General features: G+C 68.6%; 98 protein-coding genes, 1 tRNA gene and 2 pseudogenes (2 of these 101 running past the window's edge). 45 read left to right on the forward strand and 56 right to left on the reverse strand.

What is annotated here, in order from left to right; all coding sequences use genetic code 11:
- Positions 1-814, forward strand: partial view of a cytochrome P450 gene (locus ACFYTS_RS21890; protein ID WP_387306745.1) — the 3' portion only. 413 nt of this gene lie to the left of the window's left edge; the window shows 814 of its 1,227 coding nt (coding positions 414-1,227); the start codon falls outside the window, past its left edge; its stop codon occupies positions 812-814.
- Positions 815-957: 143 nt separating this feature from the next.
- Complete coding sequence (locus tag ACFYTS_RS21895) at positions 958-1,224, forward strand: GlsB/YeaQ/YmgE family stress response membrane protein (protein ID WP_357086159.1); 267 nt, start codon at positions 958-960, stop codon at positions 1,222-1,224.
- Between the two features lie 258 nt (positions 1,225-1,482).
- Here the strand turns inward: ACFYTS_RS21895 and ACFYTS_RS21900 are convergent, their stop codons facing one another.
- From ACFYTS_RS21900 to ACFYTS_RS21910, 3 genes are all read right to left on the reverse strand, one after another.
- Complete coding sequence (locus ACFYTS_RS21900) at positions 1,483-2,442, reverse strand: helix-turn-helix domain-containing protein (protein WP_387306747.1); 960 nt, start codon at positions 2,440-2,442, stop codon at positions 1,483-1,485.
- A 119-nt stretch (positions 2,443-2,561) separates the two neighbouring features.
- Positions 2,562-3,407 (reverse strand): ParB N-terminal domain-containing protein, encoded by an 846-nt coding sequence (locus tag ACFYTS_RS21905; protein WP_387306749.1) that lies wholly within the window; start codon positions 3,405-3,407, stop codon positions 2,562-2,564.
- Positions 3,408-3,787: 380 nt separating this feature from the next.
- Positions 3,788-4,798: a GAF domain-containing protein gene (locus tag ACFYTS_RS21910; protein ID WP_357278499.1), complete on the reverse strand. Its 1,011-nt coding sequence runs from the start codon at positions 4,796-4,798 to the stop codon at positions 3,788-3,790.
- A 220-nt stretch (positions 4,799-5,018) separates the two neighbouring features.
- Between ACFYTS_RS21910 and ACFYTS_RS21915 the strand changes: the two genes are divergently transcribed.
- Positions 5,019-5,528, forward strand: coding sequence for a hypothetical protein (locus ACFYTS_RS21915; RefSeq protein WP_387306751.1), 510 nt, complete (start codon positions 5,019-5,021; stop codon positions 5,526-5,528).
- Between the two features lie 71 nt (positions 5,529-5,599).
- Here the strand turns inward: ACFYTS_RS21915 and ACFYTS_RS21920 are convergent, their stop codons facing one another.
- Entirely contained in the window at positions 5,600-6,811 is a 1,212-nt protein-coding gene (locus ACFYTS_RS21920; RefSeq protein ID WP_387306753.1) for an FAD-dependent monooxygenase, read from the reverse strand.
- A gap of 144 nt (positions 6,812-6,955) precedes the next feature.
- Here ACFYTS_RS21920 and ACFYTS_RS21925 point away from each other — a divergent pair, with 144 nt between their 5' ends.
- From ACFYTS_RS21925 to ACFYTS_RS21945, 5 genes are all read left to right on the forward strand, one after another.
- A complete protein-coding gene (locus ACFYTS_RS21925; protein WP_387306755.1) occupies positions 6,956-7,570 on the forward strand; it encodes a YdcF family protein in 615 nt (204 codons plus the stop codon).
- Between the two features lie 76 nt (positions 7,571-7,646).
- Complete coding sequence (locus tag ACFYTS_RS21930) at positions 7,647-7,985, forward strand: hypothetical protein (protein ID WP_387306757.1); 339 nt, start codon at positions 7,647-7,649, stop codon at positions 7,983-7,985.
- Between the two features lie 33 nt (positions 7,986-8,018).
- The gene (locus ACFYTS_RS21935) at positions 8,019-9,932 is read left to right on the forward strand and encodes a serine/threonine-protein kinase PknD (RefSeq protein ID WP_387306759.1); all 1,914 of its coding nucleotides are present in this window, start codon (positions 8,019-8,021) and stop codon (positions 9,930-9,932) included.
- 111 nt (positions 9,933-10,043) lie between these two features.
- Positions 10,044-10,298 (forward strand): hypothetical protein, encoded by a 255-nt coding sequence (locus tag ACFYTS_RS21940; RefSeq protein ID WP_387306761.1) that lies wholly within the window; start codon positions 10,044-10,046, stop codon positions 10,296-10,298.
- Positions 10,298-10,480: a hypothetical protein gene (locus tag ACFYTS_RS21945; RefSeq protein ID WP_387306763.1), complete on the forward strand. Its 183-nt coding sequence runs from the start codon at positions 10,298-10,300 to the stop codon at positions 10,478-10,480. The genes ACFYTS_RS21940 and ACFYTS_RS21945 overlap by 1 nt, the downstream gene beginning before the upstream one ends.
- A gap of 272 nt (positions 10,481-10,752) precedes the next feature.
- On the opposite strand, the gene ACFYTS_RS21950 is transcribed toward ACFYTS_RS21945, so the two are convergent.
- Both ACFYTS_RS21950 and ACFYTS_RS21955 read right to left on the reverse strand, forming a co-directional pair.
- A complete protein-coding gene (locus tag ACFYTS_RS21950; RefSeq protein WP_387306765.1) occupies positions 10,753-11,463 on the reverse strand; it encodes a helix-turn-helix domain-containing protein in 711 nt (236 codons plus the stop codon).
- Entirely contained in the window at positions 11,460-11,834 is a 375-nt protein-coding gene (locus ACFYTS_RS21955) for a hypothetical protein (protein ID WP_387306767.1), read from the reverse strand. Before ACFYTS_RS21955 ends, ACFYTS_RS21950 begins: the two co-directional genes overlap by 4 nt.
- A 601-nt stretch (positions 11,835-12,435) precedes the next feature.
- Between ACFYTS_RS21955 and ACFYTS_RS21960 the strand changes: the two genes are divergently transcribed.
- Both ACFYTS_RS21960 and ACFYTS_RS21965 read left to right on the forward strand, forming a co-directional pair.
- Positions 12,436-12,675, forward strand: a complete 240-nt coding sequence (locus ACFYTS_RS21960; protein WP_387306769.1) for a DUF6374 family protein — start codon at positions 12,436-12,438, stop codon at positions 12,673-12,675.
- Between the two features lie 503 nt (positions 12,676-13,178).
- A complete protein-coding gene (locus tag ACFYTS_RS21965; protein ID WP_387306771.1) occupies positions 13,179-13,784 on the forward strand; it encodes a hypothetical protein in 606 nt (201 codons plus the stop codon).
- A 381-nt stretch (positions 13,785-14,165) separates the two neighbouring features.
- Here the strand turns inward: ACFYTS_RS21965 and ACFYTS_RS21970 are convergent, their stop codons facing one another.
- Positions 14,166-14,396, reverse strand: coding sequence for a hypothetical protein (locus tag ACFYTS_RS21970; protein WP_387306773.1), 231 nt, complete (start codon positions 14,394-14,396; stop codon positions 14,166-14,168).
- Positions 14,397-14,855: 459 nt separating this feature from the next.
- Here ACFYTS_RS21970 and ACFYTS_RS21975 point away from each other — a divergent pair, with 459 nt between their 5' ends.
- On the forward strand, positions 14,856-15,170 hold the full coding sequence (locus ACFYTS_RS21975) for a hypothetical protein (RefSeq protein ID WP_387306775.1): 315 nt from the start codon (positions 14,856-14,858) through the stop codon (positions 15,168-15,170).
- A 494-nt stretch (positions 15,171-15,664) separates the two neighbouring features.
- Positions 15,665-15,871 (forward strand): hypothetical protein, encoded by a 207-nt coding sequence (locus tag ACFYTS_RS21980; protein WP_387306777.1) that lies wholly within the window; start codon positions 15,665-15,667, stop codon positions 15,869-15,871.
- Here ACFYTS_RS21980 and ACFYTS_RS21985 read toward each other — a convergent pair.
- Positions 15,846-16,025, reverse strand: a pseudogene (locus ACFYTS_RS21985) (hypothetical protein); the annotation flags it as partial. The gene ACFYTS_RS21980 and the pseudogene ACFYTS_RS21985 sit on opposite strands and share 26 nt — an antisense overlap.
- Before the next feature lie 471 nt (positions 16,026-16,496).
- Here ACFYTS_RS21985 and ACFYTS_RS21990 point away from each other — a divergent pair.
- Complete coding sequence (locus tag ACFYTS_RS21990) at positions 16,497-17,771, forward strand: ATP/GTP-binding protein (RefSeq protein WP_387306900.1); 1,275 nt, start codon at positions 16,497-16,499, stop codon at positions 17,769-17,771.
- A gap of 34 nt (positions 17,772-17,805) precedes the next feature.
- Positions 17,806-18,342: an RloB family protein gene (locus tag ACFYTS_RS21995; protein ID WP_387306779.1), complete on the forward strand. Its 537-nt coding sequence runs from the start codon at positions 17,806-17,808 to the stop codon at positions 18,340-18,342.
- 240 nt (positions 18,343-18,582) lie between these two features.
- Here the strand turns inward: ACFYTS_RS21995 and ACFYTS_RS22000 are convergent, their stop codons facing one another.
- Positions 18,583-19,251: a YdcF family protein gene (locus tag ACFYTS_RS22000; protein ID WP_387306780.1), complete on the reverse strand. Its 669-nt coding sequence runs from the start codon at positions 19,249-19,251 to the stop codon at positions 18,583-18,585.
- Between the two features lie 11 nt (positions 19,252-19,262).
- Positions 19,263-19,559 (reverse strand): UTRA domain-containing protein, encoded by a 297-nt coding sequence (locus ACFYTS_RS22005; protein ID WP_387306902.1) that lies wholly within the window; start codon positions 19,557-19,559, stop codon positions 19,263-19,265.
- Between the two features lie 50 nt (positions 19,560-19,609).
- On the opposite strand from ACFYTS_RS22005, the gene xerC reads away from it, so the two are divergent.
- Complete coding sequence (gene xerC, locus ACFYTS_RS22010; RefSeq protein ID WP_387306782.1) at positions 19,610-20,773, forward strand: tyrosine recombinase XerC; 1,164 nt, start codon at positions 19,610-19,612, stop codon at positions 20,771-20,773.
- Positions 20,774-20,871: 98 nt separating this feature from the next.
- Here the strand turns inward: xerC and ACFYTS_RS22015 are convergent.
- Positions 20,872-20,944, reverse strand: a tRNA-Asn gene (locus ACFYTS_RS22015).
- Between the two features lie 187 nt (positions 20,945-21,131).
- On the opposite strand from ACFYTS_RS22015, the gene ACFYTS_RS22020 reads away from it, so the two are divergent.
- Entirely contained in the window at positions 21,132-21,377 is a 246-nt protein-coding gene (locus ACFYTS_RS22020) for a hypothetical protein (RefSeq protein ID WP_213560124.1), read from the forward strand.
- A gap of 102 nt (positions 21,378-21,479) precedes the next feature.
- Here the strand turns inward: ACFYTS_RS22020 and dnaG are convergent, their stop codons facing one another.
- Positions 21,480-23,393 (reverse strand): DNA primase, encoded by a 1,914-nt coding sequence (dnaG, locus tag ACFYTS_RS22025; protein WP_357278556.1) that lies wholly within the window; start codon positions 23,391-23,393, stop codon positions 21,480-21,482.
- Positions 23,394-23,606: 213 nt separating this feature from the next.
- Between dnaG and ACFYTS_RS22030 the strand changes: the two genes are divergently transcribed.
- The 3 genes from ACFYTS_RS22030 to ACFYTS_RS22040 are packed head-to-tail and all read left to right on the forward strand — an operon-like array spanning position 23,607 to position 25,454.
- Positions 23,607-24,197, forward strand: coding sequence for an energy-coupling factor transporter transmembrane component T family protein (locus ACFYTS_RS22030; protein ID WP_387306785.1), 591 nt, complete (start codon positions 23,607-23,609; stop codon positions 24,195-24,197).
- A gap of 34 nt (positions 24,198-24,231) precedes the next feature.
- Positions 24,232-24,780, forward strand: coding sequence for a biotin transporter BioY (locus ACFYTS_RS22035; protein WP_387306787.1), 549 nt, complete (start codon positions 24,232-24,234; stop codon positions 24,778-24,780).
- Positions 24,777-25,454 (forward strand): energy-coupling factor ABC transporter ATP-binding protein, encoded by a 678-nt coding sequence (locus ACFYTS_RS22040; protein WP_387306789.1) that lies wholly within the window; start codon positions 24,777-24,779, stop codon positions 25,452-25,454. Before ACFYTS_RS22035 ends, ACFYTS_RS22040 begins: the two co-directional genes overlap by 4 nt.
- Positions 25,455-25,608: 154 nt before the next feature.
- Here the strand turns inward: ACFYTS_RS22040 and ACFYTS_RS22045 are convergent, their stop codons facing one another.
- Genes ACFYTS_RS22045 through ACFYTS_RS22060 form a run of 4 tightly spaced genes read right to left on the reverse strand, consistent with a single transcriptional unit; the run spans position 25,609 to position 29,013 of the window.
- Positions 25,609-26,313 (reverse strand): hypothetical protein, encoded by a 705-nt coding sequence (locus tag ACFYTS_RS22045; protein WP_357278564.1) that lies wholly within the window; start codon positions 26,311-26,313, stop codon positions 25,609-25,611.
- Positions 26,314-26,344: 31 nt separating this feature from the next.
- A complete protein-coding gene (locus tag ACFYTS_RS22050; protein ID WP_357278566.1) occupies positions 26,345-27,613 on the reverse strand; it encodes a deoxyguanosinetriphosphate triphosphohydrolase in 1,269 nt (422 codons plus the stop codon).
- A 3-nt stretch (positions 27,614-27,616) separates the two neighbouring features.
- A complete protein-coding gene (locus tag ACFYTS_RS22055) occupies positions 27,617-28,273 on the reverse strand; it encodes a YdcF family protein (RefSeq protein WP_357278568.1) in 657 nt (218 codons plus the stop codon).
- Positions 28,274-28,317: 44 nt separating this feature from the next.
- Positions 28,318-29,013 (reverse strand): MBL fold metallo-hydrolase, encoded by a 696-nt coding sequence (locus tag ACFYTS_RS22060; RefSeq protein ID WP_387306792.1) that lies wholly within the window; start codon positions 29,011-29,013, stop codon positions 28,318-28,320.
- Between the two features lie 61 nt (positions 29,014-29,074).
- Between ACFYTS_RS22060 and ACFYTS_RS22065 the strand changes: the two genes are divergently transcribed.
- Positions 29,075-31,093 carry a TPM domain-containing protein gene (locus ACFYTS_RS22065; protein WP_387306794.1) on the forward strand — a complete coding sequence of 673 codons (2,019 nt, stop codon included), beginning with the start codon at positions 29,075-29,077 and terminating at the stop codon, positions 31,091-31,093.
- Between the two features lie 277 nt (positions 31,094-31,370).
- Here the strand turns inward: ACFYTS_RS22065 and ACFYTS_RS22070 are convergent, their stop codons facing one another.
- From ACFYTS_RS22070 to ACFYTS_RS22095, 6 genes are all read right to left on the reverse strand, one after another.
- Complete coding sequence (locus ACFYTS_RS22070; protein WP_387306796.1) at positions 31,371-31,976, reverse strand: response regulator; 606 nt, start codon at positions 31,974-31,976, stop codon at positions 31,371-31,373.
- On the reverse strand, positions 31,973-33,103 hold the full coding sequence (locus ACFYTS_RS22075; protein WP_387306798.1) for a sensor histidine kinase: 1,131 nt from the start codon (positions 33,101-33,103) through the stop codon (positions 31,973-31,975). The genes ACFYTS_RS22070 and ACFYTS_RS22075 overlap by 4 nt, the downstream gene beginning before the upstream one ends.
- Before the next feature lie 244 nt (positions 33,104-33,347).
- On the reverse strand, positions 33,348-34,790 hold the full coding sequence (locus ACFYTS_RS22080; RefSeq protein WP_387306800.1) for a molybdopterin-dependent oxidoreductase: 1,443 nt from the start codon (positions 34,788-34,790) through the stop codon (positions 33,348-33,350).
- 72 nt (positions 34,791-34,862) lie between these two features.
- Positions 34,863-48,500 (reverse strand): amino acid adenylation domain-containing protein, encoded by a 13,638-nt coding sequence (locus ACFYTS_RS22085; protein ID WP_387306802.1) that lies wholly within the window; start codon positions 48,498-48,500, stop codon positions 34,863-34,865.
- A gap of 9 nt (positions 48,501-48,509) precedes the next feature.
- Positions 48,510-49,172, reverse strand: coding sequence for a DUF6875 domain-containing protein (locus tag ACFYTS_RS22090; protein WP_357278582.1), 663 nt, complete (start codon positions 49,170-49,172; stop codon positions 48,510-48,512).
- Positions 49,173-49,412: 240 nt separating this feature from the next.
- Entirely contained in the window at positions 49,413-50,804 is a 1,392-nt protein-coding gene (locus ACFYTS_RS22095; RefSeq protein WP_357278584.1) for a glycine--tRNA ligase, read from the reverse strand.
- Positions 50,805-50,996: 192 nt separating this feature from the next.
- On the opposite strand from ACFYTS_RS22095, the gene ACFYTS_RS22100 reads away from it, so the two are divergent.
- The 4 genes from ACFYTS_RS22100 (at position 50,997) to ACFYTS_RS22115 (ending at position 53,461) form a co-directional block, all read left to right on the forward strand.
- Positions 50,997-51,833, forward strand: coding sequence for a hypothetical protein (locus ACFYTS_RS22100; protein ID WP_387306804.1), 837 nt, complete (start codon positions 50,997-50,999; stop codon positions 51,831-51,833).
- An 80-nt stretch (positions 51,834-51,913) separates the two neighbouring features.
- Complete coding sequence (locus tag ACFYTS_RS22105) at positions 51,914-52,309, forward strand: metalloregulator ArsR/SmtB family transcription factor (RefSeq protein WP_213560109.1); 396 nt, start codon at positions 51,914-51,916, stop codon at positions 52,307-52,309.
- 3 nt (positions 52,310-52,312) lie between these two features.
- Positions 52,313-52,726: a Fur family transcriptional regulator gene (locus ACFYTS_RS22110; protein ID WP_387306806.1), complete on the forward strand. Its 414-nt coding sequence runs from the start codon at positions 52,313-52,315 to the stop codon at positions 52,724-52,726.
- A 105-nt stretch (positions 52,727-52,831) separates the two neighbouring features.
- A complete protein-coding gene (locus tag ACFYTS_RS22115) occupies positions 52,832-53,461 on the forward strand; it encodes a TetR/AcrR family transcriptional regulator (RefSeq protein ID WP_387306808.1) in 630 nt (209 codons plus the stop codon).
- Positions 53,462-53,485: 24 nt separating this feature from the next.
- Here the strand turns inward: ACFYTS_RS22115 and ACFYTS_RS22120 are convergent, their stop codons facing one another.
- The 3 genes from ACFYTS_RS22120 to recO all read right to left on the reverse strand — a co-directional run bounded on the left by ACFYTS_RS22120 (position 53,486) and on the right by recO (position 55,579).
- On the reverse strand, positions 53,486-53,893 hold the full coding sequence (locus ACFYTS_RS22120; RefSeq protein WP_379094956.1) for a hypothetical protein: 408 nt from the start codon (positions 53,891-53,893) through the stop codon (positions 53,486-53,488).
- Positions 53,890-54,684 carry an isoprenyl transferase gene (locus tag ACFYTS_RS22125; RefSeq protein ID WP_357278592.1) on the reverse strand — a complete coding sequence of 265 codons (795 nt, stop codon included), beginning with the start codon at positions 54,682-54,684 and terminating at the stop codon, positions 53,890-53,892. Before ACFYTS_RS22125 ends, ACFYTS_RS22120 begins: the two co-directional genes overlap by 4 nt.
- Before the next feature lie 121 nt (positions 54,685-54,805).
- Positions 54,806-55,579: a DNA repair protein RecO gene (gene recO, locus ACFYTS_RS22130; protein ID WP_357278594.1), complete on the reverse strand. Its 774-nt coding sequence runs from the start codon at positions 55,577-55,579 to the stop codon at positions 54,806-54,808.
- Positions 55,580-56,005: 426 nt separating this feature from the next.
- Between recO and ACFYTS_RS22135 the strand changes: the two genes are divergently transcribed.
- A complete protein-coding gene (locus tag ACFYTS_RS22135) occupies positions 56,006-57,421 on the forward strand; it encodes an amidase (protein WP_387306811.1) in 1,416 nt (471 codons plus the stop codon).
- A gap of 65 nt (positions 57,422-57,486) precedes the next feature.
- Here ACFYTS_RS22135 and era read toward each other — a convergent pair whose 3' ends face one another.
- The 10 genes and pseudogenes from era to hemW form a co-directional block, all read right to left on the reverse strand.
- Positions 57,487-58,440, reverse strand: coding sequence for a GTPase Era (gene era, locus ACFYTS_RS22140; protein ID WP_357278598.1), 954 nt, complete (start codon positions 58,438-58,440; stop codon positions 57,487-57,489).
- Between the two features lie 128 nt (positions 58,441-58,568).
- A pseudogene (locus tag ACFYTS_RS22145) lies at positions 58,569-58,886 on the reverse strand (cytidine deaminase); the annotation flags it as partial.
- The gene (locus ACFYTS_RS22150) at positions 58,883-60,220 is read right to left on the reverse strand and encodes a hemolysin family protein (protein ID WP_357278600.1); all 1,338 of its coding nucleotides are present in this window, start codon (positions 60,218-60,220) and stop codon (positions 58,883-58,885) included. The pseudogene ACFYTS_RS22145 and the gene ACFYTS_RS22150, both read right to left, overlap by 4 nt.
- Positions 60,217-60,774, reverse strand: a complete 558-nt coding sequence (gene ybeY, locus ACFYTS_RS22155; RefSeq protein WP_357004316.1) for an rRNA maturation RNase YbeY — start codon at positions 60,772-60,774, stop codon at positions 60,217-60,219. The genes ACFYTS_RS22150 and ybeY overlap by 4 nt, the downstream gene beginning before the upstream one ends.
- A gap of 22 nt (positions 60,775-60,796) precedes the next feature.
- Positions 60,797-62,875 (reverse strand): PhoH family protein, encoded by a 2,079-nt coding sequence (locus ACFYTS_RS22160; protein WP_387306814.1) that lies wholly within the window; start codon positions 62,873-62,875, stop codon positions 60,797-60,799.
- A gap of 297 nt (positions 62,876-63,172) precedes the next feature.
- Entirely contained in the window at positions 63,173-63,913 is a 741-nt protein-coding gene (locus tag ACFYTS_RS22165; RefSeq protein ID WP_387306816.1) for a 16S rRNA (uracil(1498)-N(3))-methyltransferase, read from the reverse strand.
- A 4-nt stretch (positions 63,914-63,917) separates the two neighbouring features.
- Complete coding sequence (gene dnaJ, locus ACFYTS_RS22170; RefSeq protein ID WP_357086237.1) at positions 63,918-65,072, reverse strand: molecular chaperone DnaJ; 1,155 nt, start codon at positions 65,070-65,072, stop codon at positions 63,918-63,920.
- 35 nt (positions 65,073-65,107) lie between these two features.
- Positions 65,108-66,148 (reverse strand): heat-inducible transcriptional repressor HrcA, encoded by a 1,041-nt coding sequence (hrcA, locus tag ACFYTS_RS22175; protein WP_357278606.1) that lies wholly within the window; start codon positions 66,146-66,148, stop codon positions 65,108-65,110.
- 152 nt (positions 66,149-66,300) lie between these two features.
- Positions 66,301-67,143, reverse strand: a complete 843-nt coding sequence (locus ACFYTS_RS22180) for an alpha/beta fold hydrolase (protein WP_387306819.1) — start codon at positions 67,141-67,143, stop codon at positions 66,301-66,303.
- Positions 67,144-67,254: 111 nt separating this feature from the next.
- Positions 67,255-68,454, reverse strand: coding sequence for a radical SAM family heme chaperone HemW (hemW, locus tag ACFYTS_RS22185; RefSeq protein WP_387306904.1), 1,200 nt, complete (start codon positions 68,452-68,454; stop codon positions 67,255-67,257).
- Between the two features lie 307 nt (positions 68,455-68,761).
- On the opposite strand from hemW, the gene ACFYTS_RS22190 reads away from it, so the two are divergent.
- From ACFYTS_RS22190 to ACFYTS_RS22215, 6 genes are all read left to right on the forward strand, one after another.
- Positions 68,762-69,625, forward strand: coding sequence for an immunity 49 family protein (locus tag ACFYTS_RS22190; RefSeq protein ID WP_387306821.1), 864 nt, complete (start codon positions 68,762-68,764; stop codon positions 69,623-69,625).
- Positions 69,626-70,025: 400 nt separating this feature from the next.
- Positions 70,026-71,768 carry a nitrite/sulfite reductase gene (locus tag ACFYTS_RS22195; protein ID WP_387306823.1) on the forward strand — a complete coding sequence of 581 codons (1,743 nt, stop codon included), beginning with the start codon at positions 70,026-70,028 and terminating at the stop codon, positions 71,766-71,768.
- 15 nt (positions 71,769-71,783) lie between these two features.
- The gene (locus ACFYTS_RS22200; RefSeq protein WP_357278614.1) at positions 71,784-72,494 is read left to right on the forward strand and encodes a phosphoadenylyl-sulfate reductase; all 711 of its coding nucleotides are present in this window, start codon (positions 71,784-71,786) and stop codon (positions 72,492-72,494) included.
- Complete coding sequence (cysD, locus tag ACFYTS_RS22205; protein WP_387306825.1) at positions 72,473-73,399, forward strand: sulfate adenylyltransferase subunit CysD; 927 nt, start codon at positions 72,473-72,475, stop codon at positions 73,397-73,399. Before ACFYTS_RS22200 ends, cysD begins: the two co-directional genes overlap by 22 nt.
- Positions 73,399-74,688, forward strand: a complete 1,290-nt coding sequence (locus tag ACFYTS_RS22210; RefSeq protein WP_357278618.1) for a GTP-binding protein — start codon at positions 73,399-73,401, stop codon at positions 74,686-74,688. The genes cysD and ACFYTS_RS22210 overlap by 1 nt, the downstream gene beginning before the upstream one ends.
- Positions 74,689-74,872: 184 nt before the next feature.
- The gene (locus tag ACFYTS_RS22215; protein WP_357279030.1) at positions 74,873-75,703 is read left to right on the forward strand and encodes a sirohydrochlorin chelatase; all 831 of its coding nucleotides are present in this window, start codon (positions 74,873-74,875) and stop codon (positions 75,701-75,703) included.
- A 23-nt stretch (positions 75,704-75,726) separates the two neighbouring features.
- Here ACFYTS_RS22215 and ACFYTS_RS22220 read toward each other — a convergent pair whose 3' ends face one another.
- On the reverse strand, positions 75,727-76,911 hold the full coding sequence (locus ACFYTS_RS22220) for a hypothetical protein (protein ID WP_387306827.1): 1,185 nt from the start codon (positions 76,909-76,911) through the stop codon (positions 75,727-75,729).
- Between the two features lie 17 nt (positions 76,912-76,928).
- Positions 76,929-77,636, reverse strand: coding sequence for an AIM24 family protein (locus tag ACFYTS_RS22225; protein ID WP_387306829.1), 708 nt, complete (start codon positions 77,634-77,636; stop codon positions 76,929-76,931).
- 132 nt (positions 77,637-77,768) lie between these two features.
- Here ACFYTS_RS22225 and ACFYTS_RS22230 point away from each other — a divergent pair, with 132 nt between their 5' ends.
- The 3 genes from ACFYTS_RS22230 (at position 77,769) to ACFYTS_RS22240 (ending at position 79,882) form a co-directional block, all read left to right on the forward strand.
- The gene (locus ACFYTS_RS22230) at positions 77,769-78,335 is read left to right on the forward strand and encodes a hypothetical protein (protein WP_357278624.1); all 567 of its coding nucleotides are present in this window, start codon (positions 77,769-77,771) and stop codon (positions 78,333-78,335) included.
- Between the two features lie 24 nt (positions 78,336-78,359).
- Positions 78,360-79,007: an HAD family hydrolase gene (locus tag ACFYTS_RS22235; protein WP_387306831.1), complete on the forward strand. Its 648-nt coding sequence runs from the start codon at positions 78,360-78,362 to the stop codon at positions 79,005-79,007.
- 116 nt (positions 79,008-79,123) lie between these two features.
- Positions 79,124-79,882 carry an SDR family NAD(P)-dependent oxidoreductase gene (locus ACFYTS_RS22240; protein ID WP_387306833.1) on the forward strand — a complete coding sequence of 253 codons (759 nt, stop codon included), beginning with the start codon at positions 79,124-79,126 and terminating at the stop codon, positions 79,880-79,882.
- 415 nt (positions 79,883-80,297) lie between these two features.
- On the opposite strand, the gene ACFYTS_RS22245 is transcribed toward ACFYTS_RS22240, so the two are convergent.
- The 7 genes from ACFYTS_RS22245 to ACFYTS_RS22275 all read right to left on the reverse strand — a co-directional run bounded on the left by ACFYTS_RS22245 (position 80,298) and on the right by ACFYTS_RS22275 (position 90,589).
- Entirely contained in the window at positions 80,298-82,541 is a 2,244-nt protein-coding gene (locus ACFYTS_RS22245; protein ID WP_387306835.1) for an Hsp70 family protein, read from the reverse strand.
- A 742-nt stretch (positions 82,542-83,283) separates the two neighbouring features.
- On the reverse strand, positions 83,284-84,867 hold the full coding sequence (locus ACFYTS_RS22250; RefSeq protein WP_387306837.1) for an FAD-dependent oxidoreductase: 1,584 nt from the start codon (positions 84,865-84,867) through the stop codon (positions 83,284-83,286).
- A gap of 14 nt (positions 84,868-84,881) precedes the next feature.
- Positions 84,882-85,886, reverse strand: a complete 1,005-nt coding sequence (locus ACFYTS_RS22255) for a diiron oxygenase (protein WP_357278634.1) — start codon at positions 85,884-85,886, stop codon at positions 84,882-84,884.
- Positions 85,887-86,062: 176 nt separating this feature from the next.
- Positions 86,063-87,085: an Hsp70 family protein gene (locus ACFYTS_RS22260; RefSeq protein WP_387306839.1), complete on the reverse strand. Its 1,023-nt coding sequence runs from the start codon at positions 87,083-87,085 to the stop codon at positions 86,063-86,065.
- A gap of 348 nt (positions 87,086-87,433) precedes the next feature.
- The gene (locus tag ACFYTS_RS22265) at positions 87,434-89,230 is read right to left on the reverse strand and encodes an N-acetylmuramoyl-L-alanine amidase (RefSeq protein ID WP_387306841.1); all 1,797 of its coding nucleotides are present in this window, start codon (positions 89,228-89,230) and stop codon (positions 87,434-87,436) included.
- Positions 89,231-89,509: 279 nt separating this feature from the next.
- Entirely contained in the window at positions 89,510-89,968 is a 459-nt protein-coding gene (locus tag ACFYTS_RS22270) for a Rieske (2Fe-2S) protein (RefSeq protein ID WP_357278640.1), read from the reverse strand.
- 84 nt (positions 89,969-90,052) lie between these two features.
- Positions 90,053-90,589, reverse strand: a complete 537-nt coding sequence (locus ACFYTS_RS22275) for a sigma-70 family RNA polymerase sigma factor (protein ID WP_357278642.1) — start codon at positions 90,587-90,589, stop codon at positions 90,053-90,055.
- A gap of 201 nt (positions 90,590-90,790) precedes the next feature.
- On the opposite strand from ACFYTS_RS22275, the gene ACFYTS_RS22280 reads away from it, so the two are divergent.
- The 3 genes from ACFYTS_RS22280 to ACFYTS_RS22290 all read left to right on the forward strand — a co-directional run bounded on the left by ACFYTS_RS22280 (position 90,791) and on the right by ACFYTS_RS22290 (position 92,812).
- The gene (locus tag ACFYTS_RS22280) at positions 90,791-91,171 is read left to right on the forward strand and encodes a hypothetical protein (RefSeq protein WP_387306844.1); all 381 of its coding nucleotides are present in this window, start codon (positions 90,791-90,793) and stop codon (positions 91,169-91,171) included.
- A 76-nt stretch (positions 91,172-91,247) separates the two neighbouring features.
- Positions 91,248-91,997: an SDR family oxidoreductase gene (locus ACFYTS_RS22285; RefSeq protein ID WP_387306846.1), complete on the forward strand. Its 750-nt coding sequence runs from the start codon at positions 91,248-91,250 to the stop codon at positions 91,995-91,997.
- 62 nt (positions 91,998-92,059) lie between these two features.
- Positions 92,060-92,812 (forward strand): alpha/beta hydrolase, encoded by a 753-nt coding sequence (locus ACFYTS_RS22290; RefSeq protein ID WP_357278648.1) that lies wholly within the window; start codon positions 92,060-92,062, stop codon positions 92,810-92,812.
- A 67-nt stretch (positions 92,813-92,879) separates the two neighbouring features.
- On the opposite strand, the gene ACFYTS_RS22295 is transcribed toward ACFYTS_RS22290, so the two are convergent.
- The 4 genes from ACFYTS_RS22295 to ACFYTS_RS22310 form a co-directional block, all read right to left on the reverse strand.
- Positions 92,880-94,253: a phosphatidylglycerol lysyltransferase domain-containing protein gene (locus ACFYTS_RS22295; protein ID WP_357278650.1), complete on the reverse strand. Its 1,374-nt coding sequence runs from the start codon at positions 94,251-94,253 to the stop codon at positions 92,880-92,882.
- A gap of 66 nt (positions 94,254-94,319) precedes the next feature.
- Entirely contained in the window at positions 94,320-95,282 is a 963-nt protein-coding gene (locus ACFYTS_RS22300) for a DUF5996 family protein (protein ID WP_357278652.1), read from the reverse strand.
- Between the two features lie 28 nt (positions 95,283-95,310).
- The gene (locus ACFYTS_RS22305; RefSeq protein WP_387306849.1) at positions 95,311-95,967 is read right to left on the reverse strand and encodes a CE1759 family FMN reductase; all 657 of its coding nucleotides are present in this window, start codon (positions 95,965-95,967) and stop codon (positions 95,311-95,313) included.
- An 8-nt stretch (positions 95,968-95,975) separates the two neighbouring features.
- On the reverse strand, positions 95,976-97,109 hold the full coding sequence (locus ACFYTS_RS22310) for an LLM class flavin-dependent oxidoreductase (protein ID WP_387306851.1): 1,134 nt from the start codon (positions 97,107-97,109) through the stop codon (positions 95,976-95,978).
- Positions 97,110-97,414: 305 nt separating this feature from the next.
- On the opposite strand from ACFYTS_RS22310, the gene ACFYTS_RS22315 reads away from it, so the two are divergent.
- The 5 genes from ACFYTS_RS22315 to ACFYTS_RS22335 all read left to right on the forward strand — a co-directional run bounded on the left by ACFYTS_RS22315 (position 97,415) and on the right by ACFYTS_RS22335 (position 105,621).
- Positions 97,415-97,777, forward strand: coding sequence for a hypothetical protein (locus tag ACFYTS_RS22315; protein WP_357278658.1), 363 nt, complete (start codon positions 97,415-97,417; stop codon positions 97,775-97,777).
- Positions 97,778-97,865: 88 nt separating this feature from the next.
- Positions 97,866-101,444, forward strand: a complete 3,579-nt coding sequence (locus ACFYTS_RS22320) for a BTAD domain-containing putative transcriptional regulator (RefSeq protein WP_387306853.1) — start codon at positions 97,866-97,868, stop codon at positions 101,442-101,444.
- 174 nt (positions 101,445-101,618) lie between these two features.
- Positions 101,619-101,999 carry a nuclear transport factor 2 family protein gene (locus tag ACFYTS_RS22325; RefSeq protein WP_357278662.1) on the forward strand — a complete coding sequence of 127 codons (381 nt, stop codon included), beginning with the start codon at positions 101,619-101,621 and terminating at the stop codon, positions 101,997-101,999.
- A gap of 2 nt (positions 102,000-102,001) precedes the next feature.
- Entirely contained in the window at positions 102,002-104,092 is a 2,091-nt protein-coding gene (locus ACFYTS_RS22330; RefSeq protein WP_387306855.1) for an MMPL family transporter, read from the forward strand.
- A 170-nt stretch (positions 104,093-104,262) separates the two neighbouring features.
- Positions 104,263-105,621 (forward strand): DUF222 domain-containing protein, encoded by a 1,359-nt coding sequence (locus tag ACFYTS_RS22335; protein WP_387306857.1) that lies wholly within the window; start codon positions 104,263-104,265, stop codon positions 105,619-105,621.
- A 364-nt stretch (positions 105,622-105,985) separates the two neighbouring features.
- On the opposite strand, the gene ACFYTS_RS22340 is transcribed toward ACFYTS_RS22335, so the two are convergent.
- Entirely contained in the window at positions 105,986-107,065 is a 1,080-nt protein-coding gene (locus ACFYTS_RS22340; protein WP_387306859.1) for an acyl-CoA dehydrogenase family protein, read from the reverse strand.
- 9 nt (positions 107,066-107,074) lie between these two features.
- Entirely contained in the window at positions 107,075-108,241 is a 1,167-nt protein-coding gene (locus ACFYTS_RS22345; RefSeq protein WP_387306861.1) for an acyl-CoA dehydrogenase family protein, read from the reverse strand.
- 120 nt (positions 108,242-108,361) lie between these two features.
- On the opposite strand from ACFYTS_RS22345, the gene ACFYTS_RS22350 reads away from it, so the two are divergent.
- Both ACFYTS_RS22350 and ACFYTS_RS22355 read left to right on the forward strand, forming a co-directional pair.
- The gene (locus tag ACFYTS_RS22350) at positions 108,362-109,309 is read left to right on the forward strand and encodes a patatin family protein (protein WP_357278672.1); all 948 of its coding nucleotides are present in this window, start codon (positions 108,362-108,364) and stop codon (positions 109,307-109,309) included.
- Entirely contained in the window at positions 109,306-109,890 is a 585-nt protein-coding gene (locus ACFYTS_RS22355; protein WP_357278673.1) for a QsdR family transcriptional regulator, read from the forward strand. The genes ACFYTS_RS22350 and ACFYTS_RS22355 overlap by 4 nt, the downstream gene beginning before the upstream one ends.
- Position 109,891: 1 nt before the next feature.
- Here ACFYTS_RS22355 and ACFYTS_RS22360 read toward each other — a convergent pair whose 3' ends face one another.
- From ACFYTS_RS22360 to ACFYTS_RS22375, 4 genes are all read right to left on the reverse strand, one after another.
- On the reverse strand, positions 109,892-111,046 hold the full coding sequence (locus ACFYTS_RS22360) for an alkaline phosphatase family protein (RefSeq protein ID WP_387306864.1): 1,155 nt from the start codon (positions 111,044-111,046) through the stop codon (positions 109,892-109,894).
- A gap of 68 nt (positions 111,047-111,114) precedes the next feature.
- Positions 111,115-111,576, reverse strand: a complete 462-nt coding sequence (locus ACFYTS_RS22365; protein WP_387306866.1) for a hypothetical protein — start codon at positions 111,574-111,576, stop codon at positions 111,115-111,117.
- 82 nt (positions 111,577-111,658) lie between these two features.
- Positions 111,659-111,970 (reverse strand): hypothetical protein, encoded by a 312-nt coding sequence (locus ACFYTS_RS22370; RefSeq protein ID WP_357086311.1) that lies wholly within the window; start codon positions 111,968-111,970, stop codon positions 111,659-111,661.
- 89 nt (positions 111,971-112,059) lie between these two features.
- Positions 112,060-112,701: a helix-turn-helix domain-containing protein gene (locus tag ACFYTS_RS22375; RefSeq protein ID WP_357278679.1), complete on the reverse strand. Its 642-nt coding sequence runs from the start codon at positions 112,699-112,701 to the stop codon at positions 112,060-112,062.
- 109 nt (positions 112,702-112,810) lie between these two features.
- On the opposite strand from ACFYTS_RS22375, the gene ACFYTS_RS22380 reads away from it, so the two are divergent.
- Positions 112,811-113,527: an SDR family NAD(P)-dependent oxidoreductase gene (locus ACFYTS_RS22380; protein ID WP_387306868.1), complete on the forward strand. Its 717-nt coding sequence runs from the start codon at positions 112,811-112,813 to the stop codon at positions 113,525-113,527.
- A gap of 18 nt (positions 113,528-113,545) precedes the next feature.
- Here the strand turns inward: ACFYTS_RS22380 and ACFYTS_RS22385 are convergent, their stop codons facing one another.
- Together ACFYTS_RS22385 and ACFYTS_RS22390 are read right to left on the reverse strand one after the other, a co-directional pair.
- On the reverse strand, positions 113,546-114,832 hold the full coding sequence (locus tag ACFYTS_RS22385; protein WP_387306870.1) for a serine hydrolase domain-containing protein: 1,287 nt from the start codon (positions 114,830-114,832) through the stop codon (positions 113,546-113,548).
- Between the two features lie 147 nt (positions 114,833-114,979).
- Positions 114,980-115,343, reverse strand: the final stretch of a protein-coding gene (locus ACFYTS_RS22390) for a hypothetical protein (protein ID WP_387306872.1). 1,136 nt of this gene lie beyond the right edge of the window; the window shows 364 of its 1,500 coding nt (coding positions 1,137-1,500); its start codon lies beyond the right edge, outside the window — the gene reads right to left on this strand; its stop codon occupies positions 114,980-114,982.

The raw sequence follows: 115,343 nt of genomic DNA on the forward strand, positions 1-115,343 counted from the left end.
GGGCGCGGTGGTCGACCTCAAGCAGGTCTTCGCCTACCCGCTGCCCATGCGCGTGATCTCCGAACTGATGGGCGTGCCGCGCGAGGACCACCCCATGCTGCTGGACTGGTACAAGAAGTTCTTCTCGATGATGACCCCGCAGGACGAGCGGCTGCGGGTCATCGACGACATGGACGTCTACTTCACCGAGATGGTCCGCCGCAAGACCGCCACCCCCACCGACGATCTCACCAGCGCGCTCATCCTGGCCGACGAGGGCGGCGAGCCGCTCACCGAGGAAGAGGTGGTCGGCAACCTCAAGGCGCTGGTCGCGGCCGGGCACGAGACGACCGTCAGCCTGATCCTGAACACGGTGCGCGCCTTGCTGACCCGGCCCGAACAGCTGGCTCGGGTGCGGTCGGAGGAAGTGGAGTGGAAGCAGGTCATCGAGGAGTCGCTGCGTTTCGACGGGCCGGTCACCCATCTGCTGATGCGGTTCGCCACCGAGGACATCACGGTCGGTGACACCGTGATCGAGAAGGGTGAGGGCGTGGTCATGTCGTACCGCGCGATCGGACGCGACACCGACGTATTCGGTGACGACGCCGATGAATTCGACATCACCCGGCCGACCGCGCACCGCAATATCTCCTTCGGGTACGGCCCGCACATCTGCCCCGGCGCGGCGCTGGCGCGGCTGGAGGCGGCCATCGCGCTGCCCGCGCTGTTCGACCGCTTCCCGGCGCTGCGGCTGGCCGGCGCGGATTCGGACATCGTGAACCTTCCGGTCATGACGCAGAACGACATCGCGGCGCTGCCGCTGCACCTGGTCTGACCGCTCGCCCACGTGCCGGGACCCCGATTCCGGCGCGTGCGGCCGTGTCCGCCACGGGCGAATTAGGGTGTTTCGGCTCGCTCATCACCGACCTTCGCCCTGCTACCGTCGATGCAGCGAAACCCAACGACAAGGAGAATGTCATGGGCGGCATCATCACGATGATCATCATCGGCCTGATCGCGGGCGCGATTGCCCGGCTGATCGTCCCCGGCAAGGAGGACTTCGGCATCATCTGGACCGCGGTGCTCGGCATCGTCGGCGGCTATGTCGGCGGAACGCTGGGCAGCCTGCTGTTCTCGCCGCACGAGTTCAGCGTGCATCCGCCGGTCAAGCACGCCTTCCTGGGCGCGATCGTCGGCGCGATCGTGGTGCTGGCGATCTACAAGTGGATCCGCGCACGCGTCTGAGCGCCTCGCGTATCGAAGACCACCGCTCGGGGCGGGGCCGCTGAAGGCGGCCCCGCCCCTTGTGGTTTCGGCGGCGTTGCACGCGATGAGGGGTCCGTACAAGGCCGCCGCCGCCACGACGCCGTCCCCACGGCGCCCCCGGGTCGCAGGTGGTCTACGCCCCAAGCTTTTCTACGTACCTACTTAGTAGATACGTAGAAGTTAGCAGAAGGTTGCGGCCGGATCAACGCGCGGATTTCCTTCGCGGGCGGGCTGCGATCAGCCGCAGCCGGTCTCGCGGTAGGCGGCCGGGGTGGTGCCCATCTCGACCCGGAAAGCGCGATAGAACTGCCGCTCATTGGCGAAGCCGGAACTGTGCGCGACCGCCGCCACGGGGAGATCCTTTCGCGCGGTGAGCAATCCGCACGCGTACTCGATCCGCATCCGGCGCAGCAGTGTCGCCGGGCCCTCCTCGAACTCCTCGAGCACCCGGTACAGCGTGCGCCGCGACACCCCGCAGCCCGACGCGATCGACTCCACGGTGAGTGACGCGTCGAGGCAGTACTTCCGGAGGAAATCCAGCACCTGACGGCGGGTGAGGGTCTCCGACGCCTCGCCCGGGATCGAGCGGCCGGCCGTCAAGGCGATCGCGGAGGACAGCAGATCCACCGTCGAACCGGCCAGCACCCCGGCCTGCACGGGGTCGGTGTTCTGCAATTCGGTCAGCTCACGCAGGAAGCTCGTGACCACACCGGCGGGACTGTTCCCCGCCACCGTGGTCGCGGTCGGGATCTCCGACGGGGCAATACCGGAGCGCTGCCGCAATCGGCTCAGCGGCACCTGGACCGCGGACATCTCCCACGCGCCCTCGAATTCCCAGTGGTACGGGCGGGTGCTGTCGTAGAACACCATCTCGCCCGGACCCACCTCCGCGACCCGGCCGTCCTGATGCAGCCGGCCGCGGCCCGCGATCTGAATGCTGGTGTGCAGGAACTCGTCATCGGTGCGGGCGATCAGGGTGCGGGTGCGATGAACCCGCTGCTTGCTCGCGCCCAGCGTCGACAACTCGACCTCGTTGTAGCGGCCGTGCACGATCCAGCCCTGGAAGCTCTCGCACTCGCCGGGCGATACCGCCAGCGGCACATAGGCTTCGCTGAGCCCCGCCTCCCATTGTTCGAACAGCCGGCCCGAATCGGCCCCCTCGCCGCCGCGGACCTCGACTCGCCGGATCCCCTGCAACGCACCTACTCCGATCGATCCTGCACCACGCTCTTCAACATTTTGTCATGGCCGGATTCGAGCCCCGAAGAGCGCCAAGCCCTTCGACGCCGTCCGGCTCGCCGCGGGCGCGGCGCTCGTCACGCCGCGGTGTTCTCCTCCGCCACCGCATGCCGGGTCGCGGCACGGGCCAGGGCCGACCAGTTCTCGGCCTGCTCGGCAGCCAATTCGGCGAGGAAGGCGGCGTGATAGGCCGGGAGATCACCGATCAGCTCGGCCCAGGTCGCGGGATCGGCGGGGATGGTCGCCAGCAGGTCGAGCAACTGCCGGCCGGATTCGGTGCGGTGCAGCGCGGGGTCCGAGGTACGCAGGGCCGGCGGTTGATCGGCTCCGGCGGCCGGGACCGAACAGCGTTGGACCGGACGGGGATCGGCGTGCGGGATGCGCTCCGGACGGCGATGAACCTCGCCCGGCGCTGCGACCGGGGTCGGGCACGGGCGCGGCTGACAGGTCGGCAGCAATGCGGTTCGGCGCCGCACGGCCGCGATCGTGCGCTCGGACAGACCGAGTGCCATGGCCAGCCGGCGATCCGACCAGTCCGGGTAATACATCAGCACCTGTTCGGCGGCGGCCTTGCGATCGGCGGCGGACAGCGGCAGGCCGTGCGCGGTGTTCAGCCGGATGGCCAGCAGCAGCGCCTGCCCGTCGTCGCCGTCGAAGTACACCGCGTCGATCCACTGCGACCCGCTGCACTGCGCGGCCCGTACGCGATGGGCGCCGTCGATGACAGTCATGCTCGGCCGGTGCACCACGATCGGCGGCAGGGCCCCGGCGACCTCCGACAGCGCGGCGACATGCCGGGCGTTCTCTCCGGATTGCCGCAGCGTCGCGCCGATGTGCACGCGGTCCAGGGGGATTCGGACGATCTCGGCGGGATTCGGCTCCAGTCCGGGGACATTCGCGCCCTGATAGGTGCGCAACCCCATCGATCGCACCATTCGAGCCGCCAGCCACTGCCGGATACCGGTGAGAAGACTCAGCCACCACGCATTGTTCGGTCCGAGCACTGTTGCCGCCTCCCTACGCCGAGCAGCCACGACCGCCGGAGCCGCAGCAGCGTTTCCGGGCAGGGCCTGTCAACGACGCGCCAGGCGGTCTCACGGGGAGAACCGGCAAGATTCCCGCTCGCGCGGGTGCGTACTGGCGGCAGTGTAGCGATCCGGACATTCCGTGATCAATTGAGCAAATCCCCCGCCCACCTGCGTATTTCCCCCTTGATCACGCTGACCTGCCGCAAACCCGCGACGCGCGGCCAACCGCTGTTATATACCCAACAAACATTACTGGTGGTTTGTTTGCTGGCCGGCTAATCCACCAGGTCCGGGTCCCGAACGGTCACCAAAGCGGCCGTCGTGTACTGATCCAGCGCCATCAGCACCGCCCGCGCCCGCACCACCCGCCACCCACCGTCCAACGCCCGCAACCGCAGCACCCCCGACGTCCGCGACTGCGCCAGATCCCGGCTCATGGCCTTCGCGATCGGCAGATCCTCCGGATGAATCCCCGGCTCCGGCTCCCCCGCCAACGACTGCCACGCGATCCCCGGCATCGCCGGCCCCATCCACCGCAACAACCGCAGATTCCGCAAATCCATGATCGCCCGATAGTCGCCTTCCGCCGCAGCCGCATCCAGCACCCGATGCTCCAGAATGACGGGCGGCGGCGCCGAACTCACCTCGGTCGCATCCCCGATGTCATGCGTGACGCCCCGCATGAAGATCTCCGGACCCGCGGCGGACGTGTGCTCTTCGAGGATCCGGCAGGAGAAGTGGGCCGCCCGCAACGCACCGTCATCCCGCCGCACGGTCCACACCGCCTGATGCTCGGTCCCCGGAGCCGACCGCACAATCTTCGCCAGCGCATCGGACTCATCACTATTGGTGATGACGCGGGCGAACACCCCCGCGATGGCGTGCTCCCGAGCCCGGTTCTCCGGCGCGACCCCGTACAGATCGAGCAGATCATCCGACCGCGTGGATTTCGACGTCGAGAGGTTGAAGTACCACGCCCCCACCCGATCTCGCGGCGGCAGTTCCTCCTCGACCGGGCCCGACCACAACAGCACCGCGTGCACTCGTTCCGGTGTGATGTGCAGCGGCACCGTCACCGTGCGCCGCCGTCCGTCCTCGCTCACGACATCCACCGACTCGAGGCGGGCCAAGGTCGCCGCCACCGCACCACGAATGGCCGAGAGGGTCTCCCGCTGCCGGAACATCTGGGTGAGCGGGACGAATTTCCTTGGTGCACTTCCGAGTCCGACGACCGTCGGCTCGCCGCCGCCGAAGGTTTCGATCAACAGCCACCGGGTACCGCTCACCGCATACTCCCCTCTCGTCCCCTTGACCATGAGTACACGAGTCTTCCCCAGCCCGGCACCGGTCCGTATCCGTTACTCGAGTCAGGCCTTCCCCCAAGCCTTTTCACCGAGCACTCGGCGTTGAGCCGTTCCCGCCAAGTTTCACGTTCAGCCTGCGAATGATCGGCAACGGGGTTAAGTTGGTCATGCGTCCAGGTTTTTCGGGGAAAGCAGTACTTCGATGCGAAACATCATTCTGATCACCGCTTCTATCGGTTTTTCACTCGCCATCGCGGCCGGGCCGGCGGCCGCCGAACCACTCACAGTTGAAGGCCCGGGGGTTGCCCAGGCCGATCCCACCGCACTGGATCCCGGCATGACCTGCCTCGAGGGATTCCTCAAAGGCTGGGCCAGTTCGGCCGCCACCGGCTCGGTGACGGGTTCCGCGCTCGGATTCCTCGGCGGTTCCGCCGCAGGCCCCGAGGCCGGTCTCGCCGCGGGTCTGACGAACGGCATCATCACCGCTCTGACCAGCGGCTCCGGCGGCGGACTCGCCACCTGCGCCCTCGACGAGCTGGCCAACGGGGGCGGCGACGCCTTCCTCGGCTCGACGACCGGGCCGGGCCGGGGATATCTGACGGGCTCCGCCAGCGGGTCCGCGTCCGGATCGGCCACCAGCGACCTGCCGGGTGCGGTGATATCCAGCATCCTGTCGGGACTGCTCGGCGCAGCGACCAGCGGCTCGAGTTAGCGGGCCAGTCGCACGACAAGGCCTTCCTCGACCGGTTGATCGGTCGAGGAAGGCCTTTTCGGCGCGGTGGATCAGTAGGTCGGGAGGACGTAGTCCTGGGTCTGGTCCAGCATCTTCATCATGATGGGGCGGAACAGCTTGGTGGTCATGAGCTTTCCGACCTGCTGCATCATCTTCAGGCCGAGCTTCGAGGTGGGGAGCATCATCTGGATGCCGCCGCCGGGGAGCTCCTTGGCCTTCTCCAGGAACGGGGTGACCTGCGCCTCGTAGCGGGCCAGAGCGCCGTCGATATCGGCAGGGGTAGCGGCGATTTCGCCCGCCAGCAGGTAGGCGCCGACGATGGCCATGGCGGTGCCCATGCCGGTCATCGGGGAGCCGCAGAAGCCGGAGTCGCCGAGCAGAGTGACGCGGCCCTTCGAGAGCGTGGGCATGTCGACGCGGACCAGTTCGTCGAAGTAGAAGTCCTCGGTGGTCTCCAGGTGCCCGAGAGCCTCGGGGACAAGCCAGCCCGCGTCCGCCAGCATGTCGCGAATAAGCTTGCGCTGGGCCGGGATATCGCGGCGCAGGGCCGGGTCGGCGTCGGTGCGCAGGGTGATGATGGCCTTCGAGGTGGCCGGGTCGAAATCGGGGCGCAGGCCGAGTGAGGCGCGCGGCACCACGTGCATGGACATCCAGTCCTGCTCCACACCCGCCGGAGTGGGGATCGTGTAGAAGGACATGTAGCCGCCCAGGTAGGTGGTGAACTCCTCCTCCGGGCCGAACACCAGCTTCCGCGTCCGCGAGTGCACGCCGTCCGCGCCGATCACCAGGTCGTAGCGCTCCTCGCGGCCGGAGTTGAATCCGACCGTGACGCCGTCGGCATCCTGGTCGATGGTCTCGATCCAGTCGCCGTAGCGGTAGTCGAGTTCGCCCGCGGCACCGGCGAGTTCGGTGAGCAGCACATTGTTGAGGTCGCCGCGGCTGATCTCGATGTCGGCCACCGGACCCTTACCGTCGAACATCTCCATCGACATCCGGTACACCGACGACCCGTCCGCCTTGACGATCGCCATCCCCTTCTCGTGCAGCAGGCTCTTCTCGATCCCCTCCATCAACCCCATCCGCTCGGCCACCTCCCGGCTGGGCCCGCGCAGGTCGACAGCCTGCCCGCCGGGCCGGGGCGCGTCCGCCCGCTCGACGACGGTGACCGCGATGCCGGCCCGAAGCAGCTGCAGGGCAACAGCATTGCCGGCAATGCCGCCGCCGGCGACCAGGACGCGGAGGGTGTTGGCGGTGGTGCTCATGGGGTGTCTCCCGGTTCGTGGTGAAGAACGTCTGTCTAAGACATATGTCTACACGAGGTCTGACACGTTTGTCTAGAACAAATGTCTAAAACGGTGGCGAGCGTAGGCTCGAACACGAATCGACGCTGGTGAGAGGACACGAACGTGACGACCCACAGGGGACGGATCGGGCTGTCGATAGGGGCAGTCGTGGCGGTGAGTCTCTGGGGTGAGTGGGAGAACTGGCGCGCCTCACGCAGATTCGTGGGGTCCGCTCCCGGCACCACGGAGGCGGTTGTCGTGCTGGGCTACCGCAACGCGGGCACCCGGGCCAATGCGATGAACCGCTGGCGGGTGCGGGCGGGACTACGGTCCGTCGACCCGGCCGCGGCCAGTAGCCGGCTCGTCCTGTGCGGCGGCGCGTGCGCGGGCCCGACCCCCGAAGCCGCACTGATGGCCGACTACGCCACCACCCACGGCTATCGCGGACCACTCACGGTCGAACCGCAGAGCCGAAGCACCTGGGAGAACATCGCTTTCGCCCTCCCGTACCTGGAGAGCGTCGACCGGATCAAGATCGTCTCGCTCCCCTACCACGCCGAGCGAGGTCGGTCCTACCTCGTCCGCCAACGCCCGGACCTGGCCGAGCGGCTCGTGCGCGGCGCCGAGTACCGCTTCGGCGAATGGATGCCACTGAAACCCCTACTCGCCCTGTACGGCCGAGGAAAACTGGCGCCATGGCCGATCTCGTTCTCACTCCGGAGCGGCACGACCGACTAGCCGCCCTGCTCGGCGACGAACACCAGCCGCGAACGCAATTCCCCCGCGTTGCTGAGTATTTGACGACAGCACCGATATGCTGTCGGGCACCGGCGACGACGCCGCGGACGCCGCCTTCGACCTTCGCCTGGTTCATTACCTGACCAGCGGCGAGTCCCGGAACCCGTACTGGGACACCGTCGCGGCGTCCGTGAGCGAACGCGAGGGTCGCCGAGTGGTGAACGGCGGCAGGATATCCGGCAGCGGACGCCTCGCCTACGCGCAGTCGATCCTGCAGGCAGCCTACGCGTACGCGCTTCCCTCGCCGCGGACGATCGCGTCGGTTCGCGAGTTCTGCGGGACCAGAACGATGGTGGAGCTCGGCGCGGGACGCGGCTACTGGGCCGCCCAGCTCGCCGGCGAGCGATACGAATAGATAAGGCGGTACGCTGAAGTTGCTACAGGTTTGTTGACGGATAGCGCCGACTCTCGACTGTCTGGCCTGGCTGAATCAACTAGGGCGGGGTACCAGCTCGGGCGGGGGTTGGACCGCACGCAAGTACACCGTTTGCCAGTCGGGTGGTCACGGGACGGCATAATGGACGACACGTCAGTTGGTGGCAGAGACACCACCTCAGCGGAGGTGTTCGGGCGCTATCGGCTGTTGTCCCTGCTGGGACAGGGTGGCATGGGCCAGGTGTGGCGGGCGCATGATTCGCTGACCAACCGGGTGGTGGCGGTCAAGGTGTTGCCTGAGCGCTTCGCCGATGACGAGGAGCTGCGCGAACGGTTCCGCCGGGAGTGCCGGGCGGTGGCGCAGCTGACCGAGCCGCATGTGATCCCCATCCACGATTTCGGCGACATCGACGGTCGGCTGTATCTGAACATGCGCTTGATCGAGGGCACCGACCTGCGTGAAGTGATCAGCCGAGAAGGTGCCTTGTCGCCGCGGCGGGCAGTGGCGATCTGCGCACAGGTGGCCGGCGCGCTGCAGGCGGCCCACGACGTCGGGCTGGTCCATCGCGATGTCAAACCCTCCAACATCCTGCTGGGGGCCGACGAGTTCGCCTACCTGATCGACTTCGGGATCGCCCACGCCGCCGATGACCGTACGCTGACCACGATCGGCGAAACCCTCGGCACCGTCGCCTACATGGCGCCGGAGGAGCTCACCGCGGAGGTCAAGGCCGATGCCCGAGCGGACGTGTACGCGTTGACGTGCGTGCTGTATCAGTGCCTGACCGGCCAACCACCGTTTGCGAGCGCAGCGGGGGTGCAGGGTGTGATCGCCCATCACCTGCATACCCCGCCGCCGCGCCCCAGCACCATGACACCCGATGTACCGGCTGCGTTCGATGCGATCATCGCCAAGGGAATGGCCAAAGACCCCGACCATCGTTACCAGACAGTGCGCGAGCTGGCCGCGGCGGCCCGCACCGCGGTGGGCGATTCCGCGGTCAGCACCACCGGGGGCAGGGCTGCGCGCCATGGGCGGCGAATGAGATTGTCGCCCAAGACCGCCGGGCTGCTCGCCGCCGCGGTCGCGGTTACGGTGGTGGCCGCCATCATCGGCGTCCGCCTCGGATCAGGCGGTGGCAACTCGCCCACACCTATCACCTCGGGCTACTCGGCACAGACTCCGCTGCCGTTCACCGGCGTCAGCTTGCCCACCGATGTGGCTGTCGACGCGGCGGGCAATGTATATGTCACGGACATGGGTAACGATCGGGTGGTGAAATTGGCGGCGGGCGCATCGACGTCGACCCCGCTGCCGTTCACCGGGCTGAATAATCCCCAGGGTGTGGCGGTCGACGCGGCTGGCAACATTTACGTCACCGACACGAGTAACAATCGGGTGGTGAAATTGGCGGCGGGAGCGTCGGCGCCGACCCCGCTGCCGTTCACCGGGCTCAAGGATCCCCAGGGTGTGGCCGTCGACACGGCGGGCAACGTGTACGTCAGCGACCGGGGTAACGATCGGGTGGTGAAGTTGGCGGCGGGAGCGTCGGCGCCGACCCCGCTGCCGTTCACGGGGCTCCAGGATCCCCAAGGGGTGGCGGTCGACGCGGCGGGCAACGTATACGTCACCGAATTGAGTACCGAGCGGGTCGTGAGGTTGGCGGCGGGCGGGTCGACGGCGACCTCGCTGCCGTTCACCGGGCTCAAGGATCCCCAGGGTGTGGCCGTCGACACGGCGGGAGACTTGTACGTCGTCGACTGGGGTAATCAATGGGTGGTGAGGTTGGCGGCGGGCGCGTCGACGCCGACCCCGCTGCCGTTCACCGGCCTGAAGAATCCCCAGGGTGTGGCCGTCGACACGGCGGGAAACGTTTACATCACCGACCAGGGCCCCGATCCGGTGGTGAAACTCCCGGTCGGCTGAGCCCCCGTTCCGCGTAATTCGGTGGTGATAAACCGGCAAACACGTTCGCGGACAGCGCACGATCGTGGTGGGCACCAACGGGTCGGCGTCGATGCGCCCGCCGCAGAGTTGTTGAAGATCGAGTTCGTTCGGCAAGTCCTCGCGGCGGTCGGCATCGCTAAAGCCGAACAGTCGCAACGGTGGGTGGTGCGACTGACCGAAACGGGCGATTTGGAGGTGCCCCCGCGCGAGACCGTGATCATATCCTCGGTCGCCCAGCGCGCGCCGTGGCAGAACGAATACCTAACTGCCAAGGGCGTATTGGCGGATGTCCCTGAACCACAACGTGTTTCGGTGCCGGTGATCGACACGCGGGAGGTGCTGTGATGAGTGAAGCACGGCCGCCGTGGGTCAATACCAATGCCGCTGCTCGGATCGTCTCTTGCCACCCCGAGGTGCTGCGCCGGTGGCATCGGACCGGGACGGCCCCCTTCCGGCTTCCTGAGCCGAAACGGCGCGGACGCGAATTCCTGTGGGATTTCGAGGAGTTGCTGCGCGCGACCTGGTAGTCCCGAGCTTTCAGCCGGCGCCGGTGCTCGCACAGCCGAAAGAGGATCAACCTCAGTACCGCGCTCTTTCGGTAGCCGACTACGTTGCAGAGCCTGGGCGGCATGGCTGTTCACAGACGACCAACGCCACCGCCGCACAATGGCGCCCAAGTCCGGGGACACCCCATGGGTCATGCCGGAAGAGCTCAACAGCCCGGTCGTCGCGGCCCTCCCTGAGGAGTTCGTGGACCGCGTACTGCCGGAACCGGTTGTCTGAAGCCAGAGTTCAACCACTAGCCACAGGTGGCCTCGTCACTGCGGGCCGAAGACGCTGCACCGGAGCCCCGATCCGAGGGATCGATGTTGATGCGGAGATCCCGCACCAACTGTTCCAGCAGCTTCTCCCAGCCAGGTGTGCGATCACCGACCGTGTGGATGGCAGTCCGAAGGGCGCTGATCCCGATCTGACTGGCGGACAGGGCGTCCTCGGCTTCAACTCCGATCGACACCAGCACCGCCGCATCGTCAGGATACTGGGCGCCCACTTCGAGTACGTACTCGAGCGAGCGCAACTCGTCCAGCACTCGATTCACTCGCTGCCTCACCAACTCCCGCTTGTGGGTATCCACCCGCGGTATGAGGACCTCGATACCCAGCATCCAACTCCTGCTGGCGGACGCTGGGAGGGGTTCAGCCGACTTGCGAACTCGCTTGCCGATCCGCGTTGTGGAGGCTTCCATGTCAACCGCATCGGTTGCCTCGATCTTGATGTCGTACCCGAGGGCATGCATCATCTGAGCGAGACTTCGTAGCGTGAGATTTCGTCGGCCGCTGAGCCGCTGACTGATCTCCGTTGGCCGGACTCCCAACCGATCCGCCAACTGCTTCTTGGTGGTACCGGAGTTTTCCAGTGCTTCGTGAACCATCTCAGTGGCTGCCAGAACAAGGCGCTCCTCGGCTACGAGCGCTTCAGTTTCCGGGGTGCGCTGGAACCAGGTGGTCATCGCGTGTGCGCCTCCTCCCACATCTTGATTGCCCTCTTCGCCTGATCACAGACCTTGCGATCAGCGGGCTTCTTCGCGCCGTGTGTTGCTACCCAATCCTTGCTGTGCCTTACGACATACAAGCGATGCCCAGATTGAGTCTTGATCTCCGAGACTGCGGGCTCGACAGGGCATTGCAGCTGCCTCATCTCTTCTGGGCTACGGAGGTACCCCACAGTGGTCAGGCGTTCGAATCGAGCGGCGAACTGAGCCTTTGTCCTCTTGTCACACCCTGCGAGCCAGTCGGATACTTCGCAAACATCGTCCGTCACCAAGCCGTACAGCGTCAGCGCCGCGCCTTCAAACAACACCTCCAACCAAAGTGAAGTCATAACTTCACCCTAGCTCCCTAGTGTATGCAGCGCGGCGGCGTTTGCCTACTTCCTCACGAAGACTGTCACCTGGCCGACACCGACGCGCCACGCTGCCCCAACTCGTTGCGGACAGTCACAAGAGCACCGCATCCACGAGCACCACTTGCGCCGAACATCTTGCGACGCAACAGAACCATCAGCCATGACAATCGTGCACATGACCCGGCGCGGCATGATCAAAGCAATCAGAGGTGATCAAGCAACGACCTGAGAAGCCCGCGTTCAATGAATAAAACACCCGCGGCAACAAAAAAGGCCCCTAACGCAGCGAATATAATCGCTGGTCAAGGGCCTTTTCGGCTCCCCCATCTGGACTCGAACCAGAAACCTGCCGGTCCTTTTAGCCGTCTGCGACAGTCCGCCGGAGGTCGGCGAAACACCCTATGACCAGCATATTTCCATCAGACTTGTCCGCCGCTGTACACCGCCGGACGGCCCGATACCGGGACGTTTGTAGTTGGAAAGTAGCGAGGGGGTCGGCCACGACGTCGACCCCGGTCCTTGTCGGACCCCCCACCTACTATCGAAAGTTTGTTCGACTCGAGGTAGCCTCATGATCATGCCGGAACTGTCTCGCCTGGAATGGGCTCGCATGAATCTCGATCAGGTGCGTACCCAGCTGCTCGCAGCGGCCTCCGGGACCAGGTTCCTCACCCCCGAGCAGCTGGAGTTCGCGGTGGGAAAGATCGAGGAGGGCTTGCGGGTCTACGACGAGGAGACCGGTCCCGCGGCACCCGAGCGTCACGCAGATCGTGCGCGCCCAATCTGCTCGGACCCGCGACGATACCGGAGCCGCTGAGGCCATCGGCGCGGTACGGGAGCCCATTCGAGCACCGGAAGTCGACCACACCGTGAGGACCCTCTGATCCGTAGTTATAAGCAGATCGGTTGTGGCCGAGAAGGACTCCTCCGCGACGAGGGCTCCTCGGTGATGCGATGGCGGTGATGTCGTCGCTGATGTCGTCAGCCGTGTCGTCAGCGTCCGGAGATCTGAGTGACCTCCCAGCGGCTTCCGGCCAGCTCCTCGGATGCTCAAAGTCCATGCTGGCGGCCTGGAGCCGGGGAGTGGATACGGAGGTCCGCCCGAGTCGAGCCCTATGCTCGTGTGACCAACAGCAGCGTGTCGTAGCCGAGGTGATGATGCCAGGAAATGAGCAGCCCGAAGGTAATGCCGTGACTCTCTCTGCCGCCGCTGGCGGCGGTGGGGGCTTGAGCGTGTCAGGCATCCATGTGCGTGAACCATTGACGACCCAACACCTATGGGCTGCACTCCATTTCGCCCGCTTGTGCGAGGAACGCGAGATGGAGATCACGAACAGCGGGCTCGATAGAGTGGACCTGTCGCATCGTTCGTACGCAATGGCGGCCGTGAAATTTTCGGCTTCATTCCTGGAATCGCTGGTCAATGATCTGTTCAGTGACGCCGCAGACCCGGACGTCTCGACGCACGGCCGCATGACGAGATTTTCTGCCAAGGAGATCTCGGACATGGCAACCATTTGGAACGACACCGAGGTAAAGAAGACGAGTCGGCAGTTGCGACTGACTGACAAGTATCAGGAGTCTCTTGCGATCGCCGGAGCCCCTCGGTTTGTGGGGAATGATGCCGTCTACAGAGGGTTCAATGAACTGACGTACCTGCGAAACGCGCTTGTGCACTTCAAGGTTGGATGGCAATTGGCTGGGGCGAAACAGAATCAGGCCAGCAGCATTGAGAAGCTTCTAAAGCCAAAATTCGCAGAGAACAAGCAGAAGATCGGGCAGCCGTGGTTTCCAAATAAGTGCCTCGGTGCAGGGTGCGCTCGATGGGCCTGCGACTCGGCGACAGCCTTCGCGGACGAGTGGCTCACGCGGATGTCCCTTCCTCTGGACTACAGGCACGTCCTTAGTGATCTCGGAGCTCCCTGAGACGTGACCTGACCGGTCGACGCCAACTGTTCTTCTCCCTGCTTCCTCATACTGGCCGCCCTCTGTGGAAGGAAGTCGGATCAAGGGTGGGCGTATGCCCATCGGCGTGCCGACGCGACGAAGGAGCGCCCTTGATGCGGCTTCCTGGAGCGAGACAATTGGGCCGATGAGGAGGCGGGGATTCCTAACGCGCCGGATGCCCGCTACCCCGGGGTGGCTGGAAAGGATGTCGCCAGTCCCGGGATAGCGGGCGGGTTCCCCGGCAGATTCACCGAACCGGGGAGGTCTCCGACCTGGAGTCGGCGTCATTGGCGACTCGCTGTCCGGCGCCGTTGCCGGTGTCCGGAAGATCCGGAAAGGGGGCAGAAGCCCCCAGGAGGTCTAGGTGCCGTTCACACCGCAGCCGTTGCAGAGCAGCAGTTCCCCGTTGAGGTACCAGGTGGTGTCGCACATTCCGGCCTGGCAGGTCTCCGGGGTGTACGGCCAGGGGTGGTCCGGGAAGTGGGCGACGAGGCGACCGGGGGCGATGTAGCCGCCGTGGTGGTGCTTGGGCGGGAAGGGGTCCCAGATGCTGCCGATGCTGGAGAGGTCGGGGGTGAAGTCGCTGATCATGATGGTCGTTCCTTTCCGGTGGAGCGGTGAATCTGGGCTCCGCCCGGACCGTGCGGGGAGGACCGGGGGAAGTGTGGGCGAATGCCCATCGGCTTGCCGACGCGAAGCGCTCTTCCCCTGGTCTTCCCTGTGCGGTACGCCTTCGGCAGATTCATCGCTGCACCGGAAAGGAAGGATGGCGATCAGCGATTACACCCCCGACCTCGGACGTCAGCATCGGCGGACCCGGTATCGCCCAGGCACCACCACGGCGGCTACATCGCTGGTGAGGTACGCCGGAACCCGCTCCCTGCCTGGCCGTACACCCCGGAGACCTGCCAGGCAGGCGACATCCACCGGTACGGCGGCGGGGAACTGCTGCTCTGCAACGGCTGCGGCGTGGACGGCACTACGGGGGCTGAAGGCTGGTAGCACGGTCTTCGTGGCAAGCGCCGAAGCCGTGCGGCAGCTCATTTGGCCGTGACTGCGGCCGATGTCAGCGATTCCGGCTCCGCGGTTGGCGCGCCGGCGCTCGATCCGCACCAGAGTTTCGATGACATCGCCGAAGTGCTCGGGATGCTGGCGCTACCCGCACTCGGCGGTGTCGTCGCCGCTGGAGACGGTTTGCGCCGCGTAGGGGTAGCGGCTGAGGTCGTGCCCGCACGGCTCACGCGTCTTGCAGGGATGTGGCGGTTCAAGTCGCTGAGTTGGACCAGACGTTTCGGCTGGGTCTCGCCAAATCCCGTGTGCAGGAATAGCCCTCATGATGGTTTGAACATATGGTGTTTCATGTGAGTCAGCCGAATGGCTGGGGGGTCGGCTCGTCGCAACCTCCCACGCCACAGCCCAGTCCTGTTCAGCCGCAACGTGATCAGCAGTCGTCACCCCGACGGCGCCGGGCCAAACTTCATGAAATTGGTCCGGCCTGGATTACCGCGATCTCAGGGCTGCTCGTAGCGCTGACCGGCATGGGCGTCGTTGTCGGACGGGAGTCGGTCTCAACGGTTGGGGCCCCACAAACCATCACAGTTACAGCCGCTGGCAGTGCGGTGACAACCGTCGCTGCACAGCCTTCTGGCCAGACTCCCAACGGCGCGCCAACCACGTCGGCCGTGAGCGGAGGCCCTTCGCAACAGGTTGCGGAGGGCGTTGAGCTAGTCCGATGCAACGTCGATTTGGCAGTCGGCTACAGACTTCCTATCGAGCGAACAAGCACCTGCCCAGAGCCCTCAACCCATATGTCCGGCTTTAGTTTCAACGGCAGCAATGCCTATGCCTATGGTGTCCAGATGGCGGCGTCGACCGACGACGAGCCGACTTACGACAGCTGCAAGAAGAACACCCGTTACACGAACCCTCTCGATATCGAGACCGGGACCACCTTGTGCCTTCGCGGGCCGAATGTGATCGCATCGATCGTGGTCCGCGAGGTCAAACGCGATAGTGGCACGTACGCCGCGATCAACCTCGTTATTTGGCGGGGAGCTTCGGCATAGTGCGCCACGGTATGGGACTGCGAGCCTGAATCTCGGTCGAGGCTGACTGCCCTGCGCGTAGAGCGTCGGCCGCAGCGGGGTGAACACGCCCGCGAGCCATGTAACGGCGCTGGCGCTGGGTCATCGATGGGTCGGCGTGGCCGAGTACGTTGGCGTGGCTGGGGCAGACAGGCCGGCCAATTCGGTTCTGGGCGACGAACATCCGACTGTGTTCGGCTCCCGGCTCGCCTAGCTGTTCATCCTGTTCGTTGCTTGAAGCGGCTCAATGGGTTTCAGGGCGCTGCCTTCCGGGCTTCGGCGTATGCGTGCTGCCGACGCACCCGACGCACCGCGTGCGACGCACTATCAGCACGCGTTGTGCGTCGTCGCGTGGCGGCGGCGCGCATGCGCCGAAGCCCGCGCGCGACGCCCTTGATCCTGTATGGCGAAACTCGGCAGTGAGTGGGGTGAGGTGAAGGTGCGCTCCAGCTTGCGGCAAGCAGACGACAATCAGATGCATTTATGGTGTCGATCTCGTCGAGAACCGACGGAATTGAGGTCCAAACTGGCATGATGAAGCAGTATGAGACTACTGCGCTTCCGGGTCGCCAACCACGGGAGTCTTCGCGATGAGGTCGAGCTGTCGATGGTGCGCTCGTCCCTGCGCCGGGTTCACCCGCCAGGGGGGGACTGGTCACCGTATCTGGTCAGCGCCTGCGCGATCTACGGACCTAACGCATCCGGAAAATCAACAATCCTGGATGCAATTTCCTTTGCGCGGGGTTACGTGAAAAACTCGGCCAATTTGTCCGACGATAGAGAGCCTCGCGCTACATATTTTCGCCTTCAAGAAGGCTTCGCATCGAAGCCTTCTCAGTACTCATTTGATTTTCTCGATTCTACCGGAATCAGATACGAGTATGGATTCGAGTTGATATTTGGGCGAGTGCAATCAGAATGGTTGAACTATTATCCCGAAGGTAGGCCTAGACTACTTTTCGAAAGGAATGGGGAAGAATTCCGCTTCAGTCGCTGGCTCAAAGGAGGGAGGATGAATATCGAAGCAGCCACTGGACCCAAGGATCTTGCGCTTTCCAAGGCTGCTCAGATAAAGCATCCAATGCTTAGTAAGCTGTATCGAGAAATCGTGAGCGGGATATTTCTGGCACGGCACGACGAGCGTGACGAACATGGGCGAATGGTTGGTATCATCCATCTTCTCGAAGAGGGAAAGGTATTTCCCTCAGACATAATCGCCCTGCTCCGAGCTGCCGACATCGGAATTGCAAATGTGTCTTTAAAGAATTCGGAATATCCAGATGGCGCAAGGGAAGTCCTCGATGCTCTGCTTGCAGCCCTACAGTCGACCGAAAGAACTCCCCCCGCCTTTAAGAATATTACAGGAGCAGAAATTGTAGAAGCACTGAAAGAGCTCTCCTTCGAGCACGCCGGATCCGATGGGAATCTCTACCCCCTAGAGAGCGCTGTTCAAAGTAAAGGTACGCTGTCCTGGATAGCGCTTTCAGTGCCTGCGATAGGAATCCTAAGAAACGGCGGAGTGATGCTGGTGGATGAGATCGATGCCAGCCTTCACCCGCGGTTGTCGTCGTTGTTAGTCGATCTGTTTCGATCAAAAGCCAACGTCGGAGGGGGGCAGCTCGTCTTCACCACTCACGACACCTACTTTCTCTCAAGGAGAAACGATAGCCCACTCGAGCCAGATGAAGTGTGGTTTACCGAGAAGAGTACAGAGGGTGTCACAAGCTTGTACAGCCTCGCCGATTTTCTAACTCGAAACGGCGAGAACTTCGCAGTGAGATACCTCGATGGGCGTTATGGCGCAGTCCCAACGCTCGTTCGGTCAGAAATAGAGGCTATCTTGACTGGGGGAACGAGCAGTGAAGCCGAAATCGGATCCTAGAAGACGAACTTCAAAGAGACTCCCGCGGCGAACAGTGCTGATTGTCACGGAAGGACATACCGAGGTTGATTATATTGAGCGATTGATTCAGCATATGCGAGCCACGGGGGTCTCTGTATGCTCGGTAAAGTCAGTGGGCCTCGGCCGTGACCCCATGCGGGTTCTAGAAGCGGTCAAGTTCCGAATGAAATCATCAGATGCCAAGTTTGATTTCGGCTGGGCCGTTGTCGATGTAGATCGACATGAGCGACTTCCACAATGCATTGCTGAAGCCAAGAAGCACGGAAACATAGACGTGGCCATTTCTAACCCGTGTTTCGAAGTATGGCTTTTGTGGCATTTTCGCGAACATGTATCTCACGTTGATGCAAATATGCTTAAAAGACTACTGGAGAAGGAGGGCATGAAGGGCAAGTCGCTGCCGAAAGATTTCCCGATCGATGCTTATCTGGATGCGATACAACGAGCCGAAGGAATTATCCCAGATGATGGAGATTACTCAAGGTGTAATCCGTCTTCCGCAATGCCAAAGGTAGTACATTCGATAAAGGCTTCCGAAGAAAGGCCATAATTCCGACTTGATCGCGGGTCTTGCCGCGGTGGTGTTAAGGAGCGGTATCTGGCTGGTGGTCAGCGCTTCTCACTCACTGACGGAGCGCAACCGTGGTTCGCACCCGGTGACCACTTCGGTCGATGCTCCGGCGAGTTTCCCGCCCGAGGCCGGCACCCCAGGTCCTGCGCAAGTGCCGCTGGTGCCGCAGCAGGAAACCGGCTCGGGTGCTACCCATTCCAACCCGATTGCTGAGGTTCGCTACTCGCTGAGTACGCGGCGAGTAAACCCTGCCTCGACAAGGCGGGCGTATGCCTCACGAACGTCGGCGGGCACGTCCTGCTCGATGGCCCATCCCTTTCCGGGATAGATCCAGATTCGCTGAGTGTCGCCGACCAGCATGTTGATGACGCGATCTACATCTCCGATGCTCACCACGTAGTCATCCAGCGCGAGTGGAAGTGATCCGCAGACCACTTCCACTCCAGGCCAACGCTTCCCGCAGATCGCGTAGCTGCGGCGCTGCTGGTAGGGACGGGAGATCAGCATCACCGACTTGATCGAGTCGAGGTAGCCGTGCTGGCCGAGCAGGGCGTGCGTGAAGTCAATGTTGTCCCCGGTATTGGTTGCTGCTGGTTCGACCAGGATCGCGTCGGCAGGTACCCCGAGATCAATGGCGCGCTCGCGAAAGTGCACTGCTTCGCCGCGGGGGAACCGATCTACGGTCGTCGGGGCGTTCGCGCCCGTGAAGACGATCAGTGGGAACGTTCCCGAGTGGTATAGATCGGCAGCGTATGTGGCGACACCGATGTCGTGGCCTCCGAGGCCGATGCCAACATCGACCGGCCGCGGTTCGTGGTGCATCTGGTTGTACTCCCACAGGGTTTCGACATCCGAGCGGAGCTCTGGGGGAAGTGCAGTCGTCGCCATTGGATGCTCCTCTACTCGGGCAGTTTGAAATCGTAAGTCCACGAGAACCTGGATGCCGCGTGCACGCCGCGCGCGAACTCGATCAGAACATCGTCGGAGGTGTACGTGCGCCGGGTGAGGATCATCACTGGTTCGCCGGCAGGAAGCTCCAAGCTCTCCATCTCCTCCGGGGTCGGCATTCGCGCAAAGATCGTTTCCGACATGTGGTCGGGTTCGTAACCCTCCGATCGGGCACAGCAAGTACTACGAGCTGATCGGCTCGGGCGAGCTGCGGTTGGTGAAGATCGGGCGGCGGCGGTTCGTGACAGAGCAGGCTGTGGAGGACTACATCGCGCGCCTGGATCAGGTGGCCTAGCTCATGCCCCGCCAGCGCATGGCCCCCGGCGAGTGGGGCAAGATCACGGTAACCCGTACGGGCTCTGGCCAGTTCATCGCGAACACCTACGTGCGCGATGAGGACGGGCAGCGACGGAAGACGTCACGCAGTGGTGCCAGTGAGGAGGCCGCACGCCGGAACCTTCAGCGGCATTTGAAGACTCGGATGACTCCGGTCGCGGGCGAGGTGATCACGGATCGGACGTCGTTGTCCGAGTTGTTCGAGGCGTGGATCGCGACGAAGTCCAGGCTCAAGGGGCAGTCGACCGATCAGTACCGCCGGATGTGGGAGCGGCACGGGGAGAAGAAGCTGGGTGCATTGCGTGTGCGTGAGCTGCCCACCAGCCGCGCCGAGCGCCACCTGACGGCGATGACCGCGCAGTCCTGGGCGAACGCTAAGACCATGCGAGTGATCCTGCTGGGCATGTTCGCCCTGGCGGTGCGTCATGACGTGCTTGCGGTGAACCCACTACGCGAAACCAGCCGTGCACCGGGGAAACGTTCCGGCGCCCGCGCACTGACCGCCGAGGAGTTCGCGGTTGTTCGGCAATCAGTGCGCGCCTACCGCGACAACGGCAGCGGCAACGGCCCTCGACCGGGCAGGCAATTGCCTGAGTTCGTCGACGTGCTGGCCTCGACCGGCTGCCGGCCGAATGAGGTTCTGTCGCTGCGCTGGTCGGATGTCGATCTGCTCGCGGACCCGCCGCGGATGACGGTTGCGGGCACGATGATCGACCACGGGGCGGTGAAGGAGACCGCATTGCACCGGCAGGACGAACGCAAGGGCGGCGCTCCCCCGCACACGGTCTATCTGCCCAAGCTGGCGGTGGAAGCTCTGACCGTGCTGTTCGCGGAAGCTGCCGGTCCGGCCGCACCGGTGTTCAGCAATCGGGACGGCGGCTGGATGAGCCTGGCCAACCTGCGGCGGGCGCTGCGGGCCGCTCTCCCGGCGGAGTTGAGCTGGGTCACACCGCGCAGCTTCCGGCCCACCGTGGCGACGATCGTGCGTGATGATCTCGGTCCGGCGGAGGCGCAGGCGCAGTTGTCGCACGCGAAATTGGCGACCACGGAACGGCATTACTTCGAACGCCGTACGACCGGGCCGGATGCACGCGCCGCGTTGGATCGGTACGCGGAGGGAAAGTAGCGAGTTGAAAGTAGTCGGAAAGTACCCAATTTGGCCGGATGCGGCCGGATAGCAGAAAGGCCCGCTACCTGCTTGCGCTGGTAGCGGGCCTTTCGGAGCTCCCCCATCTGGACTCGAACCAGAAACCTGCCGATTAACAGTCGGCTGCTCTGCCAATTGAGCTATAGGGGATTGTTTCCCTGGCTGGCCCTTCCGGACCGGCCGGAGAAAACTTTAGCGTATCGGTTGTACAGTTCCCAAATCGCGGCTCTACCTGCGGGAATACGGGTGGGGAGGGGATGGGGTGCCGGATCGACAGGGTGGGGTGGGGTCGGGCAGGATATGGGGGCGGACTGGTCTATGGGAGGAGCTTCTCGGGATGCTGCGGTTGATCATCGGTGTGGCGGCTGGGTATGTGCTGGGCGCCAAGGCCGGGCGGGTTCGGTATGAACAGATCAGCAAGACGACCCGCGCGATCAGTGAGAGTCCTGTCACGCGCAAGGTCGTGTTGATGGGGCGGCAGAAGCTCGCGGACAAGCTGAACACCCAGCCGAAGCTGGAACCGATGGTACCGCTGGACGAGCGAACCACCATCCTCGTGCCGCAGGATCAGCTGCGGCGCTGAGGGATTGGGGCTTTGCCCCTTGCCCCCTGGTGGGGGCTGCGCCCCCACACCCCTGCCCTGGGGCGGCGAGCTGTCGCCGCCTGCCGGGTGGGCGGGCTGTGGCTAGACGCCTGCGAAGTCGCCTGAGTTGCCCATGGCCTGGGTGAGGAGGCTCTTGCGGTATTGCTCCAGGGCCACCAGGTCGCCGAACAGGGCCATGTAGGCGTCGGGCTGTTCGGTGGAGGATATGCGCTGGAGTTTGGACTTGAGTTCGGCGATCTGGCGGCCGACCCAGGATTCCTGGGTGCGGGCCAGGACGCCGGCGACGAAGCGAGGGATGTCGTCGGCGGATTTCACCGGGAGCGGTTCGGCGGCCAGTTCGGAGACCATGGCGCGCAGGGTGAGGTCGTCGGTGTTGTCGGCGACGGCGGTGACCCATTCGGCGCCGGTGAGGCCCGCGGCGGTGCCGCCGGCTTCGGCGATGGCGGCGCGGACGGCGACGAACGCGGGGTGGGTGAAGGCTTCGGGCTCGAGGGAGTCGAAGACCGCGCCCGCGAAGCCGGGGTATTGCAGGGCGGCGGCGAGGGTTTGGCGTTGGGGCAGCAGGGCCGGGTCCGTGGGGTTGGGACGGGCGGCGGGGCCGGGTGAAACCTCGTGGTGGGGTTGGCGTTCGGGGATGCCGGGCTTGGCGCCGGTGCGGGCGCCCTTGCGGGCCTCCTCGCCGACGCGGCGGACCACCTGCTGGATATCGTCCCAGCCGACCCAACCGGCCAGTTTGGTGGCGTAGGCCTTGCGGAGGGCGAAGTCCTTGATCTGGGAGACCACGGGGACGGCGCGGCGCAGGGCCTCGACCTGGCCTTCGGGGGCGTCGAGGTTGTGTTCGGCGAGCAGGCCGCGGATGACGAACTCGTACAACGGGACTCGGCGGGCGACCAGGTCGCGGACCGCGCCGTCGCCATTGCGCTGGCGCAGTTCGCACGGGTCGAGGCCGTCGGGGGCCACCGCGATGTAGGTCTGTCCGGCGAGCTTCTGGTCGCCGGAGAAGGCCTTGAGGGCGGCGGCCTGGCCGGCGGCGTCGCCGTCGAAGGTGTAGATGATCTCGCCGCGCCAGAAGTTGTCGTCCATGAGCAGGCGGCGCAGGATCGCGAGGTGGTCGTCGCCGAAGGCGGTGCCGCAGGAGGCGACCGCGGTCTTGACGCCGGCCAGATGCATGGCCATGACGTCGGTGTAGCCCTCCACGACCACGGCCTGATGACCCTTGGCGATCTCCCGCTTGGCGTGGTCGAGCCCGAACAGCACCTGGGACTTCTTGTACAGCAACGTCTCCGAGGTGTTGATGTACTTGGCGGTCATGGTGTCGTCGTCGTAGAGGCGGCGCGCGCCGAAGCCGATCACCTCGCCGCCGAGATTGCGGATCGGCCACAGCAGACGGCGGTTGAAACGGTCCATCGGGCCGCGCTGACCCTGCTTGGACAGGCCCGCGGCCTCCAGCTCCTTGAACTCGAAACCCTTGCGCAGCAGGTGTTTCGTGAGAGTGTCCCAGCCGCCGGGGGCGTAGCCGCAGCCGAACTGGTGGGCGGCATTGTGGTCGAAATTACGGTCGGTGAGGTACTTGCGGGCCGCCTCGGCCCCGGGCTCGCCGAGCTGCGAGATGTAGAACTCGTGCGCGGCCGCATTGGCGGCGACCAGGCGGGCGCGGGTGCCGCGGTCGACGCGGACCGCCGTGCCGCCGCCCTCGTAGTTGATCTTGTAGTTGAGCCGGTCGGCCATCTGCTCGACGGCCTCGACGAAGCCGACGTGCTCGATCTTCTGCAGGAACGCGAAGACGTCGCCGCCCTCACCGCAGCCGAAGCAGTGAAACACGCCGTGATTGGGCCGCACGTGGAACGACGGCGACTTCTCGTCGTGGAACGGGCACAGGCCCTTCATGGAGTCGGCGCCGGCTCGGCGGAGGGCGACGTACTCCCCTACGACATCCTCGATCCGGACACGTTCACGAATCGCCGCGATATCGCGGTCCGGAAGTCGGCCAGCCACCCAGCGAGTCTAGCCCCCGGGGCCCCGACACGCGCTTCCCCGCCTCTCCGCGCCTCGGCGCACGACACAGTGCCGTTGATTGCCATGCATGCGGGCCGGCGGCCAGGCTCCGAACCGATTTCGGACGTCCCCGATGAGTTGCCGCACTCGCACCGAAACCAGTCGTCCGATCCCCGACGACCTGCGGCGGAGCCGAGCTGCGAAGATCGATGCGTGCTCAGCCTCTACCACGACGCCCGGACGCCGGTGCACGTCGTGCCCGCGGGGGTGAAACTGGCCGGGCTCGCGGTCGCGGGGACGGCGCTGTTCTTCGTGTCGTCGATCACCGTGCTGACCGGCGCGCTCATCGTGGTGCTGGGCTTGTACGCGCTCGCGCGGATTCCGTGGCGGACGACCGGGCGGCAGGTCCTTACGCTGCTGCCGTTCCTGGGGTTGATCGTGATCGCGCAGGTGATCTTCACCGATGCGCGTACGGCGGTCCTGGTCGGGGAACGCCTGCTCACCCTGGTCCTGCTGGCCAATCTGGTGACCTTGACCACCCGCACCTCGGCCATGGTCGACACCATCGAACGCGCACTCACCCCGCTGCGCCCGCTCGGCGTCCGCCCCGAACGGGTGGGCCTGCTGGTCGCCATGACCATCCGATTCATCCCGGTCATCCGTGAGCAGGCCGAACTCGTGCGCGCTGCCCAGCGGGCTCGCGGCATCGAGCGCAGCACGGTCTTCCTGGTCCCGCTACTGATCCGCACACTACGGATGGCCGACGGCGTCGGCGAGGCCCTGGACGCTCGCGGCCTGAACTGACCGGTCGGTCCGGCACCCCTTTAGGATGCCTCGGGTGCGTAGTAGGGATTTGGCGCAGATCGCGCTGTTCGCGGCAATCATGGTGGTCCTGGGATTCTTCCCGCTGATCCAGTTGCCGGGCGCCTTCGCACCGTTCACCTCGCAAACTCTGGGCGTCATCCTGGCGGGCTCGATTCTGGGCGCCAAGCGCGGCGCGCTGGCCATGTTGCTCTTCGACGTCATGGTCTTCGCGGGGCTGCCGGTGCTGGCGGGCGGGCGCGGCGGCCTGTCGGTGATCATGGGCCCGACGGGTGGCTTCGTGATCGCCTATCCGATCGGCGCGCTGGTGATCGGCCTGCTCACCGAACGGGTGTGGAAGCACTACAACCTGCCGCTGGCCCTGCTGATCAACTTCCTCGGCGGCGCGATCGTGCTGTACGCCATCGGGATCCCGTGGATGGCCGCGGCCGCGCACATCTCGCTGGGCAAGGCGATCACGACCTCGGTGGCGTTCCTGCCGGGCGACGTGGTCAAGACCGTGATCGGGTCGCTGGCCGCGGTGGCGGTGCGCAAGGCGTATCCGATGATTCCGGCCCGAGCATGATCGAACTCGACGGCGTCTCACACCGATTCGGCGAGCGCGAAGTACTGCGCGACCTGGATCTGCGTTTGAGCGAGCACCGGATCGCCGTCGTCGGCGCGAACGGTTCGGGCAAGTCCACCTTCGCGCGGCTGCTCAACGGCCTGCAGGTGCCGACCGCGGGCACGGTGCGCGTGGACGGCCTCGATACCCGCAAACAGGGCCGGGCCGTGCGCAAACTGGTCGGATTCGTCTTCCAGGATCCGGATGTGCAGATCGTCATGCCGACGGTCGCCGAGGACCTCGCCTTCGGCCTCAAACACCACGGCGTCGCCAAATCCGACATCCCGCAGCGGGTCACCGAAACCCTCGCGACCTACGGCCTCACCGAATTCGGTGACCATCCCGCGCATCTGCTCAGCGGCGGCCAGAAGCAACTGCTCGCCATCGCCGCGGTGCTGTCGGTGCGACCGGAGTACGTGGTGTTCGACGAACCGACCACCCTGCTCGACCTCCGCAACACACGCCGCATCACCCGGATGCTGCGCGACCTCCCGCAGCGACTGGTCGTGGTCTCCCACGATCTGGACCTGCTCGCCGATTTCGACCGCGTGCTGGTGTTCGACGAGGGCCGCGTCGTGGCCGACGGCCCGCCCGCGAAGACCATCCCGCACTACGTGGCCATGCACTCCGACTGACGCTCAGTCCGTGCGCTCCGGCTGAGCTTCAGTCCATGCGCACCCGCTGAGCCTCAGTCCGTGCACTCCGGCTGAGCTTCAGTCGATGCACTCCGGTTGAGTCTCAGTCCATGCGCGCCGACTGAGCTTCAGGCCATGCGCGCCCACCAAGATTTCAGTCCTCGCGCCCGAACAGATGCCGCCGCACGTGCGCGTTCAACCGCTGCCCGGGCCGCGCGTTGAACGCCATGTGCACGCTCACCCGCGGAATCTCGCCCTGTACCGGCGTCACCCGGTGCCGGGACCGCCGCCCGGCGTGCAGCACCAGCGTCCCGGGCACGGTCGGCAGCATCTTCACCATGTGCCGGTGCCGCATCGGCAGCCCGCCCCCGCGCTCGATGAAAGCGCCGGGCAGCGGGATGTATTCGAGCGCTCCGCCCCGCTCCGGCGCGACGATGTGCAGCATCACCGTGTAATCGGACATGTCGTAGTGCCAGTCCTGCGCGTCGCCGTTCTCGTGGATCTGCACCGTCATGGCGCCCAGTTCGTCGGCGGACCGGTAGGCCTGCTCCCCCACCAGGTGGGAGACGAACTCCCGCAAGGGTTCCCAGTGGTAGAGCGCCTTCAACGGCGAGGAGTCCGGAATCCGGTCGCAGGCCACGGTGTATTCGAAGCGCATGGCGTCGCCGAGTCCGTCGGAGAGCACATCGGCCGCCATCTCGGTGACCGCGGCGGGCCGCAGGAATTCGGGCAGCACGGTGACTCCGCTGACCAGGAAGTCCGCCTGCGACCGCTCGATCACCTCACGCAGCCGCGCCACGGACCGCCGGTCGAGCGGATATCGCTCGAGGTCGACCAGGTCGTCCACCTCGCGTGTCATCGCGCGCCCCCTGCCGCCGGATTCACCGAAATCAGGGTATCGCGGCGGCGATGCGTTCCAGGCGGCTCTCGGTGTAGGAGGCGATCTGGTCGACGATCACCCGCACCCGCGCGGTGTCGTCGGCGGCTTCCTCCCACCACGGCAGCAGCAGCCGGTCCAGCCCGTGCGGGGCGGCGGCGAGCAGCCGGTCGGCGACGAGCAGGATGCGTTCGCGCTGCCCGGCCTGCCGCACCCGGTGGATGGGGTCGGAGAGCACGTAGCGCAACGCCATGGTCTTGAGGACCGCGACCTCGGCGGCCACGATGCGCGGCACCTCCAGATCGGCGTCGTAGCGCGACAATTGGCGGCCGCCCCACGCGGCGCGGGTGGCCTCGACGGCGGCGGTGGCGAAGCGGCCCACCAGATCGCTGGTCAGCCGTTTGAGCGCGACGGAGGCGAGCAGCGAGCCGTCGTACTCGGCGGCGGCCGCGACCACCGGTAATTCGGAGAGCCGCTGCGCCGCGGCCACCATGTCGTCCACGGAATGCGCGGCATGCCGTTGCGCGCCGAGTTCGGCGAGCGCCACCTGTTCGACCGGATCGGCCAGGGCGCGCAGGTCGATGCGCCCCACGATGACCCCGTCCTCGACATCGTGCACCGAATAGGCGACATCGTCGGCCCAGTCCATGATCTGCGACTCCAGGCACTGGCGGCGTTCGGGCGCGTCCTTGCGGACCCAGTCCAGCCGGTCCATGTCCACCCCGTAGGCCCCGAACTTGGAGCTGGGACCCGTTCTGCCCCACGGGTATTTGATGACCGCGTCCAGGGCCGCCCGGGTCGGGTTGAGCCCGAAACTGACTCCCTGGTCGTCGATCACCTTGGGTTCGAGCCGGGTGAGGATGCGCAGGTTCTGCGCGTTGCCCTCGAAACCGCCGTGCGCGTCGGCGAATTGGTCGAGCGCCTTCTCGCCATTGTGCCCGTAGGGCGGGTGCCCGATGTCGTGGGCGAGCCCGGCCAGGTCCACCAGGTCGGGATCACAGCCGAGGCTGTCGGCGATGCTGCGGCCGATCTGGGCGACCTCCAGCGAATGGGTGAGCCGGGTGCGCGGGGTGTCGCCGTCGCGCGGACCCATGACCTGGGTCTTGTCGGCGAGCCGCCGCAGCGCGGCCGAGTGCAGTACCCGGGCCCGGTCGCGCGCGAACTCGCTGCGCCGGGCGGGGCACGGCGACCAGCTCAGTCCGGCCGTGTGCTCGGTCTCGGGAACCATGCGTTCCCGGTCGGCGTCGGTGTAGACCCCGTCATAGTCGATGCGTGCGTTCATTGCTCACTGATCCGCCGTGTATTTGAAGTCCGCCGAGAAATGGGTCAGCTGATACCAGAGCAATGCGAAGGTCTCCCGGAAGATCCCGTGCGCCTGCGATTCCCGCGTGTACACCGCGGGCCCGGTCCTGGTGGGCGCGGTCCAGGCCGACAGCCCGGCGTCACGCGCCATGGTGCGGGTGCGCAGCGAATGCCAGGGGTCGCTGACCAGCACCACCGACGATTTTCCACGCGCCAGCAGCGCTTTCGACACCGCTTCCACGCTTTGCAGGGTGTCGGAACCGGTTTCGACGGCCAGGATCCGGTCCTCCGGGACGCCCTGGTCCTTCAGGTAGTTCTTGCCCGAGGCCGCCTCGGTGTAGTTGTCGCCGACCCGTTTGCCGCCCACCGTCACGATCATGGGGGCGACCTGCTTGCGGAACAGCTTGTGCGCCTGGTCCAGTCGCGCCTCGAACACCGACGACGGGGTGCCGTCGTACTGGGCCGCGCCCAGCACCACGATGGCGTCAGCGTGGGCGTAGTCGTCGATGCGGGCCACCTGCCACACGTGCAGTGCGGTGCCGCCCACCACGACCAGGCCCATCAGCACCCCGCCGACCAGCAGCCGCCGCACCCAGCGCAGCGTGCCGCCACCGCGTCCGGAGGCGGTGGATGTGGCCATGTCCTGTGCCGACCGGTCCGGTTCGGCTCGATGGTTGCGGAGTCTCACCAACCGCGTTGCCGCCATTCGGGCAGGTGCGGGCGCTCGGCGCCGAGGGTGGTGTCGTCGCCGTGGCCCGGATACACCGCGGCGTCGTCCGGATAGCGGTCGAACAGTTTGGTCTCGACGTCGCCGAGCAGCGAGGTGAACTGCTCCGGCGACAGGGTCCGGCCCACGCCGCCCGGGAACAGCGAGTCACCGGTGAACAGGTGGACGCCGCCCGCGCCGTCGGTCAGCGCCAGCGCGACCGAGCCGGGCGTGTGCCCGCGCAGGTGAATGGCCTCCAGCACGAGGTCGCCGACGTGAACCTTGTCACCGTCGGCCAGCAGCCGGGCCGGGGGCACCGGTAGCGGCGCGGCGTCCAGCTCGTGCGCGGCGGTCGGAATGTCGGTGGCCGCCACCACATCCGGAAGCGCGAACCAGTGGTCCTGGTGCTGGTGGGTGGTGACGATGAGCTCCACCCGGCCCGGGGCCTCCTGGCCGATGAGCTCGAGGATCCGCTCGGCCTCGTTGGCGGCGTCGATCAGCAGGGTCGCGCCGGTGGCGGCGCACTGCACCAGATAGGTGTTGTTGTCCATGCCACCGACCGACATCTTCACGATGCGCGCGCCCGGAACCTCACGCTGCTGCGGATTGGAGCCGGGCGAGACGTGGCCCGTGTAGGGCGAATCGATGGTGATCACCTCACCGATCGTAGTCATGGCTCCCGACACAGCGTGCAGAAGAAACCGACCCTCCGCGTTCCACAGTTAGATTCGATGCATGCGGCCACCGAAGCAGCTGTCCCTCCTCGTGACCGGTCTGCTCGCGGCCTTGGCCCTGGTCGGCGGCCACGCCGCGCCGGCCGCGGCCGAGACGCCCCTGCGACTGCCCGGCTATGTCACCGACAAGGCCGGGGCGCTGGACCGCGGGCAGACCGCGGAGCTGCAGCAGGCCATCGACGCGCTGTACTCGCGTGACCACGAGCGGCTGTGGATCGTCTACGTGCGCGACTTCAGCGGCCTGGACTCGCACGCCTGGGGTGAGCAGACCGCGAAACTGTCCGGGTTCGGGGATCGCGACGTGCTGCTGTCGGTGGCCGTCGACGATCGGGCGTACGCGTTCACCGGGACGGTGCCGCAGTCGGTCAGTGACAAGGAACTCGACCGCCTGCTCACCGACAGGGTGGAGCCGAAGCTGCGCGACGGGAATTGGGCCGGGGCCGGGCTGGCCACGGCGACCGGGCTCTCGGACGCCATGAGCGGGTCCGGCGGCATCGGGCTGTTCCCGATACTGATCATCGCGCTCCTGGTGGCGCTGGCGGTGCTGGGGATCTGGTGGTGGTCGAAGCGGCGCAAGACGCGGCGGGAACGCTCGGTCATGGATTCGGCGCGCAAGACCGATCCGACCGACGCCCGGGCGCTGGAGGCCCTGCCGCTGGTCGTACTGGACGCCCTCTCCAAGGAGACCCTGGTCGACACCGACAACGCCATTCGCACCAGCACCGAGGAATTGCGGCTGGCCACCGACGAATTCGGGGGCACCGCCACCGCGCCCTTCACCGCCGCCCTGGAGGGCGCGAAACGGGCGCTGGCCAAGGCGTTCTCGATCCGCCAGCAACTCGACGACGATATCCCCGAGACCCCGGATCAGCAGCAGCGCATGCTGATCGACCTGGTCAGCAGCTGCGGCAGCGCGAATCGGGACCTCGATGCCAAGGTCGGCGAATTCGACGCCATGCGCAATCTGCTCATCAATGCCGGAGAGCGGCTGGACGCGCTGACCCGCGACCTGATCGAACTCACCGCGCGGGTGCCCGGTTCCCAGGCCACGCTCACGGCATTGGTGGCCGCGCATCCCGCGTCGGTGCTCGCGCCCATCCACGACAACGTGAGCATGGCGAGCGAGCGAATCGGGTTCGCGGAGAAGACGATCGCGGACGGCCGGGCCGCGGCCGCCAAACCGGTCGGGCAGCAGGGCGCGGCGGTATCCGATATTCGCGCCGCCGAATCGGCCGTGGACGCGGCTCGCACGCTGTTGGACGCGGTCGATTCGGCCGCCACCGATATCGAGCAGGCGCGGGCCGGACTGTCGGCCATGATCGAGGAACTGCGCGGCGATCTGGCCACCGCCGACGGACTGTCGGAACACGGCGGCACCGATCTGCCCGCCGCGACGGCCGTCGCGCGCGCGGCTCTCGATCAGGCCACCGCCGACGGGGCCGCCAATCCGCTCGGGGTCTTCCGGCAGGCCGTCGCCGCCGACGCCGCGCTGGATCAGGCCATTGCCGCGGCCGGCGATCGCAAGCGGGCCGCCGATGACCTGCGTCGCCGTCTCGACCAGACGCTGACCGCGGCCCGCAGCCAGGTCAATGCCGCCGCCGACTACATCAGCACCCGCCGCGGCGGGGTCGACGCCGAACCACGCACCCGCCTCGCCGAGGCCCAGCGCAGTCTGGAGCAGGCCGCTCAGCTCGCCACCTCGAATCCCGAGCAGGCTCTCCAATCCGCCCAGCGCGCCGTCGAACTCGGCGCTCGCGCGCTGCACACCGCGCAGGCAGCGGTGCAGGAGTGGCAGGCCCAGCAGCAGCAACGCGTGTCTTCCGGCGGCTCCCAGACCGGGGCCATCCTGGGTGGAATCCTCATCGACGGCATGCTGCGCGGGATGGGCAATGAGTACCGCCGCGGCGGTGGCGGATTCGGCGGCGGTTTCGGTGGCGGGGGCGGTGGCCGCAGCTACGGCCCCGGCTCCTTCGGCGGTTCCGACGGCTCCCGGCGGATCAGCCGGGGCGGCCGGTTCTGAGGGTTCGGCTCACCGGAGGCGAGCCGAACCCGGCGCACTCACCAGCCGGAGCCGGTCCCACCCGAACCCGTGTTGGCCACGATGGTGCCGATGACCATCTGCGCGAGCCCCGCGATCAGGCTGAGAATTCCCATGGTGTCCTCCGACTTCCGCTTTTCTCACCGACTGTCCGGTGTAGCCGTGAACCTAACCCAGCAAACTTGAGAAAGTGGCTCATTTCAGAACATTTCCCACACTGTGCCACCCGTGGTCATGATTCAGTTAATGCCCCGGGGTGCTAGAGCCAGCCGAGACGCTCCGCCGCCCGGACGGCTTCGGCCCGCGTGCGAGTGCCCGTCTTACCGATGGCGGAGGACAGATGGTTGCGGACCGTGCCCTCGGACAGGTGCAGCAGCTTGGCGATGGCGCCCGCGGTCGCACCGTCGGCGGCCGCGGCGAGAACCTCGCGTTCCCGAGCCGTGAGGGGTGAGGTTCCGGCCGTGAGGGTTTCGGTGGCCAGGGCCGGGTCGACGACGCGCAGGCCCATGTGGACACGTCGGACGGCGTCGGCGAGTTCCCGGGCGGGGGTGTCCTTGACGACGAAGCCGGAGGCGCCCGCGTCGATGGCGCGGCGCAGGTAGCCGGGGCGACCGAAGGTGGTGACCATCAGGATGCGCACCGCCGGATGGGCGGCGTGCAGCTGGGCGGCGGCCGAGATGCCGTCCAGGCCGGGCATTTCCACGTCCAGCAGGGCCACGTCGGGGGTGGTGCGTTCGACGGCGGCGAGCACCTCGTCGCCGCGGCCGACCTCGGCGACCACGTCGAGGTCGGGTTCCAGGCTCAACAGGGCCGCGAGGGCGCCGCGGACCAGAGCCTGATCGTCGGCGAGCAGCAGTTTGATCATTCCGGCTCCTTGATCGTCTCCGGGAAGCTTGCCAGCACCCGGAAGCCGCCGTCCGGGCGCGCGCCCAGGGTCAGTTCGCCGCCGGTGGCCCGGACCCGCTCGCGCAGTCCGGACAGGCCGGATCCGGTGCGGGCCGAGTCGCGCGGGCCCACACCGTCATCGGCGATCTCGATGCTGTTCGGGGTCACCCGGACCCAGCAGTGCGCCGCGCCGCTGTGCCGCACCACATTGGTGACGGCCTCGCGCAGCACCCAGCCGAACACGACGCTGTGCCGCGACGGTAGTTCGCCGGGATCCGGCAGCACGCCCTCGATTTCGGCGGCGTTCAGCGCCGTGCGGGCATTGGTCAGCTCGCCGGCGAGCGACACCGCCCGCAGCCCACCGACGGTCGAGCGCACTCCGGCCAGCGCTTCCCGCGCCAGCTGTTCCACATCCGCCATCTCCGTCTTCGCGCGCTCGGGTGCGACGTCGATGAGACGTTGCGCCAGTTCGGTTTTCACGGTGATGACGGTGAGCGAGTGGCCGAGGATGTCGTGCACGTCGCGCCCGACCCGCAGCCGCTCCTCCGCCACGGCCAGTTCGGCGAGCTGCTGCCGGGCGATGTGCAGTTCGTGATTGCGTTGCAGGATCACCCGGATCCCGCCGACCGCGAAGGCCGCCAGCACGATCGACTGCATCAGCGAGTACGCGGGCGGCTGCCCGGTGAGCAGTTGCGGCAGCACCGCGAATACCACGATCAACGCGAGTTCGAGTGGGACCGCCCGCCGCACCGGCAGCGTGAACGCGATGTAGGAGGCCATGTACACGCCCAGCCCGAGCATCTGCGAGTGCAGGGTGACCGCCGCGGCCGCGATCAGCGCCGCCTGCACGGCCAGCGATCCGGCCACCACCAGCCAGGGCGGCCGCGGTGGCCAGCCCTGGTCGGACGGGCCGCGCACCAGCAGCCAATAGGACGCCACATAGGCGATGCCGAAGGCGACGATCACCGCGATCGTGTACGCGCGGGCCACCGGATTCTCGAGCTGCCAGCCCTGCCGCAGCGGGTCGAACAGGTACACCGCCCACACGGCCGCGAGCAGCGTCCCGAACCGTCGCCGTCGCCGAATACCCGCCTCTTCCGCGTCCACACCGCGGGACGCTACCCGAGCCCATACCGATCGTCGCCGGTCAGCGTGCGGTCGTACGGCGGATAGAGACGGCATGACAGCGCTCAGGGACAGCATCGGGGCAGCCGGCAGCACCGGCCCGGGGCAAAGCGGCACACGCCACACGCCGTGAGTTTCACACCAATACCGTCACCCGCCGCGACCTGCCACGCATCCCCGGTTCGTCACTGTCCGCCCATGACGGATGTCACGGGCGAGGCGACGATCAGGCCGTGACGGTGACGCTGTGCAGGCCGCCCGGGCCGATCGGGAACGGCGGGCGCTCCTCGGCGTCCTGGACCTCGCCGGAGCGGCTGATGGCGCGAGCCTGAATGGTGTGGGTGCCCGGCGGCACGTCGACGATGGTGCGCCAGCGCCGCCAGGCGGCGGGGGCCAGTTCGGAGCCGAGTTCGACCGGCAGCCAATCGGTTTCGCCGATCCGGATCTCCACCCCGGCGACCCCGTGCGGCGGGGCCCAGGCCACGCCCGCGACGGTGAACTTGCCGCCGCCCGCGCCGCCGCCGGAGGCGACGTCGATGCGGGCCTGCGGCCGCACCCACAGCGGTTCGGCGGGCCAGCCGCGCTTCCACCAGTAGTCGACGTGGCTGTCGTCGGTGAGCTCGAGTTCGCCGACCCACTTCGCACCCGAGTACTGGCCGTAGATGCCGGGCACGAAAACCCGTGCGGGAAAGCCGTGTTCGGGCGGCAGCGGCTCCCCGTTCATGCCGATGACCAGATAGCCGGGCCATTCGCCGGTGCGCAGCGGTTCCAGCGGCAGCGAGATGGTGTAGCCGTCGACGGCGCGGGTGACCAGGCGGGTCGCACCGGATTCGGGAACGGCGTGGTCGAGCAGCGCGGTCAGCGGGACGCCGAGCCAGCGGGCATTGGCGCAGCGGCCGGAACCGACGGTGTTGTGCACGCACACCATGACGGCGTCGAATTCGACGGCCTGCTCGGCCAGATCGGCCAGCGACAGCCGTAGCCGATGGGCGACCCGGCCGCCGATGGACAGCCGCCAGTCGGCGGGGTCGATGCGCGGGGCCCGCGAATTCACGTCCGCCACATAGAATTTGCTCGCGGGTGTGATCAACGGGGTCAGGCCGGGTTCGCTGCCGATGCCGTCCTCGGGGACCGGGACGTGCGCACCCATCGGGCCGACCCGGCGGGCCCGTTCCCGGTGCCGCTGATCCTCGCGTCGCACCAATGTCTCGGCGGCGGCGATCATGCCGGTTCCCGCTGCGGCCCACAACAATCCGTGCCCGGCGGGCTTGCGCAGTCCGGCCCGCAGGACGGCCGCGGCGGCCACCGCGCCGAGCGCCCCGGGCACCGAACGGTCGGTGCTGCGCAGGGCCGCCGCCGCCGTGGCGGCCCCGAATATGGCGGCCGCCGGGGTGCGCAGTCGCGGCGGGAGCAGCGCCGTGCCGACAGCCGCGCCCACACTCCACAGCGCGACGCCGAGCCGGGTCATCTCCTTGTCGTGGTCCCCGGCCTGCGCCACCATGGTCTCGACCACCTGCACGGGCGCGTAATCCGCGGCCAGCCGCCCGATTCCGTCGAGCATGGAGCCGCCGCGCGCCGCGGCGAGCAGCTCGCCCGCGCCGAGCGCGCCCACCCCCACCGCGACCGCGTGCAGCAGCCCCTTCTGGTCCGCCGTCCCCTTCACCGACACTTGTCCGAACCTTCCGTAGCCGACCGGGTTTCCGGGCCCATTGTTCCCCAGCCGACCCGCTCGCGGCCAGGATCAGCGGCTCAGATACGCCGCGACCAGGGGGCCGATCACCTCCCAGGCCTCCGGGGTGGTGAGCCGGTTGTGCCCGAACTCGACGGGGCGGTCGTCGATCCGGCCCGCGATGTAGGGCCGCCAGGTGCTGACATTCGGGATCGGCTCCGGGTTGCCCGAGGCGGCGATGAACAGCAGGTCGCCGTCGAAGACCTCGTGCTCGTGGACCGCGATCTGACGCAGCAGATGACACATGTCCCCGTAAACGTTCTCCAGTTCGGTTGCGGAGAAACTGATTCCGGCCGTCTCCAGTAGTTCGGCCGCACGATCCGCGGTGAGGTCGTCGAGTCCGGGCGGGACGTCGATGCCGCCGAATTCGGCCAGCAGCAGCGACAGCGGCGGAATGGCGGTGTCGTCCGGCACGGTGACGTCGGCGCGGGAGTCGAGCATGATCAGCGACGGCACCTCCGCACCCCGGCGGCGCAGTTCGACGGCCGTGGCGTGCGCCAGCGGACCGCCCGCCGAGTAGCCGAGCAGCTGGTAGGGGCCCTCGGGCTGCGCGTGAAGGATCTCCTCGGCATAGCGCACGGCCAGGTCGCGCACGGTGCGGTCGGCCGTCCCGCCGTCGGTCACACCCGGAGACTGGATGCCGTAGATGGGGTGCGCGCCGTCGATGTGGCGGACCAATCCGCCGTAGCACCAGGCCAATCCGATGGCCGGATGCACACAGAACAGGGCGGGACCGTCACCTTGCGGGCGCATGGGCAGCAGGACCCGCATCGACTGCTCCACGCCCGGTTGCGCGGCGGCTTCGCCGAGGCGTCGCGCCAGCGCGGCGGGGGTGGGATCGAGGAACATCCACTGCAGCGCCATCGGAAGGCCGGTCGCCTCCCGCACCTGGGTGACGACGCGGACCGCGCCCATCGAAGTGCCGCCGACATCGAAGAAGTTGTCGTCCACGCCGACTCGCGGAGACTCCAGCACGGCTTCGAAAGCGGCGACGAGGATGCGTTCCTCCTCGGTTCGCGCGGCCCGATAGCCGCGCTGGACCGGAGCCTGCGCCACCCGGCTCGGCGCCTCGTGGGGAGTCGCCGTCAGCGCCGGCAGCCCTGCCCCGGCCACCTCGATGGTGCCGACCGCCGCCAGGGGATCGGCTGTCATCGCGTCCAGGATCGCGAGGAAGCCGTCGACCATGGCCGCGGCGGTGGAGCGGTCGAACAGGTCGGTGGCGAAGGTGAGGGAGGCGGTCATACCCGCGGGCTCCCCCGCGGCGCCGAACTGTTCGGCCAGCATCCATTCGAGATCGAACTTGGAACCGGGCGCGGGCGCGTCCAGCGGGCGGACCGCCAAGCCCGGCAGCGCCGTTCGCTCGGTCTGCACGTTCTGGAAGGCCAGCAGCACCTGGAACAGCGGGTGACGGTCGGTGGAACGGACCGGGGCCAGCGCCTCCACCAGTCGTTCGAACGGCAGGTCCAGATTGCCGTAGACGGCCAGGTCGGCGCGGCGGACCGCGTCGAGGGTGGCGGCGAATCCGGCGGCGGGATCGACCTGCGAGCGCAACACCACGGTGTTGACGAACATGCCCACGAGGTCATCGAATTCGCCGTCGCCGCGACCGGCGACCACCGAGCCGAGAGCGATGTCCGGGTGACCGGACATCCGCGCCAGCAGCACCGCGAGGGCGGCGTGCACCGCCATGAACGGGGTCGCGCCGTGGGCGCGGGACAGCTGCTGCAGGCGGTCTTGAACGGTTGCGGGAACGGTGAATTCGATGCGATCGCCGGTACCGGACGGCAGGGTCGGGCGGGGGCGGTCGGTGGACAGGGCGTGGACCTCGGGCAGACCGGCCAGGGTGGTGCGCCAGAACTCCAGCTGACGACTCGCGAGGCTGCCGGGGTCGCTCTCCGCGCCCAGCAGTTCGTGCTGCCACAGGGCGTAGTCGGCGTACTGCAGCGGCAGCGGCGTCCATTCGGGTGGGACTCCCGCGGTGCGAGCGGCGAACGCGTACACGACATCTCGCGCCAAGGGCGCCATCGACCAGCCGTCGGCCGCGATGTGGTGGACCGCCATCGCCAGCACGGTGCGTTCGGGCCCGACGTGGAGGACACACACCCGCAGCGGGGTTTCGCGGGTGATGTCGAAGCCCCGAGACAGCTGGGTGATCAGCGCGGCGTGGATGCCGTCCGCGGTGACGTCGAGTTCGGTGATCGGCGTGGAACCCGGTGCCGGCGGCAGAATACGCTGGTCCGGCAGGCCGTCGGGCCCGGCCGGGTAGATCGTCCGCAGCGTCTCGTGCCGGGCCACGACATCGTCGATCGCGGCGCGGAGCGCCGAGACATCGAGCGCGCCATCGATGTCGAAGGCGCCGGGAATGTTGTAGAGCGGCGAGCCCGGGTCGTACTGGTTGAGGAACCACATGCGCTGCTGGGCCGCCGACAGCGGGATCCGCGCCGGGCGCAGGCGCGGTCCGGGACGCGGGCGGTCGGACGCCGCGCCCGCCGCCACGAGTGCGGCCAGCTCGGCCACGGTCGGGGCGTCGAAGAGCGCCCGCACCGGCACGGCGGCGTCCAGGGCGGCGCCCACCCGGGCCACGACCCGGGTGGCGATCAGCGAATTGCCGCCGAGCGCGAAGAAGTCGTCGTCACGCCACACCCGATCGATGCCGAGGACCTCGGCGAAGGCCGCCGCCACCGCGGTCTCCACGGGCCCCTCGGGTGCCAGATGAGCGCGGGCCTCCTGGCGCGGGGCGGGCAGGGCGTCCAGATCCAGTTTGCCGTTGGCGGTGCGCGGCAGCTCCGGGAGCACCATGACCGCGGAGGGCACCATGTAGGACGGGAGTCGTTGCGCGGCAGCCTTCTTCAGTAGGGCCGGCACCGGCTCGGCGCCGGGCGCGGCGACCACGTAGGCGGCCAGCAGGCCGCCGTGGCCGTCGTCGCGCACCACCGCGACCGCCCGCGCGACCGACGGGTCGGCGACCATGGCCGCCTCGACGTCGCCCAGTTCGATGCGCAGGCCGCGCAGTTTGACCTGGGTGTCGGTGCGGCCCAGGTACTCCAGGTTCCCGGCGCGGCGGCGCACCAGGTCGCCGGTGCGGTACATGCGCTCCCCCGGCACGCCGTGCGGGTCGGCGACGAAGCGGGCGGCGGTCAGGTCGCAGCGGCCGAAGTAGCCGCGGGCCAGCGGGATTCCGGCCAGATACAGTTCGCCGACCACGCCGTCGGGTACCGGGCGCAGCCGCTCGTCCAGGACCAGGGCGCGCACGCCGGGCGCGGGGACGCCGATCGTGACCGGTTCGCCGGAGCGCACCGACCCGCCGACCGCCCACACGGTCGCCTCGGTCGGGCCGTAGTCGTTGAAGTGACGGCGGCCCTCGGCGGCCCACGCCGTCACCAGCTCGGGCGGGCAGGGCTCGCCGCCGGTGACGATCAGGCGCAGGTCGTCCAGGCCCGCGGGGTCCACGGTGGCCAGGGCCGAGGGGGTGAGGGCGATATGCGAGACACGTTCGCGGGACAGCAGTTCCCCGAGTTCGAGCCCGGCGTAGACGGTGGGCGGTGCCACGACCAGGGTGGCGGCCGCGCCGACGGCCATGAGCAGCTCCACCACCGAGGCGTCGAAACTGGGCGAGGCGACATGCAGGACGCGGGCATCGCGGGTGATCTCGTCCCGCTCCCGCTGGGCGGCAGCCAGATTCGCGAGACCCGCGTGGGACACCACCACGCCCTTGGGTGCGCCGGTCGATCCCGAGGTGAAGATCACGTACGCGGGATTGGCCGTGTTCCTGGGGATTCCGGCGAGTTCGGGCGGGTTGTCGTCGGCGTCGGGCTCGTCCAGGCACCACCAGTGCACGGTGCCGGGCAGGCGGTGGCGCTGGTCGGTGACGGTGAGACCGAGGCGCACGCCGGACACGTCGATGATGCGGGCGATGCGGTCGGGCGGGTAGGCCGGGTCCACGGGGACGAAGGCCGCGCCGGTGCGCGCGACGGCCCAGACCGCCACCACCGATTCGATGGAGCGCGGAATGCCCACGGCCACCAGGGTTTCCGGTCGGGCGCCGGCGGCCGCGAGCCGTCGGGCCACCCGGTCGGCGCGGGCATCGAGTTCGCGGTAGGTCAGGCTCCGGTCGCCGCAGATCACGGCGATGCCGTCCGGGTTGGCGGCGACGGCGTCGGCCATGATGTCGGCCAGGGTGCGCGGGGGCGTCACCGGGGCGGGGCCGCCGCCGAGCCGGTCCTGCTCCGCCGGGGTGAGCAGGTCCAGATCGCCGACCGGGCGCGGGGTTTCGGTCGTGATCTCACCCAGCAGGTGGACCAACCGGTCGGTGAAGTCGGTCATGGTGGCGGCGTCGAACAGGTCCGTGGCGTAGCAGCAGCGCAGCTCCAGTCCGTCGGCATCGCCGATGACGGTGAGGCTCAGGTCGAATCGGCTGTTGGTCTGCGGCAGTTCGAGCGGGGCCACGGTCAGTTCGGGCAGTCGCAGTTCGGGCATGGGCAGGTTCTGGAACACCAGCATGACCTGGACCACGGGGTGGCGGGCTTCCGAGCGAGCCGGGGACAGCACCTCGACGAGCCGCTCGAACGGCACGTCGGCGTGCTCGAAAGCCGCCAGATCGGTGTCGCGTACGCGGTCCAGCAGGGCTCCGAAGCCCTCGGCGGGCCGGACGTCGGTACGCAGGACCAGCGTGTTCACGAACATGCCGACCAGATCGTCGAGTTCGCGCACGCCGCGGCCCGCGACCGGGGTGCCGACTACGACATCGGCGGTCCCGCCGAGCCGGGCCAGCAGCACGGCCAGGGCCGCGTGCACCACCATGAACGGCGTCGCCCGATGCTCGCGGGCGTACCGGTCGATCGCGTCGCTCACGGTGCGGTCCACGCGCGCGGTGCATTCGGCCGCCTGATGCGAGGCGCGGGCCGGGCGCGGACGGTCGGTCGGCAGCTCCAGATGATCCGGCACCCCGGCCAGCGTGTCCGACCAGTAGGCGACCTGCCGGGCGGCCCGCGACCGGTCATCCTCCTCGTCGCCCAGCCGATCCCGCTGCCACAGGGTGTAATCCGCGTACTGCACCGGCAGCGGCTCCCAGGTGGGGACCTCACCGGCCGCGCGGGTCGCGTAGGCCGCGGCCACATCCCGGGTCAGCGGCGCCATCGAGAACCCGTCCGTCGCGATGTGATGGGCGACGAGAACGACGACGTGGTCGTTCACATCGCCGGCAGACGTGTCGATCCGGAACACGCGAACCCGTAGTGGGACAGCGGCGGTGACGTCGAAGCCGTCGCCGATGGTTGCCGCGACCATGGTGGGCAGGGCGTCCGGGGTCACCGGAATCGGCTCGAGGTCGAGGGGGACCTCGTCGGCGTCGAGGACGCGCTGCACGCCGACGCCGTCGATGTCGGGGTAGACGGTGCGCAGGGTTTCGTGGCGGTCCAGGACGTCGTGGAGCGCGGCACGCAGGGCGTCATGGTCCAGGTGGCCCGTCAGGCGCAGGGCCACCGGCACGTTGTAGGCCGGGGATGCCGGGTCGAAGCGGTTCACGAACCACATGCGCTGCTGCGCCGGGGAGAGGGGGACCAGGGCTGGGCGCTCGGTCCGGGTCAGGGCCGGTGCGGCGGTGTCGGATTCGGTGGCGGTCAGGCGGTCGGCGAGCTCGGCGACCACCGGGGCCTCGAACAGCAGGCGGACGGGGACCGTGCGGTCCAGGTGCGCGGCCAGGCGGGCGGCGACGCGGGTCGCGATGAGCGAATCGCCGCCGAGGGCGAAGAAGTCGTCGCGGGCGCCGACCCGATCCAGGCCCAGCACCTCGGCGAAAGTCGCGGCGACGGTCGACGCCGTACCCGTCGGCTCGACGTATTCCGCTTGGACCAGTGACGGTTCCGGGAGGGCACGCGCATCAACCTTGCCGGACACGGTGCGAGGCAGCTCCGGGAGCACCTGCAGGGTCGCGGGCACGAGATAACGCGGCAGCCGGTTCGCCGCCCACGCCAGCAGGTCGGGGACCGGGACCGGGGCGTCGAGGGTGACATACGAGCACAGTGTCATCGCCCCGGCCGGATTCCTACGGGCCACCGTCACCGCGGCCTCCACCTGCGGATGCGTCAGCAGGACGGCATCGACCTCACCCGGCTCCACCCGGATCCCACGGATCTTGACCTGGAAGTCGGTGCGCCCCGCGTACTCGAAACCCGTTGTGGTGCAGCGCATCAGATCGCCAGTACGGTACATGCGCTGACCGGCCGCGAACGGGTCGGCGACGAACCGGCTCGCGGACAGCGCAGCGCGGCTCGCATAACCACGCGCCAACCCGGGGCCACGCACATACAACTCGCCCACCGAGCCGAGCGGCACCGGGCGCAGCCACCGGTCGAGCACCTGCAACGTCGTTCCGGGCACCGGCGTGCCCACCAGGGCGGATGTCTCGGGCGTCATCGGGTCGCCGAAGCTCGCGGCCACGGTGGTTTCGGCCGGGCCATACGAATTCACCAGTGCGCGACCGGCACCCAACCGGGTGATGAGGGCGGGCGGGCAGACCTCGCCGCCCATGATGACGCTTCCGACCCCGTCCAGGTCGGCGGCGTCGAGCGTGCCGAGCACGCTCGGTGTGCAGACCAGGTGGGTGGCGGCGCCCGCGCGGATCGCCGCGGCCAGTTCGGCTCCGGCGCTCGCCTCCGGCGGCGCGACGACCAGCGTCGCCCCGGCCGCGAACGCGGACATCCACACCAGCATCGCGGCATCGAAAGCCGGGTTCACGCAATGCAGGACACGCGCATCGGCGGTGATCCCGCCGCGCACCATCGTGGCTGCCACCATGTCGGCGAGCCCGGCATGCGAGACCACGACACCCTTCGGCGTGCCCGTGGAACCGGAGGTGAACACGACATAGGCGGCGTGCTCCGGACGCAAGGGCGCGGTGCGATCCGCATCGGTGACCGCCTCGCCGGACAGCGCGGCGCACTCGCCGGCGAACCGCCCATCGTCGATCCGCAGCCACTCCACCTCGCCGGGCAGCTCGGCGCCCGCACCGTCCGATGCCCGGACCACACCGGTAACTCCCAGTACAGCACCACATTCCGCGGCGATCGCGCTCGTCCGACCGACGGGCTGGGTGATATCCACCGGGACGAACGCCGCACCGGTCTTCGCGATCGCCCACACCGCGACCATGGACTCGATCGACCGGGGCAGGGCGACCAGCACGGTCCGCTCCGGCCCGGCTCCTTCCGCGATCATCCTGCGCGCCAACCGATTCGCCGCCGCCTCCAGTTGGCCGTAGGTGAGTTCGTCGACGTTCCGGCCGAGCCGAGCGTCCACCAACCGACCCGTGCCCGTTGCGTCGGACTCCGCGACACGCGGTGCGGCGGCATCCACTCCGGCATCGGCGAGCGCGGTGCCGACCACTCCGGCATCCACAGGCGCGGTGGCATCCACAGGCGCGATGCCGTCCACTCCCGCATCCACAGGCGCGGCATCGTCCGCTCCGGGGGCGAGCGGGGAGGCATCGCGGATCGCGACCGCGTTCGGGGACGCGCCGGAACCCAACAGGTCCGGTAGCAGGCGAGGCGTGCCCGCGGGCAGGCCGTGGCGGATCGCGGCATCGGCGTCCGGGGCCACGCCGGTGACCGTGGCGACGCGGTGGGTCGACGGCCCGGTCAGCGCGACGAGCAGGCGGGACAGGGACTCGGCGAGCGAATCGGCTTGGGCGGCATCGAAATAGCGAGGTGATCGGGTGAGCTCGAGGCGGAGGCCGTCATTGGCGTAGGCGGCCAGCGAGAGCGGGTAGTGGGTGCCGTCCTGGGCGCGCAGGTTGGTGACGGCGAGGTCGGCGTGGCGGGTGGCGGCGGCCAGGGTGGCCGCGTCGACCGGGTAGGACTCGAAGACGGTGGCGGTGTCGAACAGCCGGCCGAGCCCGGTGGCGGCGTGGATCTCGTCCAGGCCCAGGTGCTGATGTTCGGCCAGCGCGGCCTGTTCGTGCTGGACGCGGGTGAGCAGGTCGGCGATGGATTCGGCCGGGTTCAGGGTGATCCGGACCGGGACGGTGTTCACCAGCATGCCGACCATGCGGTCGGAGCCGGGGAGTTCCGGCGGGCGGCCGGACACCGTGGCGCCGAAGACGATGTCTGTGGCTCCGGTCCGCTCGGCCAGCAGCAGCGCCCAAGCGGCCTGCACCAGCGTGTTGACGGTGACCTGGCAGGCGGCGGCGGTGCGGCGCAGGGCATCGGGCAGGCCCTCAGGAAGCGGTACCTCGTGGGCGACCGGCGCGGTCGCGGCCGCGGCGCGCGGGGCGGTCGGTGCGATCAAGGTGGGACCGTCGAGGCCCGCCAAGGCCTGCGTCCACGCGCCGCGCGCCCGTTCGGCGGGGCGGGCGGCCAGCCATTCGAGATGGGTGCGGAACGGGACCGGGGTCGCGAAACCCGCGTCGTCACCCGAGGTTTCGTAGAGGCCGATGAGTTCCGCGAACAGCAGCGGCATGGACCAGCCGTCGAGGATCAGGTGGTGGTTGGTGATGACCAGCCGGAACCGGCGCTCACCCGCCGCGACGCACAGGAAACGGATGAGTGGAGGGCGGTCCACCGCGAAGGGGACGCGCAGTTCGGCCGCGGCGAGAGCGTCGAGCTCCTCGGGGGTCGCGCCGATCGCCTCGCGATACTCGCACGGGACCGACACCTCGGCTGGGATCACCTGTACGGCACCGGTATCCGAGGCGATGAACCCCGCACGGAGCACGTCGTGGCGGCGAACCAGGGCTTCGGCGGCAGCCCGCAGCCGGTCCGGATCGAGATCGGCTTCCACATCGATGATCGCCTGCACCGAGTAGCCGTCCGAGCGGCCCTCGGCCAATTGGGCCTGGAACAGGAGGCCGCGCTGCAACGGCGTCAACGGCCAGGCATCGGCGAGACGGCCGAGAGTCCGTTCCCAGGCGTCGATGTCGGGCTGTGAGACCTTCAGCAGGGGTAGGTCAGCGGGGGTCAGGCCACCGGCATCCGGTCGCTGGAGCAGCTCGGCGATCTCGCCGAGAGCCGAAAGCCATTCGCGCGACAGCGTTTCCACGTCCTCGGCGGCGATCGCCTCGGAGGCGTACTGCCACATCGCGCGGATCCGCGGCCCGGCCGCCGACTCCAGGGTGACGGCATCCACCGACAGCACCGCCGCCAGCGGCATGGACGGGTCGGCGTGCCCGCCCAGCCGGTCGCCGACCGCGATCGGCAGCCAGTCGCCCTCGATCTCGATATCGGGGATCTGACCCAGGTAGTTGAAACCGAGCCGCGGCTCCGGGAAGGCGGCGAGCTCGGACGCGGTCTCGGGGTTCAGGTAGCGCAGCAGTCCGTAGCCGAGGCCACCGCGCGGCACGGCACGCAGCTGCTCCTTGACGTTCTTCAGCACCGATTCCACCGCATCGGTGCCCGAATCACCGTTCACGGCAACGGGTCCCAGCCGAACCGGCACCTGGGCGGTGAACCAGCCGACCGTCCGCGACAGGTCCGCTCCCGCGACGGCGGTCTCGTCACGGCCGTGCCGCTCGACCATGACCACGGTGCTCGCGGCCCCGGTCTCGCCGAGCCCGGCACGCCGGCGCGCGAGCGCCATGGTCAAGGCGGCCAGCAGAGCGTCCTCGACGCCGCAGCGATAGGTTCCGGCGAGCCGTGTGACCAGAATCGACGAGACATCCTCCGGCACTTCGAGATCGACGCGCGCGGCGGTGCGGTGGGTGTCCACCGCCGGGTCCAGCGCGCGCGATCCGATCGGAGCGGCCTCGGCCAGGACGTCGCGCCAGTATCCGAGTTCTCGCCGCGGCCACGGCAGGTCCACCACCGCACCGTCCGGGTGGTCCGCGCCGCCGGTATCGGCGTTCGCGACGGCGGCCAGCGCGTACGACCACGTGCGCATCGACGTCCCCGTCTCGCGCAGTTCCGGCCGGGTGCCGGACACGGCCTGCGCCCACGCGGACATCAAGTCGGGCAGCAGGATTCGCCACGACACCGCGTCACAGGCCAGGTGGTGCACGGCGATCGCCAGCCGTCCCGAGCGGCCCGCACCCGCGTCCAGCCAGGTCAGGGCGAGCATCGACCCCGAGCGCGGATCCAGGCGGTTGACGGCCGCCGCCAAGGCGCGATCGATCGCCGCGGCGGTGATCACGACCTCGGCTTCCGGCTCGCCGAGTCCGTCGCCCGCGATACCCCGCACCGCGGCGCAGTCGATGCGGGTCAGCAGGGTCGCCGCGTCGACGGTCTCCGGTGGGGCGACATCCAATCGCGGCCCGTCATCGGCGTGGACGACGCGGGCCCGCAGCATGTCGTGGCGGTCGAGCACCGCTTGCACGGCGGCGAGCACCATCGCGGGTTGGGCCCCGACCGGGACCTGGACCACCATCGACTGGGCGAAATGCCGCCAGCCGGGACGGCTCAACAGCCAGGACGCGACCGGCGTCAGCGGCAGCCGGCCGACGCCGCCGCCCGGGAGTTCGGCAAGCCGCTCGTGGCGATCCTCCAGATGCGTGACCACGGCGGCCAGACCCGCCGGAGTGCGATGCTCGAAGACCTCGCGGGCGGAGAAGACCAGGCCCGCCGCGCGGGCGCGCGAGACCAGGGTGATGGCCATGATCGAGTCGCCGCCCAAGGCGAAGAACGAGGTGCCCGGACCGACCTGGGGGATGCCGAGGACCTCGGCGAACAGGGTGCACAGTGCGCGTTCGGTCTCGGTGGCCGCCGCCCCGGCATCGACCGGTGGCGCCACCACGGGTTCCGGGAGCGCGCGCCGATCCACCTTGCCGTTGGCGGTGAGCGGCAGCGCGCCCAGCACGGTGACGGTCGCGGGCACCATGTACGGCGGCAGCCGGTGCGTGGCGTGGTCCAGCAGCTCGGCCTCGGTGATCGCGTGCCCGGCGTGCGGCACCACGTACGCGGCCAGCACCGTGCCACCGCCGGCGCCCGGACGCGCCACGGTCACCGCGATCTCCACCCCGGCGTGCGCGTTCAGGGCGGCGTCGATCTCCCCCAGCTCGACCCGCATACCGCGCAACTTGACCTGGAAATCACCACGACCCACGTACTCGAGCACGCCGTGCTCGGTCCAGCGCACCAGGTCTCCGGTGCGGTACATGCGCGCCCCGGCCGCACCGTCCGGCGCGGGCAGGAACCGTTCCGCGGTCAGACCGGGACGGCCCGCGTACCCGCGCGCCACCCCCGGACCGCTCACGTACAGCTCCCCCGCCGCGCCGATCGGCACCGGGCGCAGCCAGCGGTCCAGCACCAGCATCCCCGCGCCCGGAATCGGATCGCCGAGACCCGACTGGACGCCCGCGACCAGGCCACCCGTGTAGGTGACCGCCACCGTGGTCTCGCTGGGCCCGTACGAGTTCAGCAGATCCCGCCCGGTCCCGAAGCGCGCCACGATATCCGGCGGCGTGGGCTCACCGCCCGAGGACACCGCGCGCACGCCGTCGAGCGCGTTCGACTCCAGCGTGGACAGCACCGCGGGGGTGGAACACACCTGCGTGATGCCGTAATCCCGGACCAGCCCGGCCAATTCGGTGCCGAGCACCGGATCCGGTTCGGCCACCACCAGCGTCGCGCCCGCGGCGAACGCCATCAGCCACTCCAGCACCGCCGCGTCGAAACTCGGGTTCAAGCACTGCAGGACACGGGAACCCGGATCCACCCGGTACGCGGACACGATGGCCGCGGCCAGACCGGCCAGACCGGAGTGGGTCACCACCACGCCCTTCGGCACACCCGTCGACCCGGACGTGAACACCACGTAGGCCGGATTCTCGACCCGGGGGCGGCCACGAAGCTCATCAGCGGTCAACGGCAGATCCGACAGGCCGGCGTCGTCGGAGGCCGTGCCGCCCCGCACGAGATCGTCCAGGGCGATCCACGGCATCGAATCCGGCAGTTTCGCAGACGATTCCGTGAAGGCGAGACCGACCGTCGCGCCCGCTTCGGAGGCGATATCGGCCAGCCGCGCCGCGGGCAGGGCCGTGCCCACCGGCACGAACGCCGCACCGGTCTTGGCCACCGCCCACAACGCGACCACCGCCTCGATCGAGCGCGGCAGGGCAAGCAGGACAGTCGACTCCGGGCCCAGAACGGGCACATCCGAGCCGGACCCGCCGGCGCGCGATATCCTGCGCGCCAGCCGATTCGAGAGCGCGTCCAGCTCGCCGTAGGTCATTCGCCGATCGGCTGCCATGACCGCGATCGCGTCGGGACCCGCCCGACGCAGACCGGCGGCCAGGATCTCCGGCAGCAGCCGCGGTTCGGGTGCGGTCATCCCGTGCGCGCCCGCCAGCAGCGGCTTCTCGTCCGCCACCGTGTAATCCAGCTCGGCCACGGGACTCCCGGCCTCCGCCGACAACAGCGAATCCAGCAGCGCGAGGAACCGGCGATGATGCCGGGCCAGCGAATCCTCGTCGTACAACCGCGGATTCGCCGCGAAGTCGACATGGATCGGCGCGCCCGCCCCGTGCTGATAGAAGTTGACGAACAGATCCTCGATCGGCCCCGACGTCACCACGTGCAGGCTCGATTCGACGCCCTCGAAATCGATCCCGGCCGGGAACAACATGATGTTGATGACCGGCCCCGTCATCCCCCGCCCGAACTCGGCCCGCCGTCCCCCGTCATTCCCGGCCGTGGCCCGGTCGCCGTCATCCCCTCGCTCACCGTCCTGGCGCATGTCCTCGTGGCGGAACCGTTGGTGGCGTAGAGCTCCCGACGCCGCGACCCGGACCGCCTCCAGGACCTCGCCGACCCGCCCGGTGCGCGGCACCGGCACGCGCAGCGGCACCACATTGGCGATCATGCCGCCCGAACGCCGCAGGACCGCGGTGGTGCGGCCGGAAACCGGCAGGCTCAGGACCACGTCCTCCGTGGCGGTCAGGCGGGCGTAGTAGAGCGCGACCGCCGCCATGACCACGGTCGCCGAGCTGGTGTCGAAGCGACGGGCGGCGGCTTCCAGCCGGGCGGCGGTGCCGTCACCCAGCTGGGCGCGGGCCTCACGCCCCAGCGCACACGCCGGCGCGGTGGCCGCGACCAGGCTGCACCGGTCGGGCATGCCCGCGGTGGCCTCGCGCCAGTAGTGCTCGTCGGTGACGTACCGGGAGGACTCCCGGTACGCCATCTCCGCCTCGTGCACTGCCAACAGCGAGGCCGCGGTGCCGGGAGGCGCCGATTGCCCGCGCACCGCGGCGTTGTACAGCTCGGCGACCCGATACAGCATGGTCACCGAACCGAATCCATCGATGAGAAGGTGGTGAGCTCTGGTGTACCACAGGTGGTGGGACTCCCCGACCCGGATCACCGTCGATATCCCGGCGTTCACACCGAACAGGTCGATGGGCCGCGCCACGTCGGCGCGCATCCACTCCAGCGCCTCGGCGACCGGATCGGTGCGATCGGTGAGATCCAGGAACCCGATCTCGCGCTCCAGCCCGGTGTCGACCACCTGACACGGCTGGTCGCCGGCCTCGACGAACCGCAGGACGCCCGAACCGAACTCACGGCCCGCCAGCACCGCCACCCGCCGCAGCGTCTCTACCTCGAGCGGCCCGCGCATCTCGATGTACTGGGCCTCCGACAACGGCACGGCCGGATCCAGCTGCTGGGCGTAGAACATCCCCAGCTGCGCCGGGGATAGCGGGAAGGTGTGGCCGGAAACTCGCGTCATGCTTACCGCCTAACTGCTGGTCGAGAAGGATTCATCGGTCGGCGCCACCTCGTAGGCGGGCACCTGGGAGGCGTGCCGGGAAGTCAAGCGACTCACCATGACCGAGCGCACGTGCGTGGGCAGCGTCGGCGCGAACTTGCGCACATAGGCGTCCGCCCATTCGGGGTCGTCGAGCAGGAACGGGAAGTCGGTGGTCATCATGGCGCGCACCACCAGCATCGGCATCGGCGCGTCCAGGGGCCGAAACTCCTTGTTCCACAGGCCCGGTTGATCACAGCCCGGATAGAATTGCCCGAGCATCGAGCCGCGCTCCACGAATTTGGTCTTGAATTCCTCATGGATCTCGTCGATCAAGGAATAGTCGGTCAAATTCGGGAATACCGTGATCAATGCGCGCAGCACCGATGTGGAACTACCGTTCCCCGTGGGCAGTTCCGGATACAGCTCCAGGGCGTCGCGGATGATCGCGCGCACCCACATCGGCCGCGGTTCCGCCGCCGGCACCTGCGCCAGCCACAGCAGATCCCGCCGCATCGACGGCCGGACGAACGGGCAAACCGGCCCGTCACGGCCCAGTTCGTCACTGGGTTGGGTCAGCATGGAATCCGCCCAGGACCGGAACGCCGCCACCGTCGGCCGGGCGGCCGGGCAGGTTGATCCGATGTCCCCCAAAGGGACCCACTGTAGCCCCGAGCGGGGGCCTATAACACGCTCGCTCATGACTCACCTCGGCTGATCGAGCTTCGGCAGGAGAAGGCGCCGTTGCCCACATACTCAAATAGTGGCCCGGTCTTGGACCGTTAACATGAGTAGCGGGTTACCCAATTTCTCTATGACACTCCGAATTTCGCCGACGAGAAAATAAAGAAAAGACCGGTCAGGCATTGACCGGTCTTTTCAGTGGGACTGGGTTCAGGCGCCGATGAGGCGCGCGGCCAGGTAGCCCTCCACCTGATCCAGGGCCACCCGCTCCTGGGCCATCGAGTCGCGTTCACGCACCGTGACGGCGTGGTCCTCGAGCGTGTCGAAGTCGACCGTGATGCAGAACGGGGTGCCGATCTCGTCCTGGCGACGGTAGCGGCGGCCGATGGCGCCGGCATCGTCGAAGTCCACGTTCCAGTTCCGGCGCAGCTGCGCGGCCAGGTCCTTGGCCTTCGGCGACAGATCCGCGTTGCGCGACAGGGGCAGCACCGCCGCCTTGACAGGAGCGAGCCGCGGATCCAGGCGCAGCGTGGTGCGATCCTCCACGCCGCCCTTGGCGGTCGGCACCTGCTCCACGTGGTACGCGTCGACCAGGAACGCCATCAGCGAACGGGTCAGACCGGCCGCGGGCTCGATGACGAACGGGGTGTAGCGCTCACCGGTCTGCTGGTCGAAGTAGACCAGCTCCTTGCCCGAGTGCTCCGAGTGCGTCTTCAGGTCGAAGTCGGTGCGGTTGGCGACACCCTCGAGCTCGCCCCACTCGCTGCCCGCGAAGCGGAAGCGGTACTCGATGTCCACCGTGCGGGTGGAGTAGTGGGACAGCTTCTCCTTCGGGTGCTCGTACAGCCGCAGGTTCTCCGGGTCGATTCCGAGGTCGGTGTACCAGGCCATGCGGGTGTCGATCCAGTACTGATGCCACTGCTCGTCCTCGCCCGGCTTGACGAAGAACTCCATCTCCATCTGCTCGAACTCGCGGGTGCGGAAGATGAAGTTGCCCGGGGTGATCTCGTTGCGGAACGACTTGCCGATCTGCGCGATGCCGAACGGCGGCTTCTTGCGCGCGGTGGTCGCGACATTGTCGTAGTTGACGAAGATGCCCTGCGCGGTCTCCGGACGCAGGTAGTGCATGCCCTCTTCGGACTCGACCGGGCCCAGGTAGGTCTTCAGCATCATGTTGAAGTCCTTGGGCTCGGTCCACTTGCCCACGGTGCCGCAATCCGGGCACACGATGAGCTCCATGGACACCGAGTCCGGGTCGTCGAGCTTGTTCTTCTCGGCGTACGCCTCCTGCAGGTGGTCCTGCCGGTGCCGCTTGTGGCAGTTGAGGCACTCCACCAGCGGGTCGTTGAACACCGCGACGTGACCGGAGGCCACCCACACCTGACGCGGCAGGATGATCGACGAGTCCAGACCGACCACGTCGTCGCGGCTGGTCACCATGGACCGCCACCACTGCCGCTTGATGTTCTCCTTGAGCTCCACGCCCAGCGGACCGTAATCCCAGGCCGACCTCGTTCCGCCGTAGATCTCACCGCTCGGGTACACGAGACCCCGACGCTTGGCGAGATTGGCGACGGTGTCCACCTTCGACTTGGGTGCCACTGAACAGTTCTCCATCCGTGTCCGGAAGATTGCAAAGGATTAGGTCCAGACTATCTGCCGTGAGCAACCGACTTTGCACCCACTGCCCCCACAAGCAGGGGATGCAGCCCTGATCACAACGGGCCATATTGGAACGAGGACACCGGTCGGCACACGGGGGTGCGCGATCCACAACAGCACAGGGGTGGGGCCATGCGAACGTATGGGAGCAAGTACACGGTGGCACTCGCGATCGTGGCGGTGACGCTGCTCGGCGGCGCCGTTCTGCTCAATCGTCTCCAGGCCCGCCCGACGGAGGATCCGAGTTCGACGATCGCCACGACCGCGCCGGTGGACCTGGGCCACCCGTTCGCCAACACCCCGACCGCCTCCTGGCCCGAAGGCGCGGCCGGAATCCAGCCGCCCGTCGCCGCACCGGTCGGGCGCTACTCGGCCGCGACCGTGACCGCGGCCACCGATCGCGTCAAACAGCTGATCGTCGCCGCCCGGCTCGACCCGCACGTGCTCGAAACCCAGGACGCCGAACCGGTGCTGACATTGCTGGCCACGCACCAGGTCGAGGACATCCGGCCGAAACTGAAGTCCGGGAACGCGGCCGACACCTGGTGGCTGACCGAGAAGCTGGCGCCCGGGTATCGGCTGCTGCCGGTCTCGCCGCGGGTCGAAGGGACCATGACGGTGGGGCTGAACGACAAGGGCGAGTTGGCGATTCGCACCGATTACTCGGTGGCGTACGCGTTCACGCCGCCGGACCGCACCGGGTACGGGGCATTCGACATCGTCGCGATGGTGCGGCGGGTGGTCGAGTACGACTGGGTCGAGGACCCGGCCTACGACGGCGGATCGCAGGGGATGTGGATCGGCGACGTCCAGGGCTTCGCGTATCCGGTCAACTGCTTCCTGGGGAAGAAGGGCTATCTTGCCCCCAACTACGGCAATCCGCCGTCGTTCGGCGGCGCGCGGGACAAGCATCGGCCCGAGTACTACTTCGATCGGTCGATGCCGATGCCTCAGGACGGCAACTGCTGAGGCGACGCGCCGACGTCATGTTTGACATGCGTACCCGTGCATATAAGAATGGCATCGGTTTCCAATAAGGAGTTGGTTCGATGACCACGGACAGCGGCGCGCCCCTGCGGCGCTCGCACGTCGCGACCGAGGCTCCGGCCGCGATCCCCCACGACGAGTATCCGTACCGGTCGCCGCAGCCGCCGGTGGTGCCGTCACGCACCATTCTCGACTCCGCCGGGGAACTGCTGCGCGCCCTCGCGGCGCCGGTGCGCATCGCCATCGTGCTGCAACTGCGGGAGTCGCCGCGCTGCGTGCACGAGCTCGTCGATACCCTCGGAGTGACCCAGCCGCTGATCAGTCAGCACCTGCGGATCCTGAAGTCCGCGGGGGTGGTGCGCGGTGAGCGCACCGGGCGCGAGGTCATCTACGAACTGGTCGACGAGCATCTCGCGCACATCGTCATCGACGCGGTCGCGCACGCCGAGGAAGGGTGACCCGTGGGAACAACCGAGAAGACGGTCGGGGTTCGCAGCACCCGCCAGCGCAGCGCCATCGCCGCGCTGCTGGCCGACATCGACGAATTCCGCTCCGCGCAGGAACTGCACGACGAACTCCGCAAACGCGGTGAGGGCATCGGCCTGACCACGGTCTACCGAACCCTGCAATCCCTCGCCGACGCCGGCATGGTCGACGTGCTGCGCACCGACACCGGCGAATCGGTGTACCGGCAGTGCTCGAGCGGACACCACCACCACCTGGTCTGCCGCCGCTGCGGCCGCACCGTCGAGGTGGAGGGACCGACCGTGGAGGCCTGGGCCGATTCCATCGCCGCCGAGCACGGATTCACCGATATCAGCCACACCATGGAAATCTTCGGCACCTGCCGCGAATGCTGCGCCGCGAAGGGCTGACCAGCCGGAATCCCGCCTGGCCCACGCAAATTCGCAACGGATGGGACAAGGCTGACATGGCATTGTCAGCTTGTTGAGAACGGATATTCGTTTTAATTTGGTCGCATGCCCAGAGTCAGCGATGCACACCTGGAACGCCGCAGACAACAGATTCTCGACGCCGCACAGACCTGCTTCGCCCGCAAAGGCCTGCACGCCACCACCATGCAGGACGTCTTCGCCGAATCCGGGCTCTCCGCCGGAGCGGTCTACCGCTACTTCAAATCCAAGAACGACATCATCGAGGCCCTCGCCACCGAAGCCACCGTCGACCTGCGCGCCACCCTCGGCGAAGCCGTCTACAGCGACCCGCTACCCACGCCGCCCGCGCTGATCCGGCTGATGAGCGAGGACATCGTCAAGCTCAGCGCCCCCGGCGGGCCCGTGCGGGTCATCCCCCAGGCCTGGGCGCTGGCCCTCACCGACGCCAATATCGCCGATTACGTGCGCACCGATATTCTCGGCTTCCGCCGCCTGTGGTTCGACTACGCCAACCGCATGCGTGACGCGGGCTGGTTCCCCCCGGACGCCGACACCGATGCCATCGCCAAGATCTTCCTCGGGCTGCTGCCCGGGATCATCCTGCAGCACCTCATTCTCGGCGACGCCGATCCCGACACCTTCGCGCGCGGCATCACCGAGATCCTGCCCGGCTATCGCGACGCCGCCGGGGAACCCGAAACCGCCCGGGCCTGAACCGATCCCGGGCGGCGAGCCCCGTCAGGGCAGCAGGCCCTGGCGGGCGCGACCCGCACCGGAGAGCGTCAACAGCAGCAGGGTGGCCAGCGGCTCGTCCTCCAGCCCGGCGGCCGGGAAGGTGTAGCGCAGGATCACGTCCGCCAGCTTGTCGCGCGACACCACGGTCAGCGTGCCGAACTGGAGCGCGGCATTGCGCTCGGCGACCCGCTTGTGCAGCTGCGGCTTCACCGGGCGGTCCCAGGCCAGAATGCACATGAGCGCCAGCACATCCAGGCCCGGCGACAGGTTCACCCCGCGCAGCGAGCACAGCGCGCCCTCGTATTCGAAACCGAGGGCGCCCTCCTCCTCGCGAACCTCCACGCCGTAACGCAGCAGCAGGGCGCGGGCGCGGTCCTGCAGCGCCTCCGCGGGAGTGAGCTGATCGGTCACTTCACACCTCCGAAACGGCGGTCGCGCTTGGCGTACTCCAGGCAGGCTTCCCAGAGATTACGGCGATCGAAATCGGGGAAAAGCGTTTCCTGGAACACGAATTCGGCGTACGCGGCCTGCCAGATCAGGAAGTTGGAGCTGCGCAGCTCACCCGACGGGCGCAGGAACAGGTCCACGTCCGGCATATCGGGCTCGTCCAGGTACTGGGCGACGGTGGCCTCGGTGACCTTCTCCGGATCCAGCTCCCCCGCAGCCACCCGGCGCGCGATTTCCCGTGCGGCGTCGGCGATCTCGGCGCGGCCGCCGTAGTTGACGCACATGGTCAGGGTCATCACCGTATTGTCCTTGGTGAGCTCCTGCGCGACTTCCAATTCCTTGATCACGCTGCGCCACAGGCGCGGTCGCCGCCCGGCCCACCGCACCCGCACACCCATCTCGTGCATCTCGTCGCGGCGGCGGCGGATCACATCGCGGTTGAAGCCCATCAGGAAGCGGACCTCGTCCGGGCTGCGCCGCCAGTTCTCGGTGGAGAACGCGTACGCCGACAGCCACTTCACGCCCATCTCGATGCAGCCCTCGACGGTGTCCATGAGCACCGCCTCGCCGCGTTCGTGTCCCGCGGTGCGCGGCAGCCCGCGCTCCTGCGCCCACCGCCCGTTCCCGTCCATCACCAGCGCCACATGCCTGGGCACGAACTCCGCCGGAATCGCCGGCGGCTTCGCCCCCGACGGATGCGGCGACGGCGGCCGCACAACACGCTGCTCAGTCGATGACTTCCGGTTCCCGATCACGCCCCCATCCTGCCCGACGCGCCAGAGCGCCGGACGCCGCCCACTGGATTCACACCGGACCTCCACACCACCGACACTCGTTCCGCGAATTCCGGCGCCGGACCGGCGGGTGTTCGGCCGGTCAGCCGATGGCGGCTTCGGTGCGGTCGACGGCCTCGTGGGGGCGGGTGCGCTCGATGAGCGGGAGGGTGCGGAGCTGGCGCTCCAGATGCCATTGCAGGTGGGCGGCGATGAGACCGCTGGCCTGGCGGCGCATGGCGTCGGTGACGGCGTCGACGCCGGACCAGTCGCCGCGCTCGAGGGCGCTCATGTGGTCGAGGACGCCGAGCATCGGGGTGGCCGCGCCGGGCGGGCGGCAGTGCACGCAGACCGCGCCGCCGGCGGCCACGTGGAAGGCCCGGTGCGGGCCGGGGGTGGCGCAGCGGGCGCAGTCGTCGAGCGCGGGGGCCCAGCCCGCGAAACCCATGGCGCGCAACAGGAACGCGTCGAGGATCAGTTCGTGCGGGCGGTGGCCCAGGGCGATGGCGCGCAGGGCGCCCGCGGTGAGGGTGTGCAGGCGGGCGGCGGGTGCGCCCTCCTCGCCCGCGAGGCGTTCGGCGGTTTCGAGGACCGCGCACGCGGTGGTGTAGCGGCCGTAGTCGGCGACGATGTCGGCGGCGAAGGTCTCGACCGTGTGCACCTGGGTGACGGTGTCGAGATTGCGGCCGGGATGGAGCTGGATGTCGACGTAGGCGAACGGTTCCAGGCGGGCGCCGAACTTGGAGCGCGTGCGCCGCACACCCCGGGCTACCGCGCGCACCAGACCGTGCTGGCGGGTCAGGAGCGTGACGATACGGTCCGCCTCGCCCAGCTTGTGCTGGCGCAACACCACCGCATGATCCCGATACAACCGCACCGCACCAGTCTCGCACGCGGGACCGACCGGGCGGTGACGAGTCGCGGCGTGTATCGCGGCGGGGCGCGGTTAGAAGTTCGTTGGCCCGCGATTGGCGACTGAAACCAGGCTGAAACCCGCAAGGCAGAGCATTCGGACGCACCCATCGGAGGACTCCATGACGCGCCAGACTCCCGCCGCCGGATCTCGCTGGGCGGCCGTGCCGTCCGCGCCCCGATCGCTGCGCGCCACCCGGCGGATGGTCGCGGCGACCCATATCTGCACTGCCGTCCGGCCCTGGAGGGGTGGGCCGGACGGCAGTGCGCCCTCGACCGATCGGCGCGGGGATCGGTAAGGCCGGAGGTCATCCTTCACAACCGCCACCTGTTGGACGTGTGACCAAAGTCGCGCTATGTTACTCCCGAGTACAAACGAGACGGGATTCACATGACTTTGGCGTCTGTCGGCGAACTGGGCCTGACGGAACTCGCGGCGGCCCTGGCGGCGGGCACGATCACATCGGTCGAGGCGACCACGGCCGTACTGGATCGCATCGAGGCCAGCCAGGGGGCATTGAACGCCTTCCGGATCGTGCGCCGGGCCGAGGCCCTCGCCGAGGCCACCGAGGCGGACCGCAAACTCGCCGCCGGACAACGGGAACCGCTGCTCGGGGTGCCGCTCGCCATCAAGGACGACACCGACCTGACCGGCACGCCAACGGCTTTCGGCTGCGGCGGCGACTTCCCCGCCGCGACCGAGGACGCCGAAGCGGTACGCCGATTGCGCGCGGCGGGCGCGGTGATCGTCGGCAAGACCAATACCTGTGAGCTCGGCCAGCTGCCGTTCACCAGCGGAGACGCCTTCGGCCACACCACGAATCCGTGGAGCGCGGACCACACCCCCGGCGGTTCGTCGGGTGGTTCCGCGGCGGCGGTCGCGGCCGGATTGGTCCCCGCCGCACTGGGTTCCGACGGCGCCGGCTCGGTGCGGATCCCCGCCGCCTGGAACAACCTGTTCGGCATCAAGCCCCAGCGCGGTCGCATCTCGACCTGGCCACTGCCCGAAGCCTTCCACGGGCTCACCGTGAACGGTCCGCTCGCCCGCACCGTCGCCGACGCCGCGCTGCTGCTCGACGCCACCGCCGGACCGCATCCCGGCGACCTGCACACCCCGCCCGCGCTGCGCGTCTCCGACGCGGTCGGCCGGGATCCGGGCCGCCTGCGCATCGCGCTCTCGCTGCGAATCCCGTTCACCGCCACCAAGACCGCGCTCGATCGCGAGGTCGAGGCCCGCGTGCACGCCACCGCCGCGACCCTGCGCCGACTCGGCCACCAGGTCACCGTCGCCGACGTGCACTACGGCGTGCTGATGGGCGCGACCTTCCTGCCGCGGTCCATGGTCGGCATCCGCGAAGCCCTCGACCGGCTGCCCGGCGCGCAGGTCGACCCGCGCACCCACCACAACGCCACCGTCGGCCGCCTGCTGTCCCCGCTGCTGTTCGCCGCCCGCGCGGCGGAACCGTTGCTGCGCAAGCAGACCGGCCGCATCTTCGACGACTTCGACCTGGTGCTGGCCCCCACCACGGCCACCCCGCCCCCGGGTGTCCGCGAGATCGACGGCATCGGCTCCTGGGCCACCGACGAACTCATCACCGCCGCCTGCCCCTACACCTGGCCGTGGAACGTGCTGGGCTGGCCGGCGGTGAACATCCCCTCCGGTTTCACCGCGGACGGGCTCCCGGTCGGCTCCCAGCTGATGGGCCCCGCCCACTCCGAGGAACTACTGGTTTCGGTCGCGGCCCAACTGGAATCGGAACTCCAGTGGTACAAGGCCCGCCCGACCCCGTGGTGGCCGCAGTCCTAGAAACGACGAATGGCACACCGGAGAGGGAACATTCCCTCGATGGTGTGCCATTCGCTTGACGCGGGTCAGAAGCCGAGCTTGCCCAGCTGCTTCGGGTCGCGCTGCCAGTCCTTGGCCACCTTCACGTGCAGGTGCAGGTAGATGCGGGTGCCGAGGATGTGCTCGATCTGCTTGCGGGCGTTGGTGCCGACCTCCTTGAGGCGGGCGCCGCCCTTGCCGATGATGATGGCCTTCTGGCTGGGGCGCTCCACGTACAGCAGGGCGTGCACATCGAGCATGCCCTCGGCGGAGCGACGGCCGTCGGTCTCGGTGTCGTCGTTCTCCTCGCGTTCGAGGACCTCCTCGATGACCACCGCGAGCGAGTGCGGAAGCTCGTCGCGCACGCCCTCCAGCGCGGCCTCGCGAATGAGCTCGGCCATCAGGACTTCCTCGGGCTCGTCGGTGAGCTCGCCGTCCGGGTAGAAGGCCGGGCCCTCGGGCATCTGCGAGGCGATGACGTCGATGAGCACCTCGACCTGCTCACCCTTGACCGCGGACACCGGAACCACCTCGGCCTCGGGACCCAGCAGCTGGGAGACCGCCATCAACTGGTGCGCGACCTGGTCGCGGCTCACCTTGTCGATCTTGGTGACCACGCCCAGCAGGGTGGTCTTGGGCGCCATGGTCTTGATCTGCTCGACGATCCAGCGGTCGCCGGGACCGATCTTCTCGTCCGCCGGAATGCAGACCGCGATCACGTCGACTTCCGAATACGTATCGCGCACCAGGTCGTTGAGCCGCTGCCCGAGCAGGGTGCGCGGCCGGTGCAGACCGGGGGTGTCGACCAGGATCAGCTGCGCGTGGTCGCGGTGCACGATGCCACGGATGGTGTGCCGGGTGGTCTGCGGCCGCGAGGAGGTGATGGCGATCTTCTGCCCCACCATGGCATTGGTCAGCGTGGACTTGCCGGTGTTCGGCCGCCCCACGAAACATACGAAACCGGAACGGAATTCACCGTCGGTGCCGCCCTGGCCGCTCATTCGAAGACCTCCGATTCACTGTCCAGATCGAAGCCCGCCGGGACCTCGCGCGATCCCGCGATATTGTCCGCGGGCCGCCTCGCCGCGATGGGATTCTCGACGCCGTAGTCGTCGTCCCCTTCGAGCACGTCGAATACCGCGCCCTTCACGTCGCTGAAAATGATGCGGGCGGAAGACGACACCTCACGCACGGCCGCCACGCCCGGATCCGACAGCTTGCCCGCCACCACCACGGCCGCCTCGAAACCGGTCGCGCCACTGGAGATCGCGGCCGCCACCGCGGCCTGCAACGCGGTCAGCGGGAGCGCTGTCAGCTCCACCGTCCCGGCCGCATAGGTGCGGCCGTCGGTGTCGCGCACCGCCGCGCCGCCACGGCCGCCGGTGCGGCCCATCGCGCCGCGGGCGAGCACCCGCAGCTTGCCGTCCTCGGCGTCGAGCTCAATCATCGGCGTTCATCTCGGTCATCGGCCTCTCCATCGTCGTGTGCGCCGCCCGGTTCCTGTTCCGCCGGTTCGGTTCTCGTCTTCTCCTGGGCCCTGCGCACCACCACCGTGTGGATCCGCATGCGGCCGCGCGCGTCGGCCCCGCCCTCCCCCTTCAATTGCAGGCCCTGGACGACAGCCTTGGAGCCGGGCAGCGGGACGCGGCCCAGGGCGTGTGCGAGCAGGCCGCCGACGGTGTCGACGTCCTCCTCTTCGATCTCGATGTCGAACAGCTCGCCGAGGTCGTCGACGGGCAGCCGGGCCGAGACCCGGAACTTGCCGGCGCCGATCTGCTCGATCGGCGCGATCTCGTCCTTGTCGTACTCGTCGGCGATCTCGCCCACGATCTCCTCGAGAATGTCCTCGATGGTGACCAGACCCGCGATGCCGCCGTACTCGTCGACCAGCACCGCCATGTGGTTGCGGCGGCGCTGCATCTCGTCGAGCAGCGCGTCGAGTGGCTTGGAGTCGGGGATGAAGACGGCGGGCCGCATGACCTGGCGCACCTTCACCTTCCGGCTCCGATCCGCGTACGGGACAAGGTCTTTCAGGTAGACGACGCCGAGAATGTCGTCGACGTTCTCCCCGATCACCGGAATCCGCGAATGCCCCGACCGCACCGCCAGCGACATGGCCTGCGCCGCGGTCTTGTCCGCCTCGATCCACACCATCTCGGTGCGCGGCACCATGACCTCGCGCGCCGGGGTGGAGTCGAGTTCGAACACCGACTGGATCATGCGCGCCTCGTCGGCGTCCACCACGCCGCGCTCGCCGGCCAGATCCACCACTTCGCGCAGTTCGATCTCGGAGGCGAAGGGGCCGTTGCGGAATCCCTTACCGGGGGTGATCGCATTACCGATCAGGATGAGCAGGCGGCTGATCGGGCCGAGCAGCGAGCCGATGGCCTGCAACGGCAGCGACGCGCCCAGCGCCAGCGAGTAGGCGTGCTGACGGCCCAGCGTGCGCGGGCCGACACCGATCACCACATAGTCGACCAGCACCATGACCGCCGCGGTGATCAGCAGGGCGGGCGCCTCGCCCAGCCAGTCCAGGAGCACGGCCGCCAGCAACACCGTTGCCGTGATCTCGCACGTAAGGCGCAGCAGCACCATGAGATTCACATAGCGCGGCCGATCCGCGATGATGCGCGCCAGCCGCGCCGCCCCGGTCCGCTCCGCGCGCACCAGATCCTCCACGCGCGCGGGCGAAATGGTGTTCAGCGCCGAGTCCAGCGCCGCGAACACCCCGCCGGCCGGGACCAGGACGATCGCCAGCAGCAGCAGAACGAATGAATTCACGCCGGGCCCAGCGGATCACCGGTGGTGTCGGTGAATCCGGTCTTGCCCAGCAGCCGCTGGTCGCGCTCGGCGAGCTCGGCGCGGCGCATCTCCTGGCGCACGTTCTCGTACCAGCCCTCCAGCAGGGAGGCCTGCAACGCGAACATCTCCTTCTCCTCCTCCGGCTCGGCGTGGTCGTAGCCGAGGAGGTGCAGGACGCCGTGCACGGTCAGCAGCGCCAGCTCGTGATCCATGGAGTGCCCGGCCTTCTCGGCCTGCTGGGCCGCGAACTCCGGGCAGAGCACGATGTCGCCGAGCATGGAGGGGCCGGGCTCGGCGGCATCGGGCCGCCCGCCCGGCTCCAGCTCGTCCATGGGGAACGACATGACGTCGGTCGGACCCGGTAGGTCCATCCAGCGCATGTGCAGATCCGCCATGGTGTCGAGATCGACCAGCACCATCGACAGCTCGGCCGCCGGATGGACGTCCATCTGACCGATGACGAACCGCGCGACGCTGACCAGTTCTTCTTCGGATACCTCGATACCCGATTCGTTGGCGATCTCGATACTCACCCGATCAGCGTAGTGGTCGAGTTCAGTGCCGGTCTCCCCGGCTCGCGGCACGTCGCTGCGCCCGATTACCCGGATAGTGCACCGCCGCCGGCGGGCGCGTGTCCGACTCGTAGCGGTCGTAGGCGTCCACGATCGCCCCGACCAGGCGGTGACGGACCACATCGGCGCTGGTGAGCTCGGCGATGTGGATGTCCTCGATGCCGTGCAGGATCTCGGTGGCCGCGCGCAGACCCGATCGCGCGTTGTTCGGCAGGTCGACCTGGGTGATGTCACCGGTCACCACGATCTTCGACCCGAACCCCAAGCGCGTGAGGAACATCTTCATCTGCTCGGCCGTAGTGTTCTGTGCCTCGTCCAGAATGATGAACGAGTCATTGAGCGTGTTGTGGGTGAGCAGGAAGTCCTCGGTCACGTACAGCGAGTCCGCGGCCGCGACCTGGATGCAGACGGCCTCCTCGGTACCCGCCTCCTCGATTCGGTCGATGAACCGCATCGGCCGTCCGCCACCGAATTCGGCGTACTTCCCGACCTTCCGAGCCAACCGGAACGGTGCGACGCCCTCCGGCAGTCGGACATCGAGAATGTGCGCGTCCGAACGATGCTGGACCTCGCGGCCACGAGCCAGTCCCGGCCGACGTCCCTCGGCCTCGCGCGTGCGCTGATAGACCACACCGCCCAGTGACTGGACGAGGAAGATCACATCGTCACGCAGCTGATCGGACACCGTCGTGAACTGGATGCGGCAGGTACGACCGTGCTGAGTGACCGGACCGCCGTCAGAGTCCAGCAGGCCCTGCAGGACACCGAGACGAACCTCCGGCGAATTGAACAGGTACTCACTCGGAACGAACTTGGTGTCCGACTTCGTACCAGCCAACCCGAGTGTCCGCGCGATCGCGGTCACCGGGTTTTCGATCGTGATCACTTCACCGGGTGTGGTGATCCGATTCAGCACATAATCGACGTCAGACTTCTTCCGAACCACGATGCCGGGAATCAGCCGTTCCAAGGACTCGACCAGTTCCGGATCGGTGGTCGCGAAGCTCGGCGTCGTCGAGCAGGTCAAGCATCCATCACCGAGGAGCAGACCCAGGGCGTACGGATCCATCGGAATCGGGCGGGCCTCGAACTGCACCGAGTCGCTCAACAGCGGCAACTCGTAGCGGTGATAGTGCGCGGCCCGGAGATTTCCGATCATCTCCTTGGTCTGCAGGACGCGTGCGGGCTTTCCACGTCGGCGATCGCTGCGGGTGTAGACGGACCACAGGTGATCGCCGGACGCCAGCGTGGACGAACCGTCCTGGGTATGGACTCGGTAGATCTCCTTGAAGCCCTGCGGATACACACCGAGTACCTCGGTCGGTCGACCGTCGGAGCCGATGACGAAATCACCCACCCGAAGGTCGCCGATAGGACGGAAACCGCTGGGCGTCAGCACCTTTGTGAAAAGCGGCTGCGCACGGCCACGCATGTAAGCGAGGGGGGCGACCTCGATGACCCCGGCCTGCATGAGCTTCGGGATCGCCTCGGGATCCATCATGTCGTGCAGGGCGTCGTAGAGGGGGCGCAGGTACGGGTCGATCTTCTCGTTGAGGGTGCCGGGGAGGAAGCCCAGGCGCTCACCGGCCTCGACGGCGGGGCGGGTCAGGATGATGCGGTTGACCTGCTTGGTCTGCAACGACTGCACAGCCTTGGCCATCGCCAGATAGGTCTTGCCGGTACCGGCGGGGCCGACGCCGAAGACGATGGTGTGCGCGTCGATGGCGTCGACATAGCGTTTCTGGTTCAGGGTCTTGGGGCGGATGGTTTTGCCGCGCCGGGACAGGATGTCCAGGCTGAGCACCTCGGCCGGGGAGTCCGAGGAACCCTCGGTGAGCATGGAGTAGGTGTGCCGCACCGCCTCGGGCGTGACCACCCGGTTGCGTGCGGTCAACGCGACGAGCTGGGCCACCACGCGCTCGGCCAGCGCCACATCGGCCGGTTTGCCGGTCAGAGTGACGGAGTTGCCGCGGACGTGGATGTCGGCATCGAGGAGGCGCTCGAGTTCACGCAGGTTCTCATCAGCCGAACCCAGGAATCCGAACACCGACTCCGGTGCCAATTCGATGCTCGAACGAACGGTCCGCCCCGCCGGTCCGGAACCGTCGACACCGCCGATGCGGGCAGTGGTTGTGCTCTGATCGCCGATTTCGCCTGGTGTTCTCAAAAGTGGCTATGGCCTGCTTTCCGGTCTCGAAGCCGTCGTCGTTGACAGAAGTTTACCGCCGACCACCGACACCGCCCAGTGAATAAGCGGCTACCAGCAGGCATAACGGCCCGCTGACACGCAACTGCCGCTGGGCCGAATCCATTCCGTGGCGAACCCTCCGGGATCGATCCGCCGATACGCGGGCGAGGACTACCAGCGCGGGGTGAGAGCGCCCAGCGCGCCGAGAGCGACGGCCGCGGCGGTGGAGGTGCGCAGCACCGTGGGGCCGAGCAGGACGATGTCGGCTCCGGCTTCGGCGAGGGCCTTCAGCTCGGAGTCGTCCAGGCCGCCCTCGGGGCCGACGATGAGGATGATCTCGGGCACCCCAGCGAAAGACATTTCAGTCAAACGGGATTCACCGGACTCGTGCAGGGCGGCCACCAGCGCGCCCTGGGCCTTGGCCGAGCGCACCAGCTCCAGCAGCTCCTTGGTGCCGTGCAGCTCCGCCACATCCGGGATGTAGGCGCGCCGCGACTGGCGGGCGGCCTGCTTGGCGGCGGCGCGCCACTTCTCGACGCCCTTGCGGGCCTTGGACTCCCAGTTGGAGACACAACGCAGCGCCTGCCACGGGACGATGGCGTCGGCGCCCGCCTCGGTCATCAGCTCGACCGCCAGTTCCGAACGGTCGGACTTGGGCAGCGCCTGGACCACCGTCACCTGCGGGGTCCAGGGCGCGGCCTCGCGCTTGGACAGGACCTTCAGCTCGAGGCGATCCTTCTGGGCCGCAACCACTTCCGAATCGGCGAGGATCCCGTGCCCGTCGGACAGCGTGATCGGCTCCCCCACCCGGATGCGGCGCACCGTGGCCGCGTGGCGGCCCTCGGGGCCGTCCAGCACCGCGGTCGCACCCGGTTCGGGGATCTCGTCGAGATAGAAGACGGTGGCGGCCAAGGGATCAGCGTCCGCTGAAGGAGGCGCGCAGACGGGCGAACAGGCCCGAGTTGTGCTCGGACTGCGCCGACAGCACCTCGGTGTGCTCGTTGGCCCGCATGCCCTTGTACTTGCGCAGCAGGTCCGACTGCTTGGCGTCGAGCTTGGTCGGCACCACGATGTCGAGGTGCGCGATCAGGTCGCCGCGAGAGTTGGCGCGCAGCTTCGGCATTCCGTGGCCGCGCAGCACCGACGCCTCGCCGGGCTGGGTGCCCGCCGGGATGGTCAGCTCGACCGGGCCGTCGAGGATGGTGTCGATGACGACCGTGGTGCCCAGTGCCGCGTCCACCATGGGAACCCGGATGGTGCAGTGCAGGTCGTCGCCGTCACGCACGAAGGTGTCGTGCGGCTGCTCCACGATCTCCACGTACAGGTCGCCGGCGGGACCGCCGCCCGGGCCGACCTCGCCCTGGGCCGCGAGACGCACCCGCATGCCATTGGCCACACCGGCCGGGATCGGCGCGGCGATCTCGCGGCGCGAACGCACGCGGCCGTCGCCGCCGCACTTGCGGCAGGGGTCCGGAATCGTCTCGCCCGCGCCCCGGCAGGTGGGGCAGGGCCGCGAGGTCATGACCTGGCCGAGGAAGGACCGCTGCACGGTCTGCACCTCGCCCGCGCCGCCACAGGTCTCACAGCGCACCGGCTTGGAGTTGCCGTTGGTGCCCGAACCCTGGCACAGGTCGCAGAGGATGGCGGTGTCGACGGTCAGGTGCTTGGTGACGCCGACCGCGCACTCCTGCAGCGAAAGGCGGGTCCGCAGCAGCGAATCCGCGCCCGGCTGCACCCGGCCGCGCGGCTTGCGAGTGCCGCCGGAGGCGTTCATGCCGCCGAAGAACGCCTCGAAGACGTCGCCGAGGCCGCCGAAGCCCGCGCCCGAGAAGCCGCCGCCCATGCCGCCGCCGGATTCCATCGGGTCGCCGCCGAGGTCGACGATGCGACGCTTCTCCGGGTCCGACAGCACCTCGTAGGCCGTGGAGACCTCGCGGAACTTCTCCTGGGCCTCCGGCTCCGGATTCACGTCGGGATGCAGTTCGCGCGCCAGCTTCCGGTAGGCGCGCTTGATCTCCTGGTCGGTCGCACCCCGTGCGACTCCGAGCAGTGCGTAATAGTCCCGTGCCACGTGCGTCTCTTAGTCCTGTTTCGTCTCGTGCTTGCTCACCGTTCGGCGAGCACCTCACCGATGTACCGGGCGACGGCCGCCACCGAGGCAATGGTCCCCGGATAGTCCATGCGGGTCGGCCCCAGCACCCCCATACCTCCGAGCACCGTACCGGTCAGCCCGTAACCGGTGGACACCACGGCCGTCCCGCGCATCTGCTCGACCTTGGTCTCCTCACCGATCTGCACCGTCACGGTACCCGGCTGCTGCGCCGCGGCCAGCAGCTTCAACACGATCACCTGCTCCTCGAGCGCCTCCAGAACGGTGCGCAGGGAACCCGGGAAACCGTTGCCGGGGAAGTCGGAGGCATTGCGGGTGAGGTTGGCGGTGCCGCCCAGCACGAGGCGTTCCTCCGCGTGCTCGACGAGCGTCTCGACCAGCACGGTGGACACCCGGACCAGCACGTCGCGCAGCTTGGCCGGGGAGTGCTCGGGCAGTTCGGCCACCGCCGCGGAGGCCGCGGCCAGGCGCTTGCCTTCCATCGCCTTGCCGAGCATGCCGCGCAGCGCGGCCAGATCCTCGTCGCTGATCAGATTGCCCAGATCGACCAGACGCTGATCGACCCGGCCGGTGTCGGTGATCACCACCAGCAGCAGTCGCGCCGGATTGAGCGCGACCACCTCGATGTGCCGCACGGTCGACGCCGACACCGTCGGGTACTGGACCATGGCGACCTGCCGGGTCAGCTGCGCGAGCAGCCGGACCCCGCGGCGCAGCACATCGTCGAGATCGACGCCGCTCTCCAGGAATTCCATGATGGCCCGGCGTTCCGGGCCGGACAGCGGCTTCACCTCGGAGATGTGATCGACGAACTGCCGGTAGCCCTTGTCGGTCGGGATGCGGCCGGACGAGGTGTGCGGCTGGGCGATGTAGCCCTCGGCCTCGAGCACCGCCATGTCGTTGCGGACGGTCGCGCTGGACACGCCGAGGTTGTGGCGCTCCACCAGGGTCTTGGACCCGATCGGCTCCTTGGTCGCGATGTAGTCCGCGACGATGGCCCGCAGGACCTCGAGCCGTCGCTGCTCAGTGCTCGACATGGTGGCCCCACCTCCTCGCTCGCCTCGGGCACGCCTGGCGCGTCCCCGAGCCTTCCGCGGCGGGACACTGGGCACCGGCCATACGGAATTCCCGGATTATCCACTCCAGGATAGTGGGCGTCGCGCAGCTCGCCCTATGACCGCCCGCACGCTCACCGCCCGGCGGCGGCCTCCACCATCGCCGCCACGTCGGCCGGGTGCGAGACCAGCCCGGCGTGCGAGGCGTCGATCGAGGAGACATGGGCGTTCATGCGCTTGGCCATATCCCATTGGGAGGCGGGCGGAATCACCCGGTCGGCGGTGGACACCAGGTACCAGCTCGGCGTCGAGGCCCACGACGGCGCGCCCGAGGCCTCGAGGTTGGCGGACAGGGCGAGCGAATGCTGGCGAGCGGCCATGTCGGCGGCGATCACCGGATCGACGTCCTGGGCGAAGACCTCGGGGAAGCGGGCCGGGTCGACGTAGGCGTCCAGGTTTCTGCCCGCGATGCCCTGCGCGTCGTCGACGGTCTTCAGTCGCAGCGCGAGGGTGAGCTGCGAGCCCGGGTACTGGATCGGATTCAGTTCCAGCAGTGCGGCTTCGCCCTGCACGGGCGCGAAGGCGGAGATGTAGACCAGTGATTCGACCTTGGCGTCGTGGACATTGCTGATCACGGTGCCGCCGTAGGAGTGCCCGACCAGCACGATCGGACCGGTGATGCCGTCGAGGGTGCGCTGGATCGCGGCCGCGTCGTACGCGGGACCGCGCAGCGGGTTGTCCGGCGTCACGACGGGGTAGCCGTCCGCGCGCAGTCGCGCGGCGACGCCGTCCCAGCTGGAGGCGTCGGCGAAGGCGCCGTGCACCAGCACGACCGTCGGCAGGTCCGCGCCGGCGGCCGACCCGGCGGCGAGTGGGCCGGCGGCGAGCGCCACGGCCGCGGCGGCGCTGAACGTCGCGCGAGTGAGGCGTCGGGCACGGAAGCTGTTCGGGACGGGTCGCATCAGTGGCTTCACCATGAGATGTCCTCGGGCCGAAGGTGTCGATCCTGACCGGTGCTGCGCAATCTCCGGTGAACAATTTAGTCCCGACCAGGCGGTTTCACTCGCGGTTGGCCGAATCCGTTCGGCTCAGGTCAGCAGGGTCCGCACGACGCCGTCGGCGAGCAGGCGGCCGCGGTCGGTGAGGATCAGCCGGTCGCCGGCCCGCTCGGCCAGACCGTCCGCGATCACGCGCCCGGCGGCGGCCCGGCCGTCCGCGTCGAGATCGGCCAGTGGCAGGCCGGTGCGCAGCCGCACGGTCAGCATGACGCGCTCGGTGTAGCGCTCCTCGTCGGTGAGCGACTCCCAGCCCGCCGCGGGCAACGCACCCGTGGTGACCCGATCCGCGTAGCGCGCAGGGTGTTTCACGTTCCACCAGCGGGTGCCGCCGACGTGGCTGTGCGCGCCCGGGCCCGCGCCGAGCCAGTCGCCGCCGTCCCAGTAGCCGAGGTTGTGGCGGCAGCGGCCCGCCTCGGAGGCGGCCCAGTTGGAGACCTCGTACCAGTGCAGGCCCGCCGCGGCCAGCCGGGTGTCGATGCGTTCGTAGCGGGCGGCCAGCACGTCGTCGTCGGGGGCGGGCAGTTCGCCGCGGCGAACGCGGCGGGCCAGCGCGGTGCCGTCCTCCACGATCAGCGAGTAGGCCGAGACGTGGTCGACGCCCGCGGACAGCACGGCGTCGAGGCTGGCGTCCAGATCGGCGTCGGATTCGCCGGGGGTGCCGTAGATGAGGTCCAGGTTGACGTGGCCGAAGCCCGCCGCGCGGGCCTCCCGCGCGGCCGCCACCGCCCGGCCCGGCGTGTGGGTGCGGTCCAGGATCTTCAGCACGTGCTGGGCCGCCGACTGCATGCCCAGCGAGATCCGGGTGTACCCGGCCGCGCGGAGCCGCTCGAAGAACTCCGGCGAGGTGGATTCCGGATTGGACTCGGTGGTCACCTCCGCGCCGGGGGCGAGCGTGAAGTTGTCGCGGATCGCGTCGAGCACCCCGGCCAGGCCGTCACCACCGAGCAGCGACGGCGTGCCGCCGCCCACGAAGACCGTCTCGACCGCGGGCGTCACCGAGGGCAGCGCGTCGAATTCCCTTGCCGCCGTGGCCAGCTCGCCGCGCAGCGCCTCGAACCAGGACTGCGGCGAGGACGAGGAGCCCAGCTCCCCCGCCGTGTAGGTGTTGAAGTCGCAGTATCCGCAGCGGGTGGCGCAGAACGGCACGTGGATGTAGATCCCGAACGGCCCGCCCCCGAAGTCGCGCAGCACCGGCGCGTCGGCGTCCTGCGCGGAGGCCGTGCCGGTGATCGGAGGGGGAGCAGTCGAGGTCACCCATTCAGTGTGACCGGTTGCCCGAATCACAGCGCACCCGGTGGCCACCGCGTCCCGGGACGCGGCAATAGCCCGGAGGCCGCGACCGGACCGGCGGCAACGCAGGATCGAACCACGTCGCGGGTAGCCCGGGCCAGGGCCGGTCGTAGGGCCTCCGATGCTGGGGCGCGCCTGCGCGGACCGTTGCCGCTCCACCCGGCGCACCTCGGTGAATCCGGGTACATTCCAAAAGATTTCGGCGGGCCGGGCGCGAGCTGGTCCGGGTGCGGACGGGAACGAGCCGATGATCGAAGTGCCGCGGCACGAGATCGACGCCAAGTCGATCAGGGAAGTGGACGAGGGGTCGGTGGCCCCGGTGGTCTACCGGGCCCGGCGGCCGGTGCGGCCGGACGGGCCGAACTTCTCGCGGTCCATGGACGGGGTGCTGCTGGCCACCATGCTGCTGCCGGATCCGGCGGCGCTGCGGTCGCGGACCTGGTATTTCGCCCATTCGACCGAGCAGACGGTGACCCGGCGGTTCCGGGCGGACGGCATCGAATCCGGCTTCGACCGGCACGACAAGGTGGCGGGCTGGCGGGCGGCGTTCTGGTGGACGCTCATCGCCCGCGACGCCGAGGCCATGGCCGAGCTGGTCGACTACCCGATCGACCGGCTGCGTGAGTTCGGCGACGACGCCTTCGACGACTTCCAGTACGAGTGGGTGCGGCTGCTCCAGACGGCGTGGCGGTACGGGCCGAAGAGCGTCTACGAGGCGGCCTGGGCGCTGGACACCACCAGCCGCGTGGGCGCGCAGGGCGTCACCGACCTGCTGTTCCGCCCGGCCGTGGAGGTGTTCATCCGGCTGGCCGACGGTGATTCCGAGGGCTTCGACCGCGAGCTGACCCACGCGCTGCGACGACATCGGGCGTTCTTCGACAACGACGTGTGGCGCAACGATCCCGAGGGCGTGTTCTCGCTGCCGCTGCTGGGTCTGGCCTGCTGGGCCCGGGACCTGGGGTATCGGACGGCCGTCCGCTCGGAGTACCTACCGGCCGGATTCATCGATCGGCCGGATTGGATGTTCTCCCCGGAACTGGGTGACGAGCTGGCCCGCCTCGCCGCCGCGAAGGCCCGCCTGACCGAGGCCGACGCCGATCGCGCGTCCTAGAATCGCACCGAATCGCCGAGGCACTCACACCGAATCGTTCAGGTCAACCGTCCAAGTGGTTTGCTCGGCGTTGATCTATGATGCCCGTCACAAATCGGACAATCTATCCAGGGGATTTCCCGGAAAACTGCGGAAAATTCGATCCGGCAGTCGGACCGACCCTTCTGACGTGGCACAATAAGCCACATGACTGGACTTGGAGTACGACTCGTGGCGCGTCGCCATGTCGACTTCAAGCGTGTCTGCAGCGCGAGCTGTCTGTCCGGAAGCCTCCGGTAGATCGGCTCCCATTCTCCCGGAATCCGGCGTCGGCCTGACGCCGTATAGAGCCGGTTCTCTGATATCGGAGGCGTGAGCCAGCCCCTCCCGCCTGCCCGCAAGACCTTCAGGAGCGACCCCCATGACGTCGAGCACCGACGCCACCAGTTCCGATACGCCGCAGACTGTGCCCGATTCGGCGCAACCCGTCCGGCGTGAGCGCACGGCCCGTCCGGTGAAGCGCAAGTCGGAGGGCCAGTGGGCGCTCGGCTACCGCGAGCCGCTCAACGCCAACGAGCAGTCCAAGAAGGACGACAACCCGCTCAACGTGCGCGCCCGCATCGAGAACATCTACTCGAAGCAGGGTTTCGACTCGATCGACAAGAGCGATCTGCGCGGCCGCATGCGCTGGTGGGGTCTCTATACCCAGCGCGAGCAGGGCTACGACGGCACCTACACCGGCGACGAGAACATCGACCTGCTCGAGGCCCGCTACTTCATGATGCGGGTGCGGTGCGACGCGGGCGCGCTGAACCTCGCCCAGCTGCGCACCCTCGCGGGCATCTCCACCGAGTTCGGCCGCGACACCGCCGACCTGTCCGACCGCGAGAACGTCCAGTACCACTGGATCGAGATCGAGAACGTGCCGGAGATCTGGCGTCGCCTCGAAGCGGTCGGCCTGCAGACCACCGAGGCGTGCGGCGACTGCCCGCGTGTCGTGCTGGGCTCGCCGCTGGCCGGTGAGTCGCTCACCGAGATCCTCGACCCGACCCCGGCCATCGACGAGATCGTCAAGCGCTACATCGGCAAGAAGGAATACTCCAACCTGCCGCGCAAGTTCAAGACCGCCATCTCCGGCCAGCAGGACGTGGTGCACGAGATCAACGACGTCGCCTTCGTCGGCGTCGTTCACCCCGAGCACGGGCCCGGCCTGGACCTGTGGGTCGGCGGCGGCCTGTCCACCAACCCGATGCTGGCCCAGCGCCTCGGCGCGTGGGTGCCGCTCGACGAGGTTCCCGACGTGTGGGAAGCGGTCGTCTCGCTGTTCCGCGACTACGGCTACCGCCGCCTGCGCACCAAGGCCCGCCTCAAGTTCCTGGTCAAGGATTGGGGTGTGGAGAAGTTCCGTCAGGTGCTCGAGGACGAGTACCTGAAGCGCAAGCTGATCGACGGCCCCGCGCCGGTGCAGCCGGAGCGCCCGATCGACCACATCGGTGTGCAGAAGCTGCGCAACGGCCTCAACGCCATCGGCTTCTCCCCCATCGCCGGTCGCGTGTCGGGCACCATCCTGACCCAGGTCGCCGACGCCGTCGAGGCGGTCGGTTCGGATCGGGTGCGCTTCACCCCCTATCAGAAGCTCATCGTCCTCGACGTCCCCGACGACAAGGTCGAGCAGCTGATCGACGCGCTGGAACCGCTGGGCCTGCACGGCCGTCCGTCCATCTGGCGGCGGAACCTGCTGGCGTGCAGTGGCATCGAGTTCTGCAAGCTGTCGTTCACCGAGACCCGCAAGCGCTCGCAGGTGCTCGCGCCGGAGCTGGAGCAGCGGCTCGCGGACATCAACGCGCAGCTCGACGTGCCGATCACGATCAATATCAACGGCTGCCCCAATTCCTGCGGCCGGTCCCAGATCGCCGACATCGGCTTCAAGGGCCAGCTCGTCGACGACGGCGACGGGAATCAGATCGAGGGCTTCCAGGTTCACCTCGGAGGCAGCCTGGGACTCGACTCCGGCTTCGGCCGGAAGTTGCGCCAGCACAAGGTCACCAGCGAGGAACTGGGCGACTACATCGAGCGCGTGGTGCGCAACTTCGTCAAGAACCGTGACGAGGGTGAGCGTTTCGCGGTGTGGGCTGTCCGCGCCGATGAGGCAGACCTGCGGTAGTTGGGAGAGACATCAATGACCACAACGAAACTCGCCGAGTCCGAGCTGCGCGCCCTCGTCGAGAAGGGCAATGCCGAGCTGGGTCCGAACGCGACCGCGCAGGAACTGCTGCAGTGGACCGAGGACACCTTCGGCGCCAACTACATCGTCGCGTCGAACATGCAGGACGCCGTCCTGGTGCAGCTGGCCTCGCAGGTCCGCTCCGGCGTGGACGTGCTGTTCCTCGACACCGGCTACCACTTCGCCGAGACCATCGGCACCCGTGACGCGGTCGAGCTGGTCTACGGCGTGAACATCGTGAACGTGCAGCCGGAAACCACTGTCGCCGAACAGGATCAGCTCCTCGGCAAGGACCTGTTCGCGCGTGACGCCGCCGAATGCTGCCGCCTGCGCAAGGTGGTCCCCCTGAAGAAGTCCCTCGTCGGATACAACGCCTGGGTGACCGGCATCCGTCGAGTGGAGGCGCCGACTCGCGCCAACGCACCCCTCATCTCCTACGACGAGGGCTTCGGCCTGGTGAAGATCAATCCGATCGCCGCCTGGTCCGATGACGAGATGGCGGCCTACATCGAGGCCAACGGCATTCTCGTCAATCCCCTTGTGGAAGAGGGCTATCCCTCCATCGGTTGCGCTCCGTGCACGCGGAAGCCGGAACCGGGATCCGACGCGCGATCCGGCCGCTGGGCCGGGCTCGCCAAGACCGAATGCGGGTTGCACGCCTCATGACCACACTCGAGACCGAATTCGACACCCTGGCCGCGCTCGAATCCGAGTCCATCCACATCTTCCGTGAGGTGGCAGGCGAATTCGAGCGGCCGGTGATCCTCTTCTCCGGCGGCAAGGACTCCACCGTCCTGTTGCACCTGGCGATCAAGGCCTTCTGGCCGGCGCCGCTGCCGTTCGCGCTGCTGCACGTGGACACCGGGCACAACCTGCCCGAGGTCCTCGCGTTCCGCGACAAGGTGGTCGAGAAGTACGACCTGCGACTGCATGTCGCCTCGGTCGAGGACTACCTCGCCGACGGCCGCCTGACCGAGCGCCCCGACGGCATCCGCAACCCGTTGCAGACCGTCCCGCTGCTGGACGCCATCAACGAGAACCGCTTCGACGCGGTGTTCGGCGGCGGCCGCCGCGACGAGGAGCGTTCGCGCGCCAAGGAGCGCATCTTCTCGCTGCGCGACGCCTTCGGCCGCTGGGACCCCAAGCGTCAGCGTCCCGAGCTGTGGAACCTGTACAACGGCCGCCACGCTCCGGGCGAGCACGTGCGCGTGTTCCCCATCTCCAACTGGACCGAGCTCGACATCTGGCGCTACATCGCCCGCGAGGACGTGGAGCTGGCCAGCATCTACTACGCCCACGAGCGCCCGGTGTACCAGCGTGACGGCATGTGGATGACCCCCGGCGTGTGGGGCGGCCCGGCCGAGGGTGAGGAGCTGCTGGTCAAGTCGGTGCGCTACCGCACCGTCGGCGACGGATCCACCACCGGCGCCATCATTTCCGACGCCGCCGACAATGACGCGATCCTCGCCGAGGTCGCCGCGTCCCGGCTCACCGAACGTGGCGCGACCCGAGGCGACGACCGTGTCTCCGAGGCCGCCATGGAAGACCGCAAGCGAGAGGGTTACTTCTGATGTCCGACCTGTTGAGACTGGCCACCGCCGGATCGGTCGACGACGGCAAGTCCACCCTGGTCGGCCGGCTGCTGTACGACACGAAGTCCGTGCTCGCGGACCAGATCGACGCTGTCACCCGCGCGTCGGTCGACAAGGGTCTGTCGACTCCGGACCTGTCGCTGCTGGTGGACGGTCTGCGCGCCGAGCGCGAGCAGGGCATCACCATCGACGTGGCCTACCGCTACTTCGCCACGCCCCAGCGGTCTTTCGTGCTCGCCGACACCCCGGGCCACGTCCAGTACACCCGCAACACCGTGTCGGGCGCGTCGACGGCGCAGCTGGTGATCCTGCTGGTCGACGCCCGCAAGGGTGTCATCGAGCAGACCCGCCGCCACGCCGCCGTCATGGCGCTGCTGGGCGTGCCGAAGCTGGTGCTGGCCGTCAACAAGATCGACCTGGTGGACGACCCGGCCGGCGTCTTCGAGAAGATCACCTCCGAATTCGGTGAGCTGACCGCCAAACTCGGCTGGGCTCCCGAGGATATCCAGGAGATCCCGGTCTCGGCGCTGCACGGCGACAATGTCGCCTCGCGCTCGGAGAACACCCCGTACTACACCGGTCCCTCGCTCATCGAGCACCTGGAGTCGGTGCCGGTGGACGCGGACGTGCACGGCCGCCACGAGATCGGGCTGCGCTTCCCGGTGCAGTACGTGATCCGGCCCCGCACCGCCGAATACCCCGACTACCGCGGCTACGCGGGTCAGGTCGCGGCGGGCCTGGTGTCCAAGGGCGACGAGGTCGTGGTGCTGCCCTCCGGCACCCGCACCACCGTCGAGCGCATCGACACCCCCAATGGTGAACTCGCCTCGGCGCAGCCGGGCCGCAGCGTCACCCTGGTGCTGGCCGACGACGTGGACGTCTCGCGCGGTGACGTGATCGCCGCCGCCCAGGGCGCTCCCGAGCCGATCGACGCCTTCGACGCCACCGTCTGCTGGCTCGGCGACAAGCCGCTGCGCCCGGGCGCGCGCCTGCTGCTCAAGCACGGCACCCGCACCACCCAGGCCATCGTCGGCGCGCTCATCGAGCGGTTCGACGAGCAGCACCTGGCCGCCGACCCCAACCCGGAGTCGCTGTCGCTCAACGACATCGGCCGCATCTCGGTGCGCGTGGCCGACCCGATCGTGGCCGACGACTACAGCGTCAACCGCCACACCGGCTCGTTCCTGCTGATCGATCCCGCGGGCGGCAACACCCTGGCCGCGGGCCTGGTCGGCGACGCGCTGACCGCGGTCGAAGTCGGAGCCTGACATGAATCCGCCCGGCAACGGCGCAGTTCCGGCCGTCTCGCCGGGCGGTTCGGCCCCGCACAACGCCCTCGGCCCGCCCCCGGACACCGCACCCGGTTCGGCGCTCCACACCGTGCCCGGTGCGCCCAGGCACACAGCGGATGGTCCGGCACCGCGCATCGTGACCGATTCGGCGCTCGGCACCATGGTGACCGTGCGCGGCGGGGCGGCGTCGCCCTTCCGCGTCGAGCACGCGCCCGCGCTGATCGCGGTGGCGCACGGCAGCCGTGACCCTCGCTCGGCCGCGACCATGCGGGACGTGGTGGCGCGGATCGCGGCGCAGCGGCCGGATCTCGATGTGCGGCTGGCGTTCCTGGATCTGAGCACGCCGTCGGTGGATCAGGTCATCGATGCCGTTGCGGCCGATGGGCATGCACACGCCGTGGTGGTGCCGTTGCTGCTGGGCAACGCGTTTCACGCGCGGGTGGATCTGCCCGGCCTGCTGGACGCCGCGCGCGACCGGCATCCGCAGCTGCGGCTGACCCAGGCCGAGGTGCTGGGGCCCGATCCGCATCTGATCATCGCCCTGCGCGATCGCATCGTGGCGGCCATGGCCGCGGGCACCGACTTCCGGCCCGCCGCCGTCAGCGAGGCCTCGACCGGGCGGCTGCGCCGCACGGCCGGTCCGCGCTGGGGCATCGCCGTCGCCGCCGTCGGCTCGACCTCCGCGATCGCCAACACCCGTACCGGTGACGTGGCGCGACTGCTCACCGCCATGACCGGCTGGGACACCGAAATCTGTTTCGCCACCACACAACCCACGGTCGACAAGGCTTTCGCCCGCCTGCGGTCACGCGGCGCCGAACGCATCCTGGTCGCCCCCTGGTTCCTGGCCCCGGGCCTGCTCACCGACCGCCTGCGCGAGGCGCTGCCGCTGGTCCGGCACGCCGAGACGATCGGCGCGCACCCGCTACTGGCCGAAGTGGCATTGGACCGCTACGCCACCGCCGCGCTCCCGCTCGAACTCACCGCCTGACCGAATCCCGAAGCCCCCGACCGTCAGTCGAGGGCGACGCGGTCCCACGTGTCTCCGCCGTCGCGGGTCAAGTACAGGATGTCCATACCGTCCGGCGCCTCCCCGACGTAGCTCAGGCGGGCATAACCGGTGGCGGGCGTGAAGAACTCGCCTTGTGCGGGGGCCCCGCTGACCGACATCCCCTTCGGCGCCGGCGGGTTCAGCGTTTGCGCCCACGTCCGGCCGCCGTCGTGGGAGGTGCGCAGAGCGGTCGGAGCGCCGGGTTCGCCGGTCGGCACCGCGACGACCAGATCCCCGGTGGTGCCCGCCCCGATCAGCGTGGCGTACTTGCCCCGAGGTGCTAGCGCCCCGAGATCGGTGAAGGTGTCACCGGCATCGGTGGACACGTACAGGTGATGCTCCCCTTGCCGCGAGTCCACCTCGCCCGTGGGGTCACACGAGATCGCCAGTTCCGTGGCCGAGATCGCGGCCAGTTCCGGCCTGTTGACGCTGACGCACGGCAATGGGAACGACGACCATCTGCCGTCGACCACCCGAGCCCCCACCCATTTCGACGCGCCGCGTGCGGGCGTACTGACCACCCCCGCGAACCAGCTCGTCGATCCGGCCTGCACCACAGTGAAATCCACGGTGATCGACGAATCCCGGCCGCGTCCCTCCACGACCGGGAAGCGCGGTGTCGCGGTGAAATCGTCCGCGCCGACCGGGCTGCTGACCATCCGGACCTCGCCGGTGCGCCCGTCGAAGGCCACCACCCGCACGGTGCCGTCGGCGATCACCGCTCGCACACCGAATGCGGGGAGTTCGACGTCCCCGGGCAGCCGCACTCGCGACCAATGGCTTCCCCCGTCGTGTGACGACCACAGTTCCAACTCCTGGGCTCCGTACGTGTCGGGCCACCGCAGGGCGAACCAGTCACGAGCATCGGCGATTCCGAACCACTCGTAGTCGAATGCCGGCGCCGTCACCGGTTCCCAGTTCCGGCCGCCATCCACCGTGTGGAAGAGCCTGTCGCACTTGGTGCCGCAGTAGCCCTGCGCACCTCTCAACCAGCCCTCGGCATCGGAGACGAAGGTGACCGCGCCCGGTTCGAAAGGGGGCCCGACCAGTGCTTCGGAGATCTCGTCGCGCACCGTGTCGCATGCCACGGGAACAGCCAGCGACACTCCGAGCACAGCGCACGCCAGCACCTTGCCCCACGACTTCACTCGAAGCTGCTCTCTGCTCAACGGGTTTGGTTTCCGGGTTCGGGGAACGGCAGGTACGGGATGAGGGAGTGGGCGAGGTTGGTGATGGTGAGCGATTGCAGCCAGACTCGGCCGGGACCGGTGAGGGCGGCGAGGAACAGGCCGTCGCCGCCGAAGAGGACATTGCGGATGCCCTTCATCATGGTGATGTCGAAATCGACCGAGGCGTCGAACAATCCGACGTGGCCGGGGTGGACGCGCAGGGTCTCGCCCGGGGCCAGGTCGTAGGTGATGACCTCGCCGGAGAGCTCCACCCAGGCGTAGCCCTCGCCGCTGAGCCGCTGCAGGGTGAAGCCGCTGCCGCCGAAGATGCCCGCGCCCAGGCGCCGCTGGAAGCTCAGGGCCACCCGGACATCGCCCGAGGCGCAGAGGAATCCGTGCCGGTGGACCAGGTATTCGCGGTCCTTTCCGATCCGCACGGGCAGGATCTGGCCGGGGAGTTTCGCCGCGAAGGACACGCTGCCCGACCGGCGGTGCGCGGTGTACTCGGTCATGAACAGGCCCGCCCCGGCCATGGCCCGGCGGACCGCGCCGAAGACGCCGCCGGCCGCGGCCCGGGTGGAGGCGTTGAGGCGGATGCTCTCGGTCATCCACGACAGCTGGCCCGCTTCGGCGACGAGGCTGTCGCCGGGGTCGAGGGCGACCTCGAGCACCGGCATGACCGTCCCCCGGATTCTGGCGTCCATCAGGCTTCCCCTCCCGTGCGCACAACTCACCCCAGTGTGCCCGACGTCGACCGTGGCGTGATCGTCGTGGACTTGCCACCACACCGATGGGATCAGTAAATTAGGATTTCCTTACCTAACAGAAGGCTCGACATGCTCCAGATCAGCGGCACCCGGCAGCACACCGGGACAGCGGGCATCCCGCAAGACTCCTGGGGCATCACGGCCGCGTACGCGCTGCTGGCCACCGGCGCGCTGACCGCCGCCCTCTGGATCGCCGCCCACGTCACCGCGAGCCCGGCCGTCCACCACGGCGGCGTGTTCGTCCACCTCGCCTCGCTGGTGGTGGGATTCGGCGGCGTCCTCACCGCCGACTCGTTCGTACTGCGTTGGGCCGCGGGCCGTCTCGACCTCGCGTCGGCGCTGCGCGCGGTGAGCCGTCTGCACGTCCCCATCTGGCTGGGCCTGGCCGGACTGGTGGCCAGCGGCTGCGTGCTGGAACCCGACCTCTCGTCCACCATGACCCGCACCAAGCTGGCGCTGGTCCTAGCGCTGACGCTCAATGGAATTCAGGCCTACTCGCTCAATCGCAGACTCACCGCGCGCGGCGATGCTCCCCTGACCGCGCGGCTGCTGGCGTGGGGCGCGGCCACCGGGATGGCGTCGCAGGTCTGCTGGTGGGGCGCGACCGCCATCGGCTTCCTCAACGCCCGGCGCTGATCCCCCGCCCGATACGCTGGGCGAATGATCAAGGCTGCGGTATTCGATGTGGGCGAGACGCTGATCGACGAGACGCGCATCTGGTGCCGCTGGGCCGACCGGCTCGGCGTGCCCCGCTTCGCGTTCCTCGGCGTCATCGGCGGTATGGCGGCCACCGGACGTCCCCTCACCGACGCCTTCGCCCTGTTCCGGCCCGACCTCGACCTGGATGCCGAGCAAGTGGCCTGGGCCGCCGAGGAACCCGCGAGCCTGCGCAACAACTTCGACGCCGACGACCTCTACCCCGACGTGCACCGCGCGCTGCGCGAACTGCAGCGGCGCGGGATCACCGTGATCATCGCGGGAAACCAGCCGCCGCAGGCGAAGTCGGCGCTCGAGCGCATGGACCTGCCGGTGGACGCGGTCTACACCTCGGCCGAGTGGGAGCTGGAGAAGCCGGACCCCGAGTTCTTCGCCAGAGTCGCGGAGGTGGCGGGGGTCGAGCCCGGCGAGATCTGCTACGTCGGCGACCGCGTCGACAACGATGTGCTGCCGGTGCTGGCGGCGGGCATGCGGCCGGTGCTGATCCGGCGCGGGCCGTGGGGCTATCTGACCGCGGAGCTGCCGGACGCGGCCCGGGCGACGGTCATCGACAGCCTCGACGAGCTGCCCGATCTGCTCGCGCCCGCCTGAATTCCCAATACATGACGCATCAAGTGTGACGGCTGTTTTCCGCCAGCGGCTGGTCTCCGCGCGGCGTTGACTATGACATGTCAACGAAATCCGCTCTACCGCAAGGAGACACAGTCATGACCCGGTTCGAATCCAAGGTCGTCCTGATCACCGGTGCCACCTCGGGAGTCGGTGCGGCCGTGGCCCGGCGGATCGCCGCCGAGGGCGGGGCCGTCGTGCTCGGCGCACGCGGCAAGGAAGCCGGCGACCGCATGGCCGAGGAAATCCGCGCCGCCGGCGGACGGGCGCTGTTCGTGCCCACCGACGTCACCGTCGACGCCGACGTGGAACGGCTCACCGCCGCGGCGATCACCGAATTCGGCCGCCTGGACGGGGCTTTCAACAACGCGGGCGCGGTCAACGCCTTCGGCCCGGTGCAGGACATCGACGCGGCGGGCTGGCGCGCCGACCTCGAACTGAACCTGACCGCCGTCTATCACGGCCTGCGCCACCAGATTCCGGCGCTCGCGGCCACCGGCGGGGGCGCGATCCTCAACAACGCCTCCAACCTGGGTGTGGTCGGGATGGCGCAGGTCGCGCCGTATGTGGCCGCCAAACACGGGGTGGTGGGCCTGACCCGCGCCGTCGCCCTGGAAGCAGCGGACCGGTCCATCCGGGTCAATGCCCTGGTCTCGGGCGCGGTCGACACCCCCGCCTTCCGGAATTCCATGGGCGCCACCCCCGAAGGCGAGGCCGCCATCGCCGCCCTGCACCCGCTCGGACGCATCGCCCGCCCCGACGAGATCGCCGCCTTCTGCGCCTATCTCCTCAGCGACGAGGCGTCGTTCATCACCGGCGCGGCTCTCGCCGTCGACGGCGGCTTCACCGCCCGCTGACCTGCCGCGCACACGCGACAGGCCCACCACCGCGTCCGGGCACTGGAACGCGTGGTGGGCCGGTCACTCTGGTGTCAGGGCCGCGAAGCCCGCAGATCCCCGCCCCCTGACACCGGTCCACGCGAGGGATTCCCCTCACTCGACGGGACGAGGCGGGGCGGGCTGGTCGGTCCCGCCCCCGCCTGCGTCACCATGGGAAGCCGGCGGATGGTGGGACGCCACCGCCCGATCTCCCCCGCCACCCGCACCGGCGCGCGGGACAACGCGCCTGGTGAGAGCCAGACCGAAAGCCAACGCCGCCAACGACGACGAACCGGCGGGCCGCGCCGGACCCCGCTGCCCCGAGGCCCGCGATCGATCCGACGCCCGCGCCGAGCCCCGCCCGAGCGGGCGGAAAGCGCACTGCCGCAAGGGGTCAGCGTTTGCCACCGCCACCACCCTTGCCACCGCCACCGGCCCCACCGCCGCCGCCCATACCGCCACCGGCTCCGCCGCCCATACCGCCACCGTGGCTGCCGCCGGTCGAAGAACCGCGCGCGCCACCCTTGGACGAGCCGCCGCCCTGGGAACCGCCACCGGTCGCGCCACCCTGGGAATCGCCACCCGTCGCGCCGCCCTCGGAGCCGCCGGGAGATGCTGTGCCGCCGCCGGTTCCAGCGCCGCCATTGGCCCCGCCGGGCTTCGAACCGCCCGGGTTGGAACCGCCAGGGTTCGAGCCGCCCGCATTGGAGCCACCGGGGTTGGAACCGCCCACGTTCGAGCCACCCGGGTTGGAACCGCCGGGGTTCGAGCCGCCAGGGTTGGAACCGCCAGGATTCGAGCCACCGGGGTTGGAACCACCCGGGTTGGAACCACCGGGGTTCGAGCCGCCAGGGTTGGAACCGCCAGGATTCGAGCCACCGGGGTTCGAGCCACCGGGGTTCGAGCCACCGGGGTTCGAGCCACCGGGATTTGTGCCTCCACCGTTGGAGCCGGGTGAGGCACCGCCGGTGTTCGCGCCGGCGGAGTCGCCGGTCGCGCCGCCCCCTGCCGAGGCACCGCCGCCGGATGTCGTACCACCCGTGGTGGTTCCGCCGGGCGTCGAGGTGCCGGGGCTACCGGTGCCGCCGCCGGGGCCGCCTGTGGCACCGCCGGGAGTCGTGCCGCCGGGCTGGCCCGAACCCGGCTGGCCCGCACCGGGATGGCTCGTGCCGGGCTGGCCGCTGCCGGGTTGACCTGCGCCGGGCTGGGTTCCGCCGGGTTGCGTCGTGCCCGGCTGAGTCGTACCCGGCTGGCCGGTGCCCGGCTGCATCGTCCCGGGCTGAGTCGTCCCGGGCTGGCCGGTACCGGGCTGGGTTGCGCCGGGAAGGGTGCCGGGGATCCTGACTTTGGGGGTCTGGCCGACGTAACCGCCGATGGTCCAGCCCGCGAGGACGGGGTTCTGGAACGGGAGCGGGTTGGTGAACTGGGCCGGGTTCGCGTAGGTGACAGCGGGATTGGCCAGGGTCAGGGCGCGGGTCTCGCAGTGGCTGCCGCCGCCGGTGGTGTCGACGGGGCGGCCGTTGTACCAGGTGGAGGTGACCGTCGGGGCCTGCGGCGCGTAGCTGCGCACGGCGGCGACGGTGGCGACGGCGTGGGAGCGAGTGCCCGCGGGGGCGGCGGCGTCGTCGAGGACCCTGACGTCCCCGCCGCCGAGGGCCGAGGTGCCGGCGGGCGGGTCGGTGGGTTCGGGGGCGGCCTGCATTCCGGGCGGCCCGGCGACGGGTCCGCCGAGCACGGTGGCGGCGGACATGGCGAGCGCGGAAGCGACTGCGGCGCCGGAGATCACGGCGGCGCGAGGGGCGTAGCGCCCGATGGCGGAACCGGTATCGACGCTGCGAAAGGCGGCGATAGCCGCGCCGACGGCGGCGGTGTGCGCGGGATCGGGCGACATGACGACCGGGCGGCCCAGATCGGACAGCACGCGCGCCACCTCGGGGGGCCGGGCCGCGCCGCCGATCAGCAGCACCCGGTCGATCTCCTCCATGTGCAGCCCGGCCCGGTGCACGACGGATCGGACCAGGCGTAGCGAATTGCGAATGTGCCAGCTGCGCAGCCGGTTCGTGTCGGAGGCGGGCACCACGGCCGAGACGGGCTCGGTCGCGCCGGGCGCGATGCTGCGCGCGTACTTGGCCAGCAGTGCGCCCAGCGGCCGCCCGCCGAAGTCGTACGACCGTTCGGCGCGGCCGAGGATGCCGCGCTCCTCCACCTCGGATTCGGTGCGCACCACGGCCAGATCGAGGCTGTTGCCGCCGAGGTCGTAGACCAGGGTGATCCCGTTCTCGGAGAGGCCGTATTCCTCGTCGAGCCATTCGACGGCGGCGACCGGTTCGGGCATCAGGGTGACGTCCGCCGCGCCGGACCAGTCCAGCGCCCGCCGGATGCGGGTGACGAGTTTGTCCGAATAGCAAGCGGGATACGTGGTTACGGCGGGCGCTTCGGGCGCATGGGATTCGATCAGCCCGTTCACCACCGCCGCGATGAGGTCCGCGGGCGACCAGATGCGGCCCCCGATGACCACCGGGTCGGGATCGGCCGTGAGGTCGGCGAAGTCGGTGACCACCGGCGCGAACCGGGGAACCCCCCCGATCTGCGGGCCGCCGGCGCTGTCGAAGGTGACAGCGGTCCGACGAACCCGCACGGCGGGTCGGTTCCTTTCACCGGCCGCGGTGGCCCATACAGAGTTCACTGTGCCGATGCTCATGCCAAAGCCAACTGTCATTGCTATCCCGTCAACGCACCGAGACCACGGCCCATCAGGCGTACCAACCATGTGGTCGCGGTCGTTTTCCAAACAGCGCGTTCAGGTTAGCTCGCGTTTGCGGGCATTGAATATCGAATCGGGAGCGAAGATTTCTCGCCCAGTAGCGAAGTTGGCGAATCTACTGGTCAGGAAACTGCCGCAGCAAGATCGAATCCAACTACCTCGCAAAGGCAACCGAACAGTCTTCGGTGATGGCTACACCGCAGCGAACATTAAATTCATACCGACCGGTAGGCGAGTAGTGTCCGAAAAACAAAACCGCATCGTCGGTACGGAAGGGCGGATTACCGATCACTGGTCGGTAGCTGACCCCGAATACCCCACGCAGGCCGCCGTGCCGTCCGTGATGCACGACGAGATCTCCTCTACTACCGGAGATGTCGCCGCAAGCGAACGCGGTATTACAACTCGCACAACACCATCGGTACAGCGGACTCGATGGCGTCGGCCGGCGTTCGCACAGACCCCCGAGATTCGCGGCCGCGGCGACGCCGGATACGTTGCCCGGCACAAAAAGTCGCGGCGGACCGCCCGGCGGGCCCGGACATGACGAAGGCCGCCGCACGCACAGGGGTTGCGTGCGGCGGCCTTCCAAGGGACGACGCCGACAGGGGTGGGGTCAGCGACGCACCATCAGGGGCAGCTTGCGCCGGGGCCGGTCGACCGCGCCACCACGGATGGCGTGCGGCTGCCGCTCACCGACGAGCCGGTCGAAATCGCCCGCGCCGCGGGCGGGCCGGGGCAGCCGCCCGGCATTGAAGTCGTCCACCAGCTGGCGCACCGTCTGCTGCGCGCAGGACTTGTTGGTCCCGATGAATCCGGTCGGGCCGCGCTTGATCCAGCCGGTCACGTACGCGCCGGACACCACCGCGCCGCCGGACTCCTCGAGCACCCGTCCGTCCAGGTTCGGGATGATCCCGGCCCGCTCGTCGAACGGCACGCCCGGCAGCGCCACACCGCGGTAACCCACCGAGGTCAGCACCAGTCCGGCGTCGAGGGTCTCGACATCCTCGGTCGGAACCGCGTGCACCGCACCGTTGTCGCCGGTGACGAGCTCGTTGCGCACCACCTCGACCCCGGTCACCCGGTCCACGCCCACGATGGTCACCGGCGCCGACAGGTACCGGAAAACGATCCGCTTGCGTCCGCCCACCGGCCGATCGGCCAAGCCGTGCAACAGCTTCAGCTTGTGCTCGACCTTCTGCGACATGCCCTCGACGATCGGCGGCAGCTCGCCCTCCACCACGATGTCGACATCGGCGCCCAGCAGGCCCACGAATTCCGGTACGGTGAAGGCGGATTCGGCCGGCCCGCGCCGCCCGAGGATCACGACCTCTTCGATATTGCTGCGCCGCAGCGTGTTCAGCGCCCGCTGCGACACATCGGTGCCGGCCAGCAGTTCCGGATCGGTGGTCAGGATGCGCGCCACGTCCAGCGCCACATTGCCGTTGCCCACGATCACCGCGCGCCGCGCCGACAGGTCGAAGAACCGGCCCGCCTGGTCGGGGTGGCCGTTGTACCAGGCCACGAAGTCGGTGGCGGAGGTGCTGCCGGGCAGCCCCTCGCCCGGGATCCCGAGCTTGCGGTCCGAGGACGCGCCGACGGCGTAGATCACCGCGTGGTGGTGCGCCAGCAGTTCCTCGTGCGAAACGTGCTCGCCCACATTCACGTTCAGGTACGAGCCGAAGCCGGGCTGCGCGGAGATCACGTCGAACAGCTCGCCTACCTGGCGGGTCTTGGTGTGGTCGGGCGCTACGCCGAAGCGGGCCAGACCGTAGGGCGTGGTCACCTTGTCGAACACGGTCACCGACACGCCGGGCTGGGTGAGCAGCTCGTCGGCGGCGTACATGGCCGAGGGGCCGGAGCCGATGACGGCCACCCGCAACGGTTCCCGACCGGGCTTGACCTCGGCCGCGGGAATCGGCATGGCCAGCAGCGGCCGCGGCCGTTCCTGCCGGTAGAAGTCGGCGTTGATCTCGATGAACGGCAGCTGCTCCGCGGTCAGCTTCTTCGACGAGGTGATGGCGTCCACCGGGCAGGCGGTCGCGCACGCCCCGCAGTCCACACAGGCCTGGGGGTCGACGTAGAGCATTTCCGCGGTCAGGAAGTCCGGCTCGTCGGGAGTCGGATGGATGCAGTTGACCGGGCAGGCGTAGACGCACGAGGCGTCGCTGCAACAGGATTGAGTGACAACGTACGGCACTGTACGTCCCCTTCCTACGCGACCTTGCCGGAGCGAATGGGCTCCGAGCGGTAGCGCGACGCCGGGCCGGAGATGCCGAGCAGCTTCCAGACCCGCTTGGAGATCGGGTTCATCAGACCGATCTCGTCGGCGAGGGCCCGCACATCGATGAAGTAGTCGGCGAAGACCTGCTTGGCCTCCTTGGAGCCGTAGAACAGCTCCTTGCGGACCTTCTCGGGGATGTCGAACTCCTGGAAGAACTTCTTCGGCGGGGTCGCGATGGACCGGCCCAGGATGAACATGATGACGGGCATGGCGATCGAGAGGATGAAGCGCTCGGCCGCGTTGCGCTCCGGCACGTGGTGCTTGAGGAACTCGTGTGCGAAGGAGATGTGGCGGGCTTCCTCGGCGACGTGGATGCTCATCACGCCGCGCATGATCGGGTGCACTTCCTCGCCCGAGCGCAGGATCTGCTTCTGGATGTGGTCGATCGGCTCCTCGCCGGCGAGCACCGCCATGAAGAACAGGTTCGGGAAGGCGACCGCGACGGGCACGCCGAGCAGGCGCAGCTGGCGGACGAGCGGGCCCATGCCCGGGACGTCCACGCCGATGCGGTTCACCATCTCCTGGAACATCAGGGTGTGGTTGAGCTCCTCGGCCATCTCGTGGGTGCAGTAGCGGAATTCCGCGTCACCATTGGGCAGCGAGAAGGTGTGGTTGACCATGCCGCTGATCAGGATGGACTCGAACTGCAGGCCGACCTTGGCGATATTGGCCTGGCGGTACTTGCCGACCGCGATCTGCTGCTCCACCGTCAGCGACTGGTACCAGTCGTGGCGGCCCAGCGGGTCCGCGGACTCCGGCAGGATCCAGCGCTCGGGGCGGGCGTTGGAATCGAAGTCCGGGTTGTCCCAGTCGATGTCCTCGTAGGGGTCGAAGTGCTTGTTCACCGACCCTTCCGAGAGCAGCAGCAGCTTGTCGGCGTACTCCTGAGCTTCGGCAACCACGGGGTCGTCAAGGGGGGTCGTGGTCGGAGACATCGTCGTCACCTCTCCAGTCAGTGGCGTTATGTGTACCCAATAGTTACACCAAACCGGAGAGGCGTCAACAACAGTTCGCAAGATGCTTGCACGAGTTAGCACGCCTGCACACGCGGTACGCGGGCGAACTCACTAGTAGCAGGACAAATGATCACTTCAGAGCGCCGCGGACCCCGTCAGAGCGCGGCCACCCGGGTGACACGCCGGAAGAGACCGGTCAGCGGATGATGACGATGACGTGCCGACTCCTGGGCCAGCAAACCCTGGCGGGCAGCGATGGCCGCGCCGTCGGCGATGGTCCGTTCCGGGTCGGAGGACACGACCACGGGACGGGCCAGCTCCTCGGCCAGCACCTGAGCCACCTCGGGCGGCCGCGCGGCACCGCCGACCACCAGGATCCGATCCACGTCGGCCATGGTGACGTCCGCGATCCGGAGGCACTTGTAGACCAGGACGAGCGATCGGCGAATGTGGCCGGCGCGCAGTTCCCCGGAGTCCTCGTCCGACAGCCCGCGCGGCACCACCGGCGAGCCCGCGGTGCGCCGCAGTGTGCGCGCCACCACGTCACCGAAGGCCCGGCCGCCGTAATCGGCCGAGTGCAGCGGCATGCCGACGATCGGGTTGCGGGGCGCGCCCATACCGACGCGCAGCAGCGTGACGTCCAGCCCCGCCCCGCCGAGGTCGTAGACCAGCGCCAATCCCGGTGTGAGCGGCCCGCGTTCGGCGGCCAGCCAGGAGGCGGCCGCGATCGGCTCGGCCACCAGGGTGGCCCGGTCGAGGCCCACGCCGTCCAGGGCGGTGCGCAGATCGGCGATCAGATGAGCGGAGTAACCGGCCGGATGGGTCACCGCGATACCGGTCTGCCCGTGGTCGAGCGCCCCGGCCGGGGGTTTGCCCAGCACCTCCGCGAGCACGCTGTAGGCCACGGTGGCCACCAGATCCGCGGCCGAGAGCGCCCGGTGCCCGACCCGCGCCATCGGCGCGCCGCGCTGGCCGAGATCGGCGAAATCGGTGATGACGCGGCCGTGGCGGGGAATGCGACCGACGCGGGCGGTCCCGGAACTGTCGAAGGTGAGGGTGGTGCGCCAAGTGGCCGGAGGAATGCCTCGACGGCCGGGCGGCAGCTTTCCGGTTCGATCGGCCGCCGTGGAGCAGACCGTGTTGACCGTGCCGATACTCAACCCCACACCGAACGCCATCATCCACCTCGATCGACGAGTCCATCGGGCCGAGCGTTCGCACGGCCGTCGAACTCGACCCGAATTCATGCAACTCCTGCGCCGGATGCTTGCCAACCACCGGACACGCGATTGTCCGCACGTGCGCCGCAGAGCGTCGACAACCGTGTTGTCCAGGCGGGCGATCACGAAAACCCGCCGCGCACATTCCGATCGCGAGATGTTCGCCCGAACTCACCCATTCGCCGGAAACGCGACGGCCGAGGCCACCCGGTACGCCCGGTCTCCGTATCCACGAGAACGCCACCCACGAGAATCGCCCCCGCACCGGAGAATCCGGAGCGAGGGCGATTCCGTCGATCTGTTCGACTACTTGGTGGTCGAGCCGAACAGCGTATTGCTGAGCACCGAGACCACGCTGTAGGCCAGGTTGATCAGGTCCGCACCCAGACCCGAGTCACCGGTGAGCATCGTGGCCAGCGGGCCGAACAACTTCGCGGCCATCTGCACCAGCGAGCCCACGCCCCCCGCGCCCAGACTGCCGGACTTGGAGTTCTTGTCGGTACCGGGAGCCTGCGCGCCCGGGGTCGACTGGGTCCCGAGGCCGCCCGGCGCCGCCGAATTCCCCTGACCGCCAGGGGTGCTCGGCGATTGCCGCACGGGTGCGCGCAGATCCGCGATCGCCCGCACCGCCGGGGTGGCGGGCTTGGTCTGCGCGGCCGGCGGCTGAGTTCCGTTCTGCGGCTGGGTGGTTCCCGGCTGCGGCACGGTCCGCTGCTGGATGCCCGGCTGCGGCGGAGTCTGCGCGTGCTGCCAGTTGTTCAGGAACTGATCGGCGAGCTGCTGGAAGACCTGGAGCCCTTCTTCGAGCACCGCCGCACCCGGCTGCTGCGCCGGATTCTGTTGCGCCTGACCGGTACCGGGCGCGCCGGGGTTCTGCGCCGGGAGCGCCGGAGTCTGCCCGGGCTGGGCCTGACTCGTCCCCGGCTGAACCTGACTCGTCCCAGGCTGGGCCTGACTCGTCCCGGGCTGAGACTGACTCGTCCCGGGCTGGGCCGGAGCCGCCGGAGCCGCCGGAGCAGTCGGAGTCGGCGAGTGCGGAGCCTTCGCCGGAATGACAACCGCCGGAACCTGCGGCACTACCGCCGCGGGAGCGTGCGGTGCAACAGCTTCGGGAGTCGGCTCCGGGGCCTGCGGAGCCACGGCCTCGGGCACGACGGCCGAAGCCTGCGGGACAGTGGCCTCGGGAACCGGAACCGCGGCCTGCGGGGCCAGCGACGCCTCGGGAGCCGGACCCTGCGCCGGAAGCTGTTGCGCCGACTGGGTTCCCGGCTCGGCAGCCTTCTCCGCCGGCTTGTCGGTGGCTGCGGGCACCGGCACGCCGAGCAGGTAGGACGCGATCCCGGTGGTGATGGTGACCGCGTGCTTGAGCTGTCCCTCCGGGGTTTCCAGCTGCTGGGCGTCCTCGGCGTTGGCGCCGTTGCCCATTTCGAGGAAGACGTCCGGCACCAGGGTCAGCGCGGGACCCGCCACGTCGGAACGGGTTTGGAGTCCCTCGGCGGCGCCGTTGTAGGTGGCGGCCTGGTACCCGCTTTGCAGGTAGGTGTCGCGCATGGCCTTGCTGGCGGCCAGGCCCGCACCGGACTGCACCTCGTTGACCTTGGCGTCGGGGACCGGCAGCTGCGGCACGATGAGGTGGAAGCCCTTGCCGTCGGCCGGCCCGCTGTCGGCGTGGATGCTGACGGCGACGTCCGCGCCGGAGGCGTTGGCGGCCTTGGCCCGTTCGTCGATGCAGCCGCCCCAGCCGGTGTCGTCCGGGCGGCTCATGACCACGTGCGCGCCCAGGCCCTCGAGCGAGGTGCGGACCAGCTGCGCGACGTTCCAGGTGATGGTGTGCTCGGCGATGCCGTGCAGGGTGGTCATGCCGGAGGTCTGGCACGCCTTGGTGCCGCCGCGACCGTCACTGACCTGTTTGTCGGTGTCCTGACTGTGATTGGGCCCCTGATGGCCCGGGTCCAGGAAGATGGTCTTTCCGGCCAGCTTCTGGGGTAGTTCGGGTAGCGCCGGCGCGGCCAGCGCGGCGACCGGAACTATCCCGGCCACGGTGGTGATGGCCGCCGCGGTGACGACCGTGCAAATTCCGGACTTGGTGATGCTTCGTTTCATAAGCGGCGGCGCTCGGGCGGAGCGCCCCTCCCTTCCCACTAGTAACACCAGACCCAGCAGCTCACTCTTGCAACACCAGTTACTACCTGGCAAGCATCGTGACGGAACCGTTACCAGTGGTCAAACGACCGAAATGCCCTGATCCGGAGCACTACCGGGCGCAATGGCAAACGACCACAGCGCCAACTATCCCCCACCCCGCGTGTCCCGCCCGGACGACGCGCCTGAGCGGCTCGACGCAAGCCCTCGGCGTCGAACCGCACGGACGAAAATGGCTGGTCAGGCCGAGACGATCTGGTCCCCGTCGACCCGAATGGCGCGGGCGTCCAGCGCCCGCGGCGCGGGCCCGCTCGCGACCGATCCGTCCAGATTGAAGGTGCTGCCGTGGCACGGGCATCGGATCAGGCCGCCGGATACCGAATTCACGTTGCAGCCCAGGTGTGTACAGACGGACGAGAAGCCCAGGAACGACCCCGCGGACGGCTGGGTGATGACGGTGCCACCGGTGATCAGACCCCCGCCGACCGGCACGTCGGAGGTATTGGCCAATACGTCCAGTTTCTTCGCGGGTCTCGAATCCGGCCCGCCCGGCTCTGCTTTGGGCGCCGCGGACGCAGGCCCGTCGGATGTGGTGCCGCAGCCCACCACGGCGAGCGCGGTGGCGGCGACGGCGGTGGTGGCCAGCGCGGTGCGCCGGTCGAGGCGGAATCCGCCGGGGCCGGCGGTGGTGTCGGTCATCGGAAACTCCTCGCTCGGGGCCGGACCGATGCGATTCGGCCGCTGCTTGTTCGACGTATGGGAAGGGTCGGTTGGTTCACCCGATTACGCGCTCAGCGGTACTCGCCGCAGCGACCGCAGCGCGTAGTGCACGCGAGTTTTCACGGTGCCGACCGGAATGCCCAGATCAGCGGCCACATCCTGGTAGGCGCGGTCGCGCAGGATGACCTGGACGACGGCGTCGCGCTGCGGAGCGGGCAGCTGCGCGAGCAGCTCGGCGACCAGCAGGCCGTCGGTCAGGTCCTCGGTGAAGTCGGGCCGGGCGCATCTGTTCTCGGCCTGTTCGCCGATCTCGTCCCAGCAGGTGTCGCCGGGGCGCGCGGCCCGGAAGCGGGCGATGTCGATAAGCACATTGCGTTCGATGGTGAGCAGCCAGGTGCGCACGCTGCCCCGGTCGGGGTCATAGCTCGCGCAGGCCCGCCACGCCCGCAGCAGGGTTTCCTGCACGGCGTGCTCGGCCAGACCCGGATCGCCTAGGCGACTCATGGCCCGCCAGTGCAGCAGACCGCGATCGGCGGCGAGGACGGCCGCGAGCCCGGAGTCGGTACACAGCCGGGCACAGTGTCCAGCGCATCCGGTCATGACCGGGCGAACTCTTCCCATGACTGAATATCGCGCTGGAGGCCGAAAGAGCATCGCATCTTTGTGAATTCCCAGGAATCGCCCGATTTCCCGAAAACAGACCGGAATTTCTGATAAACCCCTCCCCGGGAGATGCGGGGATCGCCCGACACCGTACGACGGGAACCGTGCGGTGCAGTGAACTGCTCAGGGAGGAACATCGTGCGTGCAGGCGCGCTCGTAGCGACGGGAGCATTCGCTTCCGCGCTGACAATGGCGGCGTCGGGAATTGCGGCGGCCGAACCGGCCACCGATATCACCGTCGACGGCACCTATTTGGTCAATGTGGATATCAAGCCGGGCACCTATATCGGCGACGGGACGATGGATCCGGCCCCCGCGGGCTGCTTCTGGCGGCGGCTGTGGAAGGTCCAGACCCCCGAGGACTACGCGGACCCCAACTTCTACATCATCGCCAGCGACTTCACCCGGCTGCGGTCGATCACGGTGGAGATCAAGGCGACCGACGTGGCCTTCTCGACGCAGAACTGCGGGGCCTGGCACATGGCGCCCGCACGGCCCGACACCGGATCGTTCGGATAGTCGGCCCACGCTGGTGCGGGGTATCGGCTCGTCCCGGTACCCGGCATGGGCGTGGCCGGATCACTAGGGTGAGCGCATGACCAGGCAGAGGATTCTCATCACCGGCGCGAGCTCCGGACTCGGCGCGGGGATGGCCCGCGAGTTCGCGAGCCGCGGGCGCGATCTGGCGCTGTGCGCCCGGCGGGTCTCGAATCTGGAGGCGCTGCGCGCGGAGCTGCTGGGCGCGCACCCGGGCATCACGGTCGCGGTGCGCGGCCTGGACGTGGACGACCACGCGGCCGTCCCGAAGGTGTTCGAGGAGTTGCGCGAGGAGCTCGGCGGGCTGGACCGGATCATCGTCAATGCCGGGATCGGCAAGGGCGCGCGTCTGGGCACCGGCCGCGCCGACGCCAATCTGGCCACCGCCACCACGAACTTCGTGAGCGCCCTGGCCCAGGCCGAGGCCGCCATGGGCATCTTCCGCCGCGAGAACACCGGTCACCTGGTGCTCATCTCATCGATGAGCGCGGTGCGCGGGCTGCCCGGCAAGAAGGCGGCCTACGCGGCCAGCAAGGCGGGCGTGACCGCGCTGGGCGAGGGGCTGGCCATCGAGCTGCGCGGCACCCCGATCAAGGTCACCACGGTGCAGCCGGGATTCATCGCCACCGACATGTCCGCCAAGGCCGGGGACGCGAAACTGGTTGTGCCGCTGGAGAAGGGCGTGCATTCGATGGTCGCCGCCATCGAGCGCGAGACCGTGCGCGCCTCGGTCCCCGAATGGCCGTGGCGGGTGCTGGGTGCGGTGATGCCGATGCTGCCGCGCGCGATCATGGCCCGGATGGGCTGACGCCGGGTTCGTGGCCGGGAATGCCGATCGAAGGTCGCGACCCGGCCGCTAGCATCGCGGCCATGGCGACATTCACCACCTGGGACGGGCTCGAACTCAGCTACCGCGTATGGGAGGGCGAGGGCGTCCCGGTGGTGTTGCAGCACGGCATCGTGGCCGACACCAATGCCAACTGGATGAGCATGGGCGTGGTCGCGGCGCTGGAACAGGCGGGCCACCACGTGATCTCGCTGGACGCGCGCGGGCACGGGCGCTCGGACAAGCCGCACGACCCGGCCCGCTACTCGTGGCAGGCCATGGCAGACGACATGCGCGCGCTGTTCGACCACCTGGGCCTGGATCGGGTCGCGGTGGTCGGCTACTCGATGGGCGGGATCATCTCGCTGCTGGTGGCGAGCGCCGACGAGCGGGTGCGGCGGCTCGCGATCGGCGGTATCGGGTCGGGCGTGGTGGATTGCGGCGGCATCGACCGGCGGGTGATCGCGGCGCAGGACATCGTGTCCGCCATGTCCGGCGACGCCACGGCGGTCACGGGGCTGCCGAGCATGTTCCGCCGGCTGGCCGACGCGCTGGGCGCGGACCGCGAGGCCATCGCCGCCGTGGCGACCGCCCTGCACGAGGCCCCGATCGAATCCCTCACCGGCATCACCGTTCCGGCCCTGGTGCTGGCGGGCGACGCCGACCCGCTGGCCGCCGAACCCGAACGCCTGGCCGCCGCGCTTCCCCACGCGGAGTGCGTGGTGGTCGAGGGCGACCACCTCGCCGCCGTCGCCGACCCGGCGTTCTCGAAGGCCCTGGTCGACTTTCTGAGCTGAGAACGGCTGTGGCTTTCAGGGGCATCCCTGAAAGCCACAGAGTTGGTCCTGAAAGCCACAGAGTCGATCAGTACTGCTTCCGGTGCGGCACGAACTCCAGGGAGAGCAGTGCCAACGCCGCGATCAGCACCTCACGCCACCGGATCAGCACGTACCGCTGATCGCCGAAAGCGTTGAACTTGCGCAGGAATCGGTACAGCGATTCCAGCCGGATCAGCGGATCGCCCAGGCGCACCGCGAGATACACCGCCTGCATGGTCCGCGACCGATGCTTGTCGGCGAAGATCTCCGGAAACGCCGCGAACGCCAGCGAGATTCGCTTGATCCCATGTTCGCGCGCGTAATCCGCCAGGTCCACGATCATGCGTTCGTCGAGTCCGTTGGGTGCGTCGCGCCGCCGCCACGGCACGTCCAGGCTGAGTTCTTGGCCGTTGCCGGAGGTCCCGTAACGCTGGAACCCGACCACCTGACCGTCGGCGTCGCGGGCCATCACCACCAGCATGCCCGGGTGCCGTCCGTCGAGCAGGTGGTCGAGGATCATGGAGAAGCCGCGGGTCTGCCGCCCGGTCCCCCATTCGTCGACGATGGACAGCAGGGTTTCGCGCTGCGGTTCGGTGAGCGCGACCTCGGGCAGGATCTCGGTGGTGACGCCGTAGTTCCTGGTGCGGCTCACGGCCTGGCGCAGATTGCGGAACTTGCGGCCCACCAGGTCGAAACGGTCGACGTCGATGACCACGTCGCGGCCCACGGAGATGGCGTGCAGCCCGCGGTGGTCGACGGCCCGCCGCTGCCACAGCTCGCTGACCTCGGGACTCGCCCCGAGCACCGCGATGCGCCAGCCGTGGCTGCCCGCGAACAGCGAGAACTCGGTGAGCAGATCCGGGAACCGCGCGGGGTCGCCGAGCGGGTCGCCGGAGACGACGGCGATGCCGAGCCGGGCCCGGTAGGCCAGCGCCGCGGAGCCCCCGTCGTCGAAGAAGTAGGTCTTGGACGAGTGCAGCGCGAACGGCGCGAGCGGATCCCGCGCGCTGCGCCGAACCAGTTCGGCCACCCGGGGTAGCTGTTCGGGTTGCGGCTTGCTGCCCTGTGGCAGCACCAGGATCGCGCCGCTGACCGAGAGGAACGCGAATCCGACCCCGGGATGCTCGGTGCGGTAGGCGAAGTTGGAGACGACCAGGGTCATGGCCGCGCCGGTGAGGTGGGGCAGCGTGATGGGCCGCCGCAGGTAGAGTCCGCGCGCCACGAACAGCCCGGCGACCGAGACGGCGATGAACCAGCCGTGGTCGTCGCCTTCGTGGGAGGCGCGTTCGGCGGCCCAGACCAGGATGACGCTGCCCAGGACCAGAGCGCCCATCAACCCGACCCGGGTGCTGGGCCCGGCGACGAAGGTGGTTTCCCGGTATGCGGTCAGCGTCGGATTCGGTACGCGTTCCTCACGCATCTGGACCCCTTTTCTCCCGCGTCTCCCACTCGACACTATGTGTGAGAGACGGTTCGAGGCATCGGGTTATTCCGGCCAGCCCAGCCGCGGCGTGGTGAGCACTGGATCTGTGATGCCATTGTGGCAGGCCAAACCGACAGAGTCCCAGCCCGCGAGACTCGATCCGGACTCATATGCGGATTGGAAGAAGTCCAGCGCGGTGGCGACGGGGTCGGCCGTGGCGCGGACGTCGTCGTAGGACAGGTAGGCGCTGTGCCCGGAACCGGACGCCACCCAGCGGGCCTGTTCGGGTCGCAGTGGTTTGTCGCTGAGCCCGGTGGGTTCGGGCGCGGTGTAGGAGTAGAAGGTGGGGGCCGGGACCTTGTCGTCGCCGAACCAGAATCCGGCGCTGATCACCTCGCGGGAGTAGGCCTCGCGGGTGACCAGGTCGACGGTGTCGGGCATGGGGATCTTGCGGTCGGAGAAGCGCTGCACGGCCAGATCGAAGGTGTGCCAGAAGATCTGGACGGGGCTGATCTTGCCGGAGTAGGTGGCGCTGAACTGTTCCAGGATGCGTCCGACCTGGCTCTGCACGTGGAAGGCGCGTTGCGCGGCGGCGGGGTTGTAGGTGTGGTGTTGCTCGTCCTCGTCGAAGGGCCGCCCGTGGTCGGGCAGGTCGAAGGGGGTCGGGTGAGCGAGCGCCACCTCGACGCCGAGGTTGCGCAGCGCGTTCATGGTCTCGATATAGAAACTGGCCACCGATTGCCCCGTGAGCGGCACCTCCTCCTCGGTGCCGCGGTCGTTGCAGACCCGCAGCACGTGGTCGAAGAAGTCGAACGAGCAGGTGAAGACGGGGCCCTCGGTGGCGCTACCGAGCGGCACGGTGGTCCAGCCGCGCGCGGTGAGCCGGTAGGTCATGTGCCACCAGTGGTTGCGTCTGATCCCCTTGGCCAGGGCCACTTTGCCGACGATCTGGGCGTAGCGGTGCAGGGTTTCCTTGGTGGGCCGCCATGAGTCGAGCGGGATGGCGGGAAGTATGTCCTGAGCCATCCGCTCATGCTACTCAGCTATCAGTGCGTTACCGCCCGTCGCCGGTGTGCCCGGCGAGCAGTTCGGCGAACGGCCGGACCGCGCCGACGCCATTGCCGGAGTTGCGGTGCCGGACCGGTTCGTCCTGCAGGAAGCCCTGCACCGCGGTGGGTGCGGCGACGATCTGCTGGGCGAGTTCGGACGCCGCCCGGTGTACGCGCTCGGTGAGTCCGGTGGAGCCGAAGTCCTCGGTCGCGGCGAACACGCCGGTGGGGACGACCACGGCCCGCAGGTAGGTGAACAGCGGCCGCAGCGCGTGATCGAGCACCAGCGAATGCCGGGCGGTGCCCGCGGTGGCGGCGATCAGCACGGGCATGCCGTTGAGCGAGTCGGTGTCCAGGACGTCGATGAACATCTTGAACAGCCCGCTGTAGCTGGCCGTGAACACCGGGGTCACCGCGATGATCCCGTCGGCGTCAGTGACTCGCTGCCGGGCCGCGGCCACGGCGGGCGTGGGCAGCCCGCCGGTGGTCAGGGTGGTGGCGAGATCGCCTGCCAGTTCCCGCAGTTCGATCACCTCGACGTCGAGGCTCTCCCCGCGCCCGCCCACCGCCGCGGAGACCGCGGCGGCGAGCTGGTCGGCGAGCAGCCGGGTGGAGGAGGGCTGCGAGAGCCCGGCGGTCAGGACTACCAATGTGCGACTCATGCTCGGCCTCAGTTCTTTTCGGCGAGCACGCGCTCGCGGGCGGGCTCGACCAGGTGGTGCGGGGCGTCGGGGCCGGCGGCGACCAGCGACGCGTGGGTGGGCGGATCGCTGGGCACGCCGGCGGGGCGGCGGGCCTCGAACTCCTTGCGCAGCACCGGGACCACCTCCTTGCCGAGGATCTCGATCTGCTGCAGCACCATGTCCAGCGGCAGGCCGGCGTGGTCCATCAGGAACAGCTGGCGCTGGTAGTCGCCGACATTGTCGGCGAAGCCCAGGGTGCGTTCGATGACCTGTTCCGGGGTGCCGACGGTGAGCGGGGTCAGTTCGGTGAAGTCCTCCAGCGACGGGCCGTGTCCGTAGACGGGGGCGTTGTCGAAGTAGGGCCGGAAGATCTTCTTGGCCTCGGCCTCGGTCTCGGCCATGAACACCTGGCCGCCGAGTCCGACGATGGCCTGTTCGGCCGCGCCGTGCCCGTAGTGCTCGAAGCGGCGGCGGTACAGGGTCACCATCTGCTTGGTGTGCTGCATGTCCCAGAAGATGTTGTTGTGGAAGAAGCCGTCACCGTAATAGGCGGCCTGCTCGGCGATCTCGGGCGAGCGGATGGAGCCGTGCCACACGAACGGCGGGGTGCCGTCCAGCGGGGCGGGGGTGGAGGTGTAGCCCTGCAGCGGGGTGCGGAACTTGCCTTCCCAGTCCACGCGCTGTTCACGCCACAGGCGGCGCAGCAGGTGGTAGTTCTCGATGGCGAGCGGCAGTCCGTCGCGGATGTCCTTGCCGAACCACGGGTAGACGGGTCCGGTGTTGCCGCGGCCCATCATGAGGTCGACGCGGCCGCCGGCCAGGTGCTGCAGCATGGCGAAGTCCTCCGCGATCTTCACCGGATCGTTGGTGGTGATCAGGGTGGTGGCGGTGGACAGCACCAGCTTGTCGGTCTTGGCGGCGACATAGCCGAGCATGGTGGTCGGCGAGGAGGGGACGAAGGGCGGGTTGTGGTGCTCGCCGGTGGCGAACACGTCCAGTCCGACCTCCTCCGCCTTGAGGGCGATGGAGACCATGGCCTGGATGCGCTCGGCCTCGCTGGGCGTCCGGCCGGTGGTGGGGTCCATCGTCACGTCGCCGACGCTGAAAATTCCGAACTGCACAGGTCCTCCTCGGGTCGCGTCCACATTTGGTGGATATGGCAACCACTTGAACATAGCGGGTCGGGAGGGTATTCCTGAGCGGGACAGGGGCGTGATTCGCGCCACTGCCGCCAATGCGCCACCACGCCCGCCACGGGTCCCGAATTCCGGCGGCACCTGCTTCGTTCCGGAGCCGAGGACTGACCAGTACCCGCAATCCACTTGCGGGTACAGCGAAACACTCAGTAGTGCAAGATCTTTCGAAGTATCCTGAACATTCCCCGCGCAACGCCGGAGATCTCGAGCATGGACAGGGGGTAGATCCAATGGCGGACAACTCCGTCGGTGCGGCATACGCTGTCGTCGTCACCGCGGTCGCCGATCCGATGCAGGTGGAGGGCCTGGAATGGGATCGTGCGGTGGAATTCCTGCCCAGTATCGATTCGCACATCCTGAAGTCGTGGGTGCGAGATCAGGAGGCCGGGCCCGACCCGCGCCGCGGCGTGGTCATCCCCGGCCCACAGCGCCGCGTCGGCCAGCGACATCCGTATCGGGAGGTGTGCGTCCCCTCGGCCGAATACCAGCTCTTCAGCGCCGCGGTCCGCAGCAACCGCCGCCGCGCCACCGCCTGCGCCGAGGAGGAAGGCCGCCGGCGAACCCGCGTCCTGTCCGCCGCCAACTGCGGCTGACCACACCGCTACCGGCGCACGCCACCGGACCGCTCGGGGGGTCGAGCGAATATCCGAGCCGATCGCGCCGGCGTGCCACACTCGCGGAGTGCGCATCGCCATCCTGGGCCCGCTGGACGTAGCGGACGACACCCGGTCCGTCCCCGTCCCGGGAACCCGCCTGCGCGCCCTGCTGATTCGCCTCGCCCTGGAGCCAGGCCGCCCGGTGAGCGTCCGCACCCTGATCGACGACCTGTGGCCCGAAGCAGCCCCCAAGCGCCCCGAACACGCACTGCAGGAGCTGGTTTCCCGGCTCCGCCGCACCCTGCCCGCCGATGTCCCGCTCCGCGCGGCCGCGGGCGGCTACCTCCTCGACATCGCCGCCCCAGCCGTCGACGCACACCGCTTCGAGCGCCTGGTCCGCGGCGGCATTCTGCGCCTCGACCGCGGCGACCGGGTCGCCATTCCCCAACTGCGCGAAGCCCTCTCCCTGTGGCGCGGCCCCGCCCTCACCGACGTATCGGCCCTGCCGTTCGCCGCCGCGGCCGCCGCCCACCTCGACGAACTCCGCCTGATCGCCACCGAATCAGCGGTGGCCGCCGAACTCGCCATCCGCCCCGGCGATCCGCTCCTCATCACCGAACTGACCGGGCTCCTCACCGCCCACCCCCTCCGTGAACGCCCCCGCCTCCTCCACATGCAGGCTCTCCACGCCGCCAGCCGCACACCTGAAGCCCTGACTTCGTACGACCACTACCGGACCCTGCTCGCCACCGAACTCGGCATGGACCCCAGCCCCGAGCTTGCGGACCTGCATCTGAAGCTCCTCCGCGGTGAGCGACCGACCCACACCGCAGCGGGGAAGTCCGAGGGCTTCGAGCAGCGGCTGAGGGAATCGACACCGGCGTATCGCGATTCGGCGATCGGCCCGACCGCCGCCGCGAGTCCGGCTGCACGGCTCCGGGTTCCGCTGACGAGCCTCATCGGGCGTGAACACGACCTGACCGAGGTGGTGCAGCGGGTCGGAGATTCGCGGCTGGTCACGTTGGTGGGGCCGGGCGGCGCGGGGAAGACGCGACTGGCGGTGGCGGTCGCAGGAGAACTGAGCGGGCACGTCGTGGGCCGCAAGGGTGGGCCGGTTCCGGGCGAGCCGGACCGAGAGGCGGAAGGCACCGCGAGCGGCCCGGTCGAAGGCGCTGCGGCCGGGCGGTTCGCGGGTGGTGTCGGGTTGGCGGAATTGGCGGCGGTGAGCGATTCCTCGGATCTGCCGCACGCTGTGGCGGGGGCGCTCGGGGTGGCGTTGTCGCGGACCGCGGAGCGTTCCGGGGGTGATCCGGTGGGGCTGCTGGCAGAGGGGCTGCCGACTGCGCCGACGCTGCTGGTCCTGGATAACTGCGAGCATCTCGTCGACGAGGTGGCCCGCTTCGTGGCGGACTTGCTCGGGCGGGTGCCGGCGCTACGGATCGTCGCGACGAGTCGTCAGCCGCTGGGGATCGGTGGGGAAACGCTGTGGGAGACCGCGCCGTTGGCGGTGCCGCCGGCCGATTCGGATGATGTCGCGGACTTTCCGTCGGTTCGGCTGTTCCTGGACCGCGCGACGGCGGTCCGCGCTGAACTGACGCCGACGGAGGGTGTGCTCGAGACGGTCGCCGAGATCTGCCGTCATCTGGACGGGTTGCCGCTGGCTTTGGAGCTCGCGGCCGCGAAGCTGCGGGCGATGCCACTGCCGGTGCTTCGTGACCGGCTGGACGATCGATTCACCGTGCTGGCGGGCGGCAGCCGCACCGCGCTCCCCCGCCACCGCACGCTGCGGGCTGTATTGGATTGGGATTGGGAGCTTCTCATCGAAAAGGAGCGCACCGCCCTCGCCCGCCTGTCGGTCTTTCCCGCGCCCTTCACCCCGCACGCCGCCGAGGGGCTCGGCGTGGCGACGTCCGAAATCGAAGCGCTGCTGGACAAATCACTGGTGCAACTCGTCGACGTCCTGACCGCCGACCCTGCCCTGCCCACGCCGCAACCGCGCTATCGAATGCTCGAGTCGGTCCGCGCCTACGGTCGCGAGCACCTCACGGCCCGAGGCGAACTGGACTCGACCAGATCCGCCCACGCCGCCTACCACCTGGCTCTCGCCGAAGCCGCCCACCCGCACCTGCGCGGCCACACCCAACTCCCCTGGCTCCGGCTCCTCGACGCCCACCGCGATCACCTGATCGCCGCCCTGCGCTTCGCCCAGGAGTCGGCGGACGCCGACACCGCGGCCCGTCTGGGCTCAGCCCTCGGCATGTATTGGGCCCTCCACGCCAATCACACGGACGCGGTCCGGCTCCTGCGCCCGATCCTCGAACTCCCGACCACCCACCCTCATCCCCCACTGGCCGCCGCGTTCGCCCTGCATTCCATGCTCGCCGCCCAGGCCACCGAACTCACCGCGGCCGCCGACCACATCCGCCGCTGGACGGGGGTCACCTTCGCGCCATCCACTACCACCACGCCGACTCCTGGCAGCCCAGCCGAGTCCGCGCCGGGTCAGAGCGAACCCGGCCCTGCCGCACCCGGTCAGAGTTCGGCCGGACCGGCGCGGAACTCGACCGAATCAACTCGGAGCGCGACCGGACCAGCTCGGAACTCGACCGAATCGATCTGGCGAGTGCCCGAATCGACGTGGAGCGCGACGGAATCGGCTTCGGGTTCGGCCGATTCGGTGACAGCGGACGGGGCAGCGGAATTGGCGTGGGCGCTGGTGGAGTTGGCAGCCGAACGGGTCGACGTGGGGCTTGGGGTGGTGGAGCCGTGGCTGGGACATCCCGATGCTTGGACTCGGGGGATGTTCTGGTTGGTGCGGTCGTTCCTGCACGCGAACGAGTCCGGGGTGGCGCGGCTGGACGCGGATCTGCGGATGGCGGCGGCGTGTTTCGAGGAAGCCGGGGAGCGGTGGGGCTGGTCCACCGCATTGACGTATCTGGCGTTCGCGCGGGCCGCGCTCGGGGATTTCGGCGGGGCCGAGGCGGCGATGGCGTCGGCGTTGGTCGCGGCGGAGGAGCTGGGCAGACCGGTCGCGCTGCGGGTGTGGCTGGTGATGATCCGCTTGCATTCGGGCGAGGTGGATGCGGCCCGGACCGACCTGAGCGCGCTGGCCGAGGAGACCTTGTCGGCCGGGGATACCGTCATGACCCGGCTGCTCGCGGCGGATGTCGCTCGGTTCGATGGGGATCTGGCCGAGTCGGCGCGTTGTTTGCGGCGAGTGGAGTCCGATCTCGGGCGAGCTGTGCGCGAGGACCGTTCGTACCGTGCGATGTTCGGGCTGCGTATGGGCTTGCTCCGCGCCGCCGAGGGCAGTGCCGCCGCGGCCGCCACCCATTGTTCGGACGCGTGGGCGAACGCCGTGGCCGTCCGCGACCTACCCTTGGCCGCCGAGGTGGCCGTCGGCGTCGCACGGGCGTGCCTGGCGGCCGGGGCCGCCTCGGCGTCGGCCGAGGCATTGGGCGCCGGGCACGCGTTGCGTGGCGCTCCGGATGCCCGCCATCCCGATATCGAGGCGCTCCGAACGGAATTGGCGGCCGTCCTCGGCAGCGATCACGCGACTGCCGTTTACGAACGGGCCCGGGTTCTCCCGCGCGACGCGGCACTCATGGCGGTCGAAGCCAGCCTTCGGACGGTGAGTGACGGCAACTCGGACAACCGGGGTTGATCAGCAGCACGATCGAGCAGCCAGGCTCGTGAGGAACACGACGGACGTGGGTCATCCCTTCGGACAGGCCAGACGCGCCACGACCAGCCTGGGTTGTCGGCGCGTGAGTGTCGAGTGAATGCGTGTGAGCGCGGTGTGAACTCACTGTGAGCGCCGCCCCGCACTGTGGGCCCCATGCGAAACGACGCCGATCTGCACGAGTTCCTCACGACCTATCCCCACGACATGGCGTTCAGCGCCGACGACCCGTCCACCGTGGTCGACCGCTGGTTCACCCCGGACATCGACTACCGCAACGACGGCCTGCACCTGGACCGTCAGTCCTTGATCGCCCACGCCCGCCCGGCTCGCAAGAACGCCGAATCCGTCCGGGTCCGCGTCCATCGAGCCTTGCTGTCCGGTGACAGCATCGCGGCCCACTACACAATGTTCGCGACCCTCCGGACGACCGGTCCGACCGCCACCGAAGTGTGCATGATCGGCCGCCTGTCCCCCGACGGCCGCATCGAGCGGATCGATCAGCTCACCCGCTCCGTGCCGGTGGAGGGCGAATAGCCGTGAAGTCACTGCTATCTGCGCCGATCCTGCGGCGAATAGCCTTGGCCGCCATCGTCTTCTGGGTGGCCGCGCTCGTCGCCACCGGTGGTCTGGCGGGCAAGCTCGGCGGGGCGGAGAAGAACGACGCCACCACCTGGCTGCCGAAGAGTGCCGAGTCGACGAAGGTTTCCGAGCTGACCGGGAAGTTCATCGGGTCCGATGTGTACCCGGCGGTGGTCGTCTACGAGCGAGGCGACGCGGTGTCGAACTCCACCGCGCGGGCGCGAGCCGAGTCGGACGCTCACCGGTTCGCGACGCTGCCACAGGTGCATGGTCCAGTCCCGGAGCCCGTGGAGTCGGAGGACGGCAAGGCGATCCAAGTCGTCGTCCCGATCTCGGTGGGCGTCAAGGGAGTCACGGATGCCCTGCCGACGGTGCGGTCGATCCGCGACATCGTCTCCGATGCGGGGATGAGCGCGCACGTCACCGGGCCGGCGGGTTACGGCGCCGATTCGGCGGACGCGTTCTCCGCGGTGAACTCGACACTGTTGTACGTGACGATCGCGATCGTCATGGCGATCTTGCTGGTCACCTACCGCAGTCCGGTGCTGTGGCTGCTGCCGCTGGTCTGCGTGGGTGTGGCCCTGACGGTCGCACAGGGGCTGATCTACCTCTTGGCGGCGCACGCGGGCCTGACGGTCAACAATGACACGGAGTTCCTGCTGACCGTCCTGGTCTTCGGCGCGGGCACGGACTACGCGCTGCTGCTCACGGCGCGCTATCGAGAGGAATTGCGGCGCACGGAGAATCGTCACGTGGCCATGGCCACAGCCATCCGGCGCGCCGGACCCGCGATCGCCGCGAGTGCGATCACCGTCGCCCTGAGCCTGTTGTGCCTGGTGGTGGCCGACCTGAACTCGACGAAGAGCCTGGGCCCGGTGATGGCGATGGGCGTCCTCGTCAGCTTCGCAGTGCTCACCACCTTGTACCCAGCCCTGCTCGTGCTGTGCGGCCGCTGGATATTCTGGCCCGCCGCACCGCGTTTCGGCGATCCCGAACCGGCAGGAAGCCGCCGAGGGAATCGCCTCGAACGCTTGATCACCTCCCGTCCACGCAGGGTCTGGCAGGTCACCGCGGTGACACTGGCGTTCCTGTCCCTGGGGTTGTTCGGATTGCACGCGTCCGGACTGCGGGCGCAGGACACCTTCCGAAACCGCCCCGACGCCGTGGTCGGCGAGCAGGTTCTGCTCGAGCATTTCCCGGGCGGATCCGGCGACCCGGTGCAGATAATCGGACCGGCTTCGGACGCGGATCGCCTGCGGGACTTGGCCTCGGGGGTTCCCGGTGTGGTGTCGGTATCGACTCCCGTACGCGCGGACGGTCTCGCCTACCTGGAGGTGACGACCGCCGATGTCACCGGAAGCGATGCGGCGTTCGCAACCGTCGAACGTCTCCGCTCGGTGGTGCATTCACTGCCCGATGCGATGGTTGGAGGCAGCAGCGCCGTCGCGCTCGATACTCAGAAAGCCGCCCGCCACGACCGCAATATGGTTGTGCCACTGGTGTTGTCCGTCGTCTTGGTAATCATGGCGCTACTGCTTCGAGCCTTGGTCGCCCCCGCGGTGGTTCTGGCCACTGTCGTCCTGTCGCTGGCGGCGGCTCTCGGCGTCAGTGCGTTGGTGTTCGACACGGTGCTCGGCTTCGCGGGCGCAGACCCGTCGTTCCCGCTGTGGGCCTTCGTGTTTCTGATCAGCCTGGGGATCGACTACAGCATCTTCCTGATGGCCAGGATCCGGGAGGAGACCGCGAACCATGACACCGCTACGGCAACAGTGATCGCGGTGCGTACCACCAGTGGAACGATCACCGCGGCGGGTGTCGTGCTGGCGGGGACATTCGCGGCATTGCTCACGCTGCCTTTGGTTTTCGCGGCGGAGATCGGGTTCGCGGTGGCGTTTGGAGTGCTGCTCGATACCTTCGTGGTGCGGACCGTGCTTGTACCAGCGCTCGCGATCGATCTGGGTGAGCGCATGTGGTGGCCACGACGCACCCGACTCGATTCCCGAGAAGGAGGCGCAATTCCTGATCCGATTGTGAAGCAAACTATTTAATGCGTTCAATCTGAAAAGGAATAGAATACTTTACATTTCGTGATCCATCGATGATCGAGCGGGCGTAAAATGGAGGCATGGATTCGAATGGGGTGACACTCGACGACTGCGGTATCGCCGAACTGGCGGCCGCGGTCTCGACCCTGACCGAATCCGTGCAGGGTGGGAAGATGACCGGCTTCGCCGACGAGGACGTTGTGTCGTTGATGCGGCAGCTCGAAACCTGCAAGCGTCAACTCGCCGCCCTCGATACCCGTTTGATCATCGAAGCCGGAGAACGGTCGCTGCACTCGCGTAGCGGCGCGGGGAAGATGGTGCCGTTCCTGCGCCACACCCTCGGACTCTCCCGCTACGACGCATCCGTGCGGGTGAAGATCACCCACCACTGCGGCGAATTCGTCCAGCAGACCGGACACATCGCCCCGCCGGTACTTCCGGTGACGGCCGAGGCATTCGCAACCGGCGAGATCTCGCGTGATCACGTGCGCCACATCCTGGATGTGATGAACCACCTGCCCGTCGATGTCCCTGCCGAGGCACGGGCCGAGGCTGAACAGATCCTCGTCGACTACTCGCGTCACGGGTGGCCGGATGATCTGTTGAAGTTCGGGCGCGACATCCTCGCGCGCCTCGACCCCGATGGGAAGGTCGTCTCCGATGCTGATCGTCGTCGCCGTCGCGGGATCACCCTGTGCCGCCCCGGCGTGGATGGCATGACGCGCATCGAGGGCTGGATCACCCCCGAACTGCGTGCCTGCCTGGATGCGGTGTTCGCCAAGCTCGCCCGCCCCGGCATGTGCAATGTCGAAGACCCGGAAAGCCCTTCGGCCACGGGTGGGTTCATCGCCGACAGCATCCTCGATGCTGCCGCGCGTCGGGATCGTCGTGACGCCGGGCAGCGGACCCACGACGCGTTGCTGGCGTTGGTGCAGCCGGGTGTGAACATGCGGACTCTGGGCATGCACCGTGGGCTGCCGGTCGAGGTCGTGCTGACCATGAGCCTGACCGACCTGGAGAACGGGACCGGGGTCGCGACCACCGCGTCGGGCACCCAGATCTCGATCAACGAAGCCCTGAAGATGGCCGAAGGAACCCGCCCGGTGATCGCGGTCCTCGACGGCGACGGGATGCCGTTGTACCTGCGGCGTTCGCGCCGTACCGCGAACCGCGCCCAACGATTGGCGCTTCTGGCTCGGGACAAGGGTTGTACTCGCCCGGGTTGTGAACAACCCGCCAACATGTGCGCCGCCCACCACGTCAATGATTGGGCCAAGGGCGGGCCCACCGACATCACCAATCTGACTCTGGCGTGCGATCACTGCCACGCGCTGGTCAATGACGGCCCGGATGGTTGGAAAACCGTTGTGATGGGTAAAGATTCACCGTTCCCCGGCCGGACGGGGTGGATTGCTCCGAAGAGTCTTGATCCCACCGGCACGCCGCGCGTGAACGATCGTCATCATGTGGGGCAGGCGATCGCCGCTGCCGTCGATTCCAGTTGCCGAACGTGGCGCTCACGGGCAGCGTGACACCCACGCTCGCCGCACTCGCCGTGACCCGGTCTCGCTCCAGCAGCAGCGCATCCGGCAACACCCGGAGCATGTGCGCCATCCCCCGCGCATGCTCCCGATGCAATAGCGCGGCTGCTCGTCTGCTGACGTGCGCTAAGCAACGCAGAGTGTGGTCACCCTCGTCTGTCCTGCCACACTGGGGCTGACGCCGGGCTGGGATCCGCTACCCGCCGACCCCAGCCCACCGACTGCACGCATCACCTTCCAGAGACCAACCGCTCCGGTGTCTTGTTCTCTTCGGCTCTTCGTTCTTTTGTCTCTTCTTCTCTTCTCCAGGCGTCCTTTATCTTTTGGTCGCTCATATCTTTTGGTCTTCAGATCCTCAGATCTCGACCATCTGATAGTCGGCCACATGGCTGCCGAGGTACCGCAGGTGGTCGGTGGAGTCCCCCAGTGTGTGTTCGATGGCGTTCAACCGCGCGGTGTAGTGCCCAACCGGATACTCGTCGGTCATACCGATCCCGCCGTGCATTTGAATCGCTTCCTGCCCGATGTGTTTGGCGGACCGACCGATTCGCAACTTGGCACGGGAGACAACCATCGGATCGACAACCCCGTCGGCCAGCGACATGGACGCGTACATGCTCATCCCCCGCGCCAGCTCCAGCGACACATACATGTCGGCGGCGCGCTGGGTCAGCGTCTGGAAGGTACGCAGCGGCACACCGAACTGCTTGCGGGTCTTCAGGTACTCGGCCGTCAGCCGCAGCGACTCTTCCATCGCCCCGATCGCTTCGGCGCACAACGCGGCCTGGGCGGCGGCGATGGCGGCACCGATGACGTCGGAGGCATCGGCCACGTCGGCGAGCGGTTCCGCGGCAGCTCCGTCGAATTCGATGTCGGCACCACGCCGCCCGTCGTGCGTGGTGTACGGCCGCAGGCGCACACCCGGATCGGCGGGCTTGACCAGGAACAGCCCCACGCCGTCCTCGTGGGCAGCACTGACGATCAGCACGTCCGCCTGGTCACCGTGAGAGACGGGGTGCTTGCGGCCGGTGACGCGCCACCGGTCGCCATCGGGTACGGCTCGAGTGCCGGTGTCGGTGGCAGGCCAGCGCAGACCCGGCTCACCGTGGGCGAAAGCGAGTTTCAGCTGTCCTTCGGCGACGCGAGGCAGCAGATCCTTGCGCTGGACGTCGCTGCCGGCGGCCGAGATGAGCGCACCGGGCAGCAGCGCGCAGTCGAGGATCGGTTCGGCGGCCAAGGCGCGCCCGATCTCGGTCATGACCAGCATGGCTTCGATGGGCCCGGCGCCCATGCCGCCGTCTGCCTCATCGAAGGTCAGTCCGAGCAGCCCGATGTCGGCGAAGGTGGCCCATCGTTCGGTGTCGCGGCCGCGGGCGAGCAGGTCCCGCACGGTGTCGCGCAGCATTTCCTGTTCGGGGGTGAGATCGAAATCCATGGTGCTGCCTCACAGTCCGAGGATCGTCGAGGCGATGATGCCGCGCTGCACCTCGTTGGATCCTCCGTAGATCGATGTCTTGCGATAGTTCAGGTAGGTGGCCGTGCTGCGGCGCGCCCAGTCGGCGTTCGACTCGTCCTCGCGGGCAATCGAATCCGGGCCGGCGATGTCGACCAGGAGTTCGGTGACGGCCTGCTGGAGCTCGGTGCCGCGCAGTTTGAGGATCGACGACACCGGGTTGGGCTTGCCGTCGTCGGATCCGGCGGCGACCCGTAGTTGCACGAGCTCCAGTGCCAGCAGCTCGTTTTCGAGTTCGGCGAGGCGGGTCGCGAACAGCGGATCGTCGAGCAGGGTGCGGTCGCCGAGGCGGGTCTGCTTGGCGTGTTCCTTGGCGAGCCACAGCCGCACCTTGGTCTGGCCGACGGCGGCGATGCCGGTGCGTTCGTTGCCGAGCAGGAATTTGGCGTAGGTCCAGCCCTGATTCTCCGCGCCGACGAGCTGGTCGGCGGGCACCCGGACGTTCTCCAGGAATACCTCGTTGACCTCGTGGCCGCCGTCGATGAGCTTGATCGGCCGCACGGTCACGCCCGGGGTGTCGAGCGGGAACAGGAACATGGAGATGCCCGCCTGCTTCTTGGGAGCGTCGGGATCGGTGCGGGCCAGGCAGAAAATCCAGTCGGCGAACTGCGCGCCGGTGGTCCAGGTCTTCTGGCCGTTGATCACATAGCTGTCGCCGTCGCGGACGGCGAGGGTGCGCAGGGAGGCGAGGTCGGAACCGGCTTCGGGTTCGGAAAAGCCCTGGCACCACCAGATATCGAGGTTGGCGGTGGCGGGCAGGAATCGCGCCTTGAGTTCCTCGGAGCCGAAGTGCGCGATGACCGGCCCGATCATATTGGTGTTGAAGGTGAGCGGTTCCGGCACCGAGGCGAGCTGCATCTCCTCATGCCACAGGTGCCGCTGGATCGGGGTCCAGTCCTTGCCGCCCCAGGCCACCGGCCAGTTCGGGGTGGCGAGCCCGTGCGCGTTGAGGATGCGCTGGGTGGTGACCAGGTCGTCCTTGGACAGTTCCTGTCCGTGCCGATGCCGGTTGCGGATGTCGGCCGGGATTTCGCTCCGAAAGAACGCGCGCAGCTCGTCGCGGAAGGCGAGCTCGTCGTCGGTGAGCGCTAATTGCATGCGTTGACCTCCAGTTTCGTGGTTACCCACGCCATCGGCAGAAATGATACACAGACTTATCTGTGTCTCAAATAGGGTCGTATACTCGACGGTCGACCGGCCCCCTCGAAAGGAGCACCCTTGTCCGACCACGACCTCGGTGTCGGCGAACTCATCGCGCGCCGGCACCGCGAGGACAGCGCCCCCGGTCGCCGAACGGATCGCCATCGTCTCGCCCTCGTCATCGAGGGCGGCTCCTCGCGTGGGGCCTACTCGCACGGAATGGCCATGGCCATCGAGGAATTGGGCGTACTGTCCTGCTTCGACGCGGTGTACGGGGCTTCGGCGGGCGCGTTGAACGCGGCCTGGCTGCTGTGCGGGCGGGCGGTGGATTCGCGGCGGGCCTGGAATCCCGAGGTGATCAACCGCGTCATCAGTCCGGCGCGGGCGCTGCGCGGCGGCAAGGTGGTGGACACCGACTACCTCGTGCACACCGTGTACGAGCGGATCGTGCCCATGGATTTCCCGGCGATCCTGGCCAATGCCATCACCTTCCACCCGATCGCCACCGACGCCGATACCGGCGCGGCCGTCGACCTGCACCCGGAGCTGAGCGATGTGCGCTCGGTCCAGACGGCGCTGCGGGCCTCGACCTGCCTGCCGATCCTGGCGGGGCGGCCGGTGCGGATCGGGGCGCGGCGGTTCGTGGACGCGGGGCTGTCGGAATCCGTGCCGGTGCGAACGGCGTTGGCGCAGGGCGCTACCCGGGTGCTGGTGCTGCGCACGCGCCGGGACGACGAGGCCGTGCGGCCCCCGTCGACGGTGGAGTCTCGGGTGGTGGCGCGCTTCCTGTCACGGCACGCGCCCGGGACCGTCGGGCCCTGGCTCACGCGGGTCGAGCGACATCACAGCGACGAGCGCGATTTCGCCTCCGACCCGGCCGTGCTGCAGATCCGCCCGCCGCGCGACGCACCCGACATCGGCCGCATCGATCGTGACCCCGAGGTGCTGCGGACGGCCCTCATCCTGGGACGCGCGGCGACCGCGCGCACGCTGTCGGAGTTCCTGGCTCCTAAGCTGTCCGCGTGACACGAGCGGAGGGAACGAGAGCGCCGGGCCGACCGGCGTCGGCGAGTCGGGACGATGTGCTCGAGGCGTCCATCGCCGTGTTCCTGGAGGGAAAGCGGCTGGACGTCAATGCCATTGCCGCGCAGCTCGGGGTGGGGCGGGCGAGCATCTACCGCTGGTTCGGCTCCCGCGACGGCCTGCTCGGCGCGGCCGTGGCGCGGCAGCTGGAGAAGGTGGTGGCCCTGGCCGACCGCCGCACCCGCGGCACCGGCGGGAAGCGGCTCGCGGCGGTGCTGGACCGGACCATCGATCTGCTGGTCGCCAATGACGCGCTGCGCGCCTACTTCGACAACGAGTCCACCGCCGCCCTGCGCCTGATCACGCGCGGTGACGGGACCGTGCACCAGACGGCGGTGAGCATCGTCGAGCGGCACATCGAACGCGCGCAATCGGAGGGCTACCAGCCGCCGATCGAACCGGACACCCTCGCCTACGCCCTGGTCCGGCTGTGGGAGGCGTTCCTCTACAACGATGCCGTGGCCGGTTTTCGCGGTGACGTGGACCGCCTGCGCAAGGTCCAGAACGCGCTGCTGCGAACCTGATTCAGCGGTTCGTGATCAGCGGGACGAGCTGTTCGGCCGAGGTGCGGGCACCGTGGTGGCCCAGCAGTGCGGATTCCAGGGGTTCGAGAGCGGGGCGGATCAGTGCGGTCCGGTTCTCGGCCACGGCGATGAGATCGCCGATGCGGTGGGCGATCACGGGGGTCGGCGGGGTCGGCCCGAACCAGTGCTCGTCGAGGGCTTGTTCGCGGGAGACGACGGTGGCGTGCGGCGCCAGTTCCCCGGTCCAGGCCGCGCGGACATCGGCGAGGGCGTCGGGGTGTTCGAGATAGACGTGACGCACCCGCGCCTCGCCGCCGATCAGGCGGACGCCCCGGTGCAGGACGGGTAGCGCGTCGAGGTCGACGGCATTGTCCACGTGGATCATTCCGTGGTCGCCGGTGATCAGCAGTGTGCAGCTGGACGGCAGGTCCGCGAGCAGGTCGGCCACCGCGGCGTCGATCTCGGCGAGCACCGCCAGCCACTGCGGCGACTCGGGGCCGTACAGGTGCCCGTTGGCGTCGAGGTCGGCGAAATAGGCGTACGCGAACCGCGACTCCGTCCCGGAATGCTGTGCGACAGCGAGGATTCCGGCACGCAGATCGTCGAGGTTCGAGGCCGGATGCAGGGTACCCGGGGCGCGGAAGGCGGCGCGGGTCAGTCCTGAGGCGCGCTGGTAGCCGGGGATCACGTAGTGCGGTTCGATCCCGTGGGCGGCCAGGTCCTCGAGGCGACTGGCCTGCGGCTGCACCGATTCCGGCGGGTAGGCCTCGACGGCGGTGTCGCCGGTGGCGCTGTCGAGGGTCCAGCGCAGCGAGTTCAGCAGCCGCACCCCGTCGCCGTCGGGCAGTGCGAAGCTGTAGCCGATGATGCCGTGGGTGGCGCAGGGCGCGCCGAGCGCGAGGCTGGTCAGGCTGGTCGATGTGGTGGCCGGAAAGCCCGCGGTGAGCGTGGTGCGGACGTGGGCGGCGAGGGTGGGCGCGAGGTCGCGGTGGCGGCCCAGCAGTTCCGCGCCGAGGCCGTCGATGAGCAGGACCACGACGTCCCGATTGGGCGCGATGGCCAGGGGATTGGGCTGACCGAGTCCGAAGGAGGCGGCGACGGAGGGCAGGATGTCGGCGAGCGTGTTCGGACTGGACCCCGCGGGTGTACCGGGCATGGACCGACTCTATTGATTGGGCGGCCACCGTTCGGGTCGCTCGCCCGGAAAGCACGAAAGCCGCGCGTTCAGAATCCCGGCGGCGGGGGCAGGCGGCGTTCGCGCGGGACGAGCAGGAGCAGCAGAGACAGCAGCAGTCCCCCGGCGACGAGGTAGAGCCCCCAGGCGCCGGAGAGCAGGTGCCGGTAGTCGGTGCGGAGTTCGTGGTCGAAGCGCTGATCGAGCCGCCAGCCCAGGACGCCGAGTCCGGCCAGTCCGGCCAGCACGCCGAGCCAGCCCACGATGCGGGACCCGGTCAGCGCGGCCACCAGCACGACCGCCGCGGCCCCGAGCAGCCCGATGGCCAGTGAGGTGACGAAGCTCCCCGACTGCGCCCCGATCTGACCCATGGTCCGACCCTGCTCGAAGCCGTTACGCAGGTCGGTGAACTGAACATTCCGCGCGTCGACCGTGCCGACCAGCGGACCGAAGACCCCGACCGCCACCGCGATAGCGGCGGCGAACAGCAGTAAGTGAACGAAAGTGCGCATACTCCACGGTATTGCGCGGACGGTCCCCCGGCACGCGATCGAACCTTACGGTCCGAAACACACCGGAGGACCGGCGGATGAATCAGGCGCGACGATCCACCGCGGCCCACGCGGCCACGGCGACCACACTCGACACCACCGCCACCGACGGCCACGCGCCGATCTTCTTGGCCAGCGGGTGCGAGGCGCCCATCGCGCCGATGGCGAGCCCGGTCAGCGCGGCCGCGCCGCCGGTGCCGACGGTCTTGCGCCACCGCGGGAACGCGGCCGCCGTGCCCGCCGCGAACACCGCCCCACCGAGCTGCCGCTTCTTGGTGGCCTGGGCGAGCGCGAAGCCGCCGGTGAGTCCACCGGCCGCGAGCAGCGACGTCGGTACCGCGGGAATCCCAGCCATTTCACTACCTCCAACACATGCGAACGAACGATCATCCTCGACGGTAACCGGAGCCGATTCCACCGTTTCTTCGGGTCGACGTTCGCCCCTCAGTCGCGCTCCGGGTCGGCGAGCAGCGAGCGGTTCAACTGGTCCTCACTGATCGGCGGAACCGGCAGCGGGTGAGCGGCTTCCGCCCGCAGACCGTCCAGGATCAGCGCCAGATTGCGACGCCACGCGTCGGGGGCGATGCCCGCGGTCTGCTCCACTACCCGTGTGTGCGACCAGGTGATGAACGCGATGTCCTCGAGCACCCAGTCCGCCCGCAGCACCCCGGCATCCTGTGCGCGCGTGATGATCTCACGCATGACGGCGTGGCCCCGATCGCGCTGGGCGGCGATCTCCGGACTGGGCGCGGCGCGCAATGCGAGCTCGTTGAGCAGGCGGTCGTGAGCCTGCAGCTCACAGATCTTCTCGACCAGGTACACGAACGAATCCCACGGATCATCCATGGCCAGAGCGGATTCCGCGATGCGGCCGCCCGCCTCGATGCGGTCCTCGACCGCGGCCGCGATCAGATCGTCGCGTGCCGGGAAGCGGTTGTAGAGGGTTCCGATGGCCACGCCGGCGCGGGCGGCGATCTCCTTGAGGGGCGCGTCGAGCCCACGTTCGGCGAAAACCTCACGCGCCGCGGTCACCAGCGCGTCGCGATTGCGGCGGGCGTCGAGGCGGAGCGGTTTCTGGGCGGGCATCCGCCGATCCTACAAATCCGGGTCACGATTTATGTTGAGCATAGGTTCAACTTAATGCTAGCGTCGGCGAGGTAACTTGAACCATTGCTCAACTTATTTGGGAGCGGGCATGAGCAAGACCATCGCGATCTTCGGTTTCGGCCCCGGCCTCGGCATGGGCGTCGCGCGGCGTTTCGGGCGGGAGGGGTTTCGTGTGGCCGTGATCGGCCGCAGACCCGACCAGGCCGATCGGCATGTGGCCGACCTGAAAGCCGAGGGCATCGAGGCCCAGGCCTTCCCCGCCGACGTCACCGCCGCTGACCAGCTCGACGAGGCCATCGCGACCATTCGGCGGACCTTCGGCGACATCGATGTCGCACTGCACGGCGCGGCCGCCGGGATGACCGACCGCGCACCCTCCACCCGCGCCGTGGACCTCGCGGCCCTGCGCGTTCCGATGACCCTGAAGCTGCACTCCCCCATCCTGATGACCCGCGCCCTGCTGCCCGCGATGCTCGAGCGGAGCTCCGGCGCCCTGCTGTTCTCCTCGGGCTCACCCGCGCAGGGCGTGCTGCCCTATCTGGCCAATTTCGGCGTGGCCCTGGCTGCGCAGCGCGCCTACGTGCTGCAGCTGGCGGAGGAATTGCACGGCACCGGTGTGCACGTCGGGCTGATGAACATCGGCGTGCTGATCGGCGGCAGCGAGGCGGAGCGCATGGTCGACGAGCACCCCGAGGTGGTGCCGCCGGGAGTCAGCATCCCGCGCATGACCAACAGCGAACTGGGCGACCACTATTGGGACCTGTATACGAGCCGGGATCGAACCGAGGTGGAGATCGGCTTCTGATCCGACGCCCCCGACCGGTCAGCGGATGCCCGGGGTCGCGGGGTCGGCCCCGGTGCAGCCGAGGATGAAGCAGCCGGGCGGCCAGTCACCGAACGGCGGATACAGCGGTTTACCCAGGCATTCCAGCAGGCCGCAGCCCGGGTAGGCCATCGGGCCGAGGCCCAGGGCGGCCAGGGTGGCGTCCGGGTTCATGAACATGGGGTCGGTGATGCTGGCGTCCGGGCGCGGCACGTAGGGCCCCGGATCGGGCAGGACGGGGGTGCGGAAGGCCTGGGTGAGACCGCGCAGGACGTCGTGCGGAAAGCTCACCGCCCCACCGGGAACCGTGACACCGGTCCAGCTGACCAGTAATCCGAGGCTGGGCACGATGAAGTTGTCCTGGCGCATCATCCCCGCCATCTGGAGAGCGTCCTTCGGCAGGCCGGGAAACAGGTCCTCGCAGTCCGGGCCGTTGACGGTGATAAGGAACCCGTAGCACGGGTTGACGCCGGCGGGCGTGGTCGCCTCGGCCAGATAGGCGGTCGAGATCACCTGCCGGCCATGCCAATTACCGCGATTCACCAGCAGCAGGCCGAGTTTGGCGTAATCGTCGGGCGGGAGCACCAAGTGGGCGTGGCCGTAGGTGTTGCCACTGCGGTCACGCGCCCACAGATAGTCCGATTGCCGGATGCCCAATGGGTCGAACAGGTTTCGCTGCGCATAGGCCTGGAAGTCCTCGTCCACCGCGCGCTGGATCACGTACACGAGCAGGTCGACGGCGCGCTGACTGTACTGCCAGGTCTCCCCCTGCGGATGCAGGATCGGCATGGCGAGCGCCTGTGCGACCACGTTCGGATCCAGCCGGGCCACGCCGGTGATGCCCTCGGAGGCGATGGCGATCTCCATGCCGGAGGTCTCGGTCAGCAGGCTGCGCACGGTGATCGCGCGATGCTCGGCGTCACCGAGCCCGGCGGGCAGGTAGTCGCCGATCGGATCGTCCACGCGCAGGGCGCCCGCGTCGACCGCAATCCCCGCCACCATGGACACCACGCTCTTGGTGCCGCTCCACAGGTTCCACGGGATACCGCCCGCCCGTTGATTGGTGGGTCCGGCCGCGATCAGGCAGTTGTTTCGGAAGACCTGCACGGTGAAGCGCGTCGCGTCTGAGGCGAAGTCCACCGCGCGCCGCAGCGCCTCCGAATCCAGGCCCACCTCTTCGGCGGTAGCGGTTTCGGGCTGCCTGCCGTCGCTGACTGCGCAGTGCCGCAAGCCGTCCGGCTCCGCCGCGGCGACAGGCGCCGCGAACGACGTCAGGGCAGCGGCCATCGCTACAGCCAGGATGCCTGTCAGAAACCGCGCCACTCGATCCTCCGCACTCCGATGAATCCGTATGGCTCATCGGAGAATCGGCGGACGCGATTAGCTCTGCGCGGCCCATGACTTTCGGGGACGCAGGTTTTCGGGGCAACGGATTCAGCGGGTATCGACGGTGGCGAACGCGGCCCAGATCAGCGGGGAATGCTCGATCGCGCCGGTCTCGCGCCACGCGGCCAGGTGCGTGCGTTGCCAGGCGTTGAGGGCGGCCACCGGGTCGGGAGACTCGTGCGCGGAGTCGATGGCGCACACGGCTTCCTGGAACGGGTGCACGGTTGCGGTGATGCCCGCGAACCGGTGGAAGGCCAGATCGGTGGGCAACGGCCAGCGGCCGGCGGTAACCAGTTCCGCGCCGCCGGTGAGCATGGCAGCCACCAGGCCGAGAGGTTCGGCGAAACGCAGGTCGCCGCCGCTCTCACAAGCGATCAGCGCGACCCGGCTCGGAATCGGCCAGATCTCGGGT

Source organism: Nocardia sp. NPDC004151, from assembly GCF_042874235.1.
Lineage (GTDB): Bacteria > Actinomycetota > Actinomycetes > Mycobacteriales > Mycobacteriaceae > Nocardia.

Coding starts and splice junctions, on each gene's coding strand:
- ACFYTS_RS21895 (WP_357086159.1), top strand. CDS start 958: ATGGGCGGCATCATCACGATGATCATCATCGGCCTGATCGCGGGCGCG.
- ACFYTS_RS21905 (WP_387306749.1), bottom strand. CDS start 3,407: ATGGGGTTGCGCACCTATCAGGGCGCGAATGTCCCCGGACTGGAGCCG.
- ACFYTS_RS21915 (WP_387306751.1), top strand. CDS start 5,019: ATGCGAAACATCATTCTGATCACCGCTTCTATCGGTTTTTCACTCGCC.
- ACFYTS_RS21920 (WP_387306753.1), bottom strand. CDS start 6,811: ATGAGCACCACCGCCAACACCCTCCGCGTCCTGGTCGCCGGCGGCGGC.
- ACFYTS_RS21930 (WP_387306757.1), top strand. CDS start 7,647: ATGCTGTCGGGCACCGGCGACGACGCCGCGGACGCCGCCTTCGACCTT.
- ACFYTS_RS21945 (WP_387306763.1), top strand. CDS start 10,298: ATGAGTGAAGCACGGCCGCCGTGGGTCAATACCAATGCCGCTGCTCGG.
- ACFYTS_RS21950 (WP_387306765.1), bottom strand. CDS start 11,463: ATGACCACCTGGTTCCAGCGCACCCCGGAAACTGAAGCGCTCGTAGCC.
- ACFYTS_RS21955 (WP_387306767.1), bottom strand. CDS start 11,834: ATGACTTCACTTTGGTTGGAGGTGTTGTTTGAAGGCGCGGCGCTGACG.
- ACFYTS_RS21960 (WP_387306769.1), top strand. CDS start 12,436: ATGCCGGAACTGTCTCGCCTGGAATGGGCTCGCATGAATCTCGATCAG.
- ACFYTS_RS21965 (WP_387306771.1), top strand. CDS start 13,179: ATGGAGATCACGAACAGCGGGCTCGATAGAGTGGACCTGTCGCATCGT.
- ACFYTS_RS21970 (WP_387306773.1), bottom strand. CDS start 14,396: ATGATCAGCGACTTCACCCCCGACCTCTCCAGCATCGGCAGCATCTGG.
- ACFYTS_RS21980 (WP_387306777.1), top strand. CDS start 15,665: ATGGCGGCGTCGACCGACGACGAGCCGACTTACGACAGCTGCAAGAAG.
- ACFYTS_RS21990 (WP_387306900.1), top strand. CDS start 16,497: ATGGTGCGCTCGTCCCTGCGCCGGGTTCACCCGCCAGGGGGGGACTGG.
- ACFYTS_RS22000 (WP_387306780.1), bottom strand. CDS start 19,251: ATGGCGACGACTGCACTTCCCCCAGAGCTCCGCTCGGATGTCGAAACC.
- xerC (WP_387306782.1), top strand. CDS start 19,610: ATGCCCCGCCAGCGCATGGCCCCCGGCGAGTGGGGCAAGATCACGGTA.
- ACFYTS_RS22020 (WP_213560124.1), top strand. CDS start 21,132: ATGCTGCGGTTGATCATCGGTGTGGCGGCTGGGTATGTGCTGGGCGCC.
- ACFYTS_RS22040 (WP_387306789.1), top strand. CDS start 24,777: ATGATCGAACTCGACGGCGTCTCACACCGATTCGGCGAGCGCGAAGTA.
- ACFYTS_RS22045 (WP_357278564.1), bottom strand. CDS start 26,313: ATGACACGCGAGGTGGACGACCTGGTCGACCTCGAGCGATATCCGCTC.
- ACFYTS_RS22050 (WP_357278566.1), bottom strand. CDS start 27,613: ATGAACGCACGCATCGACTATGACGGGGTCTACACCGACGCCGACCGG.
- ACFYTS_RS22055 (WP_357278568.1), bottom strand. CDS start 28,273: ATGGCCACATCCACCGCCTCCGGACGCGGTGGCGGCACGCTGCGCTGG.
- ACFYTS_RS22060 (WP_387306792.1), bottom strand. CDS start 29,013: ATGACTACGATCGGTGAGGTGATCACCATCGATTCGCCCTACACGGGC.
- ACFYTS_RS22065 (WP_387306794.1), top strand. CDS start 29,075: ATGCGGCCACCGAAGCAGCTGTCCCTCCTCGTGACCGGTCTGCTCGCG.
- ACFYTS_RS22070 (WP_387306796.1), bottom strand. CDS start 31,976: ATGATCAAACTGCTGCTCGCCGACGATCAGGCTCTGGTCCGCGGCGCC.
- ACFYTS_RS22085 (WP_387306802.1), bottom strand. CDS start 48,500: ATGACGCGAGTTTCCGGCCACACCTTCCCGCTATCCCCGGCGCAGCTG.
- ACFYTS_RS22100 (WP_387306804.1), top strand. CDS start 50,997: ATGCGAACGTATGGGAGCAAGTACACGGTGGCACTCGCGATCGTGGCG.
- ACFYTS_RS22105 (WP_213560109.1), top strand. CDS start 51,914: ATGACCACGGACAGCGGCGCGCCCCTGCGGCGCTCGCACGTCGCGACC.
- ACFYTS_RS22115 (WP_387306808.1), top strand. CDS start 52,832: ATGCCCAGAGTCAGCGATGCACACCTGGAACGCCGCAGACAACAGATT.
- ACFYTS_RS22135 (WP_387306811.1), top strand. CDS start 56,006: ATGACTTTGGCGTCTGTCGGCGAACTGGGCCTGACGGAACTCGCGGCG.
- era (WP_357278598.1), bottom strand. CDS start 58,440: ATGAGCGGCCAGGGCGGCACCGACGGTGAATTCCGTTCCGGTTTCGTA.
- hrcA (WP_357278606.1), bottom strand. CDS start 66,148: ATGTCGAGCACTGAGCAGCGACGGCTCGAGGTCCTGCGGGCCATCGTC.
- ACFYTS_RS22180 (WP_387306819.1), bottom strand. CDS start 67,143: ATGGTGAAGCCACTGATGCGACCCGTCCCGAACAGCTTCCGTGCCCGA.
- ACFYTS_RS22190 (WP_387306821.1), top strand. CDS start 68,762: ATGATCGAAGTGCCGCGGCACGAGATCGACGCCAAGTCGATCAGGGAA.
- ACFYTS_RS22195 (WP_387306823.1), top strand. CDS start 70,026: ATGACGTCGAGCACCGACGCCACCAGTTCCGATACGCCGCAGACTGTG.
- ACFYTS_RS22200 (WP_357278614.1), top strand. CDS start 71,784: ATGACCACAACGAAACTCGCCGAGTCCGAGCTGCGCGCCCTCGTCGAG.
- cysD (WP_387306825.1), top strand. CDS start 72,473: ATGCGGGTTGCACGCCTCATGACCACACTCGAGACCGAATTCGACACC.
- ACFYTS_RS22210 (WP_357278618.1), top strand. CDS start 73,399: ATGTCCGACCTGTTGAGACTGGCCACCGCCGGATCGGTCGACGACGGC.
- ACFYTS_RS22215 (WP_357279030.1), top strand. CDS start 74,873: ATGGTGACCGTGCGCGGCGGGGCGGCGTCGCCCTTCCGCGTCGAGCAC.
- ACFYTS_RS22225 (WP_387306829.1), bottom strand. CDS start 77,636: ATGGACGCCAGAATCCGGGGGACGGTCATGCCGGTGCTCGAGGTCGCC.
- ACFYTS_RS22230 (WP_357278624.1), top strand. CDS start 77,769: ATGCTCCAGATCAGCGGCACCCGGCAGCACACCGGGACAGCGGGCATC.
- ACFYTS_RS22235 (WP_387306831.1), top strand. CDS start 78,360: ATGATCAAGGCTGCGGTATTCGATGTGGGCGAGACGCTGATCGACGAG.
- ACFYTS_RS22240 (WP_387306833.1), top strand. CDS start 79,124: ATGACCCGGTTCGAATCCAAGGTCGTCCTGATCACCGGTGCCACCTCG.
- ACFYTS_RS22255 (WP_357278634.1), bottom strand. CDS start 85,886: ATGTCTCCGACCACGACCCCCCTTGACGACCCCGTGGTTGCCGAAGCT.
- ACFYTS_RS22260 (WP_387306839.1), bottom strand. CDS start 87,085: ATGGCGTTCGGTGTGGGGTTGAGTATCGGCACGGTCAACACGGTCTGC.
- ACFYTS_RS22265 (WP_387306841.1), bottom strand. CDS start 89,230: ATGAAACGAAGCATCACCAAGTCCGGAATTTGCACGGTCGTCACCGCG.
- ACFYTS_RS22270 (WP_357278640.1), bottom strand. CDS start 89,968: ATGACCGACACCACCGCCGGCCCCGGCGGATTCCGCCTCGACCGGCGC.
- ACFYTS_RS22275 (WP_357278642.1), bottom strand. CDS start 90,589: ATGACCGGATGCGCTGGACACTGTGCCCGGCTGTGTACCGACTCCGGG.
- ACFYTS_RS22285 (WP_387306846.1), top strand. CDS start 91,248: ATGACCAGGCAGAGGATTCTCATCACCGGCGCGAGCTCCGGACTCGGC.
- ACFYTS_RS22290 (WP_357278648.1), top strand. CDS start 92,060: ATGGCGACATTCACCACCTGGGACGGGCTCGAACTCAGCTACCGCGTA.
- ACFYTS_RS22295 (WP_357278650.1), bottom strand. CDS start 94,253: ATGCGTGAGGAACGCGTACCGAATCCGACGCTGACCGCATACCGGGAA.
- ACFYTS_RS22300 (WP_357278652.1), bottom strand. CDS start 95,282: ATGGCTCAGGACATACTTCCCGCCATCCCGCTCGACTCATGGCGGCCC.
- ACFYTS_RS22305 (WP_387306849.1), bottom strand. CDS start 95,967: ATGAGTCGCACATTGGTAGTCCTGACCGCCGGGCTCTCGCAGCCCTCC.
- ACFYTS_RS22315 (WP_357278658.1), top strand. CDS start 97,415: ATGGCGGACAACTCCGTCGGTGCGGCATACGCTGTCGTCGTCACCGCG.
- ACFYTS_RS22325 (WP_357278662.1), top strand. CDS start 101,619: ATGCGAAACGACGCCGATCTGCACGAGTTCCTCACGACCTATCCCCAC.
- ACFYTS_RS22335 (WP_387306857.1), top strand. CDS start 104,263: ATGACCGGCTTCGCCGACGAGGACGTTGTGTCGTTGATGCGGCAGCTC.
- ACFYTS_RS22340 (WP_387306859.1), bottom strand. CDS start 107,065: ATGGATTTCGATCTCACCCCCGAACAGGAAATGCTGCGCGACACCGTG.
- ACFYTS_RS22345 (WP_387306861.1), bottom strand. CDS start 108,241: ATGCAATTAGCGCTCACCGACGACGAGCTCGCCTTCCGCGACGAGCTG.
- ACFYTS_RS22360 (WP_387306864.1), bottom strand. CDS start 111,046: ATGCCCGGTACACCCGCGGGGTCCAGTCCGAACACGCTCGCCGACATC.
- ACFYTS_RS22365 (WP_387306866.1), bottom strand. CDS start 111,576: ATGCGCACTTTCGTTCACTTACTGCTGTTCGCCGCCGCTATCGCGGTG.
- ACFYTS_RS22370 (WP_357086311.1), bottom strand. CDS start 111,970: ATGGCTGGGATTCCCGCGGTACCGACGTCGCTGCTCGCGGCCGGTGGA.
- ACFYTS_RS22375 (WP_357278679.1), bottom strand. CDS start 112,701: ATGCCCGCCCAGAAACCGCTCCGCCTCGACGCCCGCCGCAATCGCGAC.
- ACFYTS_RS22380 (WP_387306868.1), top strand. CDS start 112,811: ATGAGCAAGACCATCGCGATCTTCGGTTTCGGCCCCGGCCTCGGCATG.
- ACFYTS_RS22385 (WP_387306870.1), bottom strand. CDS start 114,832: ATGGCCGCTGCCCTGACGTCGTTCGCGGCGCCTGTCGCCGCGGCGGAG.